Source organism: Streptomyces krungchingensis, from assembly GCF_054729265.1.
The window spans coordinates 4,343,711-4,456,902 of sequence record NZ_JBPUKY010000001.1 but is presented as its reverse complement, the minus strand read 5'-3'; the positions used below and the strand labels follow the sequence as shown (position 1 = coordinate 4,456,902).

Below are 113,192 nucleotides of genomic sequence, written 5' to 3'. Positions count from 1 at the left end.
CCGCCGGCCATCGGGATCCAGGCAGCGGATGTGTTCGTAAACCGTCTTGAGCTGGGCGTCTTCTGTATCCGCTGCCCCTGGGTTCTGTAGGGCGGGGCTGAAGTCATCCTTGAATGGCAGCAAGTCGTTTCCCTGGCTCATGTGTTGGGGCGGTTGCGCTGGTCCCGGAGATCTTCTACGGAGAGTCGATGACGATGGCGTCGGGACGGCTCGAGTCTTTGGCGCGGAACCGCACGAGTTGCCGTTTGGAGTCGATAGCTGCACTCGGCGGGATGACGGTGAAAGCCATGATGACTTGGGAGGAGTCGGCGACACCATTGGTCACGACTTCTCTTACTTCCGCGTCCGTTGTGGCATCGACTACGGGGTATAGCAAGACCACTCCTCGGTATGGCCCGACGTCAGGCACCCCGGGTTCGGAAGGCGCCACTCGGGCGCCATCGATCAGCTGCTGCGCGTAGGCCCGGTGCTCAAGCCCGGATATACGTCCGAATGCCTTGCCGGCCTGTCGGCTTCGGCGGAACAGAGAGAACGGGCCGTGCCCGAGTACGGATGCCTCGATCCGGTGAAGTGCTGTCCGGCGGGGGGCGATCACGAGCCAGTCGTCCACCCGGGCCAGTCGGCCGTCGAGCTGAGACAAGTAGGTCAGGTGGGGAGCGAGGACCTTCCCGCCTTCCCAGTCCAGAGAACTCAGAACACTCAGCAACGCGGCGTGGGGCACGACCGCTGTGGTTGCCTGGAAACTGCGTGGCAGCGGCGTCGTACTGTCCGGCTGGAGTCGGCACGTTACCGCCTCGCTGCTGAGCAGAGAGAGAACAGGCCGCCAGCGCTCAGTGTTGAGCCCGGTGACATGACCGTCCCGGGGGTAGGCGGCGGGCTCGATGGGCTTGCCCGGTGACCGCACTTCTACCAGCTCTGCGTTGAACATCTTGTTTCGGGCTGAGGGCCTGACCCACGGCAGGTGCTGCGCCACCAGAGGTGGAATCTGCGCAGGTGTTACCTGCGGTCGGCCGTCCACGAGCGGTGCGTACCGTGCCAGCTCCGACCGGAACAGTTCCTCATCCCGGCAGATAGCCTCGAATGCTTCGTAGAGGTCGACCGTTTTGTTCTTCGTGAGCGGCTCTTCCCGGCCGATGTACAGGCGAACGAGATCCCGGTAGCCCGGACGGAATCCGAACCATCGGCCCATCTGCATGAGGGTGTCTGCCTGTTGTGTAGTGCGGCGGTAGTACGTGACTGTCAGACCTTCGACGGTGAATCCCCGGGAGAGCTTTGTGCCGCCGACGAGGATCTTCCACACACGCGGCGTGCGGTCGAAGTCCAGATCGATCTGGGAGAAGAAGCTGTCGGTGTCTCCATTGACGACAATGACCGGGCTGCCGCCCGAGTTGATGAGCTGGCGCGCCCTGAAGATGTACGGCTTCAGGGCCACGTAGGACACAGGGTTGGGCAGACCGGTGTCGGAGCATCGCTGGAAGTCGGAAGACAGCAGGGACTCCAGGCGTGCATGGCCGTCTGGCCCCGTGTAGTCCGCGCGGCTCCACATATCCCTGATGCGTTCGGCCAGTTCCGCGTGGTCATTTGTGCGTACCGAGGAATGCACCAGCATGGTGTGATGCCGGAACGGACCCTCGGGCGCGCCGTGGTCTGCTCGGTACAGCTTGAGGGCGCCGGTGAGGAGGAAGGCGTCCATGGCTTCCTGGAGACGGTCGCCTGTGTCCTCGTAGATGCCCCGGACGTGAGTCCGCTCCGCGGTGCCGTCGGGGCTGTCGAGGTCATGGAAGTCCTGGACTCCCATGTAACCGGACGGGCGAGGGAGAGAGACCAGAAAGTCCCGCGGGAAGATGTCGTCACCGTCGCCGGGATCGACGAATACGTTGGCGAAGGGCGTAGCCGTGTAGCCGACGTACTGGGCTCTGGGGAGGATCTTCAGTAGGTCCGAGATAAGGCCGTTGATAGCCGTCCTTGTGACCTTTCCGGCCTCCCACTTCTTGGGGTCGGTGGTGTTGACCGAAGCCTGGTCGGACTCATCATCGATGATCAGTGCGGGAATCTCGGAGAGGAGCGGGCCGATCTTGCGCAAGTCCTGAACCAGGTTGGACAAGACGGTCTTGTTCTTCTTCACGACCATGACGCGAGCTGCGGTGCGGTGCAGGTTCGCTGCGTCGTACAGCGGCCGCGTGCGGTCGTGCTTCTCGAACTCAAGGGTGCGGATACCGTTCAGAAGCCGGCGGTAGTCGTCGCGGTTGGTGGTGAGTCGCTCGACATCGAACGCGCCCAGTATGGAGGGGCGGCCGCCGTGGGAGACGAACTTGTGTGGCCAGTCCTCGTCGTCTTGGTAATCGATGCCTACGAGTGCGTCCAGATCCGTTGGGTCCGCACCACGCAAGATGTTCTCCTGGCCGATCAGCTCCATATCCAGACGGCGCTGTGTCTGAGCGCGCAGGAGATTCAGCGTGCCGCCGAGGACGATGACCAACCGGTAGCCAGCGTCGATAGCTTTGGCGGTCACGCCCGTGAAGTTGGCTGTCTTGCCGGACTGTACGTAGCCGACGACCAGTCCTCGGGCGCCAAATGCCTCTTCGCGAGTCGGGTCGGAGAGCCGCTCAACGACGCTGTGTGCAGCCTCGTCCAAACTGGAGACCGCCGCGTTGCTCCAGCCCTTCTGGCGCAGAAGGCGTTCGTACGCATTCCAGTAGAAGGAACGGGCTACCGCCGACTCCCGGGTATACCAGGGATGGAATTCCTTGCTGATGACAACGGCACCTGGCTCCTTGAAAATTGGTACGGCGGAGTCAAGGGCCTTACGCAGATCGCCTCCGAAGCCGAGCCGTGTGTAGGCATCAGCACGGCGCTCGTCCGTGCGAGGGGGTGCGCTGGACCAGGCCGTCTGCGACTCCAGATCCCAGGTAGTCAGTGTTCTGTGCCACAGAGCGGTCAGCTCATCCCCGGGGGAGGCAGCCATGAGGCGGTCGTGGAACCTGTCGAGGTCCGCATCGCTGGGCTCCGGGTCCTCCGAGAGGGCGAATGCGAGCCTGGCGAAGGCTTTGGGGCCGCCACGGTGCATCGCAGCCAGAACGTCGACGTGGAGGTTGAGGAGGTGGTCAGTCATCGGGTTATCCAGTCGTTCCAGCCGACAGCTCAGCTGATGGCGTCGTAACGGGCTATCTCACAGTGGGCGGCAGAGATCAGGACGCTGTTCCAGAGCGCCATCTCGTCATCGCGCTGGGCGCTAGAGCGCCCCATGCGGAAGTTCTTCTCAAGTAGGAGATAGAGCAGCCCTTTGAGGACAGGAGCGTCGTTCGAGCCTGCGTGACGGTCGCCGTTGAAAGCCTGGCGGTACTGCTTGTTGAGGCGAACAACGTGCTCATCTCGGTCGATGCCGAAGAAGACATCGGAAGGCATCGATTCCCAGCGGAACGTGATCGGAGTTTCGCCGTCCAGCTGTGGCAGCTCGTCACGCAGAGTGCGCTTCAGCTTGGGATCGATGCCCTTACCTGGAGGGATGACCTCGGTGCGCTTGACCTCGGTGGAGCGCCGGGCGGCCTCACGGTAGACAGTCTCGGCTTCCTGGAGATACGCGGTGAAGGTCTCGCCTGTGTCGCTGCTGGCTTTCTCCAGGCCGCGGGCGAACGCAGGCGTGACGTTCACGCCGTCCTTCTTGACGGTGAGACTGAAGACCTCGTTCGGAGCGGACGGCAGCTCGACGGCGATTCGGGCCAGATTGTGGTGAGCTTCGGCGCTACGCGTTCCGTTCCAGCCGCCTGCCTGCACGAGCCGGTCATGGCGGTAGATGTAGAAGCCCTGCCGTTCGGCGAGGGATCCGATACCCCGGTATGCGACCAGAGGGGATTTGGGGGGCCAGACGTGCGCTGTCATCGCGACTTCACCCGCGCCTTCGACGGGAGCCCTGTACGTGCGGGGGTACCCAGCCTTGCCGGGGACGCGGTAGCCGAACGGATCGATGGGCTCGACACCACGGTGGTCGAGCTCCTCCCGGGTGTGTGCGTCTTCGACGACGATGTCGATGTCGAAGTTGCCGCGGCTGAGGAAGCGATGCAAGTAGAGGCCGAGATGCGTTTCCAGCTTCTCGATCGCGTCATTGAGAAATCGGTCTGTCTGACCGGCTGTCACGGTCTCGAAGGCACGCACTCCGTCCCAGCGCACGATGGTTCCGTGCCATTCGATGATGCCGTCATAGCGGTCCACGAGGTTCTGGCAGTAGCGCGCATCGACGATGTCACAGCTGAAGTCGGCTTCAGCCGCCGCTGTGCGCCAGCGGCGGCCTGCTGAGGGACTTCGTATCGTCCGGCTGATGACCGTGAGGGCATCGGCGTGCGAGAGCGAGGCTGCTTTCAGGCCGGCGCCGAAGTGACCGAGCGCAGCGTCGCCGTAGTCAGCGCGGCCCCCTACGGTCATCGCGACATCGAGTCCGGCTTCGTTCATGCCGTGCCCGTCATCGATGACGAGCAGGCTGACCAGTCGCTCCTCGTCGCGCAGAAAACTGACGACAACTTTGCTTGTCGCAGCGTCTATGGAGTTGTCGATGAGGTCGGCTATGGCTGCTTCGAAGCTGTAGCCCTGATGGGACAGGGACTGCACATAGCGCGCTGCTGGCGGGAGCTTCTTGCTTCCGCTCGTCGGGACCTCGTACTCCCAGTCTGCGGACGGCGCGTAGGACATCGGCGGTGTTGCTCCCGGATGCACAGGACGGGACCTGTGGGGGGGAGGATGGCCCGTCAGTTTCTCACTGATACAGAGGACGGTACTGCAAGAAACTGGCATGGCATATCTTGAGCTGATAATTGAGAAGTAAGGCCCCGATCAGGGGCTGAATCAAGGCAACTCCTCGTCAGGTCCTGTGCGCTAGAGCATCCGATGGGGAACTACCCAGCCCCATGGCACTCCCCATACCCCCGCCCCGACCCGCACCAGCAGACGGACCCCCGTTGCGGCGGCCACGCCTCCGCCCGTCCCCGGGCCGCCAGGGTCGTCGCGTACTGGGGGAGGAGGGTCGGGTCGGAGGGGGACGTGGCCTCCGAGGCGGCGAAGGCCTCGTAGGAGGGGACCGTGCCGGTGACGATGCCCAGGTTCGGGGTGCCCGAGGCGGACAGTTCGCGCAGGGAGGCTTCTATCGTCGTGAGGTGCTCCTCGTGCGAGGGGTACTCGGCGGAGAGGCCGGGGTAGGCGCTCACGAGCTCCGTGAGCTCCGGCGCCGTCCAGTGCAGGACCGCCACCGGGAAGGGACGGGAGAGCGCCTCCCGGTACGTGCCGAGCTCGGCCCGCAGCCGGCTGATCTCCGCCTGGATGTCCGCCGGGTTGTCGGAGCCCAGGGACCAGACCCGCTTGGGGTCGTGGAGCTCGTCCAGGGAGACGGACGACGAGTGCAGGGTGTCCGCGAGGGTGTCCCAGTCGTCGTGCGCCGCGCCCAGCATCCTGCGCACCCGGTGCCGGCCGAAGAGCACGGGCAGGGTCGAGTACGGGGGCTCGGACCCGTCCGAGAGCAGCAGGGTGGCCGCCTCGGTGAACGTCGCCTGCGCCGCCTCCAGCTCGTCGTGGTGCTCCAGCGCCTCCGCGACGATCACCCAGGGGGCGGCGTCGCGCGGGGCCGCGGCGCGGACGCCGTCGATGATCGCGCGCGCCTCGGCCTCGTGGCCGTACTCCCACAGGTTCGACGCCTTCAGGGCGCGTACGAGGTACGGGTCCTCCAGGGGCGAGGAAGCGAGCAGGCTGTCGTAGAGCGACGTGGCGCGGGCGCGGTCGCCGGCCAGTTCGAGGTGCGCCGCGGCCTGCACGAGCAGGTGTTCGGCGTCCTCGGGGTAGAGCTCGGCAGTCCGCTCCAGGCGTGCTGCTTCGGCGTTGTGGTCGACGTTCTCGGCAGGCGTGTCGGGGCGCATGGGGGACACCGTACTGCCGTCACCGTACGAAAGTGAGATACGGGCAGGCCAGGGCAGTGGCCGGGAGCCGTCGGCGGCGGACCCGGGAGCCCGGTGCCGCACGTCGGTACGGACCCTGGTGCCGGACCCCGTGTGGATCAGTAGCCGTATCCCTCGGGCAGCAGCGTCGCGATGCGGACCAGGACGGTGGTCAGCGTGCCCGCGCACAGCAGGGCTCCCGCCCAGGCGCCGATGACCGCCGACCGGTAGCGGTCCGGAGCGTCCAGGGTGACCGAGTCGGGGGCGCCGGGGACGCACAGGAGGCGGACGCGGCTGCCTTCGGGCAGGGCGTGGGCGCCGATCGTGTCAGGGACGGCGCGCTCGTGCTCCACGCCGTCGTCCCCGGTCCAGCGGACCACCGGATGCAGGGCCGCGTACGTCGCCTCGCGGGACGCCAGGTGCCCGGTGACCGTGCCCTCGACGCGGCGCGCGGTGCGGCGCACGACGCGTTCGGTCACGGCGACCATGCCCTGTTGGCCGGTCACCGCCACGCCCGCGAGGAAGGGGATCAGGGCCAGCAGCCAGTACGCGCTCATGGCCGGGGAGTCTATGGGGGCGCGAGGGGCGAGGGGGCTTGTGGGGCTGGGGAGTTGGGCATCCCGCAGTGCACCGATGCGGGGCCGGGGAAGCCGGACACCGGATGAAGGGGGCCAAGGGGCCGGGTGCGAGGACCCCGCCCCGCCAACCCCGGCCCCGCCCCCTCCGACCCCGGCCCCGCCCCCTCCGACCCCGGCCCCGCCCCCTCCCACCCCGGCCCCATCCCCTCAGACCACCACCCCATCCACCTCCAGCGTCTGTACCGCCCCCGCCGCGAACGGCACGGCGACCGTCTTCCCGGTCAGGTACGTGTCCGTGTGGGCGGTGTAGCGGTCGCCGCCGCCTCCGGTGAGGGTGTTCCAGCGGCGCACCAGGCCGCCGGTGGAGCCGGTCACCGTGCCGAAGCGGGAGAGGTCGAAGGTGAAGGTCTGGGCGGAGGACGCCTTGTTGAGCGCCACGATCACCAGACGGCGGGCGCTCCGGTCCAGGGCCGCCACCGCGTGGTCCACCCCCGTGTCCAGGATCGTCATGCCGGGCCGGATGTGGCGGCTGAACTGCGCCATGACGTAGTGCTTCGTCTGGACCGCGCCGGGGGTGAGGGTCCCGGCGTCGTACGCGATCATCGCCCAGCCCGCGGACGGGTCCATGACCTGCCAGTAGACCCAGGCGGTCGGGTGCAGCCAGCGGAAGTCCAGCAGGAGATTGCTCGCGAGGGTGGCGCCGGTGCCGTCCGCGTCGCCGTACTCGGAGTTCCACAGGCTCTTGCGCGCGGTCGTCACGGCGTCCGTGTGGAGGAGGTCGCGGCGCCCGCCGGCCCCCTGGTAGCCGTGCACGTTGACGCGGTCGACCAGGGCCTTCGTCGTCGAGCCGAAGGAGTTCCACGTCGTACGGGCCAGGTCGTAGCTGGTCTCGTCGGACGCGGCGATCCGCGTGCCGGTCAGGCCCCGCTTGTCCAGCTCGCTCCTCAGGTGGGGCAGGACGGCGGCCTGCACGGAGGAGTCCATGTGGCAGCCCTCCTGGGTGCCGGTGGCCGTCCACCAGCCGGAGGACGGCTCGTTGAAGGCCTCGACCGTCGAGAAGTCCACACCCCAGTCGTTCCTGGCGCGGAGGGCGACCGCGGCCAGGTGGGAGGCGTGCTGGCGGTAGTTCCAGGACTGGAGGTTGTTGCCGCCGCCGGACGCTCCGGACGGGTTGTGGTTCAGACACATCCACCACATGGGGGAGTTGGCGAACAGCTCGCCGGTCGCGCCGCGCGCGGTCGCCTTGACGAGGGCGGCGCGCTGCGTGGCGTCGGCCGTCCACTTCCAGGCCGAGGAGGCGGGGTCCTCGTTGTTCCAGTCCTGCCAGTAGCCCTCGATCTGCTTGAAGGCGGGGATGCTCGCGGAGGCGACCATGCTCTCGCCGTTCACGCTGTTCCAGCTGCACGCGCCCAGGTTGTAGCGGGCGATGTTCAGGCCGAGGCCCGGCAGTGAAGTGCCGTTGTACGTCGTCGACTTGGTGGTGAAGAAGAGGTCGGCGAAGTCGTCCCTGGCGCCGAAGACGTTGGCCCACCAGGCCAGCGAGGTGCCCCAGCCCTCCCAAGTCCCGTACGACGTCGCTGGGTTGACGTTGATCGTCGCGTCCGCGCGGGCGGTGCCCGTCGCCAGGGTGCCGGCGAGGGCCGTGCCGCCCGCGGCGGCCAGCAGTGTTCTGCGTCGGATCATGCTTCTCCGTCCGGCCGACTCCCGGCCGTTCCCACGGGGTCGGCGTGTCGACTCGGCTGCCGGCCGTCCGCCGGCACTGGCCGTCGCGCTGCTGCCACAGGAAGGATCGGGTGCGGCGCGCGGGCTTGTCGAGAGTTGCGACAGCCCTTTCTAAAACCGGTGTACGAAGAGGAGTCCGGGAGGCCGGGAGGCGCGGGTCTGGAGACTTGCGGGGGGATCGCCTACGGTGCGGGCCCGGCTGCCCGCCGGGCGGTGAAGGAGGCGTACGCATGCGGGCTCACCCAGGGGGCGTACGCGGCCGGGTTCCCGGCGTCGTGCACCACGGCACCCGCAGACGGCGCGCACTGCTCCGCCGGGCCCTGTGGGCCGGCGGCGAACTCCTCGTCACCGTCGGCCTCGTGCTGCTGCTCCTCGTCGTCCACCAGCTGTGGTGGACCAACCGGCAGGCCCGGCACGACGCCGAGCGCAAGGTGCAGGCGCTGGAACGGGAGTGGGGCGAACCCCGGGCGGACGCCTCCGCACCGGCCGACGGCCCCGGTGGCGGTGTGGCGAGCGACAGCGACTCCGCCGGTGAACCGGACCCGGCCGAGGGTGCTTCCGCGGCCGGCCGCGGGCGGGCCGCCACCGCCGGCGGCTCCGGGCAGCAGCCCCGCTGGTCGCAGGCGTACGCCGTCCTCACCGTCCCCCGCCTCTCCCTGCGCGTCCCCGTCGCCGAGGGCGTCAGCAAGCCGGGCGTGCTCGACAAGGGGTACGTCGGCCACTACAAGGGCACCCAACAGCCGGGCCAGGCGGGCAACTTCGCGCTCGCCGGGCACCGCAACACACACGGTGAGCCGTTCCGGTACATCAACCGGCTGCGGCGCGGCGACACGATCACCGTCGAGACCAGGACCGCGCTGTACACGTACGTCGTCGACCGGACCCTGCCGCAGACCTCGCCGAGCGACGGCGGGGTCATCCGCGGCGTGCCGCGCAGCACCGTCCGGCCGTCGTACGGGTACAGCGAGCCCGGCTACTACATCACCCTCACCACCTGCACCCCCGAGTACACGTCCAGGTACCGGTTGGCGGTGTGGGGGAAACTGCGCTCCATGCGGCCCCGTTGAGGCCACCGGAGAAGTCCGCGGGCAGGGCGTGTGCGAGATCCGGCCGGCCGGGCGTCGCGGACCCGGGCTGATCCGGACGAAGCCCCCGAGAAGCGGGGCGGGGAGTTCCTAGAGGCGGGGCGGGCCCGGCGGGGACGCCGCCGGGCCCTTGCCCTGCGCGTGCAGCAGCGTCGCGAGTTCGTACTGCGCCACCACGTCGCCCCCCTCCGCCTGCGGGCGGTACAGCTCCTCCGCCTCGGCGTACCGGCCCAGCGCCGCCAGGCAGGAGCCGAGGTCGCGCCAGGCGAAGCGGTGCCCGAGCGTGACGGCGAGGCGGTACCACTCCACGGCCGCCGTCAGGTCGCCGTCCAGCCGTCTCCAGTAGCCCAGTTGACCCGCTGCCCGCGCGCTGCCCGCCCGTGCCATCCCGGCCACCAGCTCCTCGGCCTCGGCGACCCGGCCCGACGCCCACCGGCGCATCTCCTGGGCCATGGTCACCAGCCAGTCCGGGTCCCGGCGCACTTCCGCCTCACGGCGCAGCCAGTGTTCGGCCTCCGCCTCGTGAGCGGGGTCGGTGTGGGCGAGTCCGCTGGCCGTCCAGGCCAGTCGGCGCACCGATTCGAGGTGGCCCGCTTCGGCGAGCGGCACGAGATACCGCTTCGCCTCCTCGTGACGCCCCTGGTCCATGAGGTCGCTGCCGAGCCGGTACTGGGCGGAGGCGTCGCCCTCCGCTGCCGAAGTCGCCATGACCGGCACCCTACGGGGGACCGCGGTCCCCCGGGCGCGGTCGGTCAGGTCCGTTCCCGCAGCACCAGCACGCCGGCCGCCGCCAGCAGGGACAGCCCCGCGGAGACGCCGATCGCGATGTCCGCGCCGTGGCCCGGCCCGCCGGTGGAGGTCACCAGGGCGATGGTGAGGGCGACCCCGGCGCAGGACCCGATGTAGCGGAACGTCTGCTGGGCTCCCGAGCCCATCGCGGCGCGTGCGGCCGGTACGGACTCCACCGCGAGCAGCGGCAGGGAGGCGTTGAGCAGGCCGCTGCCCACTCCGGAGACGACGAAGCCGGGGAGCAGCCGTGTCCACGAACCGGCGTCGACCGCGCCGAGCATGGTCAGGACGCCGACCGCGTGCAGGGCGAAACCCAGGACGAGCTGGTGGCGCGGGGAGACCCGGCCCGCGAGGCGCCGCGCCTGGAGGGCGACCGCGAAGGACAGTCCGGACCAGAGCAGGAACAGCCAGGCCGTGTCCATCGCGGACAGGCCGAGCGTCCGCTGGAGCAGCGCCGGCAGGAAGCTGAACAGGCCGATCACCGCGAGGCCCGTGAACATTCCGCCCGCGGACGAGGCGAGGAAGCGGCGGTGCCGCAGCAGACCGAGGTCGATCATGGGGGTGGCGGTACGGCGTTCGACGGCCACGAAGGCCGCCGTCAGGACGACGAAGGCCGCGAGCAGCAGACCCACCGGCGCGCGCAGCCAGCCGTCGCGGCCCAACGTGAGCGCGGCGACGAGGGCCACCAGGGCGAGGCCGAACGTCAGGGCTCCGGCCAGGTCGGGGCGGCCGCCCCGAGGTGCGCGGGACTCGGTGAGGGCGCGGGTCCCCAGCAGGGCGACGACCAGAGCCGCCGCGCCCAGCACCGCGTAGGCGACCCGCCAGCTCAGCGTCGAGGCGATGCCGCCCGCGAGCAGCGGACCGACGGCGATGCCGCCGCTGACGAACGCGCCCCACACGCCGGTCGCGTGCAGCCGGCCGCGCGGGGTCGGGAAGGCGTGGACGATCAGACCCAGGCCGCTCGCGAGGATCGCCGCGCTCGCCGCGCCCTGCGCGATGCGGGTCAGCGTGAACAGCCAGGTCGAACCGGCGAGCGCGCCCAGCGCCGTGGTGATGCCGAGGGCGACCGTGCCGGACAGGAAGATCCGGCGGCGTCCGTAGTCGTCCGCGAGGCTGCCGGCCACCAGGAGCAGCGCGGCCAGGCCCAGCGGGGTGCCGTTCAGCAGCCAGGCCTGGGCGGAGACCGAGGTGTGCAGCGCGGCGGCGGTGTCGGGCAGCGTGACCATCGGCGCCGTGTACGTCATCAGGGCCACCGCGGTGGCCGCGCTGGTGACGCCGAGGGTGGGGGCGGCGCGCGGGGTGGTGCCCGGCGGCGGGGATGCGGTGGCCTCCCCTGAGCCCGTGGAGCCCGTGGCTGCGGTGGCCTCGGTGGTGTCGACGGCGCCGGCGGCTCGGGCGGCCACGGTGGACCCGTCGGTCCCGGTGGCCCGGGTGGCCTCGGCGGTCGCGTCGGTGGAGGTGTCGGTCCGGTCGAGCCGGGTCATGGCCTGCCCCTTCGGAGCGTGAGTTCGTTCATTGAACCTTCGGATGTTCCGACCGTAGCACCCTAGGTTCGTTCACTGAACCAAGATGGCGGAAAGTGGCTACAGTGGGGGGCATGGCTCTGGGCAAGGACTACGCGACACAGGAGTGCTCGATCGCCCGCGCACTCGAAGTCGTGGGCGAGCGCTGGACGCTCCTCGTCATCCGCGACGCGCTCTACGGCGTGCGGCGCTACAACGACTTCCTCGTGCATCTCGGCATCCCGCGCGCCGTCCTGGCGGCCCGCCTCCAGACGCTCACCACTGAGGGGATCCTCGAGAAGCGCCGCTACCAGCAGTCGCCGCCGCGCGACGAGTACGTCCTCACCGACCGCGGCATCGCCCTGTGGCCCACGCTGCGCGCACTGGGGCTGTGGGGCCGTGAGCACTTCACCGAGACCAAGCTGCGGACGTTCCGCCACGCGGACTGCGGCACCGAGCTCGGTTCCTACGGCGAATGCCCCGCCTGCGGAACCGTCGTGCCCGTCCCGGACGTCGAAATGGTGCCGGGACCCGGACTCGATCCGGACCCGGCGGATCCGGTCAGCCGGGCCCTGCTCGAGCCGAGAAGGCTGCTGCGACCGATCGAGACGGATCCTGTATAACGGCAGGAACGTCAGGCGCGGCAGGAAGCCGTGGCGCGGGACGGCCGAGGCAGGCCCGCCGCACCGACGGGCGCGAGGCCAGGCGCACGTACCCGTACGGGTACGAGCGCAGGCGCGCGTACGTACGCGGCGACAGGCACGCGTACGAGCACGAGTACGCGTACGAGTACGCGCACGAGCGAAGAGGGGAAGCGGTCCATGACACGGAGCTGGGCGAACGCGCGTCCCGTCGCCGTGCTGCTGGTGCTTCTCCTGGAGGTCGCGCTGCTCGACACGGGCAGCCTCTCCGCCGCCGTGGCCGTCGCGTTCACCGCGACCGCGGCGGCCGGCTCCGCGCTCGCCGTCTGCGCCCTCACCGGCTCGCGCTGCGCGCCCGCCGTCCCCCGTACGCGGGTCCGGACGGCCATCCGCGACCGTGAGCACCGCACGGCCTTCCTGCCCCAACGCGATCCCGACGCCGCCGGGCGCACCCGCCCGCGCGCACCCGGCCGGGCCCTCCTGACGGCCACCGCGTAGGGACGCACCCCACCATCACGTCACCGGTCACGCCGACCGGCACTCCGTGCACCCCGCGCGGGCCCGTCATGCCGCAACCCCGACGCACGTCGCCCCCGACGCCGTCGAGGTGTCCGATCCCGGCACGACGAGACCCCCGGAGGGCTCACCCATGTCCACGTTCATGTCCGCCTTCGCCGACCTGGTCGAGCAGCTCGCCGACCTGCTCCGCCCGCTGTTCCACGACTCCGCGGCCGCCGCGGCGATCATCCTGTTCACCGCGCTCGTACGACTCCTCGTGCACCCCCTGTCCCGGGCGGCGGCGCGCGGGCAGCGGGCGCGCGCCGAACTCCAGCCCCGCATCGCGGAACTGCGCAAGAAGCACGGGAAGGACCGGGAGACGCTCCAGAAGGCCGTGCTGGAACTGCACGCGCAGGAGAAGGTGTCGCCGCTCTCCGGATGCCTTCCCAGCCTGCTCCAGATGCCGGCCTTCTTCCTCCTCTACCACCTGTTCTCCAGCTCGACGATCGGCGGCGACGCCAACGCGCTGCTCGGGCACCGGCTGCTGGCCGCGCCGCTCGGCGGCCGGTGGGCGGACGCCCTGGGCGACGGCGGGCTCATCGGTGCCCCGGGGCTCGTGTACCTCGGCCTGTTCGCGGTCGTCGCGGCCGTCGCCACCTTCAACTACCGGCGCACGAGGCGGACGATGGCGGCGGCCGCCCCGACGGCCGGCGACGAGCATCTGCCGGGACTCGCCTCGGTCAACCGGTTCATGCCGTTCCTGTCCTTCTTCACGCTGTTCACCGTGGCCGTGGTGCCGCTGGCCGCCGCGCTGTACGTGGTCACCAGCACGACGTGGAGCGCGGTCGAGCGGGCGGTGCTGTACCGCGACATGCCGGGCGCGGCACCCGCGGCGGCGGCCCTCGCCTGAGCCCGGCCGCCGGGGTTACGGTCCAGTCCGTGAACGGGCTATTGCGGACTGGACGCCGAACTTGGAGGATCGACCAGTCCTCCGATGGCTGCACCCGTCGGTCGACAGCCCGCGATCGAGGGAGATTGTGATCATGAAGCTGCTGCGAGTCGGTACGGCGGGATCGGAGCGGCCCGCGCTGCTCGACGCCGAGGGGACCCTCCGGGATCTGTCGGGCATCGTCCCCGACATCGACGGGGCACTGCTCTCCGACGACGCGGCGCTCGGCCGGATCCGTGCCGCCGCCGCGGCCGGGGAACTGCCCGCGCTGGACGCGGCCGGGCTGCGCGTCGGGCCGCCGCTCGCCCGCATCGGCAAGGTCGTGTGCATCGGGCTGAACTACCACGACCACGCCCGCGAGACCGGCGCCGAGCCGCCCGCCGAGCCGGTCGTCTTCTTCAAGGCGGCGGACACCGTGGTCGGCCCGGACGACACGGTGCTCGTGCCGCGCGGATCGGTGAAGACCGACTGGGAGGTGGAGCTGGCGGTCGTCATCGGCCGTACGGCCCGCTACCTGGAGACCGACGAGGAGGCGCTCGCGCACGTCGCGGGCTACGCGGTCGCGCACGACGTCTCCGAGCGCGAGTTCCAGATCGAGCGCGGCGGCACCTGGGACAAGGGCAAGAACTGCGAGACGTTCAACCCGCTGGGTCCGTGGCTGGTGACCGCCGACGAGGTCCCGGACCCGCAGAACCTGTCGCTGAAGCTGTGGGTCAACGGCGAACTCAAGCAGGACGGCACGACGGCGGAGCAGATCTTCCCCGTCGCCGAGGTCGTCCGCTACGTCAGCCGGTTCATGACGCTCTACCCCGGTGACGTCATCAACACCGGTACGCCCGCGGGCGTGGCCCTCGGGCAGCCCGAGCCGAAGCCGTACCTGCGGGCCGGTGACGTCGTCGAGCTGGAGATCGAGGGGCTGGGGCGGCAGCGGCAGGACCTCAAGAACGCGTAGGCGCTCCGCTTGGGTTGCGGTTCTGCGGGGCCCGGGGTGTCGGGGGTGGCGGCCTGGGGGTGCGGGCCTGGGGGTGGGGGCTTTCGGGTTTCGGGTCCCGTGCGGGTGGAGTGTGGCTGGGCGCGCCGTTCCTCGCGCCCCTGGCGGGGCGTCTCCGGTTTCGGGTCCCGTGCCGGTTGGGGGTGTGGCTGGGCGCGCCGTTCCCCGCGCCCCTTACGGGGCGCTCCGGTTCCGCGCCCCTACAGGGGCGCTTCCGGCCCCGCCCGTTGGCGGGGCCGGGAAGGGGTTCAGGTGGTCTTGAGCCGTTCCAGGGCCTCTACGACCATGGCGTGGTCCTCGACCTGGGGGAGGCCCGACACCACCACCGTGCCGATGACTCCCGCGCCCTCGACGGCGATCGGGAACGCGCCGCCGTGCGCGGCGTACGTGCCGGGGTCCAGGCGCGAGGACTCCTCGAACGTCGTGCCCTTGGCGCGGAAACGCGAGCCGACCAGGAGCGACGAGCAGCCGTAGCGCTCGACGACCCGGCGCTTGCGGTCGATCCACGCGTCGTTGTCCGGAGTCGAGCCCGGCAGCGCCGCGTGGAAGAGCTGCTGCCCGCCGCGGCGGATGTCGACGGCGACGGGCGCCCGGCGCTCGCGCGCGAGCTCCACGAGGAGCGTGCCCAGGGCCCACGCGTCGTCGTACGTGAAGTGCGGCAGCGTCAGACGGCGCTCCTGCTCCTCCAGCTCGGCGATCTCCGGCGCGTTCACAGGGACACCGCCACGGACTCGCGGGCGGACCGGCGGGCCGCCTCCAGGACGTCGAGGGCGGCGGCCGCCTCGTACGCGGTGACCGGGTTGGGGCCGCCGTCGCGGAGGGCGGCGGCGACAGCCGCGTAGTACGACGGGTAGGCGCCCGGGACCGTGGGCTCGGGTCGCCCGCCGCCGCTCAGCGGGGACTCCCCGGAACCGACGCGGCCCCACAGGGCCTCGGGCTCGACACCCCATTCCGTGCCCGCCGCGGGCCGCTTGCCCTCGCGCAGGTCCGCCTCCTGCGGGTCGAGGCCGTACTTCACGAAGCCGGCCTGCGAGCCCAGGACGCGGAAACGCGGGCCGAGCTGGGCGGTCGTCGCGGAGACGTAGAGGTGGGAGCGGACGCCGTTCGCGTGCGTGATCGCGATGAAGGTGTCGTCGTCGGTGGCGGCGCCGTCGCGACGGACGTCCGACTCGGCGTACACCGAGGTCGCGGGGCCGAAGAGGACGAGTGCCTGGTCGACGACGTGGCTGCCGAGGTCGTAGAGAAGACCTCCGATCTCTGTCGGGTCGCCGGACTCGCGCCAGCCGCCCTTGAGCTGCGGACGCCAGCGCTCGAAGCGGGACTCGAAGCGCCAGACGTCGCCCAGTTCACCCTCGTCCATCAGCTTGCGCAGGGTCAGGAAGTCGTTGTCCCAGCGGCGGTTCTGGAAGACGGAGAGCAGCAGCCCGCGCTCGTCGGCCAGCGCCGCCAGCTCGCGGGCCTCGGCGGCCGTACCGGCGAGGGGCTTGTCCACGACCACGGGCAGGCCGGCCTTCAGCGCGGCCGTCGCGATCGGCACGTGGGTCTTGTTCGGCGAGGCGATGACGACGAGGTCCAGCTCGTCGGCGCGCGCCCACAGCTCGTCCGGCGTGGCGGCGAACCGGAGGCCGTCGCCGAACTCGGCGCGGGCCTGCTCCTGCCGCTCCGGGTTCGACGTGACGACCGTGTCCAGGGCGAGCCCCTCGGTCGCGGCGATCAGCGGGGCGTGGAAGACGGAGCCCGCGAGGCCGTAGCCGACGAGGCCCACACGGAGGGGAGTACGAGTCATGCCTCCCACTTTCGCAACGCTGTTGCCAAAGTGCAAGCGCGGGGGACAATGGCCGATGTGAACAGGACGAACGCGGGAGAGGCGGGACAGGCACCGGCGCCGACGGCGGCCGGGGGCCACCCGCGGGCGGGCGCTGCCGAGCCGGCGGGTGGCGCGCACGGGGCCGCGGGAGCGGGCGGGGTCGTCGAGGCGGTCGGCCCGGGCGGCTCCTCGGGCGCGGGTGCGGGCGGGGTCGCGGGCATGTCAGGGCCCGCCGGGGCGAACCTGCTGGCGTTGCGCAGCCACAACGCCGCCCTCGTGCTCGACCTGCTGCGTGCCGCCGGGCCCGCCGGGATCAGCCGGCTCGAACTCGCCGAGCGGACGGGGCTGACCCCGCAGGCCGTCAGCAAGATCACCGCCCGGCTGCGGGCCGAGGGGCTCGCGGCGGACGCGGGCCGCCGGGCCTCCACCGGCGGCAAGCCGCGCACGGTGCTGCGGCTCGTCCCCGAGGCCGGTCACGCCGTCGGACTCCATCTCGACCGGGACGAGCTCACGGCGGTGCTGTGCGACCTCACCGGAGCGGTGGTGGCGGAGCGCAGGGCCCCGCTGGACCTGGGCGCCGGGGGCGACGCGGTCGTCGAGGGCGCGGCCGGGGAGGTCGAGACGCTGCTCGCCGGCGTGTCCGTGCTGGGCGTGGGCGTCGCCCTGCCCGGACCGCTCGACCACACGCGCGGGGTGCTGCACCGCGTCACCGGATTCCCGCAGTGGGACGGGTTCCCGCTGCGGGACGCGCTGGCGGGCCGGCTGGGCCTGCCCGTCGTGGTGGACAAGGACACCAACGCCGCCGCGCTGGGGGTCGCGGTGGCCGGGGGCGAGCCCGCCGGGTCCGCCGGGTTCGCCGCGCCGGCGGGCTCCGGCGCCGGGTCCTTCGCGTATCTGCATCTCGGTACGGGGCTGGGGGCCGGGCTCGTGATCGGCGGGGCCGTGCATCGCGGGGCCCGCACCGGGGCGGGGGAGTTCGGGCACCAGGTCATCCAGCTGGACGGGCCGTTGTGCGGGTGCGGCAACCGGGGGTGCATCGAGGTGCTGTGCCTGGACGCGGTCCGGCGGGGCGCGCCGGAGGAGGCGGCCCGGGTGCTCGGGGCGGGGGCCGCGAACCTGGTGGGGCTGCTGGACATCGATCTCGTGCTGCTGGGCGGGCGGACCGTCGCGGCGGCGGAGGACGTCTTCGTGCGCGGGGTCGGGGCGGTGCTGGAGGAGCGGGCCCGGCGCGAAGGGGCCGCCGCGGGCGTGCCCGTGCGGGTGGCTCCGGGCGGGCCGCGGGGCGTCGCCGAGGGGGCCGCCCAGCTGCTGCTGGCGCCGCTGTTCGGGCGGGGGGAGGGGTAGGGCGACCCCGGCTCCGGCCGTACCTGGGAGCGCGCCGGGGGGGCGTCAGCCCGTCCGGCGTCCGAGAGCGAGTCCGTCCGGGCCGATCCGGCGGGCGCCGGTGAGGCATCGGCCCGTCCGGCGTCCGAGAGCGAGTCGGTCCGGGCTGGGGAGTGCCGGTGAGCCGTCAGCCCGTCCGGCGCTTGAGGACGAGGCCGTCCAGGCCGATTCGGGGGTGCTCCGGTCGTAGTGCCGGTGGGGCATCGGCCTGTTCGGCGTCCGAGAGCGAGTCGGTCCGGGCTGGGGAGTGCCGGTGAGCCGTCAGCCCGTCCGGCGCTTGAGGACGAGGCCGTCCAGGCCGATCCGGGGGTCTGGGGGCGGAGCCCTCAGGAACAAGGGACGGGCAGGGGTGGCGGGGGCGAGAACCGTCCGGCGCCCACCCGGCACGAAGGGCACGCGCCAGGCACGCGGGGCACCGATCCGGCACGCCGGCCCCCCACCCGGCTGGGCGCCCACCCGGCACACAGGGCGCCCACCCGACACGCAGGCCACCCACCCGGCTCGCCGGGCACCGGCCTCCGGACCCGGCTGCGGTACCGGCCTCCGGACCCGACTACGGCTCGGGCTCCGGACCCGGCTGCGGCACCGGCCTCCGGACCCCGCCGCGGCCGTAAGGCCCCGACGAGTGAAGCCCCGCGCCGGACGGGCTGAGCGTGGCGCGGACACGGCTCGACCGACGGGAGCCGGCGCCGGACGGGCCGACAGCCGCTGCGGCGGCACTCGAAAGGGGCCGCCGTTCGGGCTATTTGTGCTACTTGTCCGGCGTGGTGGGGCACCACGGGCGGAGCGGCATGGCACGGTCGGGGAGGCCGTTGCCCGGTACCCCTGCCGCTTTCGATCCCGTTCCCAGCCGCCCCCCGATCGGCAAAGGCCCTTCATGCGACTGCGTTCCCTGCTTCCGTTCACCCTGACCGCCGCCGCCCCCGCCGCTCTGGGGAGTCTCGCCCCGGCGGCCTTCGCGTCGACCCCGGCCCCGGCGCTCACCGCCTCGGAGCCCCGTCCCGCCTGCGCCGCGCCCGACACCCGGGACTTCCCCATCAAGACCCGTATCCACGGCGGTCCGGCCGCGTACGACGTCGGCGGCGACTTCTCGACCTGGTACATCGACCTCACCAACACCACCGCGCACACCTGCGGCGGCATCCACCCGATCGTCGTGCTCGTGGACGAGAAGCGGGCGTTGCGGCCGGAACAGGCGCGGCTGGAGTTCTACGAGGGAGAGAAGTCGCACGCGGTGACGTTCGACAAGAGCGACGAGGCCGAGAACGTGGGCGCGTTCGACGACGGATTCCCGGGGTTCACCGTGGGCGCGGGCCGGACCCTCACCGTGAAGGTGCGGCTGTCCCTGACGTCGGACGCGCCCGTGCCGAACGAGGTCGTCGCCAACGCGGCCGTCGTGCAGCGGCACAACGACGACGGCGACTGGGTGGGGGAGTCGAACGACTACCGCTTCCGCGTCGAGGACCACGGCGAGGACCCGCAGGAGAACGAGGAGCGGGGCGAAGAGTCGACGGGAGAGGAGCCGCAGGAGGAGCAGCAGGGGGAAGGGCGGGATCCGGAGCAGGGCGTCGGCGACGGGGAGAGCGCCGGGGCCGACCCCGGCGTCGGGTCCACCGCGAGTGCCGGGGACGGCACCGCCACCGGGGACGCGAGCCGCGAGGCCACCGGCACGGAAGAGAACGCGAACCCGTCCGCGGACGTGCTGGCCAGTACGGGACCGGGCGCGCCGCACGCCGTCGGGGTGGCGGCGGGCCTGCTGCTGTCGGCCGCCGGGGCCGCCCTCTTCGTGGTCTTCCGCCGGGAGCGCCCGGGCCGGCACCGCTGACACCCGTACCGCGGGGCCCCGGCACCGTCTGCGACGATCCCCTCGTGGACTACCCGAACGACCAGGCCCCCGGGGCCCCCGTCCGCTCCGGCATCCCGGAGCACGGCCGTATCCCGAAGTACTACGCGGTGAAGGCGCACATCGCCGTGCTGATCGAGGAGCTGGGCGAGGGGGGACTGCTGCCCACCGAGCGTGATCTCGCCGAGAAGTACGAGGTCGCGCGCGAGACGGTGCGCCAGGCGCTGCGCGAGCTGCTGCTCGAAGGGAAGCTGCGCCGGCAGGGGCGCGGGACGGTCGTCGCGGGCCCGAAGCTGGAGCAGCCGCTCTCGCTGGCGAGCTACACGGAGGGCGTGCGGCGGCAGGGCCGTACGCCCGGGCGCACGCTGATCTCGCTCGACCGGTTCCCCTGTCCCGAGGCCCTGGCCGCGGAGGCCGGGCTGACGCGGGGCGAGCCGGTGTGGCACATGGAGCGCGTCCTGCTCGCGGACGACGAGCGGGTCGGGCTGGAGAGCACGTACGTCGCCGTGGCCCGCGCCCCGCGGCTCGACGAGGACTTCACACCCGACTCGTCGTTCTACGCGTACCTGCGCGACCGCCTCGGCATCACGTTCGGCGACGCGGACGAGCGCATCGAGACGGTGCTGGCCACCCCGCGCGAGGCGCTGCTCATCGGTACGCCGCCCGCGCTGCCGATGCTGCTGATCCACCGGGTCTCGCGGGACACGGACGGGCTGCCGCTGGAGCGGGTGCGGACGCTGTACCGGGGGGACCGCTTCTCCTTCTCGGCGCACCTCCAGGGCTGACGCGGGCCCGTCCGGGGCGGGGGCGACATGGGGCGCTCCCGCCCCTTTTTATAACGTGAAGATAACGGGTCTAGCCCAAACGTGATGGGCAGTTCACCATCTGGTTGCGGTACGGACCCTTCCGATTCCCCCTTCCCGAGGAGCGTGGCCGTCGTGAGAGTGATAGTTGTCGGAGCCGGCGTGGTGGGCACCCTGCACGCCTGGCACGCAGTGGAGCGCGGCCACGAGGTCGTGCAGATCGAGCGTGAGGCGGAGGCCCGCGGGGCCTCGCTGCGCAACTTCGGACAGATCTGGGTCAGCGGTCGCGCCGGAGGCGAGGAGCTGGAGACCGCCCTGCGGGCGCGGGAGCTGTGGGAGACGATCGGGGCACGCGTCCCGGGTCTCGGGTTCCGGGCCTGCGGGTCGTTGACCCCGGTCCGCAACCCGCGGGAACGCGCGGTGGCCGAAGCGGCCCTGGCCCGCCCGGACGCCGCCGCCCGCGGCTACAAACTGCTGACCGCGGGCGAGGCGCGCGCCGTGAACCCCGCCCTGCGGGGCGCCTTCGAAGCCGCCCTGTTCTGCGAGCGCGACGCGGCCGTCGAGCCGCGCACCGCACAGCTCGCGCTGCGCGAGGAACTGCTGAGGTCCCCGCGCTACACCTTCCTGCCGGGCCGCGAGGTCCGGGACGTCGTCGGTGAGCACGCGGTCCGCGACGACCACGGCGACGTCCACCGCGGCGACGCCGTGGTGCTGTGCACGGGCGCCTGGCTCGGCGGCCTCGTACGGGAACTGGCGGGCCCCGAGCTGCCCGTGCGGCGCGTACGGCTCCAGATGATGCAGACCGACCCGCTGGGCGAGCCGCTCACCACCTCCGTCGCCGACGCCGACAGCTTCCGCTACTACCCCGCGTACCGGAGCCCGGCCCTCGACGCGCTCGACGCGCACCAGCCGCAGTCCGCGACCGCCGCCGAGCACCGGATGCAGCTGCTGATGGTGCAGCGCGCGGACGGCGGCCTGACCATCGGCGACACCCACGAGTACGAGCACCCCTTCGCCTTCGACACGGTCGAGGAGCCCTACGAGCACCTCACCGAGGTCGTCGAGTCCTTCCTCGGCCGCCCGCTGCCGAGGATCCGGCGCCGCTGGGCCGGGGTGTACGCGCAGTGCACCGACACGAGCCGGGTCGTGCACCGGCAGCAGGTGCGCGACGGCGTATGGCTCGTCACCGGGCCCGGCGGGCGCGGCATGACCTGCGCCCCCGCGATAGCCGAGACAACCGCCGAACAGCTGGGCTGGTGAGGAACATGACCGAACAGACCCCCGACACGCGTCCCGCCCGGGACATCCGCCTCGTCGTCCTCGACATGGCCGGCACCACCGTCGCCGACGGCGGCCTGGTGGAACAGGCCTTCGCCGCGGCGGCCGGAGAGCTGGGCGTCCGGCCCGGCTCCGCCGACCACGCCGAGAAGCTCGACTACGTCCGCGCCACCATGGGCGAGTCCAAGATCTCCGTCTTCCGGCACCTGTTCGGCGAGGAGTCCCTCGCCCGGCGCGCCAACTCCGCCTTCGAGAAGGCGTACGGGGAACTCGTCGACGCCGGGCACATCGCCCCGGTCGCGGGCGCCCGCGAGACGATCGAGGAACTCGTCGGCTCCGGCCGGACCGTCGTGCTCACCACCGGGTTCGCCCGCGTCACCCAGGACGCCATCCTCGACGCGCTCGGCTGGCGGGACCTGGTGCCGCTCACGCTGTGTCCGGCGGACGCGGGAGGCCGCGGACGGCCGTACCCGGACATGGTGCTGGAGGCGTTCCTGCGCACCGGGGCGGCCGAAGGCGTCCAGCAGGTCGCCGTCGTCGGCGACACCTCGTACGACATGCTCAGCGGCGTACGCGCCGGGGCGGGCGTCGTCGCGGGCGTGCTGACCGGAGCGCACGGCGCCGAGGCGCTGCGCGCGGCCGGGGCCGGGCACGTGCTGCCGTCCGTGGCCGCGCTGCCCGCCCTGCTCGGCGCGGCCGGCCCGCTGGACGGGGCCGCACCGCGCGGCGGAGCCGGGCGATGACCGGCGGAATCCGCTTCGACCGGGTGTCCGTCGCCTACGACGGCACCACGGTCCTCGACTCCCTCGACCTCACGGTCGAGCCCGGCGAGGTGATGGCCCTGCTCGGACCGTCCGGCTCCGGGAAGACCACCGCCCTGCGGGCCGTCGCCGGATTCGTGCGGCCCGCCTCCGGGCGGGTGTTCATCGGCGACCGCGACGTGACCGACCTGCCGCCGTACCGGCGCGGGATCGGCATGGTGGTGCAGCAGTACGCGCTCTTCCCGCACATGCGGGTCGAGGACAACGTCGCCTTCGGGCTCAAGGCGCACAAGGTGCCCCGTGGCGAGATCCGCGGACGGGTCGCCGAGGCGCTGGAGATGACCGGGATGACCGCCTACGCCCGGCGCCACCCCCGCGAACTGTCCGGCGGGCAGCAGCAGCGTGTCGCCATCGCGCGGGCACTCGCCATCCGGCCGGGCGTCCTCCTCCTCGACGAACCGCTGTCCGCGCTCGACGCGCAGCTGCGCTCCGGCATGCTCGCCGAACTGGCCCGGCTGCACCGCGAACTGCCGGACGTGTCCATCCTGTACGTCACCCACGACCAGATCGAGGCACTCACGCTGGCCGACCGGATCGCGGTCATGGACAGGGCCCGGCTCAGGGACGTCGGCACGCCCCGGCAGCTGTACCGGGCCCCGCGGACCGAGTTCACGGCGTCCTTCGTCGGCAACGCGAACCTGCTGCCGGTGACGGTGGGGGCGGACGGGGTCGTCTTCGCCGGGACCGGGCTGAAGGTGGCGACCGGCGGCGCCGCCCGGGGCGCGACCGCGACGCTGTGCGTACGGCCGCACCTCGTCGGTCTCGGTGCCGGGCCCAACGCGCTGACCGGGACGGTCGCCGAGGTCCAGTGGCGGGGGGCCACGCATCGGCTCCACGTCGACGTGGGAGGACATCGGGTCAAGGCGGACGTGCGGGAACTTCAGCAGCCGCCCGCCCTCGGGGACGAGATCACCGTGCACTTCGCGCCCGAGGACGCGGTGCTTCTCTCCGCCGGCGTCACCGCCGAGGACACGGTTCCGGTCACCGCCGAGGACACGGTTCCGGTCACCGCCGGGAAGACCGCGCCGATGGCCGAAGGGGTGACCCGGGATGGCTAGCGCCTCGGTCGCCGCACCGCCGGCGGCGGTCACCGGGCCCCGCAAGGGCATCCCGCCCTGGGCGTGGGCCCTGCCACCCGTCGCCGTGCTCGGGCTCGTGTTCCTCTACCCGCTCGCCCTGGTCGTCCGGCAGTCCTTCCGGCCGGACACCGGGGGCACCTCGGCGCAGGCCTACGGGGACGTGTTCGCCTCGGCCGCCTTCCGGGAGGCGCTCGGCACCACGGTGTGGCTGGCGCTGGGATCCACGGCCGGGTGCCTGGTGCTCGGGTTCGTCCTCGCCCTGGTCATCGCCTTCGTGCCGTTCCCCGGCGGGAAGGCGGTCGCCAAGTTCATCGACGTCTTCCTGTCCTTCCCGTCCTTCCTGATCACGCTCGCGCTGCTGTTCGTCTACGGCACCGTCGGCATGGCCAACGGGCTGTGGACGGGCGCCACCGGGGCGGCCGAGGGACCCTTCCAGTTCCTCACCACGCCCTGGGGTGTGCTCCTCGCGGAGATCACGTACTTCACCCCGTTCGTGATGCGCCCACTGCTCGCCGCCTTCTCCGGCATCGACACCGCTCAGCTGGAGGTCGCGTCCTCGCTCGGCGCACGGCCCGCGCGGATCGTGCGGCAGGTCGTCCTGCCCGAGGCGCTGCCCGCGCTCGCCGCCGGCGGCAGCCTGGTCCTGGTGCTGTGCCTGAACGAGTTCGGCATCGTGCTGTTCACCGGGGCGAAGGGGGTCACCACCCTGCCGATGCTCGTGTACAGCAAGGCGATCCTGGAGTCGGACTATCCGGGAGCGTGTGTCGTCGCCGTCGTCAACGTCCTGATCTCCGTGGGGCTGTACGGCCTCTACCGGGTGGTGAGCCGCCGTGCTGGTGCATAGCCGCAAGGGGAAGTGGGCCACCTGGGCCGTCTTCTTCGTCCTCTTCCTGCCCCTGTTCGCCCTGCCCCTGCTCGTCGTCCTCGCCGCGTCGTTCGCCACGAACTGGTCGAGCGCGTTCCCGTCCGGCTTCACCACCGGCCACTACACCGCCGCCACCCGCGGCGAATCCCTCCAGGCCCTCACCACCAGCCTGGTCACCGCCCTCACCGCCAGCCTGACCGCGCTGGTCGTGGGCACCTGGGCGGCGCTCGCCGGGCACGCCCTGAAGAAGCGCGGCAAGCGCCTGCTGGACGCGCTGTTCATGCTGCCCCTCGCGGTGCCCTCCGTCGTCGTCGGGCTCGCGACCCTGGTCGCCTTCTCCAAGCCGCCGATGCTGCTCAACGGCACCCGGTGGATCGTCATCCTCGCGCACGCCGTTCTTGTCACGGCGTTCGCCCATCAGTCGGTGTCGGCCGCCATCGTGCGTCTCGACCCGGCCTACGAACAGGCCGCCGCCTCCCTCGGCGCCCGGCCCTCCTCCGTGCTGTGGCGGGTGCGGCTGCCGCTGCTGCTGCCCTCGCTCACCGCCGCCGCGGGGCTCTGCTTCGCCCTGTCCATGGGTGAGTTGAGCGCCACGATGATGCTCTACCCGCCCGACTGGACCCCGCTGCCCGTCCAGATCTACGCGGCCACCGACCGCGGCGCCCTGTTCACCGGCTCCGCGCTCGCCGTGGTCCTCATGACGGCGACGGTGCTCGTCCTGTTCGTCGTCTCCCGGATCCGCACCAAGGCCTCCTACCGCTGATCCGTCCCACCCGCGGAAAACCCTCAGAAGCACCGACCACGCAAGGAGTTCACCTCGCCATGCCCAGAAACGCCCGCTCGCTCCGCCTCGCCCCGATCGCCGCCGTGACCGGCAGCCTCGTCCTCGCCGGCTCCCTCACCGCGTGCGGCGGCGACTCGGCCGCCTCCGACGCCAAGGTCGTCACCGTGTACAGCGCCGACGGCCTCAAGGGCGAGAACGGCGACGGCTGGTACGACCAGGTCTTCAAGGACTTCGAGAAGCAGACCGGCATCAAGGTCGAGTACGTCGAGGGGGGTTCGGGCGAGATGGTCCAGCGCGCCGTCCGCGAGAAGACCAACCCGCAGGCCGACGTCCTCGTCACCCTCCCGCCGTTCATCCAGCAGGCCGACGGCAAGGGCCTGCTCCAGAAGTACGCGCCCAAGGGCTCCGACCAGGTCGACGGCGCCGACAAGGCCGCCGACGCCACCTGGACCTCCGTCGTCAACAACTACTTCGGCTTCGTCTACAACAAGAAGGAGCTGAAGCAGGCACCCACCACCTGGGACGAACTGCTCGACGGCACGTACAAGAACAAGCTCCAGTACTCCACCCCGGGCGTCGCCGGCGACGGAACCGCCGTGCTCATCAAGGCGATCCACGACTTCGGCGGCAAGGAACCCGCGCTCGCCTACCTGAAGAACCTCCAGTCCAACAACGTCGGCCCGTCCGCCTCCACCGGCAAGCTCGCCCCCAAGGTCGACAAGGGCGAACTGCTGGTCGCCAACGGCGACGTCCAGATGAACTACGCGCAGTCCAAGGACATGCCGAACCTCGGCATCTGGTTCCCCGAGGCCACCGGCAAGGCCACCGACGCCGCCGGCAGGCCGACCACCTTCGCGCTCCCGTACGCCGCGGGCCTCGTCACCAAGGCGCCGCACTCCGAGAACGGCAGGAAGCTCCTCGACTTCATGCTGTCCGCCAAGGCCCAGCAGCAGGTCAGCGCGATCGGCGGCGGCTTCTCCGCGCGCTCCGACGTCGAGGCCACCGACGCCAACGCCATCGCGCTGGCCAAGCTCATGGACGGCGTCGAGGTCTTCGAGCCCGACTGGGCGGACATCGACAAGAACCTGACCTCGTACGTCGAGGACTGGAAGTCCGCCACCGGCAGCTGAACCCCGCCCCACCCGCGACGCCCCTGGAACCACCGGGGGCGTCGCCATGCCCGGCACGCACCACCGTCGCTGTTCCGTCCGTGCTCCACACCACCGACCCCTCCGCGATGGGCACGGGCGGCGTCACCGAGTGGCGCGGCTGGTCCTTCACCACGGACGAGTTCTGGACGAAGGCCCAGGCCGGCCAGAACCGCGAGAGCAACGTCCGGGCCCGCAACGTCTTCGCGGTCGCCGACGGCGACGAGTGGCAGGACAAGACCTTCTCGGGCACCTTCGACTCCACGCTCGTGAGCCCCGCGTACCCGGTCACCGGAGGCGCCGCGGCCACCCTCACGTACACCACCTACTACCGCCACGAGTCCCCGCAGAAGGGCGAGGTGCTCGTCTCCTACGACGGCGCGGCACCGGTCGGCGTGAAGACGTACACCGCCGACACGTCCTCGCGCGTGGAGAAGGTGACCCTCCAGGTCCCGGCCGGAGCCCGGACCGCGCAGGTCCGGTTCCGCTGCACCGGCGGGAACAACTGGTACTGGGTGATCGACGGGGTGTCGGTCGAGCCGGCCTGACCGCACCACGGCCCCCGAGCGGGCCGGGAGCACGCCGTCGTGACCAGGGATGCCGGTCCGATCGGGGCCCGAACAGATCCGAACAACACCCCCTAGTGACCTGAGTCAGAGATTCGGTGGCAGTAGGCGGCGAGTTTGTCGAGGATCTCGTCGGCTGTCTTCGTCCAGACGAAAGGCTTGGGGTGGTCGTTCCAGTCGGCGAGCCAGGCCCGGATGTCGCGTTCGAGGGCCTGGACGGAGCGGTGGACGCCGCGCTTGAGCTTCTTCTGTGTGAGCTCGCCGAACCACCGTTCCACCAGGTTCAGCCAGGACGCGCTGGTCGGCGTGAAGTGGAGGTGGAACCGCGGGTGGGCCAGCAGCCACTTCTTGATGCCGGGCGTCTTGTGGGTCGCGTAGTTGTCGAGGATCAGGTGCACCTGAAGCCCGGCAGGTACTTCCCTGTCGAGCTTGGTGAGGAACTTCTTGAACTCGGCGGCCCGGTGGCGGCGGTGGAGGGAGCCGATGACCTTGCCGGTCGCCACCTCCAGGGCCGCGAACAGAGTGGTGGTACCGGCGCGGATGTAGTCGTGGCTGCGGCGTTCGGGAACACCGGGCATCATCGGCAGGACCGGCTGGGACCGGTCCAGGGCCTGGATCTGCGACTTCTCGTCCACACAGAGGACCAGGGCCTTCTCCGGCGGGTCCAGATAGAGACCGACCACGTCGCGGACCTTGTCGATGAACAGCGGGTCCGTGGACAGCTTGAACGTCTGTGAGCGGTGCGGGGCCAGGGCGAACGCCCGCCAGATCCGGGAGATCGCCGACTGCGACATCCCGGTCGCCGCTGCCATCGACCGGGTCGACCAGTGCGTCGCGTTCTTCGGCGTCTCTTCGAGAGTCTTGACGATCACCCGCTCGACATCCGCGTCGGTGATCTTGCGCGGGACGCCGGGACGCGGCTCGTCGTGCAGGCCCTCCAGGCCACGGTCGAGGAACCGCCGTCGCCAGGTGCGGACCGTGTCCGCCGCGACCCCCAGCCGGCGCGACACCTCCGCGATCGAATGACCCTCGGCGCACTCCAGCACGATCCGGGACCTCTGGGCCAGAGCCTGAGCTGTCGAACGCCGACGCACCCACCCCTCAAGCACAGCCCGCTGGGCATCGGTCACAGACAACGGCGGAATCTTCGGTCCAGGACGACTCACACCCAACCAACGACGAATCTACGACTCAGGTCACTAGGCTGGGGGCGCCGGCACAACGTCGTTCCGGCGCCCCCGGATCGAGTGCGTGCAGGTACGCGAGGACGGCAGGAGACCCAGCAGATGGCAGAGCGCAAGCCCATCGAATCGTGGCTCACCGACATGGACGGTGTGCTCATCCACGAGGGCGTGCCGATCCCCGGCGCCGACGCCTTCGTCAAGAAGCTGCGTGAGTCCGGGAAGCCCTTCCTGGTGCTCACCAACAACTCCATCTACACCGCCCGCGACCTGCACGCCAGACTCCGGCGCATGGGCCTCGACGTGCCGGTCGAGAACATCTGGACCTCGGCCCTGGCCACCGCCAAGTTCCTGGACGACCAGCGGCCGGGCGGCACCGCGTACGTCATCGGCGAGGCGGGCCTGACGACGGCGCTGCACGACATCGGATACGTCCTCACCGACCACGACCCGGACTACGTGGTCCTCGGCGAGACGCGCACCTACTCCTTCGAGGCCATGACGAAGGCGGTCCGGCTGATCAAGGAAGGCGCCCGTTTCATCGCCACCAACCCCGACGAGACGGGTCCGTCCACCGAGGGACCGCTGCCCGCCACCGGCGCGGTCGCGGCACTGATCACCAAGGCGACCGGCAATAAGCCGTACTTCGCGGGCAAGCCGAACCCGCTGATGATGCGCACCGGCCTGAACGCGATCGGGGCGCACTCCGAGACCAGCGCGATGATCGGCGACCGCATGGACACCGACGTGCTGGCGGGGCTGGAGGCCGGGATGAAGACCTTCCTGGTCCTCACGGGCCTGACCACGCCCGAGGAGATCGAGCAGTACCCGTACCGGCCGTCGAAGGTCGTGGACTCGATCGCCGACCTCGTCGACCTGGTCTGAGACCCGCCGGGACCGGGTCTGAAACCCGCCGGGACCCGGTCCGAGACCCGCCGCGACCTGGTCCGAGACCCACCGGCCCGTCTGAAACCCGCACGAAGGCACACAGACTCGGACGGAGCAACCGGGCCGCTCTGAAGATGCGCCCCGGCGCCACGAGAGGGAACCTCCTGTTGTCTGGAGGTTCACGATGCGTTCCATGCGAATCACTCTCTGCGCCGGGGCGGCGGTCGTGGCCGCGTTCGCACCCACAGCGTGGCTCGCCCCCTTCGCCTTCGCGGCCGACCCGGGTACGGGCGTGCTGCTGACGCCCGCGGCCCCCGCCCCCGGCACCGACGTCCGGCTGCGGGCGACCGGCTGCTCGGGCAGGACGGGCACCGCCACGTCCTCCGCGTTCGTCGCGGACGCGCGGCTCACCGCCGACGGCGGGGGTGTCCTGACCGGCGACACCCGGGTGACCAGCGGGCTGGCGCCCGGCACGTACGCCGTCGAGGTCGACTGCGACGGCCGGGACGGCAAGGTCACGGGCGTCGCGCAGATCGTGCCGCGCAGCGCCGCCACCCAGGGCGCCGTGCCCGACCTGCTGCCGAACGACATCGTGCAGCACCTGCTGCCGCAGGACATCGGGCCGACCATCCGGGTGCCGCAGGGCATCGTCCCGACCGGCATCGTGCCCACAGGAATCGTCCCGACGGGCATCATCCCGACGGCTCTCCTGCCGCAGGACAGGCCGGACGCCGCCGAGCCCGGGAGGGACTCCGACTCCGGCGAGGACCCCGGTACCGACCACGGCTCCGACTTCGCGTCCGCACCGGGCGAGATCCCGGCCTCGCCGGTCGCGCCCGTGCACGCGGGCGGCGGCGGCACCGTGCTCCTCGCCACCCCGGACGCGCGAGCGGCCGGCCCCGGCACCCGGCAGGCCGTGATCGGCCTCGTCCTGGCCGGCGTGGCCGCCGTCGCCGTCGCGATCCTCCCCCGGGTCCGGGGTTCCGCCCGGACCGTCACGCGCCGGGGGGACGAGCGCGACTGACATGTCCGAGCACGAGCGTTCTTCCGGCGCGGGGCGGCTGCTGACCGCGGTGGCCTGGCTGGTGCTGCTGTTCGGGCTGTGGTTGTGGGGCCGCGACGTGACCGATGTGCGGCAGGGCCTCACGACACCCACCACCGGGGACATCGCGGCCGTCGGGCGCCCGGACGTCCCGCTGCCGCCCGCGCTGGAACCGCTCGGCAACGCGCGCCCGCAGCGCCTCGACATCCCGTCGATGGAGGTGCAGGCCCCCGTCGTCGCCCGCGGGCTCGACCGGCAGGGCGCGATCGAGCCGCCGCCCTTCGAACAGCCCGGCGTGGTCGGCTGGTACGCCGCCGGCGTGCGGCCGGGAGCGGCCGGCGCCGCCCTGTTCGTCGGGCACGTCGACACCGACACCAAGCCCGCGGTCTTCTACAAGCTCAGCGCGGTGCGGCCCGGAGCGACGGTCCGTGTCGTCCGCGACGACGGGAAGGTCGCCGAGTTCACCGTGGACGAGGTCCAGGTGATCCCGCGCGATCACTTCGACGCCCAGCAGGCCTACGGTGCCCGGAAGCCGGGGCGGGCCGAGCTGCGGCTCGTCACCTGCGGCGGCACCTTCGACCGCGCGAGCCGCACCTACACGGCGAACGTGGTGGTGTCGGCGTACCTCACCGGCAGCCGTTGACGAGCGGTACCGGGCCCGGTCGACGACACGCTCCCCCGGGAGCCGCCGACCGGGCTGGTCCTCGACCGCGCGCGCACGGGCTGCGGGAGTAACCCGGCGACCGGCGCGGGAGGTTCTGGGTCCGTCCGCGCGGGTACGCGGGCGGAGGCAACCGGCTCGGGGCCGTGGCCATTTGTGGCAACTCTAGAACGGATGAGCGTTCCGGCCTAGAGGTCGTTTGACGCCAAGTCCACGACCCGTGGCTCTGCGTGATGGACGCAGGTGGGCGTTGCCCCGGGAGGGGGCGGGGCGGCCCGGCGCCCGGAGCGTGCGCTTCGCGCGCCCGGGGCGGATGTCTCCGGGTCCCGGAAGGTCCGGGGCTGTAACAGCTCTCCGACAAGGGGTGGGTGACCTCGTGAGCCGCGCGACACCTATGTCAGGATTGAGACTTAGGACGGTGCACCCAAGGGGGAGTTGGATGTACGGCAGCAGGGGGGCCGGGGCACGGGCGTCCGTGGCGGTGGTGGGGGCGGCACTGCTTCTCGCGGGATGTTCCTCCTCCGGGGGAGACGGCAAGAGCGACGGCTCGGGTGCCAAGGTCACACAACAGCCCAAGAATTCGGACCCGTTCTGGGTCAATCCGGACGGGAACGCGGCCGAGCAGGTCGCCGCCTACCTGAAGGCGGACAAGAAGGACGAGGCCGAGCAGATCCGCAAGATAGCGGAGCAGCCGACCGGCGAGTGGATCGGCCCGGAGAACCCGGAGTCGGAGGCGCGCGGCTTCACGGAGGCCGCCGAGAAGGCGGACCGGGCCGCGATCCTGGTCCTCTACAACATCCCGCACCGCGACTGCGGACAGTTCTCGCAGGGCGGCGCCGCCGACGGCGACGCCTACCGGACCTGGATCGACGGGGTCGCCCAGGGCATCGGGGACCGGCCCGCCACGGTGATCCTGGAGCCGGACGCGGTCCTGCACCTGGTCAACCAGTGCACCCCGGACGAGTACCACGAGGAGCGCTACGACCTGCTCAAGGGCGCCATCGGAAAGCTCAAGTCCCTGAAGAACACGAAGGTGTACCTGGACGCGGGCAACGCCGGCTGGGGACACCCCGACCAGATCTTCCAGCCCCTCCAGTGGGCGGGCATCGACCAGGCCGACGGCTTCTCCGTCAACGTCTCCAACTTCTACTCGACCGAGGACTCCGTCGCGTACGGCAAGCAGCTGTCCGCGAAGGTCGGCGACAAGCACTTCGTCGTCGACACCAGCCGCAACGGCAACGGCCCGTACACGGGCGGCAAGTCCGACGAGAACTGGTGCAACCCGCCGGGCCGCGCGCTCGGTGAGACCCCGACGACCAAGACGGCCGATCCGCTCGTCGACGCCTATCTGTGGGTCAAGCGGCCGGGCGAGTCCGACGGCACGTGCAAGGGCGGGCCGAAGGCCGGCCAGTGGTGGCCGGAGTACGCGCTGAAGCTCGCACAGGCCACCGAGTAGCGCGCGGGCCGCCGGGCATCGGCGGCCGAACACGAGGAAAAGGGGGCGCCCTCCGCTCGAAGCGGAGGGCGCCCCCTTCGTCCGTGGTCCTCGCCCTTCGGGGCGAGGCGCATCCGGTGCCGGGCGGCCGGGATCAGGGCACCCTGACCCACTGGGCCTTGCTCGGCGTGCCCTGGTCGTCCGTCACGAACAGCATGTACCAGCCCGACTCCACGAGATTCCGGCTCTTGGGAACCGTCACCGTGATGCCGTCCTTCGTCTTCGTGAAGTCCAGTGCGATGGACCGCTGGTCGACGTCGGTGACGTGCGTGGAGGCGCTCGGCCGGATCAGCCGGGCCGTCTTGATCGACGACGTGTGCTGCGAGGAGAACGTGGCCGAGCCGCCGCGCGCGATCGTCTTCGGCCCGCCCGAGAGCGAGGGCCGCGAGTCGCGGTACAGGTACGGCGGCGTGTAGATCTCGATGCGCTGCTCGAACACGCCCGGCTTGGTGTCGGCCTTGTCGGCGTAGAGCGAGTCGGACCCGAAGAACATCACGCGGCCGTCGGGCAGCAGCAGCGAGCCCGAGTGGTAGTTGCGCCCCACCAGCGGGTCGGCCACCCGGTCGAAGGTGTTCGACTTCGGGTCGTAGATCCTCGCCTGGAGGATGTTGGAGTCACCGCGCCCGCGGTAGTCCTCGGAGCCGCCGGACACCAGCACGGTGTCGTCGGGCAGGATCGAGGACTGCGGGTAGCGGGTGCCCTTCTCCAGCTCGGGACCGTCCACGAACCTCGGGTTCTTGTCCAAGAGGTCGATGAGCCGGGTCTTCTTGCTGGACAGCTGGGACTCGCCGACCCCGCCGCCGCCGATCACCATGTACTTCTCGTCCTGGGCGGGCGGCAGCAGCACCGTGCCCGAGGTCTCCATCATGTTCGCGTCGCTCAGGCCCTTGAGCTTGGTGAACTTGTTGGTCTCCACGTCCCAGACACCGGGCTCGCGGCCCACGTCGTCGGGGCCGTACCCGGCGTTCGAGCCCGAGTAGAAGAGCTTTCCGTTCTGCATCAGGGAGATCGCCGGATAGGTCGGGAACTGCCGGATGCCCTTGGTGTAGGTCCACTTCCTGGTCTTGGGGTCGAACACCTCGTTCTTGCCCGGGACCAGCTGTCCGATCTCGTCGAGACCGGACAGGCTGAGCACCTTGCCGTCGGACAGGGTGGTCAGCGTCGGGTACCAGCGGGCCTCGTTCATCGGGTCGACCTTGATGTACTTCTCGGCCACCGGATCGAACTCGTAGGCGTCCCTGATCCCCTGGAAGTCCTTCTTGTCCAGGGCGAGTTTCTGCGCGATGCCGTACGTGTTGCGGGCGTCGGTGCCCGTCAGCCCCTGGACGCGGTAGTTGTCCTGGGTGCCGGTCTCGTGCTTCTGTCCGCTGCGCTGCGCCTCGACGTAGATGCGGCCGAGGCCCGGGTCGTTGCGCACGAACACGCCGGTCGCCGGGTCGAAGACCTTCTTGGCGCGCGGTACGAGCACCGGGTCCTTGGAGACGAACGTCTTGCCGTTCTTCTTGCCGGTGAACTTGGTGCCCGCGGGCAGGGTGATCGGCTTGTCCGGGTTCTCGTTGTGCACGATCATCAGGCCGCCGGCCTTGGTGACGTCACCCTTCAGCTTCTCGTACCGCTTGGTGCCGCCCGCGATCAGCAGGTTGCCGTTGGACAGCTGGGTGTGGCCCGTGCAGAACAGGTCGCTCGGCGTGGGGATCTTCTTGATGGTGCCCTTGACCGGGTCCCAGATCCGCGTGTCGAACTTCTTCGCGTCGAAGTTGTCCTGGTTGTTGCCCGAGCCCGCGACGAGCAGCACCTTGCCGGTGTGCAGCAGGGCGGCGTGGATGGTGTTCTGCCGGTACTCCTCGGGGAACTGGACGATGTCCCAGTGGCCGTTGTCGGCTTTGTACTCGGGCTTGTTGATCGTGTACTGGTGGTACTTGTCCGTCCCGAAGCGATACAGCCAGGGCCCGTTCATCCCGGCCAGAGCGAGCACCACCACCCCGGTTATGCCGAGGCGGCGGGCACGGCGGCGGCGGGCACCGTCTTTCATTTCTTACGTCCCCCAAGGGCGATCTGCATGGTCTGGTCGTTGCCCCCGGCCGAGGCCCAGGTGGGCCGCTGCTGCGGCGCGTGCGGGGCGTGCTGCTCCTGCTGCGGCACGGAGGCCTGCGGCGGGACGGTGGCGGCCTCGGGCGGCGTCGGCGGCTTCTTCCGCTCCTGGCGCATGGTCCAGCGCCAGGCGAAGATCGGCGACGCGGTGATCAGCAGGGCGAAGGTGGCCCAGGTGATCATCGCGGGGTGGGAGTGCCCGAACACGAAGCCGGCGGTGATCGAGCCGGCGAAGACCAGGATGAAGAACAGGTGGATCCGGAAGGTCCCGAACAGCGTGTCGGGGCTCGCCGAATCGCCCTTGGGCGTCACCACGAACTTGCTCTTGCGGCGCAGCACGGCGTCCATCAGCGAGCGGGCGTAGATCGGCGCGGACAGCGCCGACATCACCATGCCCGCGACGCCGCCGGAACCCTCGGGCTCGTGCGGGGAGACGTTGTGGCGCCGGTTCCAGATGTACAGGCCGATCTGCAGCGCGGACGCGTTGCCGTAGAGCATCAGCCAGACCGTCGGGTCGATGTTCACGCCGGAGGCGCCCAGGCCCAGGAAGAGGGCGCAGCTCAGTGCCGCGAGGATCCAGTTCAGCGCCGACATCGGGTAGAAGATGATCATCATCGTGTAGTTGAAGAGCTTGCCCGGAGGCATGGAGAAGAAGCCCTTCCAGTACTGCTTGAGGATCGTCTCGTAGGTGCCCCGGGACCAGCGCAGCTGCTGGGTGAAGAAGTCTGTCCAGGCGTTCGGCCCCTCGCCGACGGCGAGCACGTCCGGCGTGTAGACCGACTTCCACTTCCGGCCGGTGGCGGGGTTCTTCGCGCGGTGGATCTCGAAGCCGGTCGCCATGTCCTCGGTGATCGAGTCGTACAGGCCGCCGATCTGCTTCAGCGCCTTGATGCGTACGGCGTTCGAGGTGCCCACGAACATCGGGGCGCCGTAGAAGTTGCCGGCGCGCTGGATGAGGGCGTGGAAGAGGAACTGCTGGGACTCGGCGGCCTTGGTGACGAACGCGTCGTAGTTGCCGTACACCTGCGGGCCGATGACGAAGCCGACGTCCGGGTCGCGGAAGAAGCCGAGCATCCGCTCCAGGTAGTTGGGCAGCGGCACGTGGTCGGTGTCGACCGAGGCGAAGTAGTCGTAGTCGTCGCCGTGCGCCTCGAGCCAGGCGTTGTAGTTGCCGTGCTTGGTCTTGGCGCGGTGCGGGCCCTTGGCCCGGTTCCACTTCGAGACACCCTTGCGGGAGAAGTGGTGCACGCCCAGGCGCGCGCACACCTCCTTCACCTCGGGGTCGTCGCCCTCGTCGAGGAGCCAGACGTGCATCAGACCCCGGTGGCGCAGCTTGACCGCCGCCTCCAGGGTCTTCGTCACCATGGCGAGGGGCTCCTTGCCGGGCACGAAGGAGGTGAGGAAGGCGACTCTGGTGCCGGTCTCCGGCACCACCGGGATCGGGTCGCGGGCGACCAGGGTGGCGTGCGCGTTCGACAGCACGTTCATGCAGCGGAAGAACTCGATCAGACCGATCGAGACCAGCATGACGATGTCGAGCGCGGGCAGGAAGTCGTAGGCCGGGTAGTCGCGTTCGGTCCAGTGCTCGGGCTGGAGCAGCCAGCCCAGCAGGATCAGCGAGAGCAGCGGCGCGGCGCCCAGCATGAGGGCGGCCCGTATGCGGTGCGGCTCCTGCGACAGCAGCGAGCGGTACTGCACCTTGTAGGGCTTGCCCGGGTCCGGCTGAGTGAGGGGCCCCGCAAGCCGGCTGTAGTGCTCGTAGTCGTACCTCGGAAGCGACTTCTTGATTCTCCGGAAGCCGCCCGTCCGGTGCGACGGCACACGGAGCTGGGTCGTCTCGGACGGGTCGAAATTCTGCCGGGCGCCCGTCGGCGTCGACGTCATGAGTCATCCCCCCGCACGCACGGTCAAGTGCGTGTTCGTCGGTTCTTGGCGCCCGCTCAGGTCCCCCTCGACCCTCCCGGACGCATCACTGGCAGGCCGCAGTCACCACATCTTCCACACCCTATAGACATGGAACGACGACCTTCCGGTTGCATGATGCCCCCCTCGGCATCCGCACATGAACGGGGCCCCCAACCCCCCATGCCCGCAACCGGCCCTGCCCCCAACTGTCATGTATCGACAGTCCCTTGAAGCCCAGGGTTCTACGCCGTTCATCATGATCGCAAGATGCGAAACGATGTGTTAACCGGTCATACGCGCTCATTGGGACGCGTGTACGACGGTGAGGGTGATGTGGCGTACGACGAAGGGCCCCCTCGCGGTGGCGAGAGGGCCCGTCGGTCGGTGCGCCGCCAGGGACTCGAACCCCGGACCCGCTGATTAAGAGTCAGCTGCTCTAACCAACTGAGCTAGCGGCGCCTGCTGACGGCAGAACTCTACCCGACCCGGGAGGGTGCTCCGGACCGCCGGATCGCCCGGGCCGGAGGGTGGAGTGAGGGGGGTAGTCCGGGACGCGTGCGGAGGGCTCCGGGCGGGAGTGGTCGCGGGCCGGGCGGGTGCGGTGGGCGCCAGGGGGAGGGGTTCGGGCGGAGCCGGGCGCGGCCGGCTCCGGGTGAGGCGGGGCCCCCGGGTGGCGTACATCATTCGGACCGTCAACATGCGACACCGGGGCACAGTTGCCAGACTGGCGAATGTGCAGAAATGCGGACAATTTGACGGGGAGTATGAGGGGAGTCGCATGGATGCTCCGGTGTTCGAGGAGATCGATCCCGCCGGCGACTGCGACTGCCCCGGATGCGTGCACTGGCGGCGTGTGATGCCCGCTTCCGCGCTGCCCGGACCCGTGGGCCATCCGGCGGCACGCAGGGCGCTCGTCCTGGCCGCCGCGGCGGGCACCGTCCTCGGCGCCGGCCAGTCGGTGCCGGCGGTCGCGGTCGCGCACGGACCCGCCCGGCCGGGCGCCCCCGCGGACGACGAACCCGGTACCCCGCAGGGCGGCCGGGCCCCGCTGCACGGACCTGCGGGCAGACCCGCGAAACCGGCCAGGCCCGGGGCCGCGGTGCCCACGACCACCCGGGCCGCGATCATCAACCGGGCGAAGGCCTGGGTCTCCGGCAAGGTGCCGTACAGCATGAGCGCGTACTGGTCGGACGGGTACCGGCAGGACTGCTCCGGCTTCGTCTCGATGGCCTGGAACCTGCCCGGCAACGAATGGACCGGCAGCCTCGCGGGTTTCGGGGTGCGCGTCTCCCGCGACCAGCTCCAGCCCGGCGACATCCTGCTGTTCCACAATCCCGCCGACCCGCAGAACGGCTCGCACGTCGTCCTCTTCGGCGGCTGGACCGACTACACGCACACCTATTACATCGCCTACGAGCAGACCCGCCCGCACGCCCGCAAGCAGTCCACGCCGTACGCCTACTGGTCGCACTCCACCGGCTACCTGGCCTACCGGTACAAGGGGCTCGCGGAGACCACGACCGGTGCGGGCGCGTCCTCCCCGGGCACCGCGACGGCACGCTATCCCGGCTCGGCGTACTTCGGACCCGGCGCGGACAACGCCTACGTCACCCAGTTGGGCCGTCTCCTCGTGGACCGGGGTGCGGCCCGCTTCTACGCCTCGGGGCCGGGGCCGCGCTGGTCGGACGCGGACCGGCGGGCCACCCAGGCGTTCCAGCGGGCGCAGGGCTGGACCGGGGCGGACGCGGACGGGCTGCCGGGGCCGCAGACCTGGTCGTACCTGGTGGGCAGCAAGGGCAAGGACATCCCCGGTGCGGCGGCGGGGGGTTCGGGCTCCACGGGGTCCTCCGGCGGCAAGGAGGGCACCGGGCAGGACGGCAGCCAGACGCCGGGCGGGTCCTCGCACGGCGTGCCCGGCTACCCGGGGCGCGGCATGTTCCGGCCCGGCGCCGACAACGCCCATGTCACCCGGCTCGGGCGGCAGCTGGTCATAAAGGGGTTCGGCAAGTACTACACCTCGGGGCCCGGTCCGCGCTGGGGTGAGGCGGACCGGCGCAACGTGGAGGCGTTCCAGCGGTCCCAGGGCTGGCGCGGCGGCGCCGCGGACGGCTATCCGGGGCCGGAGACATGGCGGCGGCTCTTCTCCTGAGCACCGTCCCGGAGCCTCGCGAACATCTGGTCCGTCCGTCCGTCGGTTCCGGGTCCGTCCGTCACGGCCCGGCGATTCCCGGGCCCGTCCCGGGTTCTCACGAAACTTCCAGGCGCGGAGGCATGGAGGCAGCTATGAGCACGACGACGTCACACACCCCGGAGTCGGAAGGGGCGTCCTCTCCGGCCTCCGGGTCCGATGCGACCGTGGAGGGCGCCGGCGGTCCGCGGTCCGCGCGCCTCATCCAGAACGAGGCGACCACCGAGATCCCCGTCCACCTGCTCTTCCGGGACGACCCGGAGCCCGTCTCCGTGCCGCTCGCGCCCGCCGTCGTGGGCCGCAGGCGCGGCACCGGTGAACAGCCGAGGGTCAGACGGTCCGTTCCCGGGAAGGCGCCGCGCCCGGTGCCGGAGGTCGAGCCCGAGCTGGTGGAGCGGCCCGCCCGGGTGCTGCCCGGAGCGGCGGGAGTGCTGGCCGGGGCCTGCGGGGTGGCCGGGTGTGTGCTCACCTCGTGGTGGTCTGGTGCGCTGCCGCCGTCCGTGACCGGGGCGCTGGAGCTGCCGGCCGCCGCGGGTGCCGGGCTCGGGCCCGTGCAGTGGGCGGCGTACGCGGGGGCCGGTGCGCTCGGTCTGTTCGGCTTCGGCGGGCTCGCCCGCGGCCGGACCGGGCGGGCCTGGGTGCTCGGGCTGTTCGGGCGCTACCGCGGCACGGTCCGGCGCACCGGACTGATGTGGATCAACCCGTTGGTGCTGCGCCGCCGGGTGGACGTGCGGCTGCGGCACTGGCGCAGCGAGCCGATGTCGGTGGTCGACGCGAACGGGGTCGCGCTGCGTGTGGTGGTGCTCGTCGTCTGGCGGGTGAAGGACACCGCGCGGGCCACGCTCGGCATCGAGGACCACGAGGAGTATCTGCGGGCGTGCGTGGAGGCGGCGCTCACCCGGCTGCTGTCGCAGCTTCCGGCGGAACTGCCGCCCGCCGTCGTGAAGGACGTGACCCTGCGCAACACGGACGCGGTCGGTGAGGCGCTGACCCGGCTGGTGGCCGCCGACACGGCACCGGTGGGGCTGGAGGTGTTCTCGGTGCAGCCGATCCGGATCGAGTACGCGCCCGAGGTCGCGGCCGTGATGCAGCGCCGCCGCGTCGCCGCCCTGGACGCCCAGCACCGCGACACCGTGCTGAGCTCCGTCGTCGACTCGGTCGAGGACACGGTGACCCGGCTGACCATGCGGGGGCTCGTGGAGCTCGACGACTACGAACGCAAGGCGTTGGTGAAGGACCTGACGGTGGCCTTCTACACCGGGCGCAGGGAGGCCTCCTCGTAGGCGTGCGGGCGGTCCGGCCGTGCGGGGTCCCGTGCGGCCGGTCCGGGGAGGCGGCATCGCGGCCGGGCCCCGGCACGCGGGACGGAGAGCTTCGCGATTGGTATGGACATGTTCAACTAGCGGCAATAATCTGGGACTTGGTCTAGACCTGAAAGTCGCGCGCACAGCTCACCGAGAACCTCCCCCACGTCCTCCAGGAGCGGCAGCATGCGCATACGGACGACCGAGATCCGTACCACCAGGAAAGCCAAGCTGTACGCGGCCGTGCTCGGCCTCGCCACCGCGGGCACCTTCGTGCTCTCGACCGGCGGCGCCGACGCCCACGGCTACACCGACCAGCCCCTCAGCCGGCAGAAGATGTGCGCCGCGAACGGCGGCAGCGTCGCCAACTGCGGTGACATCCAGTGGGAGCCGCAGAGCGTCGAGGGCCCGAAGGGCTTCCCGGCCGCCGGCCCGGCCGACGGCCGGATCTGTTCCGCGAACCACACCAACTTCAGTCAGCTGGACCAGCCCAAGACCCCTGCGGGCACGGCCTGGCCGACGACGAAGGTGACCGCGGGTCAGAGCTACGGCTTCCGCTGGCAGTTCACCGCGGTGCACGCCACGACCGACTTCAAGTACTTCATCACCAAGAACGGCTGGAACCAGAACCACGCGCTGACCCGCGCGGACCTGGAGACCACGCCGTTCCTGACCGTCCCCTACAACGGACAGCGCCCCCCGTCCACGTTCTCGCACACCGGCACGCTGCCGGGCGGCAAGAGCGGGCACCACATCATCCTCGGCGTGTGGACGATCAGCGACACGGCGAACGCGTTCTACTCGTGCGCGGACGTCACGTTCTAGTCCGGCCCGCCCCGGGGCGGCTCGCCCGACGCCCGCATTCTGAGGCTTCCTTGAGCTGCCCCTCCTTCCCCGGAGGGTATGTTCCCCGCACGCCGACGGACCGCGGCGGCGTGCGGGGAACCGCACCGGACACCGGGGGAACGAGATGGACGCGCTGTTCTACGTCATACCTGCACTGATCATGGCCGTGACGCTGCTCATGGCCGTCAAGGTGGTCCGCCGCTCGCTGGAGCTGAGGAGCGCCTGGAGCAGTGGACTGACCGCCGAGGCGCGCTGCCTGCGCTCGTACACGACCACCAGCGGCGGCGGCAGCACCTCGGTCACCACGACACTGCACCACGTCTACGAGTACACGACGCGCGAGGGGCGCACGGTCCGCTTCGACGAGGCGGGCGGCCCGTCCACCGTCGTCGAGGGCGACATCGTCACCGTGCACTACGCGGCCGGACGCCCCGAGAAGGCCACGGCCCGGGCGCCGCACCCGGGCAGGGCCGCCGCCGGCACCGTCGGCCTCCTGGTGTTCTTCGCAGTGATCGTCGCCTTCTGCATCGGCTTCATGGTCACGTACCACGAGGCCTTCGCGGCGAACGACGCCCTCGGCGGATTCTGAGGCCGCGGCCCGGGCGGCGGTGTCGCGCCTCTCCTCATCTGACGGGTCGTCAATTATGGTGCGCACCCATGGGGTCCATGAAGCGCACCGTCGCGGAGCTCGTACGGGAACGGTGGGACGACCACCGGCCGGGACTGTGGTTCGAGGGCCGGTTCCTGAGCCACCACCAGGTGGCCTCCGGTGCCGCCGCCCGGGCCGCGCTCCTCGCCGACCTGCTGCCGCCCGGCGCCGAACCGCACCTCGGCGTGCTGCTCGACAACACGCCCGAGTACCCGCTGTGGCTGAGCGCGGCAGCCCTCGCCGGCGCCGCCGTCGCCGGGATCAACCCGACCCGGCGGGGCCCCGAACTGGCCCGCGACATCCTGCACACCGAGTGCCGGGTACTGGTCACCGAGCGGGCCCATCTGCCGCTGCTCGACGGACTCCGCCTGCCCGGCGTACGCGTCCTGGTGACCGACACGGCCGCCTACGCCGGCCTCCTGGAGCCCTACGCGGACGCCGTGCCCGACGCCGGCACCGCCCGCGCCGACGACCGCCTCCTGCTCTACTTCACCTCCGGCTCGACCGGCGCCCCCAAGGCCGCGATCTGCACCCAGGGCAGGCTCGCCGCCGCCGGACAGTCGCTCGTGGACCACTTCGGGGTGAGCCCGGACGACACGCACTACATCTGCATGCCGATGTTCCACGGCAACGCGGTGATCGCCGACTGGGCACCCGCACTCGCGGCGGGCGCGACCGTCGCGCTGCGGCGCCGCTTCTCCGCCTCCGGGTTCCTCACCGACGTACGCGCCTGCGGGGCCACGTACTTCACCTACGTGGGCCGCGCCGTCCAGTACCTGCTGGCCACGCCCGCCCGCCCGGACGACCGGGACAACCCGCTGCGGACCGGCTTCGGCACGGAGGCCGGCGCGGTGGACGCCGCCGCCTTCGAGGAGCGCTTCGGGGTGCGGCTGGTGGAGGGGTACGGCTCCTCGGAGGGCGGCGCGGCCATCCAGCGCGCCCCCGGCACACCGCCCGGCGCGATCGGACGGGCGGCGCCCGGCGACGACCTCGCGGTGGTCGACCCCGGCACCCGGCAGGAGTGCCCGCCCGCCGTCCTCACCGGCGACGGCCGGCTGCTCAACGGCACCGAGGCGATAGGGGAGTTGGTCAATCGCGGCCCCAACCCCTTCGAGGGCTACTGGCGCAACCCGGACGCCGATGCCGCACGCCGCCGCGACGGCTGGTACTGGACCGGCGACCTCTTCTACCGCGACGCCGACGGCTTCCTCTACTTCGCCGGACGCACCGACGACCGGTTGCGCGTCGACAGCGAGAACCTCGCCGCCGCGATGATCGAGAACATCCTCTCCCGGTACGCGGACGCCGCCGCCGTGGCGGTGTACGCGGTGCCCGACCAGGTGGCCGGGGACCAGGTCATGGCGGCGCTCGCCCTGCGGCCCGGAGCCGCCTTCGACCCGCTGTCCTTCGGCGAGTTCCTGCTCTCCCAGCCGGACCTGGGGACCAAGATGGCCCCCCGCTACCTGCGGATCGTGGAGCGGATGCCCGTCACCGCCACCAGCAAGATCCACCGGGTGGGTCTGCGACGGGAGGGCTTCCGCTGCCCGGACCCGGTGTGGTGGCGGCCCCCGGGCGAGCCGGCCTACCGGCCGCTGGAGACGGCCGACGTCGACGCGCTGCTCGCCCAGTACCGGGCCCGGGGACGCGAGGAACTGCTCGCGGGGTAGGGCCTGCCCCACCCCGGGGACACCCGCTGCGCATATGGCCCGGGGCGCCCGTAGCCGCCTACCGTGACCGCATGATCAGCAGAGCCGGGCCGTGGCGTGCGGCCGGATACCTCGTCACCGGTGTGCTCGTCGGCGCCCCGCTCCTCGTGGGCCTGCTCGTGCTCGCGGTCGCGGGCGCGGCACTGACCCCGCTGCTCGTCGGACTGCCGCTGCTCGCGCTCCTCGCGCTGGCCGGCGTCCCGGTGGGGGCCGTGGAGCGGTGGCGGCTGCGGCTGGTCGACCCGGCTGCGGTGCCGGCCCCGCACCGCACCCCGGACGAGCCCGGCCTCGCCGCCTGGGCCAGGCTCCGGTTTACCGAGCGGGCGACCTGGCGCGAACTCGGGTACGCGGTGCTGCTCGCGGCCGTGCTGTGGCCACTGGACCTGCTGGTGCTGACGGGAGCGGCCGGGATACCCGGCGCCATGATCGGGGCGCCGGCACAGCTCGCCCTCGCCGGCGACGACACCCGCGTCGCCAAGCTCTGGCTGATCGACTCCTACGGCCAGGCGTGCCTGTGCGCGGCGGGCGGCACCGTCCTCCTGCTCGCCCTGCTGTGGCCGCTCGCACGGTACGCCCGCGCCCGCGCCGCCGTGGCCCGGCTGCTGCTGGCGCCCCGCGAGACCGAGCAGCGGCTCGCCGAGGTGACCCGGTCCCGGGCCCGGCTGGTGGCCGCCTTCGAGGCCGAACGGCGGCGCATCGAACGGGACCTGCACGACGGCGCGCAGCAGCGCCTGGTGGCGCTGAGCATGCAGCTGGGCCTGGCCCGCCTGGACGCCTCGCCCGAGCTGGCGCAGCGGCTCGCGGCCGCGCACCGCGAGGCCGACCAAGTGCTCGGAGAGCTCCGGGAATTGATCCACGGCATCCATCCGCAGGTGCTCGCCGACTACGGGCTCGGGGACGCCATAGCCGACGCCGCCGACCGCTCCGCCGTGCCGGTCGAGCTGGACGTCGAGCTGCCGCGGCTCGCCGAACCCGTCGAGTCGGCCGCGTACTTCGCGGTGCGCGAGGCGCTCGCCAACGTGGGCAGACACAGCGGGGCGCGGCGGGTGTGGATCAGCGGACGGTACGCGCGGCGACGGCCGGGGGAGGGCCGACTGCGGATCGAGGTGCGCGACGACGGGTGCGGTGGCGCCGACGCCCGGGCCGGCACCGGCCTCACCGGACTCACGGACCGGCTCGCCGTCCTCGATGGCACACTGACCGTCGACAGCCCGTCCGGTGGGCCCACCGTGCTGCACATGGAGATCCCTTGCTGAGAGTGGTGCTCGCCGAGGACAGCGTGCTGCTGCGGGAGGGGCTGGTGGGGCTCCTGGGCCGCTTCGGGCACGAGGTGGTGGCGGCCGTCGGGGACGCGCGGGCGCTGCGGGACGCGGTGGCGGCGCACTCGCCCGACCTCGTCCTCACCGACGTACGCATGCCGCCCGGATTCCAGGACGAGGGGCTGCGGGCGGCCCTCGCCCTGCGCGCCGCGGACCCCCGCCTGCCGGTCCTGGTCCTCAGCCAGTACGTGCAGCGGGCCTACGCCGCCGAACTCCTCGACACGGGGGACGGCACCGGCGTCGGCTACCTCCTCAAGGACCGTGTCGGGCAGGTCGAGCAGTTCGCCGAGGCGGTGGAGCGGGTCGGCGCGGGCGGGACGGTCGTGGACCCGGAAGTCGTACGGCAGTTGCTGCGCCGCAGACGTGATCCGCTGGAGGCGCTGACCCCGCGCGAACGCGAGGTGCTCGGGCTGGTCGCGGAGGGCAGGTCCAACAGCGCGATCGCCCGGGAGCTGGTCGTCACCGAGGCGGCCGTCGGCAAGCACATCGGGAACATCCTGGGAAAGCTGGACCTGCCCCCGGCGCAGGACACCCACCGACGCGTGCTCGCCGTGCTCGCCTATCTGCGCGGCTAGGGGGATTCGTTGGATCAGGTCGGATCGGGCCGCGGCGTCCGGTGCGGTGCGTCGCACGGCGGAGGATCACTCGCGTACCGGGCGTACTCGGGTGGTCCGACAACGCGGCGAGGTGCCGTGCCGGGCGTCGCGGACCCGGGCTGATCCGAACGAAACCCCCTGGGTCCCCGTCCCTCTCACCACGGCCGGACCCGCTCCCGAAGGGGTGTGCGGGAGAGGAATTCCCACCGCTCCTCGGGGGGAGTATGCACCCGTACACCTGTGCGGAGGAGCCGAGAAAAGAGGGGGAACATGCGTCGCCTGATCCGGGTCACGGACGTCGAAGCCGTTCATGCCGGCGCGGTGCGGGGGCGTCGGAGCCTGCCGCTCCGGCCCGGGACGCTTTCCTCCCGGGCGCCGCTCGCCACGCACCGCCTCCGGGCACCGCTTGCGCCGCGCCCCGTGCGGGGGCGGCTCGTGGCGTGTTGCCGGTGACGGGCGACGGGCGCTACCGCGTCCTGGTCGCCGGGTACTCCGTCTCCTCGTACGGCACCTTCCTCAACATGGTGGCGCTCAACCTGTTCGTCTACGCCACCACCGGCAGCGCGCTCGCCATGGGCCTGTTCATGGCGGTCCGGCTCGGGGCGGGGTTCCTGGCCGGCACGGTCGCGGGCCGGCTGCTGGCCCGCCACGCGGCCAAGCCCGTGATGCTGTGGTCCACCGTCGCCCAGGCGCTTGTCATGCTCCTGTTGGTCGTGACGCCGGGCGGCGGACTGCGCACCGGCGTGCTGTTCGCGGTGTCCGCGGTGGTCGGCGCGTGCGGCACCGTCTTCACGGTCGCGCTGCGCAGCTCCGTCCCGGACCTGGTCGGCCCGGACCGGCGCAGCTGGGCCAACTCCCTGATGGTCGGCGGCCGTTCACTGGCCATGGTGGCCGGCTTCGCCTCGTCCGGCGTCGTGGTGCCGTGGCTGGGATTCACCGCGGCCTTCCTGGTGGACGCCGCCAGCTTCCTGGTCTGCGCGGCCGCGGTGGGACGGCTGCCGGCGCCGGAGCGGGACACGACGAAGGGCGCCCGGTCCGCCGCCGAGAAGCCGCCGGGCCGCGAACGCCGGCGCGGGGAGGGCGTGTTCGGTGCGGTGACGGCCCTGACCGCCGTGCCCGCACTGGGGCTGATGGTCCTGCTGCGCGGTGTCGACGCGCTGGGTTCCTCGTCGCACAACGCCGCCCTGCCCGTCTATTCGAGCGCGCTGGACCCGGACGACCCGGCCGCGTTCGTCAGCCGCTTCTGGCTGTTCTGGGCACTGGGCAACGTCCTGGCGCAGCAGGTGATCCAGCGCTGGGCCCGGCGCACCGGCCGGTCCGTCGGAGCGCTCGGCTTCGGCCTGGGCACCACGGTGATGTCCTGCGCGTTCGTCCTCGGCTTCGCCGGGTTCCCCATGGCCGTGACGATGGGGGTCGCGCTGGTCGCCGGCGCCGCGGACGGCCTCACCGAGGTGTCCTACACCTCGCACCTCCAGACCCTGCCGGAGACGCTGCGCGGCCATGCCTTCGGCCTCTCGGCCACCGTCGAGAACCTCGGCTTCGGACTCGGCATGATCGCCGTGTCCGCGGCCCTCGAACGGTTCTCGGCGCTCACCGTCGTGGCCTGGTCCCACGGGGTCGCCGTCGTGGTCGCGGGCATCTACCTGCTGCGGCTGTACGCCGTCCGAGGAGCCGACGCGGAGGGGGCGCCCAGTGCGTACAACGAACGCCCGGACGACGCCGGGGTGCCCGGGCGCTGACCCGCCGGCCGGACACCACCACCCTGCCGTCCGCGGCGCGGGCCCGGACTCATCGCCGAGGCCCCGCCGTGCGTCCTTCCTGTCACCGGCACCGTCCACCCCCCGACGTTCAGGAGATTCCCGACGACCGGACCGCCGTATACCGGCCGACCCGTGCACCCGGGCCCGGCGCCCCGCTGCCGCACCACCTCGACCCTCGACAGCACCCGGAAGGCACCCATGTCCCCCACGCATGACCGCAGTCACAGCGACGACCTGCTCTCCTTCGTCTCGGCCTGCCCCTCGCCGTACCACGCGGTCGCGAGCGCCGCGCAGCGCCTGGAGAAGGCCGGCTTCGCGGAGCTGCGCGAGACGGACGACTGGACGGCCGGTGCCGAAGGCGGCAGATACGTCGTACGGGGAGGGGCGCTGATCGCCTGGTACGTCCCCGCGGGCGCGCCGGCCCGCACCCCGTTCCGGATCATCGGCGCCCACACCGACTCGCCGAACCTGCGGGTCAAGCCCGCGCCGGACACCGGCGCCGCGGGCTGGCGGCAGATCGCCGTGGAGATCTACGGCGGCGTGCCGCTGAACACCTGGCTCGACCGCGACCTGGGGGTCTCGGGCCGGCTGGCACTGCGGGACGGATCGACCCGGCTCGTCCGCGTCGACAAGCCGCTGCTGCGTGTGCCGCAGCTGGCGATCCACCTCGACCGCAACGTCAACGAGGGTCTCGCCCTGGACCGGCAGCGCCACATGACCCCGCTGTGGGGGCTCGGCGACGTCGAACCGGGCGCGCTGCTCGGCCGGATCGCCGCCGAGGCCGACGCCGACGTCGCCGAGGTCCTCGGCTGGGACCTGATGCTGCACGACCTCCAGCCGCCGGGCTACCTGGGCATGGACGAGGAGTTCATCGTCTCGCCGCGCCTGGACAACCTGATCTCGGTCCACGCCGGCGTCACCGCCCTGGTCGCCGCCGCCACCACCTCCCGGCCGCCCGCGTACGTCCCCGTGCTCGCCGCCTTCGACCACGAGGAGGTCGGCAGCGGCTCGGAGTCGGGAGCCCAGGGTCCTCTTCTGGAGCGGGTGCTGGGCCGGGGCGTCGCCGCGCGGGGCGGCGGCGGGGAGGACGTCAGCCGGGCCCTCGCGGGCGCGTTCTGCGTCTCCGCCGACATGTCCCACGCCGTCCACCCGAACTATCCCGAACGCCACGACCCGGACCACCGGCCGCTGCCCAACGCCGGACCCGTCGTCAAGGTCAACGCCAACCAGCGGTACGCCACCGACGGCGCCGGAGTCGCCGCCTTCGCCGCGGCCTGCGAACGGGCGGACGTGCCGTGGCAGCCGTTCGTCTCCCACAACGTCATGCCGTGCGGCACGTCGATCGGCCCGATCACCGCGGCCCGCCTCGGGGTCGCCACGGTGGACGTGGGCGTGCCGGGCCTGTCGATGCACTCGGCGCGTGAGCTGTGCGGGGCGCGGGACCCGGGGCTGCTGGCCCGGGCGCTGACGGAGTTCGTGACGTCGCGGTGAGGGGCGGCGCACGGTAGGACCGGCGCACGGCAGGACCGGGACATGCGTGAAGGCCCCCCACTCGCGTGGAGGGCCTTCACCGATGTGCGCCGCCAGGGACTCGAACCCCGGACCCGCTGATTAAGAGTCAGCTGCTCTAACCAACTGAGCTAGCGGCGCATGACTCCCGCCTCCCGCTCTCGCGGTCGGCGACAAAAGAAATACTACCTGGTCCGCGGGGGTGCTCCCGACCACCCGCCCAGCCCCTAGATCGCCAGGGAGAGCAGGACCGGCGCCGCGCCGCGGTTCAGGGTGTCCGCGGCCTCCCGGAGCCGGTGCGCGTGCTCGACCGGCAGCGACAGCGCGAGGCAGCCCACGGAGGAGCCGGCCGTGATGGGCACGGCCGCGCAGACCGTGCCGACCGCGTACTCCTGGAGATCGAGGACGGGCACCGTCGGCGCCTGCGCCTCCAGGCGGGACAGCAGCAGCCGCTCGTTGGTGATGGTCCGCGAGGTGAGGCGGGCCATCTTGTGGCGGGCCAGATGGTCGCGCCGGCCGTTGTGGTCGAGCTGGCCGAGCAGGCTCTTGCCGACCGCGCTGGCATGGGCGGAGGAGCGGAAGTCGACCCATTCGTTGACCGCCGGTGCCGCGGGGCTGTCGGCGTACTGGGTGACGTGCACCTCGCCGTCGATGTAGCGGCTGATGTAGATCGCCGCGCCGACCGAGTCCCGCAGCCGGTCGAGGGTGCGCTGGAGCTTCTCGCGCAGGGCCAGGTCACGCTCCTGGGCCGAGCCGAGGCGGCTGAGGGACGCACCGGTGACGTACGCGCCGTCGGCGATCTGCTCGACGTATCCCTCCCGGCGCAGCATCCGCAGGAGTGCGGTCAGACGTTCGGTGCCGAGGCGGGTCTGGCGGGCGAGGTCGGCGTCGGTGACACCGGCGGAGTGCCGTGCCACCGTCTCCAGGACGCGCAGGGCGTCCTGGGCCGAGTGGTACGGCGCGGTCGGCTCGTTCTTCAGCGCCACGGTTTCCCCCTGCGCTTCATGGGCCCGGCTCAAAAACGACACAGCCCGGACGGCCGGGCTCACTCCACGATAACCGTCAAAGAGCGGGCTGTGAGCGTCCGTTGACGAGATTGATGCCGTACCCGGACGCTCTCAGCAGCGACGCGACACTCTGGCATATGCCCCGGTCACGGCACGCGGGGCATGACCCGACCGTCGGACCTCAGGCCTTGCCCCGCGCGCTCCCCGCCCGCCCCTCGTTCACTCCCGGTAGTCAAAGAACCGCACTGAGGAATTCCCGGGTGCGGTCCTGCTCCGGATCGCTGAAGATCTTCTCCGGCGGACCGGACTCGATGACGTGGCCGGAATCGAACATCAGGACCTGGTCCGAGATGTCCCGGGCGAAATTCATCTCGTGGGTCACACAGAGCATCGTGATGTCGGTGGTGTGGGCGATGTCACGGAGGACGTCGAGGACACCGGCGACCAGCTCGGGGTCGAGCGCGGACGTCACCTCGTCCAGCAGCAGCACCTGCGGCCGCATCGCCAGCGCCCGCGCGATCGCGACGCGCTGCTGCTGGCCGCCGGACAGCCGGCTCGGACGCTCGTCGCACTTGTCCGCGAGCCCGACCAGGTCGAGCAGTTCACGGGCCCGCGCCTCCGCCTCGTCCTTGGACATGCCGAGGACGGTGACGGGCGCCTCGGTGATGTTCCTGAGGACGCTCATGTTCGGGAACAGGTTGAACTGCTGGAAGACCATGCCGATCTTCTTGCGGACCTCCCGGACCTCCTTCTCGCTCGCCGGGAAGAGCCGGTCCCCGGCGACCGTGATCGTGCCGGCGTCCGGTTTGGCCAGCGTCATCAGCAGACGCAGGATCGTCGTCTTGCCGGAGCCGGACGGGCCGATCAGGGTGACGTGCTTCCCGGAGTCGACGCGGAAGTCCAGCTCGTCGAGGACGGTGTTGTCGCCGAAGCGCTTGGTGACCTTCTCGAAGCGGATCAGCTCGGCGCCGTCCACCGGCGGATTGGCGTTCAGGTCTTTCGCGGGTACGGGGTTGGTGTCAGCGGACAAGACGTCGCTCCAGGGCTCGCAGAAGCAGGGAAGCCGGATAGGAAATGAGGATGAAGGCCACGCCGATGACCGTGAGCGGCTCGGTGAACTGGAAGTGCTGCTGCGAGTACAGCCGCGCCTCGCCGAGCATCTCCAGCACGGTGATCGTCATCAGCATCGGGGTGTCCTTCAGCATCGCGATGACGTAGTTGCCGAGCGCGGGCACCACACGGCGGATCGCCTGCGGCAGGATCACCGCGGTCCAGGTGCGCCGCACGGGCAGGCTGAGCGCCGTGGCCGCTTCCCACTGGCCGACGGGCACGCCCTCGATGCCGGCCCGGTAGACCTGCATCGTGTACGTCGAGTAGTGCAGCCCGATCGCGACGACACCGGTGGTCAGCGCGGAGAACGCGATGTTCCACTCGGGCAGCACGTAGAAGAGGAAGAACAGCTGCACCAGCAGCGGGGTGTTCCTGACGAACTCGGTGACGACACCGACCGGCCAGCGCACCCACCGTGTCGGCGTCCGCATCAGCAGCGCCCACACCAGACCGAGGGCGAAGGCGATCAGCGAACCGAGCGCCAGTGCCTGCAGAGTGACCAGCAGGCCGTCCCAGAAGTGCGGCATGAAGTCACCGACCGCGCTCCAGTCCCAGTTCATGCGCCACCTCCCGCCGCGCCCGCACCGGCGCCCACGCCGGTGCTCTCCGCCCGGCGCAGCCCACGCCGGTCCGCGCCGCGCTCCGGTTCCTTGCCTATGCCGGCCTTCAGCCGCTTCTCCAGACCGCGCATGACCCGGGTGAGCAGGAAGGCGATGACGAAGTAGATGAGCAGCACGTACGTGTAGATCTCCGCGCTCTGCTGGAGCGCCAGCCGCACCAGGTTGGCGCTGAAGGTCAGATCGCCCATGCCCATGACGGAGACCAGTGCCGTGCCCTTGAGCAGCTCGATCAGCAGGTTGCAGAAGGAGGGGATCATCTCGGGCACCGCCTGCGGCAGCAGGATCAGCCGCATCCGCTGCCAGGGCGTGAAGCTGAGCGCGATACCGCCCTCACGCTGTGCCGGATCGACCGCGTTCAGCGCGCCGCGCACGATCTCCGAGCCGTACGCGCCGTACGTCAGCCCCAGCGCCAGCGTGCCCGCCCACATCGGGACGAGCTGCCAGCCGAAGGCGAGCGGCAGCACGAAGTACACCCAGAAGATCATGATCAGCGCGGAGGTGCCGCGGAACACCTCGGTGTAGAGGCCCGCGAGGAAGCGGACGATCCACAGCCGCGAGGTGCGCGCGATCCCGACCACGAAGGAGACGGCGCCGGCCAGCAGGGCGCTGAGGAACAGCAGCTGGACGGTGACCCATATGCCTTTGAGTACGAGTTCCCAGAGTCCCGATGTCATCCGCGGCAGAGCTCCTTCGCGGTCATGTCGGTCATCTCCGCCTTGGTGAATCCGAACGGCTGGAGGATGCGGAACAGTTCGCCGCTCGCCTTCATCTTCCGCAGCTCCACGTTGAAGGCGTCCCGCAGCCGCGTCTCGCTCGACCGGAAGGCGAAGCCGCCGCCGTCGACGTGCGGCTTGCCCTTGACCAGGGGCGCGAAGGGTTTGGTGCTCTCCGCCTTGCGGGACTTCTTGACCACCTCACGCGTGGTCAGCGCGGTCCCCGCGAAGACGTCGGCCCGCCCCGCCTCGACGGCGTTCAGCCCGGCGACCTGGTCGGGCACGATCAGGATGTCGCTCTCCTTGTACCCGGCCTCCACCGCGTACTGGATCTCGGCGTAGCCCGTGCCGGTCGCGAACTTCGCCTTCTTCGCCACGACGTCCTTGTAGTCGTGCAGGTCCATGGGATTGCCCTTGCGCACGATGAACGCGTCGAGCATCTGGTAGTCCGGGTCGGCGAAGATGACCTGTTCGCAGCGCTCGGGGTTGATGTACATCCCGGCCGACACGACGTCGAACTGCTGCGAGTTGAGTCCGGGGATGAGCGAGCCGAACTCGGTGGGGACCGGCTGGACGCGGTCGATCCCGAGCCGCTTGAAGACGGCCTTCGCGAGCTGCGGCGCCTCGCCGGTCAGCTCGCCGTTCCTGTCGATGTATCCGAAGGGGATCTCGCCCGCGATGCCGAGCCGTACGACGCCCTGCGCCTTCAGCCGGTCGAGGAGATCACCACCGTCCGTGCCGGACGCCGTGGCGACCCGGCTGCAACCGGCGGCGCCCAGCGCGCCGACGGCACCGAGCGCGGAGACACCCGCGAGCAGCGACCGCCGGCTCGCGCCTTTGCCGGGGGCCCCGAACGGGCCTCGTTTCTCCGCACCATAACCGTCCTTGCCAAGTGGTGGAGCCATGGCCGCGCGGCTACCCGGTGCCATGCGATCCATGCGGATCAATTTGCGCCCGTACACGCCGAAGAATGTCCGAGGCCCTCTTGACTCCCGCGGGACCATGGAATGCATGGCTGATCGCTACATCGAAGTCTCCCTGGTCAAAAGGGGAGTCGACTGCACGGCGAAACTGCTCGACGACCGGGCGCCGATCACCTGCGCGGCGGTGTGGGACGCGCTTCCACTGAGCGGGGACGTCTACCACGCGAAATACGCGCGCAATGAGATCTACGCCCTTTTCCCGCCTTTCGTGAAATCGGAGCCACCCCTGGAAAATCCGACAGTTACCCCTATTCCGGGAGACCTCTGTTATTTCTCCTTCGCGGGCGCGGAACTGGGCACGCAGGCCTACGGATACGACCGTGAGGTCCGTGCCGGGACGACGGTGGTGGACCTGGCCCTGTTCTACGAGCGCAACAACCTGCTCCTGAACGGGGACGTCGGCTGGGTGCCGGGGATCGTCTGGGGCCAGGTGGTCGAGGGCCTCGACGCGATGGCCGAGGCCTGCAACGACCTGTGGCGCACCGGCGCACAGGGCGAGGCGCTCCGGTTCCGCCGGGCGTGAGCGTCCCGGCGCGGCGGTCGCTCCCGGCCGGGCGCGCCGAAGCACCGGGGGAGCGACCCCGGCCGGGTGTCAGAGTACCGGGGGAGCGACCCCGGCGACGCCCGCCTCGTACAGCGCCTGCGCCGTCCGCAGGACGAGGTCGTCGCGGTGCCGCGCCGCCACGATCTGCAGACCCACCGGCAGGCCGTCCCCGTCCACCCCGACGGGGACGGTCGCCGCGGGCTGCTGCGTCATGTTGAACGGGTACGTGAACGGGGTCCAGCCCGTCCAGCGCCGGTGACCGGAGCGGGCGGGCACCTCCGCGCCCGCCTCGAAGGCCGTCAGCGGCAGTGTCGGCGTGACCAGGACGTCGTAGGACTGGTGGAACCGGCCCATGCGCCGGCCCAGCTCCATGCGGACGTCCACCGCGGCGAGGTAGTCCAGTGCGCCGGACCGGGCGCCGAGCGCGCAGATCTCGCGCAGGCCGGGGTCGAGCAACTCCCGCTGGTGGGGCCCCAGCCGCTGGGTGACCCGGGCGGCCCCGCTGAACCAGAGCGTGTGGAAGGCGTCCACCGGATCGGTGCAGTCGGGGTCGTCCTCGGCGACGTACGCGCCGAGACCCGCGAGCCGCTCCACCGCCCCCCGCACCGCCGCCGCGACGGCGGGCCGGACCGCGACCTGCCCGCCCAGCGACGGCGAGTACGCGACCCGCAGCCCCCGCACCCCGCCCTCCAGCGCGTCCACGAAGGAGCCGGCCGCAGGCCCGAGCGCGGACCAGTCCCGGGCGTCCGGACCGCTGATCACGTCCAGCAGCAGCGCCGCGTCGGCGGCGTCCCGCGTCATCGGACCCACGTGCGACAGCGTCCCGAAGGCACTCGCGGGATACAGCGGCACCCTTCCGTAGGTCGGCTTCAGACCGAAGATCCCGCAGAACGCGGCCGGGATGCGGACGCTGCCGCCTCCGTCCGTGCCCAGGGACAGCGGGCCCGCGCCGAGCGCCACGGCCGCCGCGCTGCCCCCGCTGGAGCCGCCCGCGGTGCGCGAGACGTCGTACGGATTGCGGGTCACCCCGGACAGCGGCGAGTCCGTGACGCCCTTCCAGCCGAACTCGGGCGTGGTCGTCTTGCCCACGAGGACCGCGCCGTGCTCGCGCAACCGGGCCACCGACGGCGCGTCCTCCTCCCAGCGGCCCCCCGGGTCGACGGTCCTCGATCCGCGCAGTGTGGGATGCCCGCGCTGCAGCAGGATGTCCTTCACGGTGACGGGGACACCGTCGAGCAGGCCCGCCGGCTCGCCGCGCCGCCAGCGCCCCTCCGACTCCCCGGCCCGGGCCAGAGCCTCCTCGGCGTCCAGCCGTACGAACGCGTTCACGGCGGGCTGGACGTGTTCGGCCCGCTCCAGGACCGCCCGCGTCGCCTCCACGGGGCTGAATTCGCCCTTGCGGTAGCCGTCGACGAGTTGTACCGCGGTCAGCTCGGTGAGTTCCGACATCGGCCCCTCCAAAGGGAGTTCAGTGTCCCGGCACGTACCCGCGCTTCTTGTCGACGACGTTCTGGAGCGACTTGCCCGCCGCCCACCTCTCGTACAACTCCACGAACTGCATACCCAGTTCATCCCGCCAGCCCACTGTGTCCCCGCTCATGTGCGGCGACACGATCAGTCCCGGGACCTGCCACAACGGGTTCTCGGGGCCGAGCGGTTCGTGTTCGAAGACATCGAGGGCCGCGCCCGCGATCCACCGCTTCGACAGCGCCTCGGCGAGGGCCTCCTCGACCACCAGCTGACCCCGTCCGATGTTGATGAAGCGGGCGGAGGGCTGCATCATGCCGAACCGCCGCGCGTCGAACATCCCGTACGTGTCCTGCGTCAGCGGCGCCGCGGACACCACCCAGTCGGCGCGCGCCATCAGCCGGTCCAGCTCCCCGGGGCCGTGGATCCCGGTGCGCGGGGTCCGCCCCACCAGCGCCGTCGTGATGTCGAGCGCCTTGAGCGTGCGGACGATCGCCCGCCCGATCGGGCCGGAGCCGACCACACAGGCGCGGGTGCCGGCCACCCGCTGCGACTCGCGGTGCCGCCACTCCCGCTGCCGCTGGAGGTCCCAGGTGTGCGGCAGGTCCTTCGCCATGGCGAGCACCAGTGCGGCGACGTACTCCGCGATCGGCTGGTCGAAGACACCGCGCGCGTTGGTCACCACCGTGTCCGAGTCGGTGAGCTCGGGGCACATCAGATGGTCCACGCCCGCGCTCGCCGTGTGCACCCAGCGCGGCCGCGGGCCCTCGCCCGGCCAGGCACGGCGTACGGCGTCCGAGGTGAAGTCCCACACCAGCAGTACGTCCGCGTACGGCAGCCGCTCGGCCAGCGTGGTCGCGTCGGCGTGCTCGATCCGCACCCGGCCGGTGAGTCTGCCGAGCCGGGGCGGCGGCTCGGCGTCCAGGACGAGCAGCCGGGTCGGGGGCTGCGGGCCGGGTCCGTGAGGTGACGTGGAGGCGTTCATCGGGTGAAACCGTTTCGCAACGCGGGTCCGCTTTCCTGGGAAGGTGTGAGGCGGTTCTCCGGGGCTCCGGAGGCGGGATCCCGGGGCGGATCATGCGGTCGGACGTGCGCTCGGGGCCGCCTGAGATGCGCGGATTGACCACGCTCGCACCCGAACCTACCTTCGTCAACACGGGCCCACCTACGGTCCGTTGTCCACCCGTTTCCCTTCGTGAGGCCGGTGACTGCGATGGATGTCTCTTTTCTCGGCGGTCCCCGCGAACAGCGCGGCATCGGCGTCGTCGCGCCCTTCGACTTCGCTCTCGACCGTGAGCTGTGGCGATGGGTGCCCGACGACGTCTCCCTGCATCTGACGCGTACCCCGTTCGTGCCGGTCGAGGTGAGTCTCGACCTGGCCCGGCTGGTCTCCGAGCACGAGACGCTCGGTGACGCGGTGCGCGCGCTGAACGCCGTCGCGCCCGAGGTCGTCGCGTACGCCTGCACCTCCGGCAGCTTCGTCGGCGGCGTCGCGGGCGAACGCGCGATGTGCGAGGCGATGACCCGGGCGGGCGCGGTCCCCTCACTCACCACCTCCGGTGCCCTCCTCGACGCGCTGCGGGAGCTCGACGCCCGGCGGATCGCCCTGGTCACCCCGTACACCGTCTCGGTCACCCAGTCCCTGGAGGAGTACCTGGCGGAAGCCGGCATCGGCGTCACCGGGCGGTCCTCGCTGGGCCTGACGCGGCACATCTGGAAGGTGCCGTACCGCGACGTGGTGACGATGGCCCGGCACGCGGCGCGCACCGCCGCCGACGCCCTCTTCATCAGCTGCACCAACCTTCCGACGTACGACGTCATCCCCCAATTGGAGGCCGAACTGCGCATCCCGGTGATCTCGGCCAACCAGGTGACGATGTGGGCGGCGCTGCGCCAGCTGGGTACCCGGGCGGTGGGCCCTTATCAGCGGCTGATGGACAAGTCCGCCCGTGGGGGACCGGTACTGCCGGAAGAACAGGAAGGTTGGGCATGACCGCACTCGGATTCCTCTACCCCGGTCATTCGGCCGAGGACGACTACCCGCGCATGGAGCAGCTGCTCGGCAGCGACATCCGCCTGGCCCTGGTCCACACGGACATCGGCGAGGACGCCCACCGCGTCGACGCGCTCTTGGAGATGGGCTCGGAGGCCAGGCTCGCGGCGGGCGTCGAGGAGCTGCGCCTGTCCGGTGCCGAAGCGGTGGTGTGGGCCTGCACCAGTGCCAGCTTCGTGTACGGCTGGCAGGGCGCCCACGACCAGGTCCGCGCCCTCGCCCGGGCGGCGGGTCTGCCCGCCTCCTCCACGTCCTTCGGCTTCGCGCACGCCGCGGGGGAGGTCGGCGCCCACCGCGTCGCGGTCGGGGCGACCTACCCCGACGACGTGGCCTCGCTCTTCGCCGCGTTCCTGAAGGACGCGGGCGTGGAGGTGGTCGGCGTGCGCGGCTCGGGGATCGTCACGGCCGCGGAGGTCGCCACCTGGGGGCCCGACCAGGTCCTCGCGATGGCCCGCGCGGCCGATCATCCCGACGCGGAGGCCGTCCTGCTGCCGGACACCGCCCTGCACACCGCCTCGCACATCCCCGCCCTGGAGGACGCCCTCGGCAAGCCGGTCCTCACCGCCAACCAGGTGACCGTGTGGGAGGCACTCCGTCTGGCGGACCGCCGGGTCAACGCCCCCGACCTCGGCACGCTCTTCACGAGGGAGCCCATCGTGCAGATGCCGTAAGGCCTGCCGGCGCCGGGACGGGCCGGGACCCGGCCCGTCCCGGCACCGGCGAAGGGCCCCGGGCGCGGTCCGCGGGAGACGGGCCGCGCCCCGGCACCGGGAATAAACGGAGACACCCTCCTGTTCGTACTCCGCGAACCACGCGTCGTACGCAAGCGAAAGCAGGAGGCACCCCGGTGGACGAGACGGACGAGACCCGAGGCACCGCGCTCGGCAGCGCACCCGTACCCCTGTCCGTACTGGACCTGGTCACGGTCGGCGCCGGCCGCACCGCGACGGACGCGCTGCGGACCAGCGTCGCCCTCTCGCGCCTCGCGGAGTCCCGCGGCTTCCACCGCTACTGGGTCGCCGAGCACCACTCGATGCCCGGCGTGGCTTCGTCCTCGCCCGCGGTGATCCTCGCCCACCTGGCCGCCCACACCACCCGCATCCGCCTCGGGTCGGGCGGAGTGATGCTCCCCAACCACGCTCCCCTGGTGATCGCGGAGCAGTTCGGCACCCTGGAGGCGATGGCGCCGGGCCGGGTGGACCTGGGCCTGGGCCGCGCCCCCGGCACGGACGGCGCCACGGCCGCGGCCCTGCGCCGCGCCGAACGCCTCGACGAGGGCGCCGACGACTTCCCGCAGCAGCTCGCGGAACTCACCCGCTTCCTCGACGACGACTTCCCGGACGGCCACCCCTATGCCCGTATCCACGCGGTCCCCGGCCCCGTCCAGTCGACCTCCCCGGGCGGCGTCCAGTCCCCGCACCGCCCGCCCATCTGGCTGCTGGGCTCCTCCGGCTTCAGCGCCCGCCTCGCCGGCGTCCTGGGCCTGCCGTTCGCCTTCGCCCACCACTTCTCGGCGCAGAACACGATCCCGGCCCTGGACCTGTACCGCGAGTCCTTCCGGCCGAGCGCCGTCCTCGACGCCCCGTACGCCCTCATCGGCGTCTCCGCCCTCGCCACCGACGACGAGCGGGAGGCCCGCCGCCAGGTCATGGCCGCGGCCCTGAACATGGTCCGTCTGCGCACCGGCCGCCCGGGTCTGGTCCCGACGCCCGAGGAGGCGGAGGCGTACGACTACAGCCCGATGGAGCGGGAGTTCATCGACTCCTGGAACGCCAACGTCGTCCACGGCACCGCGGACGAGGTGCGGTCGGGTCTGGACGACCTCCAGAAGCGCACCGGCGCCGACGAGCTGATGATCACGAGCCACGCCCACAGCGGCGACCTGCGGCTGCGCTCGTACGAACTGATCGCGGACGCCTACGGCCTGCCGCAGGCCTGAACCCGGCGGCCTCAGGCCTGCGCGCAGGCCTTGGTCAGCAGTGCGGAGATACGATCCGGCGCCACCGGCCGGGAGTACAGCCATCCCTGGCCGGTGTCGCATCCGATCCCGCGCAGCCGGGAGGCCTGCGAGGCGGTCTCCACGCACTCGGCGGTGACCGTCAGGCCGAGCCGGTGGGCCAGCTGGATGAGGGCCTCGACGATCACCTCGTCGGCCGCGCCCGCCTGCGCGGCCGCGCCGTCGGCGCCCCGGTCGCCGCTGTCGGGGGCCTCGTACTGGAAGCCGCGGACGAACGAGCCGTCCAGCTTCAGCACGGACACCGGCAGACGACTGAGGTAGGCGAGGTTCGAGTAGCCCGTGCCGAAGTCGTCGATGGCGATGCGGACGCCCATGTCGCTGAGCGACTGGAGGGCCTGCAGCGGGCGGCCCGCCGAACCCATCACCGCGGACTCGGTGAGCTCCAGCTGGAGCAGGTGCGGCGCGAGCCCGGTCTCCGCGAGGATCTCCGCCACGTCCGCGACCAGGTCGGAGTCCCACACCTGCCGGACCGCGACATTGACGCTGACGAAGATCGGCGGCGCGTCCGGGTGGTCCAGCTGCCAGCGGCGGGCCTGCCGGCACGCGGTGGCGAGCACCCAGCGGCCGAGCTGCACGATCGAGCCGTCCTCCTCCGCCAATCCGATGAACCGATTCGGCGTCAGCATGCCGAACTGCGGGTGGTGCCAGCGGACGAGCGCCTCGACCCCGCGCACGCCGCCGTCCTCCATGCCCACCAACGGCTGGTACTCCAGGGCGAATTCACCCCGGTCCACGGCCGCGCGCAGCGTGGAGGAGAGGGCCTGGCGGGTCATGCGGTGGGCGTTGCGCTCCGGGTCGAACAGGGTCCAGCGGCCCTTGCCGTCGGCCTTCGCCCAGTACAGCGTCGTGTCGGCGGCCTGCATCAGACCGGTCGCGGTCGTGCCGGTGGCGCGCCGCTCGACGACCCCGATCGACGCGGACAGCGACAGCCGCTGGCCGGAGAGGTCGAAGGGGGCCTGGAGCGCCTTCAGGACGGATTCGGCGAGGTCCGCCACCTGGTCGGTCCCCGTGGAGTCCTCGACGAGCAGCGCGAATTCGTCGCCACCCAGTCTGGCCACCAGCGGAGTGGCCGCTCTCGTGTACCCCGCCTCGTCGGCGCAGCGCGTCAGCCGTTCGGCGACGGCCGCGAGCAGCCGGTCCCCGACCCGGTGGCCGAGCGTGTCGTTGACCGCCTTGAACCCGTCGAGGTCCAGATAGCAGAGCCCGATCCGGCCGGTGCCGCCCTCCTCGTACGCCTCCGCCTCCAGCGCGGCCGACAGGCGTTCGAAGAACAGCGCGCGGTTCGGCAGCCGGGTCACCGGGTCGTGCATCTGCAAGTGGCGCAGACGGGCCTGGAGTTCACGCCGGGCGCTGATGTCGGTGACGGACAGCAGGACCGCGGGCTCCTGGGGCGACAGCGGAGCGACCGTGACCTGGACCCAGAGGGAGTGGCCGTCGGGATGCTTGAGCCGGCGGGTGAAACGCAGCCGTGCCTGGCGCCCGCGCAGCACCTCGCGGTACGCGTGCCAGGTGCGGGCGTCGGACGCCAGGTCGACGAGGTCGGCGGCGTTCTTGCCGGGGAGTGTCCCGGCCCTGGCGCCCAGCAGCGTGCTCAGCGATGCGTTGGCGGTGACCACGAGACCCTCGCGGTCGACGACGGCCATGGCGAGGGGGGCGGCGGCGAACGCGGCCTGGTGGGTGCGGGGTGACGTTCCGTCGGGTTCGGCGGCCGCGGCGGGGAGGGGCTCGCCCGGGACGTACGAGGCGTCAGGGACTCCAGATGCGACGGATGTGCCCGGAGTGGAGGCAGGGGATCGGGACGTGCCGTGATGCGCCTCGGCCGACGCACGAGGAGATGACTCGATGTGACGCTCTGTGACGGCCGGCCGGACGAGGTCTGCCGCGGGCGCCGGCCCTTCGGAGGTTCCGCTCACCGCTCGCTCCCGCAGTGCACTCGTTCTTCGTATGGGTCTCTCGGGGCGGTCGACCGGTGAGGGGCGGCCGCACAAGCCGTGTCCGTGCAGGAAAGTGCCGATCATAGAGGCTGGCCTCGGGGCATCGCAGCCACTGTCCAGTGTCCCGGAACAACCACCCGTTCTGACAGATCGTTTCTGCCTGCATCTGGACGGGTTCCTTCCTTGCGCCGACCGCATGTGACGTTGCGTGAGTGTTCGGGGTGTCGGCCCCGGACGGCCCTCACCCTTCTGGTGCAGACAAACAGGGCGAAGTGTGGCGAACTCGCCCAGGCTGGGTGCGGTATCCCCGAATCCGCATCCGGAGGTCCACGTGCCGCGTCCGCTCCCCCTGCGGGGTCTCGCCCGGGAGACCCGTCGCGGTTTCACCCGCGGGGCCCGTCGGGGCTTCACCCGGGAGGCCTTGCGTGGCCTCGCTCGTGACGGGGCGCCACGTTGGCGCAGCACCGCGGCCGTGTTCACCTCGATGACGGCGCTCGCCGCGACCTCCCTGGTGCCCGGACCCGCGCTGGCCGAACCCCACTCGGCCCCGTGCGCGCTGGAGCGGACCGACGCGCACCACTCCGAGGGCGTGGACACCTGGAACTCCACCTATGTGCGCCCCACCCACCCGCTCGACGCGGTGATGGTCTTCCTGTCCTTCCCGGACGCGCGTCCGCTCACCACCCCCGCCGAACTGGCCGCCGACCATTTCCCGGCCACCAGCGACTTCTTCGAGCGCGCCTCGTACGGCAGGTTCACCCTGCGCGCCCATCCGCAGCCCCGCTGGATCCGGATGCCGCACCCCTCCACGTCGTACGCCATACAGCGCGACTGGGACGCCGAGGACCGCGCCGCCTATCTGCGCGACGCGCTCGCCGCGGCCGACGAGCAGGTCGACTTCTCCCGCTACGACATCGTCTACTTCGTCGCCGACCCGGACGCGCCGGGCGTCGACTCGGACGCCACGAAGGTCGTGAACCTCGACACACCCCTGCACGCCGACGGCAAGGACATCCGCCGGGTCGTCACGGTCTTCGAGAAGCACCCGCCGGACCGGCTCGTCCTCGCCCACGAGACGGGCCACGTCTTCGACCTGCCCGACCTCTATCACCGGCCCTCCGACGGCAAGGGCGACTGGGACACCTACGTCGGCGACTGGGACCTCATGGGCAGCCAGTTCGGGCTCGCCCCGGACCTGTTCGCCTGGCACAAGTGGAAGCTGGGATGGCTGGACCCGCACCAGGTGGCGTGCGTCCAGGGCCCGGGCAGTACCCGGCTGACGCTGGAGCCGCTGGGGCAAGGACCGGACACCCTCGGCGCGGGTGTGGCCGCGGGTGCCGGTGCGGGAGCGCTGGGTGCCGGCGCCGGTGCGGCCGCGGCTGCCGGTGCCGCCGCCAGGGGCGCCGCCGCAGCGGGGTCGGCCGCCAGGGGCGCCGCCGCCGCGGGTGCGCTCGCGGCCGGGTCGGGCATCTCCATGGCGGCCGCGTCCAAGGGCGTCCGCGCGGGGGCCTCCGACCCCGGCGCTTCAGGACCGGGCGGCGGCTCGGGCGCCTCGAGCCCGGGTGTGAGCGGTTCGGGGGCCTCCGACCCCGGCGCTTCAGGACCGGGCGGCGGCTCGGGCGCCCCGCTCCCGGGTGTGAGCGGCTCGGGCGCCGCTCTCCCGGGTGCGAGCGGTTCGGGGGCCTCCGGGCCCGACACACCCGGATACGGTGCCTTCGCGGCGCCGTCCCCCGGCGTGGGCCTCCCCGACGGGCGGGACTTCGGGGCCGGCCGGGGCACCAAGCTGGCGGTGGTCCCCACCGGCCCGGACAGCGCCCTCGCCTTCGAGGTGCGCGCCCCGGGCGGGAACGACGGCGCGACCTGTGCCCAGGGAGTGCTCGTCTACCGCGTGCGCAGTGGGGCCGCGTCGGGCGGTGGCCCCATCGAGGTCGTCGACGCGCATCCGCACACCGAGTCCTGCTGGGAGGAATCGGTGTACCCACCGCTCGCTGACGCCCCCGTGGGGCTCGGGGAGAGCTTCACGGTGCCGGGCGAGAATGTCCGCGTCGAGGTCGAGGGCCGCACACCCTCGGGGGCGTGGACGGTCCGGATCACGACCGGCTGAGCCGGATCGCGCCGGCAGAGGGGGAGTGCGTCGGCCGAGGGGGATTGCCCCGGGCGAGGCGGAAGACGACCGGCACGGGCGGGTGGCCGGCGCCGACGGGGAGGGCTGCACCGAGGGGCGGGACGATGCGCTGTCGGCCGTTCGGGTGAATGCCGTGGGGCGTCGTGCGCGAACATGACGATGGCGAGACCGGACGCGTTTCCGCGATCCTGCCTCGCCATCGTGAGCGTGCGCCGCCAGGGACTCGAACCCCGGACCCGCTGATTAAGAGTCAGCTGCTCTAACCAACTGAGCTAGCGGCGCCTGCTGACGTCGTAGACCTTAGCATCCTGATCGGCGGGAGGAAAAATCGATATGCGGACCGCGGCGGAGGCGGCCGCACGGGCCGCCCGGACGGCCGCCCAGAGCAGGATCTCGGGACCCGGGAGCCACGGATGGCGGGTGTCGGGCGCGACGAGCCAGCGGGATTCCAGCCGCTCGGCGGGGTGCCGGCCCGAGGTGTCGGGAATCGGCGCGGGCACGGTCACCGCGTCGCCCGCGCCGTGGCAGAGCAGGGGTGGGACCGCTCCGCACCGGCCTGCGTGCACGGTGCTCCCCGGGCGTCCGGCGTCACGGGAGCCCCACTCCTCCCACTCGAAGAGCGACGGCAGCCGGTGCGCCGTGCCGGGCGCGGCGAACAGCATCATCCGCCCGCGGTACGCGGCCACCGGCCCCGAGCCCGGTCCCTCCTCCCACAGCCGGTCGAGCATCCGGCGCCCGAAGATCGCGGGGGCGCTGACCACGTCGAAGGCGGTGCCGCAGGGCAGGACGACCGGGGCGTGCGGGCGCTCCGCCCAGAGGGCGAGGGTGCTGCGCGGATACGTCCCCGCGGAGGCGAGCCAGGCGGCGCCCTCGGGGGTGGCCCCGCAGATGTCGGACCGGTCGGGCGACGCCGGCGGGGCGCCGGGGGCGTGGGGGGTGGTGAGATCCGGGTTCCGAGTGCCGCTCATGCCGACTACATCTACCGGCGGTGAGCGGTCCGTCCCCGAGGGTTGCCGGAAACCGGGACAGGGAGGGGCGGGGTGGAGTATTTTGCGTGCCCCTCTGGCATATGCCGAAGGGTGGCCGTGCCGGGCCGGGGCGTGACCCGCGCCGTGCGCGCGGGCCGGCCCGGCCGGGCCACGGGCTCACAGCGGGTCGACGACCCCTTGTCCGTGCCCGTTCCCCTCGACGCCCCGCAGCAGATCGCGGCCGAACTCGACCATCTTCTTCGCGTAGTCCTCGGTCCATTCGGCGCGCTCGCCGATGGCGGCAGGGGTGAGCCGGTCGAACCGGCGCGGGTCGGCGAGCTGTGCCGCGGCGATCGCCTGGAACTCGACGGCGCGGTCGGCGGCGGCCCGGAACGCCTGCGTCAGCTCCGTGGCGCGGTCCAGCAGCGCGCGCGGGTCGTCGATCGACTCCAGGTCGAAGAAGTGCTCCGGATCCCCGGCGGCTTCCGCGGGCTCGAAGAGCAGGGGCGCGGGGCGTAGCCGCGGTTCGTTCCGACGCGGCGTGGGCTCCGCCATGTCTTCTCCTCCTCGTACGGTTGGGAACCCGCCTTGTGGGTGGGCCATCGTCCATTGTCCCCCGGCCGCGCAAGTGGGCCGCGGACGACGGGACCCGAGCGCGGAACGGGCCTGTGCCCTCCGCCGCCGCGGTCGCCGACGGCCGTACGCGGTCACCGGCGATCGTGCGTGGTCACCGGACCGCGTGCGTCCCCGGCGGGTGCGCGGGGCCCCGGTCGGCCCCGGTCGGTCATCCGCGTCCGCGAGCGGCCGCCCGTTTCCTGCGCCGGTGCCGCCCCTTTCCCGCGCCGGGGCCGGGCGTGTCCCGCACCACGGCCGCCCGCGTCCGGTACCGCGGCCGGTCAGGGCCGCCAGCTCACCCGATGCTCCGCCAGGTGCGACAACACCGCGTGATTGGCTTCCCAACCGTCCGGAAACTTCACCGTGACACCCAGTTGCACGGGCTCGGTCGACGGATGGTCGTCCAGCAGCTCCGTCACGCCCTCCCGGCACACCACGATGCACGCGTGCCGGTGCCGGGACGCCAGGACGCACAACCGGCCCGTCTCCAGGTGGAAGGCCGTCGCGTCGGGCCGCCCGGACAGCGGGTGCAGCACCACCGTCACGTCGAACTCCCGGCCCTGCAGCCGGTTCGCCGTGTCCACCGTGACGTCGGCGACGCCGAGATCCGTCAGCGCGGCCCGCACGGCCGCGGCCTGGTCCCGGTGCGCCGTGCCGACGGCGATCCGGTCCGCGGTCAGCGGCACCGGCTCCCCCGACCGCTCCGAGGTGGCGGCGCCGCCCCGGTCCAGCAGTCGCCGCACGACCCGCGCGACGGCCCGCACCGCCTCGGGGTCGGTGCGCGGAGTGTGGCGGGCCGGTAGCTCCAGCAGTCCCCAACCGGCCCGCGCCGCCTCGTCGATGACCCGGTCGGGACCCGAACCGTCCGAGGCGACCGCGAAGTCGAGCCGCCGGTCCTCGTGTCCCGTCCCGCTGCGGAACGGCGTGTAGGGGTAGAACGCGTCGGACACCAGCGGTGCCGCGGACGCGGGCAGCCGCCAGGACACCGGCAGACGGTGCTGCGGGAGCTCGGGATTGTGGGCGAGCAGCGTGGTCACCGCGGAGGCCGACGGGTCGTACGACAGCCCCGCCCACTGCTCCGCGCCGACGATGGCGAACGGGTCCAACTGGCCCGGGTCGCCGACGAACAGGGCCCGCTCGAAGAGCCCCGCCACGGCCAGCAGCGCGTCCGACCGCATCTGGTAGGCCTCGTCGACGATCGCGTGCCGCCACGGCTCCACGCCCTTGACGTGCGCCCACTTGGCGGCGGTGGAGATGACCACGTCGAGACCCGCCAGGTCGGCGGCCTTCGTCGACTTGCGCACGTTCTCCAGGCCGTCGAGGGCCTTGTCGTACGGGTCGGAGTCGCTGCTGTGCAGGCGGCCCACGGACACGTCGGCGTCCTTCTCGGCGAGCCGCAGCACCAGGTCGTCGACCTGGGCGTTGGTCTGCGCGATGACCATCAATGGCCGTCCCGCGGACGCGAGTTCGAGCGCGGCCCGGACGACCAGCGTGGACTTCCCGGCGCCGGGCGGGGAGTCCACCACGACACCGCGGTGCGTGCCGTGCAGCGTGTCGTGCAGGATCGCGTCGGTGGCGCGCGCCGCGGCGGCACCGGGATCGAAGACGGTGGTCACAGGATGTCCTCCGGCGTCGTCGGATCCGGCAGGGGCACCGCGTCGGGCTCGCCCGGAGGCCCGCCGTGCGTCCACGGTGTCTCCTCCGGGTCGGGCAGCTTCGCGCCGCCCCGCTGCTCGTGCTCGAAGAGCGTGAAGCAGACGAGGTCGCCCTTCTCGGGCACGGATCCGGCCTCTGGCTCCTTGCCGCGGCCCATCTTGTCGACGATGCGCAGCACCACGAGGACGTCGCCGCCGTCCGGGGCCTGGGCCGACGCCACGTCCCCGCCGGACGGCGCGGTGCCGTCGGACTCCGCGGCCGGGTCGGACTCGTCGGCTGCGTCGGACTCCCCGGCCCCGGGGAGCGTCTCGTAGCCGACGAACTCCGCGGACTGCGGCTTTCCGCCCAGGGAGCGGTACACCTTGACGCGTTCCCCCAGATACGGCCGGTCGTCCGTGCGCACCGTCACCAGCGGGCGCGGACTGGGCCGCTTGCCCTCGCTGTACGCCATGACCACATCGACGACCTCGCCCGCGAAGGCCTCCCCGGCGAGCCGGCGGCCGGCCATGACGAGCGGGTCGTCCAGGGCCTCCTGGGCTTCCAGACGGGCCTGTTCGCGTTCGCGCGTCGCGAGTTTGTTCGCCGCGGTGACCGCGTCGTCCCGGCGGGGCTGCGGCGGCTCTCCGGCGGACACCCGGTCGCGGTGCCCGGTGAACGACCAGCGGTCGCGGGTCCAGCGGTCGGCGGCGTGCGCGCCCTCGGGCAGCCCGCGCAGCAGGTCGAGGCCGCGCCACACCGCGTCCCAGGTGGGGCGGGTGACATCGGCCACCAGGTCGCGGATCTCCTGCTCGGCGGCGGTGACGAGGCCGAGCCGGTCGTCCGCCTCGACACCGTCCTCGGCGGCGGCGAACGCGGCACGCGCGCGGTCGTAGCGCTCGATGGCCGGAGCCAGCAGCTGGTTGTCGAAGGCGGGGTCCGTGGCCGGTCCGGCGGGCGGGCAGACGAGCTGTCCCCGTGCGTCGCGCGTCGTCCCCGCGCGCAGCGCGGCCTCCGCGCCCAGCATCCCCTCGGGCGGATCGATCCACGCGAGCAGCGCGCCCAGGTGCTGGTCCTCCAGACTGCTCTGGCCGGTGGCCCAGTGCCGGGACAGTACGTCGGTGAGGGCGAGCAGCAGGGCGGAGCCGGGCACCCGGGCCCGCTCCGCGTAGTGCGTGAGCCACCGGCCGAACAACGGGACCCGGGGCGGTGCCGGATGGGGCGTCTCGGGGTCCTGCTCGGCGGTGCGCCGGAAACGTGTGGAACGGCCGAGCAGCCGTACGAACTCGATGCCCGGCCGGCTCGGGACGATCAGCTGCGGGGCGTCCGCGCACAGTTCGACCTCGACCTTGACGCGCTTGCCGGTCTCCGGGTCCGTCTCGCTGCGCTCGGCCGGCTCGACGGCGTCCGCGTACGTGTCGATGTACGGGAGCACGACGTCGGCCAGCTCGGCGAGGAACGCGGACCGCAGGTCCCGGTCCCGGGGCTGCGGCACGACCAGCAGCCGGGGGGCGTCCCGGTCGGTTCCGACGAGCGCGCCGAGCGGTGCCCCGGCCTCGCCCGCGGTGGTCAGCGGCACCAGCACCAGCGGCCGTTCGGTGAGGTGCCGGTGCCGCACGGTGGCGGCGGGCCGGGCCCGCCCGCTCTCCACGGCTTCGAGCCGGGCGAGGGTGGCGATCAGCGACATGCGGCGCCCTCCAGGGCTTCGGACGCACCCGCGCCGGCGGGGTGCCCGTCCAGGGCCTCCGCCCGCAGCCGGGCCGCCCGCCGCAGCATGGCGACCGCCGGGTCGCGCGGGTCGCCCGCCTCGCCGTGCGCCGCCGCAAGGACGTCCGTGACCGAGGTGAGGCCACCGAGCTCCGAGCGCAGCGAGCGGCCCAGGGACGTGACCGCGCCCTCGGCGAGCGCGCGGTCGCGGCAGTGGAAGGCCAGGTCGCAGGCGGACAGGCACTCGGGGGCGTACGTCGCCGGGACCGCTTCGACGGCGGTCGTCAGCTCGGCGGCGGGGAGGTCGGGGGAGAAGCAGGTGCCCTCGGGCAGGGCGGCGGCGATGTCCTCGACGCGGGTGAGGCGGGCGAGCTGGCGCCTGGTGACCGCGCGCTGCTTGCGGATGTCGACGGCGGAGGCGGCCGGCAGGTTGGAGAAGTCCTTGGGGCACACCAGGAGGATCCGGTGGGAGACCTCGGGGACGCCGGTCCGGGCGCCGCGCTCGGAGGAGGCCCCGGCCGTGTCCGGCGCCTCGGACGGCGCGGGAGGGACGGCCGTGTCCGGCTCCCCGGCCGCCCGCTCGCCCGCGGCGTGCTCCTTCGGCGGTGTGCCGAGGCGGGCGGCGACCTCCTCCAGGGCCAGGACGTACACGGCGGACTGCCGGGCGGCGGCGCCCACCTTCGCCGGGTCCGCCGAACCGTCGAGCATCGGGAAGGACTTGATCTCGACGACCGTCCAGCGGCCGTCGGGGTGCACGACCACGGCGTCCGGCTCCAGGAAGGCGGGGGAGCCGGCGACGTCGAGGGCGACCATGGGGTGGTCGAGCAGCGTCCAGACCCCGGCCCCGGTGGCCTCGCGCAGCGCGAGCGCCGTCCGGGCGGCGCGTCCCTCGGGGCCGACGGCGCTCAGGTCGGGCACGACACCGGCCGTGGGGGGCTCGGCGCGCGGGTCCAGCCGCTCGTGCACCAGCCGCAGCAGCTCCGCGCCGCCGTCGGCCTTGACCCGTGCCTCGAACGCATTGCCGCGCATGAAGGCGAACTGCGACTGCCCGAAGCCGGACGGCGCCCCCAGCGCGCCGGCCAGCTTCGCCTTGTCCACGCCCGCGCCGTCGAGCAGGGCGCGACGCTCGCACCCGGGATTCGCGGCGAGCGCCGCGAGGGCGCGCGCGTCGAGGGACTTGGGCGGTACGTCCGGGCCGCGCAGCTCAGCGAGCCGCTGCCGGAGCCCCGTCCCCCGCGTCCGTGGGAGAGGCACCCGGTTCGGCTCCCGGCCCGGTTCGGGACTCGCGCTGTCGGGGAATTCGCTCACCCGCGGAAGTCTGGCACCCCGCACTGACAATTGAGGAACCCGTGGCGCCCGGGGCGGTCGCGGACCGCGGGAACCGCGCGACCAGCCGCGTCCTCGCCCGGTCGGCGAGCCGCATCACGACGGGGGTCAGCAGCAGGCCTGCCCCCATCACCGCGGCACCGGCGACGGCGTCGAGGAAGTAGTGGTTCGCGGTGCCCATCACGACGATCGTGGTGAGCAGCGGATACGCGACGCCCGCGAGCCGGGCGAGCGGGGTGCGGCCGTGGCGCCACAGCATCACACCGCACCACAGCGCCCAGCCCACGTGCAGGCTCGGCATCGCCGCGTACTGGTTGGTCATGCCGCCCAGGCCCCGCGGCGCGCTCGCCTCGCCGCCCCACCAGCCGTACGAGCTGTACTGGGCCATCGTGTCGACGAAGCCATGGTCCTCGGACAGCAGCCGGGGCGGGCAGGTCGGCAGCAGCGTGAAGCCGATCAGGCCGATGAAGGTCGAGGTCATCAGCCAGGTGCGGGCCGCGCGGTAGTGCGCGGTCCGGGAGCGGAAGAGCCAGACGAGGAGCACGGGCGTCACCAGGTAGTGCAGCGACGCGTACCAGAAGTCGGCCGGGACGCCGAGCCAGGCCTCGCGGGTGAACAGCCGGTTCAGCGGGTGTTCGGCGTTGAGGTGGAGGACCTTCTCGATGCGCAGGATCTCCAGGCCGTGGTCGACCGCGCTGGAGGTGTCGCCGCGGGCGAGCAGCCGGCCCGCCGAGTACGACGCGTACACCAGCAGGATCAGCGGCAGTTCGGTCCACCAGCGCAGGCGCGCGTGCGCTCCCGAGACGTCGCGCAGGTCGGTCCACCTGCGAAACCGGGCGCGTGGTGCCGTCCCGGTACGCGGTGCATCGGTCTGCGGCATCCGATCGCCCTCCCCCATCTGCTTCTGCTGTGACCCCACAGTCTGCACAGTGTCTGGAGACGATCGGTGGCCGCATGCGATTTTACGGTGTATGTGAACGCCCTCGATGGGCGCCCCGGTCCTCAAAGACGCGGAGATCGCCCGCCGGGTTGCCCCGCGGACCCGTGAGCGATGATGGAGTGACCCCCTCACTCGTCGCCGAGTGACCGGTTCCCCCTCACCCACTCGTCCCGGAAAGGTCTCCTTCCATGGCACCGCGCATCCTGCTGGCCCGGCACGGACAGACGGAATGGTCGCTGTCCGGCAAGCACACCGGCAGGACCGACATCCCGCTCCTGGAGGAGGGCCGGCGCGGCGCCAAGCTGCTGGGGGAGCGGCTGCACCGTCCCCCCTTCGACGGCCTCGACGGGGTCGAGGTGCGCACCAGCCCGCTGGCACGCGCGCGTGAGACCTGCGAGCTCGCCGGCTTCGGGGACCGCGCGACCACCTGGGACACGCTCATGGAGTGGGACTACGGCGCCTACGAGGGCATGACCCCGGCGGACATCCAGGCCGTCCGGCCGGGCTGGTTCATCTGGCGCGACGGCGTTCCCGGGGGAGAGTCCCTCCAGGAGGTCTCCGCGCGCGCGGACGAGGTCGTCGCCTGGGCGCGCGCCGAGGACCGTGACGTCCTGGTCTTCGCCCACGGCCACATCCTGCGCTCCATCGGAGCCCGCTGGCTCGGCCTCCCCCTCGACTTCGCGGCCCGCATCCGCCTCAACCCGACGTCGCTGTCGGTGCTCGGCTGGGCCTACGGAGAGCCCGCGATCGAGGTGTGGAACGACTGCGGGCACCTGTCCGCGTAGGGCGACCGTGCCGCCGGCCGTGTCTCAGGCCGGGCGCGGCAGGCTCGCGTGGCGCTCCAGGAACGTCGAGACGCCCGACGCCCTGCGATGCGGGAGCAGGACGCGCGCCGTTCCCGCGAGCATCGTCTGGATGCGGGAGGACTGGACCTCGTTCAGCAGATCCAGGACGCGCAGACCGGCGAGGGCGGCCTCGTCGGGGCGGCCGCCGCGCGCGAGGTCGTCGGCCAGTTCCGCCGTGTAGAGGGCGATGTTGCGGGTGAAGTGCGGGTCCTGGAGCTCGGCGGCGCGGCGGGCGTGCCGGGCGGCGCGGGGCCAGTCGCCCAGCGTCGACCAGCACTGCGCCTCCAGTCCCTCCAGTTCGGCCTCTCCGTAGAAGGTCATCCACTCGGGGTCGGCCTCGGAGGGGCCCCGCTCGAAGAGCGCCTGCGCACGGGCCAGGGCCTGCTCGCACCCGGCGCGGTCGGCGAGCCCCGCCCAGCCGCCCGCCTCGCGCAGCGCGAGCAGGGAGAGCAGGCGGGGGGAGCCGAGGGGGCGCGCGGCGCGCTGCGCGGCCTGTGCGGCACGCACGGCCTCACGCGGACGCCCGGCGTCGCGCGCGAGGAACGCCGTGTTGCAGAAGGCGTGGGCCTCCAGGCCCGGGTCGCCCGACATCCGGGCGGTCGCGAGGGCCTCCGCGTAGTGCGAGCGGGCGTCGTCGAAGCGCCCCGAGTCGTGGGCCAGCCAGCCCACCGAGATGGCCAGTTCACCGGCGCCCGCGTACAGCCGCTCCGCGATCGACTGCCGTGTGGTGCCCGCGTCGAGCAGCGCGTACGCCGTCCGCAGCGGGGCCGCCGCGCGCCGGTAGAGGCCGTCGGCCCCATGGCGGTCGTCGAGCAGCCGGATCTTGCGTACGGCCTCTTCGAGGGCGCCGGCCTCGGACGTGCCGGCCCGGTGGACGCGCCGTTCCGCGGCCGTGGCGGTGCCGCCGAACGCGCCCGCGAAGGGCCCCAGTGAGGCCGCCGCCATGGTGGCGGTGCCTCCGGTCATGAATGCGCGACGTTGCACGTCGCTCTCCTCGTGGTTCTGATCGTGGTCCTCGTACGGGTCGCACGGATCGCACGTGTGGTGCGGGTGGTACCTGTCATGCGGGTCGTACGGGTGATGCGGATCGTGCGGGTGATGCGGATCGTGCGGTGCGTGCTGCGCCGGAACGCGGTGCGCTTCCGGAGTCTCATACGTCTCGTACGCCTCCTCCGTCTCATGCAGGGCGTACGACAGGCTCGCGGAGTGCGAGGAGGGCGCCTCTCCCATGCCCCGCGCCCCGCGCCCACGTACCCATGAGCGGGGAGTGAAGCCCAGGTCCGTGAGCGTGCGACCGGGGAACATGTGCAGGAACACCCGCTCGTACGCGTAGTTGGGGCAGCGGATCTCGCCCGCCTCGACGCGCCCGATGTAGCGCGCGTCGCAGCTGACCCGCTCCCCGATCTCGCGCGCCGCCCGCCGGACCGCCGCCGCGAACTCGCTCGGCGAGCGCTGTCCGCGCAACCGCCTGAAGGCGAGATTCGGCCGCGGTGGCCGGGGGGACGGGGACGAGGTCACCGCTGACGACGCCATGGCCGGGCCCTCTCTTGCGAACCGTCGAACCATGCCGGACCAAGGACGAGTTGCACTGGTTCGTGACCAGTGGTGCCCTGCTTCCGGCGCGGCAAGAACGTACCTGCTGTGACGGGGCCGCCACGCTGGGTTTGGCTACAAACCGGATATCTCATCCACGATCTGCCATGAACTGCCATCCTTTGCGGCGGTGTTACGCCGTAGCCGTTGACGTCCCGGAGCGTTGAACCCTGCGGACCGGGAGCCACCCGAACTCCCGACCCACTCGTCAAGAGGAGGGGTTCCGTTGGAGGCGGGGATGGAGACCAGGCAGAGCACCGATTTCCGTACGTCGACGACGACCGCGCAGCACAGGCCGTCCCCGGAGTGCAGCGCTCCGCCGGAGCCTGCGTCCGAGTGCGACCTGGTGACCGTTCCCGCACGTCAGGGCCTGGAGGCGGTCGACATCATCCGCCGCGGTGCCTGCGAAGCGGTCGGCCCCGTGCTCCACGACGACGGCTGCGACACCCTCGGCTTCCTGGTGCCGCCCGGCACCGCCGACGCCTGGGACGTGCCCGGCAGCACCTGCACACAGACCAACGGCCGCGGGCTCAGCCTGCCCCCCGAGCCCCCGGTCGAGGGCTCCGACTGGCTCCTGCCGCCCGGCGAGGCGGACCTCGCGACCGACCCGGCCGTCCTGCGGGCCGCGCTGGGAGAGGCGGCCCGGCTCATCGAGGCCGCGGACAACTGCCGCTGACCCGGACCGGCCGCCGCCCCTGGAGGCCCCCGCCGGTGTCGCCTGCCGTTCCCGGAGCCGGGCCGCCGTCTGCGGACAGCGCCCGCCGGCTCCGGGCACCGACCTCGGGCCCCCGCCCCGGCAACGACCGCGGGTGCTGGTCCGGGGCACCGACCGCGGGCCCCGGTACCGACCCCCGGTCCCGGCCGTTGGGCCGAGCCGCCCGCGCCCCCGGATAATGGTCTGATGGCAAGGGCGAGGAACAAGCGGTCGGACGAGGGCCGTGAGACGGGGCGGGGCGCGCGGCGCGGACAGCGGGCGGCCGACGCGGTCGTCGAGCCCGTCGACGGCGGACTCGCCGAACTGCTGCCCGACCGGGACCGGGCGCGCGCCTGGACGCTGCTGATCGACGGTGCCCCGCAGTCGCACGTCGACCTCGACGACCCCACGTACCTGAGCTTCGAGTACCAGCGCCGCCTCGGACACGTCATCGACCTCGTCGCCCCGCCCGGCAAGCCCGTGCACGCCGTGCACCTCGGCGGCGGCGCCCTCACCCTCGCCCGCTACACCGCGGCGACCCGCCCCCGCTCCACCCAGCAGGTCGTCGAGCGTGACGCGGCCCTCGTCCAACTCGTACGCCGCGAGCTGCCGTTGGATCCGAACGCGCGGGTCCGGGTGCGCTCCGCGGACGCTCGGGCCGGTCTCGCCAAGGTGCCCGACGGGTGGGCGGACCTGGTGATCGCGGACGTCTTCAGCGGGGCCCGCACACCGGCCCACCTGACGTCCGTCGAGTTCGTCACGGAGGTGCGCCGGGTGGTGAAGCCCGACGGCTTCTACGCCGCGAACCTCGCCGACGGGCCCCCGCTCGCCCACCTCCGCGGCCAGATCGCCACCGTCGGGGTCGTCTTCCCTGAACTCGCGCTGGTCGCCGACCCCACGGTGCTGCGCGGCAAGCGGTTCGGGAACGCCGTCCTGGTGGCCGCCGCCCGGCCGTTGCCGGTCGCCGAACTGACCCGGCTCGCGGCCTGCGACCCGCACCCCGCACGGGTCGAACACGGCAGGCAGCTCACCGGGTTCACCGGGGGCGCGGCCCCGGTCACGGACGCGGCGGCGGTCGCCTCACCGGCGCCGCCCCCGTCCGTCTTCCGCTGAGGGCCGCCCCGGAGGCCGGTCCCGGCCGCTCAGTAGGTGCCGATCTCCACGCGCGGCGGCCCGTCGTGCCAGGTGCAGAACACCGACACCCGGTCCGCGCCCGAGCTGAACTCCACGCGGATCCACGCCTCCGTCTTCCACACCTGCATCGACCAGCCGGCGCCCGGGGTCGCCGACACCAGCGTCGCGGACGTCTTCCCCAGGTCGAAGACCGCCCGGCCGCCGTCGGTGTCGTAGCTCCTGACCCGGCCGGAGGCGGAGGCCGAGGGGCTCGGGCCGGGGGTCGCCGAGCGGGACGACGACGCGGTGGCGCCGGGGCGCCCGCTCGCGCTCGGCCGGTCCGACGGGCTCGGCGACGGCGCGGCCCGCCGGGTCGAGGAGGCGAGCGGCTTCGACTCCTGGGTCGTCGCGTCGCCCGCCGTGATGGGCAGGGCGCGCGGCGGGTCGTACGCCGTCCCCGCCATCACCGTGTGGACACCCCACCACGACAGCGTGACCGCCGCGCCCGTGGCGAGCGACCAAGCAAGTCCGTGTACGAGTCCTCTGCGCATGTCCCGGCCATACTGCACCACCGGCCCCACGCGTGTCTCACGGCCGCGTGACAGCGGGGGTTGTCCACAGGTGCCGGACCGGGGTCCCCCGGATGGCGTACGGTGCCGCCCATGGCAAGTGTGCTCGTGGTCGAGGACGACCAGTTCGTGCGCTCGGCCCTCATCCGGCATCTGACCGACGCCGCACACACCGTGCGCAGTGTCGGCACCGCCCTCGAGGCGCTGCGCGAGGTCGCCCATTTCTCCTTCGACGTGGTCATCCTCGACCTCGGCCTGCCCGATCTCGACGGGGCCGAGGCGCTGAAGATGTTGCGCGGAATCACCGACGTGCCGGTGATCATCGCCACCGCGCGGGACGACGAGAGCGAGATCGTCCGCCTGTTGAACGACGGGGCGGACGACTATCTGACCAAGCCGTTCTCGGTCGAGCACCTGTCGGCGCGGATGGCCGCCGTGCTCCGCCGCTCACGCGCCGGCACGGGGGATGTGCCGCCGTCGACCGTCATCCGTGTCGGCGGGCTCGCCATCGATCCGCTGCGGCGCCGGGCCGAGCTGGACGGCGCCCGACTGGACCTCACCCGCCGTGAGTTCGACCTGCTGGCCTTCCTGGCGGGGCGGCCCGGCGTGGTCGTGCCGCGCAAGGAGCTGCTCGCCGAGGTGTGGCAGCAGGCCTACGGCGACGACCAGACCATCGACGTCCATCTGTCGTGGCTGCGGCGGAAACTGGGCGAGACGGCGGCCCGGCCGCGCTATCTGCACACCCTGCGGGGCGTCGGCGTGAAGCTGGAGCCGCCGAGAGCGGAGCCGTCGCCATGAGGCCCGCCGGGCGGCCGGACGCCGTCCCGCACCGACCGGCCGGACGGCCGGATGCGAACGGGCAGGCACCGTCGGCGCGTTCGGGCGCGACCGGCCGGGCACCGGCAGGTCGGCCGGGGGCCGGCGGGCAGGCACCGTCGGCGCGCTCGGCTGCGAAGCGGCAGACGCCGGCGGTGGGGCCGGATGCGAAACGGCTGACGCCGGCAGCGCGTTCGGGTGGGGGCGAGTGGGCGCCGCGCGGGCGTTCGTGCGTGACCGGTCGGGCACCGGCGGGGGAGTGGGCGTCATGAGGTGGGCGCTGGTCAAGGTGTGCGTGGCGGTGACCACGATGGTCGTCGTCGCCTTCGCGGTGCCGCTGGGCCTCGTCATCAAGGAGATGGCCCGGGACCGTGCCTTCTCGAACGCCGAGCGCGAGGCCGCCGCCATCGCCCCCGCCCTCTCCATCACCACCGAGCGGGACAAGCTGGAGCGGGTCGTCGCCTCCGCCGGCTCGGACTCGGGGATGGCCGTGCACATCCCCGCCGCCGACGGCACCGCCGCGGTGGAGATCGGCAAGCGGCGCGCGGCCGGCAAGGACATCGCCACCACCCGCAAGCTGGGCCGCGCCTCCACCACAGAGGTCCCCGGCGGCTCCACCCTGCTCCAGCCCGTCGCGCTGAGCTCGGGAGAGATCGCGGTCGTCGAGGTGTACGTCCCCGAGTCCGAGGTCAGCAACGGCGTCGGTACGGCCTGGGCGGTGCTCGCCGCGGTCGGCGTCGCCCTCATCGTCGGCTCCGTCGCGGTGGCCGACCGGCTGGGCGTGCGCATGGTGCAGCCCGCCCAGCGGCTGGTCGACAGCGCGCACGAGCTGGGGGAGGGGAAGCTGGGCGCCCGGGTGCCCGAAGAGGGCCCCACCGAACTGCGGCTCGCCGCCGTCGCGTTCAACTCCATGGCCGACCAGGTCGTTCAGCTCCTGGCGAACGAACGAGAGCTGGCAGCCGACCTGTCGCACCGGCTGCGCACACCGCTGACCGTGCTGCGCCTCAACACGGCCTCGCTGGGCGACGGTCCGGCCGCCGAGCAGACACGGGCCGCCGTCGCGCAGCTGGAGCGTGAGGTCGACACGATCATCCGGACCGCCCGCGAGGCCAAGCCGCAGACCGCGGCGAAGGGAGTGGGCGCCGGCTGCGACGCCGCCGAAGTCGTCCGCGAGCGCATGGACTTCTGGTCCGCGCTGGCCGAGGACGAAGGGCGCAAGGTGCGCATGGCCGGGGTCGAGAGGCCGGTGCGGATACCCGTCGCCCGCGCCGACCTCGCGGCGGCGCTCGACGCCCTCCTCGGCAATGTGTTCCGGCACACGCCCGAGGGCACGGCCTTCGCGGTGGACGTGCACAACGGCGAGGACGCCGTGATCGTGCTGGTCTCGGACGCGGGCCCCGGCATCGTGGACCCCGAGGCGGCGATGGCGCGCGGGCGCGGGTCCGGGAGCGACGGCTCGACCGGGCTCGGGCTGGACATCGTGCGCCGACTCGCCGAGTCGACGGGCGGTGACGTGCGCATCGGCTCCTCCGTACTGGGCGGCACCGAGGTGCGCATCTGGATCCAGCTGGACGGACGGACCCCGGAGCGGCGGGGCCACCGGGGCTCCGTACGGCGCCGCAGGCGGGGCGGCGTCGGCGTGCGCTGACCCCCGGCGCACCCTCAATTGGTCTCGACCTTTAACCACCCCCGATGCCTTCCTTAAGCGCACCCTAAGATCCTCGACCCTCGTCCGGATGAAGCGGTTTGCCCGATTCCGGATCGCTAGCGTGCTGCCGCACCCACCCCTGGGAATCCCCGTGAACCCCCGTGAAACCGCGAAGGCAGGCACGCGATGAGCAGCACGCACCGGCGCAAGGTCAGTGGCAGGAACAAGGCGATAGGCGGCCTCGTCGCCGCGGCCGTGGTCGGCGGCGGCGCCTTCCTGTTCACCGGAACCGCGCAGGCCGCCGGCGTCGGCGCCGCGTACACCAGGACCAGCGACTGGTCGACGGGCTACACCGCGCAGTACGTCATCACCAACGACAGCGCCCAGGTGAAGGCCGACTGGACGCTGGAGTTCGACCTGCCCTCCGGCGCCACCCTCAGCTCCCTGTGGAACGGCGAGTCGAGCGTGAGCGGGAAGCACGTCACCGTGAAGCCGCCCTCCTGGGACAAGGACGGTCTGAAGGCCGGCGAGTCCGTCACCGTCGGCTTCGTCGTGAACGGCACCGCCGACCCGACGGGCTGTCTCGTCGACGACACCAAGTGCTCGGTGGACGACGGCGCGACGCCCGAGCCCAGCGGCCGCCCGACGCAGTCCGCGACCCCCACGCCCACCCCGACCGCCACCGCCTCGCAGAGCGCCACCCCGACGCCGACCGCGACGGCCACCCCCTCCCCCTCGCAGAGCTCGGGCAGCGGCAACACGACGACGGCCGGCTTCGCGCCCTATGTCGACACCTCGCTCTACCCCGCCTTCGACCTGGTCGGCAGCGCCGCGGCCACCGGCGTGAAGAACTACAACCTGGCCTTCGTCACCGACGGCGGCGGCTGCACCCCCAAGTGGGGTGGCGTCACGGACCTCGCGAGCGACGGCGTGGCGTCGCAGATCGGCGCCCTGCGCGCCAAGGGCGGCGACGTCCGCGTGTCCTTCGGCGGGGCCTCCGGCACCGAGCTCGCGACGAGCTGCTCCTCGGCCGACGCGCTGGCGGCGGCGTACGGGAAGGCCGTGGACGCGTACGACCTCACGAAGGTCGACTTCGACGTCGAGGGCGGCGCGCTGCCGAACACCACCGCCAACACCAACCGGGCGAAGGCGATCGCCAAGCTCCAGCAGCAGCACCCGGATCTGGACGTCTCCTTCACCCTGCCGGTGATGCCGGAGGGCCTGACCCAGGACGGCGTGAACCTGCTGTCCAACGCCAAGTCGAACGGCGTGAAGATCAACACCGTCAACATCATGGCGATGGACTACGGTCCGGCGTACAGCGGTGACATGGGCACCTACGCCGAGCAGGCGGCCACGGCCACGCAGGCCCAGGTCAAGAGCGTCCTCGGCCTCTCCGACAGCGCCGCCTGGAAGGCCGTCGCCGTCACCCCGATGATCGGCGTGAACGACGTCTCCTCCGAGATCTTCAAGGTCGACGACGCCTCGCAGCTGGTGACCTTCGCCCGGTCCAAGGGCCTCGGCTGGCTCTCCATGTGGTCCGCCACCCGCGACAAGCAGTGCCCGGGCGGCGCCAAGAACTCCGCCGACGCGACGTGCAGCTCCGTCGTCCAGGACGCGAACGCGTTCTCGAAGGCCTTCGCCGCCTTCAAGTAGCCATCCCCCCACGGGGGTCGCGCGCCCCGGCCGGACCTCCCCCCACCCGGCCGGGGCGCCGACACGCGTGCGGGGCGCGGCGCCCCCCTCGGGCGCCGCGCCCCGTCCCCCGTGTGCCCGGTCGGCCAGGGGCCTACTCGGCGGCCGTCACCGGCGGCAGCGCGCCGGTCCGCGCGGCCTGCGCGTACCAGTGGGCGCTCGACTTCGGCGTACGGGCCAGCGTCGCGTAGTCCACGTACACCGCGCCGAAGCGCTTCTCGTAGCCGTACGCCCACTCGAAGTTGTCCATCAGGGACCACAGGAAGTAGCCGCGGACGTCCGCGCCGTCGGTGATCGCGCGACGCACCGCGGACAGGTGGCCGTGCAGATACGCGATCCGCTCCGGGTCGTGCACCCGGCCGTCCGGGTCCGGCTTGTCGTCGTAGGCGGCGCCGTTCTCCGTCACGTACAGCGGCAGGCCCGGGGCCTCCCGCGTGTAGCGCATGATCAGGTCGTGCAGGCCCGTCGGGTCGATGGTCCAGCCCATCTCCGTGCGCTCGCCCGGGGTCTGGTGGAAGGCGACGTCGTCCGCGCCCGGCCAGGGGGAGTACGAGCTGGCACCGTGGCCGTCCGCGCGGTTGCCCTCGACGGCCGAGTCGGCGGCCGAGACCAGCGTCGGTGTGTAGTAGTTGAGGCCGAGCGCGTCCAGCGGCTGGTGGATCGCCGCGAGGTCGCCGTCCTGGACGTACGACCAGTCCGTGACCGGGGCGGTGGCCGTGAACAGGGTCTCGGGGTAGGCGCCGTGCAGCATCGGGCCGTGGAAGACGCCGTTGGCGAGGTCGTCGATGCGGCGGGCGGCCGCCAGGTCCGCCGGCTCCTGCGACAGCGGCCGGACCACCGACGAGTTCAGGCTCACCGCGACCGAGTTGCGGGCCGGCATGACCGACCGGAGGGCCTTGGCGCCGAGCCCGTGGGCCAGGTTCAGGTGATGGGCCGCCCTCAGCGACGCCTCCGCGTCGGTGCGGCCGGGGGCGTGCACGCCGGAGCCGTACCCCAGGAAGGCGCTGCACCACGGCTCGTTGAGGGTGATCCACTGCTCGACGCGGTCGCCCAGCGCCGCGCCGACGATCTGCGCGTACTCGGCGAAACGCAGCGCGGTGTCGCGCGCCGGCCAGCCGCCCGCGTCCTCCAGCTCCTGCGGCAGGTCCCAGTGGTAGAGGGTGATCGCGGGCTTGATGTCATGGGCGAGGAGCTCGTCCACGAGCCGCCGGTAGAAGTCCAGACCGCGCTGCACCGCGGGGCCGCGCCCGGTCGGCTGCACCCGGGACCACGAGATCGAGAAGCGGTACGCGCCCAGGCCCAGGTCCGCCATCATCGCCACGTCGTCGCGGTAGCGGTGGTAGTGGTCGACGGCCACGTCGCCGGTCTCACCGCCCGCCGTCTTGCCGGGCGTATGACTGAAGGTGTCCCAGATCGAGGGGGTGCGGCCGTCCTCCCGCACCGCCCCCTCGATCTGGTACGCGGAGGTCGCGGCGCCCCAGAGGAAGGCCGGGGGGAAGGTCACGGGGGTAACGGGCTCAGGCATGGAAGCGCTCCCATAGGGGGTCGAGGAGACCGACGGAACGGAAGTAGGGGAGAAAGGGAACAGGAAGAAGGGGAGAGGGGGGCCGGGGCGACGGTGACCCGGCCCCGAAGGGCCCCGGTGCGGCCCGTCAGCCCTTGACCGCGCCCTGCATGATGCCGCCCACGATCTGCTTGCCGAACAGCAGGAAGGCGATGAGCAGCGGCAGCGTGCCGAGCAGCGCGCCCGCCATGATCACCGACTGGTCGGGGATGTAGCCGGTGCCGAGGCTGTTCAGGGCGACCTGGACGGTGGGGTTCTGCTGGTTGAGCGCGATGATCGGCCAGAGGAAGTCGTTCCAGGCCATCACGAAGGTCAGCAGCCCGAGCACGGCCATCGCCGGCCGCGCCGCCGGGAAGACCACGTGCCACACGACGCGCAGACTGCTCGCCCCGTCGACCCGCGCGGCCTCGATCAGCTCGGTGGGCAGCGCCTGCACCAGGTACTGCCGCATGAAGAACGTGCCGAAGGCGCTCACGAGGGTGGGCAGGATGACCGTCTGCAGCTGGTTGGACCAGCCCAGGTCGCTCATCCACAGATAGAGGGGGACCACGGCCAGCTGCGGCGGGATCATCATCGTGCCGATGGTGAGCAGCAGCAGGGTGCTGGAGAACTTGAACCGCAGCTTGGCGAAGGCGAACCCGGCGAGCGTGGAGAACAGGACCGTACCGAAGGTGATGGTCCCGGCGACGATCACGGAGTTGACCATCGCGGTGCCGAGCCCGGCCTGCTCCCACGCGGTCTGGAGGTTCTTGAACAGGTTCCCGCCGAACCACAGCGGCGGAGGTGTCTGGGCGAGCCGCTCGTTGTTGCGGGAGGCCGCGATCGCGGTCCACAGCAGCGGCGCCAGCGAGACCAGCGCGAGAACCGTCAGGACGACATAGGTGGCCGGGCCCGCGTGCAGCTGCTTGCCCGCACCGAGCACACGGCGCCGTCCGGGCCTCCCGCCGTCCGCGCGGCTCCCCTGCGCCTCGGGGAGCGTCAGTTCACTTGTGGTCATTGGGATTTCCTCAGCCGTCGGGTGATCAGCAGATTGATCGCGGCGACGATCAGCAGGATCAGGAACATCGTCCAGGCGATCGCGGACGCCTTACCGAGGTTGCCGATGCCCCAGCCCTGGTCGTACATGTACAGGCCGAGCGTCTGGTACTGGTGCGCGGAGCCGCCCTTCGAGCCGCTCACCCCGCCGAACAGCAGGGGCTCGCCGAAGAGCTGGGTCGCGCCGATCGTCGAGACCACCACGGTGAACAGGATCGTCGGCCGGAGCATCGGGACCGTCACATGGCGGAACTGCTGCCAGCGGCCCGCCCCGTCGAGCGCGGCCGACTCGTACAGATCGGTGGGGATCGCCTGCATCGCCGCCAGATAGATCAGCGCGTTGTAGCCGGTCCACCGCCAGATCACGATCGAGGAGACGGCGAACTGTCCGCCCCAGTCGGACTCGCGCCAGTTGATCGGGTCGATACCGACGAAGTGCAGCAGCCAGTTGATCATGCCGCCGTCCCACGAGTACAGCAGCGTGAAGACCAGCGTCGCCGCCGCTACGGAGGTGGCATACGGCGTGAGCATCACGACCCGCCACACGGTCGAGCCGCGCAGCTTGTAGTTGAGCAGATGCGCGATCCCGATCGCCATCAGCAGCTGCGGCACCGTGGAGATCACACCGATGGTGAAGGTGTTCTCCAGGGCGTTCCAGAAGAACTCCGAGGACAGCAGGTTCTTGTAGTTGTCCAGGCCCACCCAGGTCTGGTGGTCCAGGCCGGACAACTGCACGTTGTGCAGCGAGTACCAGGCCGTGTAGAGCAGCGGCACGAGCCCGAAGGCCCCGAAGACGATGAAGAAGGGGGCGATGAACGCGTACGGCGACGCCTTCATGTCCCAGCGGTACAGCCGGCTGCGCCACGAGCTCGGGCCCGGGGGCGGCGTACCGCGACCGTGAGCGCGGCGGGCCGCGCCCGGCTGGTCACCGGGCGCGGCGTCGGCGCTCGACGCGGTCTGCGCGAGAGCCTGCTTGGAGCTGGTCACTGGCCGAGCACGTCCTTGATCTCCGACTTGGCCGCGTTCCAGCCCTGGTCGGGCGTCTTGCCCTTCTGCTCGACCTGGAGGATGCCGACGTCCGTGATGGCCGTACCGATCGGCTGGTCCTTGACGCCGAATATCTGCGACGGGATGGTCTTCGCCGAGTCGGAGAAGATCTGGGTGATCGGCGCGTCGGAGAAGTACGCCGTGGTGGCGGCCTGCGGCTTCAGCGCCGAGTACGCCGACGGGGTCGACGGGAAGCTCGCCTGCTTGCCGAAGACCTTCGCCTGCTGCTCGGGGGCGGTCAGCCACTTCGCCAGCGCGACGGCCTCCTTCTGGTGCTTGGTCGCCGTCGGCACACCGATGAACGAACCGCCCCAGTTGGCCGCGGTCGGCGCCGCCGCCACGTCCCACTTGCCCTTGCCCGAGTCACCGGACTTCTCCTGGATGTAGCCCATCATCCAGGCGGGGCAGGCCACCGTGGCGAACGAGCCCTTGGCGAAGCCCTGGTCCCACGTCGGGTCGAACTGCTTCAGCTTCGCCGACATGTTGCTGGTCGCCACCGACATAGCGGCGTTCCAGGCCGTCTTCACGCCCGAGGACTTGTCCCAGATGACGTTGCCGTCCTTGTCGTAGTACCGCTGGCTCTCGCCTCCGAGCGCCGCGTTGTAGACCGAGGAGGCGGAGTCCACGAACTTGGTGCCGCTCGGCGCCTTCTTCATGTACTCCTTGCCGGCGGCGACGTACTTGGACCAGTCGCCCTTCCACTGCTCGGCGAGCTTGGTGCGGTCCGTCTCCAGACCGGCCTTCTCGAACAGGTCCTTGCGGTAGCAGATCGCCATCGGGCCGATGTCGGTGCCGAGCCCGATCAGCTTGCCGTCCTTGGTGGTGGCCTGGGCGTTCTTCCAGTCCAGCCACTGCGACTTGTCGACCTCCTTGCCGAGGTCGACGAACTTGTCGGCCTGGGTCTGGACGGCCTCGGTGATGTTGCCGACCTCGATCGCCTGGATGTCGTCGGTGCCCGAGCCGGCCTGGAGGCGGGTCAGGGTCTTCGGCCAGTAGACGTCGGTACGGGTGGTGACGTTCTCCTTGATGGAGATGTCGGGGTGGAGCTTCATGTACTCGTCGTAGAGGCCGGCCTGCTTGTAGCCGAAGACGCCGAAGGTCCCGATGGTCAGAGTGGTCTTACCCTTGCCATTGCCGCCGTCCGAGTTCGACGAGCCGTCGTCCGAGTCGTTGGCGCAGCCGGCCAGCAGCCCTGTGGTCAGCGCGGCGACGGCCGCGAGGGCCCCCAGCCTGCGGGACCGACGGGTACTCGTGCGCATTGAGTCCTCCTGTTGCCTGACGTGCCGACCCCCCGGCCAACTGCTCTGTTGGGCCCGTTGGTTCTCGCTGCGGCTCGGGCGGGGAACGTGCGGGATGTGTATGTGTCAGGTACTGTGGGAGCGCTCCCACAGGTGATGTGTTGAAGAGTCGTCGGTTCGCGCGGGGGTGTCAAGGGTGGGAGCGCGGAGATATGCGTTCAGTTATCGGCCCGTTAGCTAACTCCGGGGCCGGAGCCGGGGACCGCCCCGGGACGGGTGAGTTGGCTCGTGTCAGTGTGCCCGCCCGGTGCGGGAGGATGAAGTCCGGCGGGAACGGCACCCCGCGCCGGGACCTCCGTCCATGAACACGACTGTTAGATTCCAGGCCAGTCGCGGAGCGCGCGGTGTCGACGGGAGGCGGACCATGGCAAGCCACGGAGCGCGGGGCCGGGGTGGCGGCCGGCCGACCTTGGAAGAGGTCGCCGCGCGCGCCGGAGTGGGCCGCGGCACGGTCTCCCGGGTGATCAACGGCTCCCCGCGGGTCAGTGACGCGACCCGCGCCGCCGTCGAGGCGGCGGTCGCGGAGCTCGGCTACGTCCCGAACACGGCGGCCCGCGCGCTGGCCGCCAACCGCACGGACGCCATCGCCCTGGTCGTCCCCGAGCCGGAGACCCGCTTCTTCGCCGAGCCGTACTTCTCCGACATGCTGCGGGGTGTCGGCGCGGAGCTCTCGGACACCGAGATGCAGCTGCTGCTGATCTTCGCGGGCAGCGACCGGGAGAGGCAGCGGCTGGCCCAGTACCTGGCGGCGCACCGGGTGGACGGCGTCCTGCTCGTCTCGGTCCACGCGGACGACCCCCTCCCCGACCTCCTCTCCCAGCTGGAGATCCCGGCGGTGATCAGCGGGCGCCGCTCGGCGGACGAGACGCTGCCGTCGGTGGACTCGGACAACTACGGCGGGGGCCGCGCGGCCGTCGAGCATCTGATGGCCCAGGGGCGGCGCAAGGTGGTCCACCTCGCCGGACGCCTCGACGTCTACGGTGCCCAGCGCCGTGTGGACGGCTACCGCCAGGCCCTGCTCGACGCCGGCCGGGAGGTGGACGACCGGCTGATCGTCCCCGGTGACTTCACCGAGGAGGGCGGTCGCCGCGCGATGAGCCTGCTGCTGGAGCGCTGCCCCGACCTCGACGCGGTCTTCGCCGGCTCCGACGTCATGGCGGCGGGCGCCCGCCAGGTGCTGCGCGAGGCGGGCCGCCGCATACCCGACGACGTGGCGCTGATCGGCTACGACGACTCCGCCATCGCCCGCCACATGGACCCGCCGCTGACGAGCGTCCGCCAGCCGATCGAGGAGATGGGCCGCGCGATGATCGACCTGCTGCTCGGCGAGATCGCGGACCGGCGCCCGGCGGTGTCGCGGGGCCTGGAGAAGCGGCAACTCGTCCTGCCGGCCGAGCTGGTCGTGCGCGCCTCGTCCTGAGGGCGGCGCCGCGGCGCGGCCGGTGGATCCCCGCCGCACCGCGGGGACCGGCCGGCGGCCCGTTTGCCGGGCGCCGGTAGGGCAGGCTGGTGACCATGGTCCTGCATCCTTTGCTCGGAGTCGGTGAAGTGCCCGCGGTGGAGCCGTATCTGGGCCGCGTCGGCGAGGTGTTCAGGGCATTCCGGGGGCAGGACTCGGGGTGTGTGTCGTACGGGGTGCGGCTGCTCGACGGCGCTCGCTGGTTCGTCAAGGAGGCGGTCAACGACCGGGCCCGTCGTTCACTCGAACGAGGATGGGCGTTTCACCGCGCCGTCCGGCACCCGGCGATCGTTCCCCAGGTGCACCGGATCGCCGTCGGCGACAGCTGGGCGGTGGTGATGCCCTGGCGGGAGGGCGAGGTGCTGTACCACGCGACCGCGGCCGGACGCCGGGACCGTACGAGCCCGGACAGTCCGGCGGCCCGGTTCCGGGCCCTGCCGGTCGCCCGTGTGCTGGCCGCCTTCGACCGGGTCCTGGACGCGCACCTCGCGGTGGAGGCCGCGGGCCATGTCGCCGTGGACTTCTACGACGGGGCGCTGCTGTACGACTTCGCCGCCGACGTGGCCCACCTGGTCGACCTCGACGAGTACCGTCCGGGCCCCTTCGTGGTGGAGGAGGAGCGCCTGCCGGGCTCGCGGCGCTTCATGGCCCCCGAGGAGTTCGTGCGCGGGGCGGTCGTGGACACCCGGACCACCGTCTTCACGCTCGGCCGTACCGTCCGGCTGCTGCTGGACGGGGGAGACGAGGAACGCGCCTGGCGCGGTACGCCGCAGCAGCTGGCGGTCGTGGCACGCGCCACGTTCCCCGATCCGGACGACCGCTTCGCCGACGTCCACCGTTTCGCGGCGGCCTGGCGGGCGGCCGACCCGCGCGGGGCCGCATGAGGCCCGGGCGCCGGACCGCGCGCCGCCCGCCTGCGGAAACGCAGTCAGCCGGTGACCTGTCGATCAGGTCACCGGCTGACTGTTCAGGGTGAGTGACGGGACTTGAACCCGCGACATCCTGGACCACAACCAGGTGCTCTACCAGCTGAGCTACACCCACCACGACCGGTCCTTGGGTTTCCCCGACCGGCCGAGAAAAAGTGTACAGGGTCCGAAGGGGTGCTCGCGCACGGCTTTTGCGGGGGCCCGGGAGGGCCCCGTCGCAGGGCTATTCCGCGGGCAGGACGTGCTTCGCCGCGATGGTGCGGGCGGTGTCCGAGTCGGGGCCGGGCTGCGGGACGAAGATCGCCTCGCGGTAGTAGCGGAGCTCGGCGATGGACTCGCGGATGTCGGCGAGGGCGCGGTGGTTGCCGTTCTTCTCCGGGCTGTTGAAGTAGGCCCGCGGGTACCAGCGGCGGGCCAGCTCCTTGATGGAGGAGACGTCCACGATCCGGTAGTGGAGGTAGTCCTCCAGGGTCGGCATGTCGCGCAGCAGGAAGCCGCGGTCCGTGCCCACCGAGTTGCCGCACAGCGGGGCCTTGCCCGGCTCCTTGACGTGCTCACGTACGTAGGAGAGGACCTGCTCCTCCGCGTCCGCCAGGGTCGTGCCCGCGGCGAGCTCGGAGAGCAGACCGGAGGTGGTGTGCATCTGGCGCACCACGTCCGGCATCGTCTCCAGCGCCGCGTCCGGCGGGCGGATCACGATGTCCACGCCTTCGCCGAGCACGTTCAGCTCCGAGTCGGTGACCAGCGCGGCCACCTCGATGAGCGCGTCGTCCGACAGCGAGAGCCCGGTCATCTCGCAGTCGATCCACACCATGCGATCGTTCATACGTCTCACCCTACGGCCCGCTCCGGCCGGGTGGACCCGCCCGTACCTGCTCGCCCGCACCGAAAGGCGCGGGCCGCCGCGCCGACCGCGCTCCGTCCGGCGGACGGACGGGAGGCGGACGGCCGCCGAAGGGCAGGTGTACGGCGTGCGGAGCGCGGGCGCACGGAAGAGGGCCCGCACCCGAAGGCACGGACCCCTCCCGTCACCCACGTCCCGTCCGGTGGCCGGCTAGGGCGCGCTGCGCTGCCCGGGCAGGCTGGGCCTGCCTCCCGCGTACAGCTCCTGGCCGTGCTTGCCCGGGTCGGGGCCCAGCGCCGCGGCCGACGCGGCCGGGCCCAGGGCGCCGGCCGCCGCCGTACGGCGTGTCTGCATCGGCACCGGGCTGTCCTGGTGCACGACCGGTGGCGGCCCGAGCGGTCCCGCCGCGCCGTCCACGTCCGACGGGCGCTCGGCCTGCGGCCTGCGGGCGCGGTACGCCGCCCGGTACGCGGCCGGGGACGAGCCGAGCTGGCGCCGGAAGTGACCCCGCAGCGCGACCGGCGAGCGGAAGCCGCAGCGCCCGGCGACCTCGTCGACCGAGTAGTCGGAGGTCTCCAGGAGGCGCTGTGCCTGCAGGACACGCTGAGTGATCAGCCACTGCAGGGGCGCGCTCCCGGTCAGCGAGCGGAACCGGCGGTCGAAGGTGCGGCGGCTCATGTACGCACGGGCCGCCAGGGTCTCCACGTCGAACTGCTCGTGGAGGTGCTCCAGCGCCCAGGCGACGACCTCCGCGAGGGGGTCGGCGCCGATCTCCTCGGGTAAAGACCTGTCGAGGTAGCGCTCCTGCCCGCCGCTCCGGCGCGGCGGGACCACCAGACGCCGGGCCAGCGCGCCCGCCGCCTCGTTGCCGTGGTCCGTCCGCACGATGTGGAGACAGAGATCGATTCCGGCCGCCGTGCCCGCCGACGTCAGGACGTCTCCGTCGTCCACGAAGAGTTCCCGTGGATCCACGTGCACCGACGGGTAGCGCTTGGCCAGCGTCGGCGCGTACATCCAGTGGGTCGTGGCGGGCCGTCCGTCCAGCAGGCCGGCCGCCGCCAGGACGAAGGCCCCGGTGCACAGCCCGACGATGCGGGCGCCCTCCTCGTGCGCTCGCCGCAGTGCGTCGAGCGCCTCCTCCGGTGGTGGCGAGGTGATCGACCGCCAGGCGGGCACGACGACCGTGCCTGCCCGGGAGATCGCTTCCAGGCCATGTGGTGCGGTGAGTTCCAGGCCCCCTGTGGTCCGCAGTGGGCCTTCCTCGCCCGCGCTCACCAGCAGTCGGTAGCGCGGTACGCCGGCGTCCTGGCGGTCAATCCCGAACACCGACAGCGGTATGGAACTCTCGAAGATGGGGCCGCCGCTGAACAGCAGCACCGCGACGATCTCCTTGCGGCGTCGCCCGGAAAGCTTCCGGGCCGCGGCTTCCGGCGCGGCAGTGGAGTCGTGGCTCATCCTGCTAAGCCCCCCTCGGTGGTCGCGGCTCCTCGGTTGTGTCGCTCCTGCACGTTTCCCCTCGGTCCTGCACGAGTCCCCCGCCGTAAGACAAGATCGAATCTACTGTGTCGCGTAGCGCCAAGGTGACCAGTTCGGTACTCCGCAGAATGTCGACATGGCAACTTGGCGTAAAGCATTCGATCACGAAGCGTTGCACTCGTGGGCCGTGCAGGGAAGTGCGCCTCGTGGCAGTGGCCAATCCACGTAGGGTGCGCGAGCCGCCCAGGACCCTTTCGGTGCAGGTCGAACGGGGGTTGGGGGGTCGTTGGGGCAAGGGAGGGGCGGTTCCCAGAAGTTGGCTGAAAAGTACCGGGGGCGTGCGCACAAACCGGTCAGTCAACCGGCTTGTTTCCCGTACCGCGCCGACCACCTCTGTGCGCCCCGGTGCCACTCCAGCCGCGCAGATCGGCCACCGTGCCCGTTCCGCTCCTGCCCCGCGGATCGGGCATCACGCCCGGCCGGACCCTGCTGGGTGGACGGGCCGGCCGCTCCGGGCCCCCGCCGCCGCGCGGTTCGGCCACGGTGGCCGACGCGGCCCTGCCGTGCCGTCCGCGCGGTGCGGGCCGCTCCCCGGCGGGCCGCGCGTCCCGTTCCGCGGCGCGCAGCCGTGCCGCGCCCCGCTCGGACTGTCTCATCAGCAGCCGGCAGGCGCCGGTCACGGCGGCCAGCCCCAGGGCCGTCCCGGTCGCACCCGCGAGCGAGGCACCGAACCAGACGAGGATCACGGGGACCAGGACACAGCTGAAGGCGGCCCAGCGCACCACGTCGCTCGCCGTGTCCGGCGCCGACGGTGACGGGGAGCGTGCCCCGGGGGAGGGATGGGGCGCGGTCTCGGGTCCGGGCACGCTCTGCTCCCTAGTGCTCCTGTGCTCCCCATGGTGAGCGGCGCGGTCCGGGGGCCGGCCGTCCGCTCTCCATGCTGTCCGTGGCGGTGGCTCTCCTGTTCAACGCGTGTTCGACCAGCCGGTCACTGCCCGGTATGCGTACCTCGTCCCGGGAGATCGCGGCCGTACCACGAGAAAAGTCCCCGTCGCCGGGTGAACCCTGTGCAAACCGCCTGTACGGGGCAGCAACCATTGCGTTACGGGCGCCTCTCATGCATGCTCCGGGGAACGCCGCACAGCGCGCGCGGGATCTGGGCAGAGGAGGCGTGCCGCCGTACCCTTGGGGGTATGGGGTTGGGAAGATGATTCCCGGACACTGCTCTGCCGCACGTCGTCCCCACCACGAGGATCCAAACGCCGAGATACCCATGGCCGGTCACGAATTCTTCGATCCCGCGAACCGCAAGCGCCCGCTCGCCGACCCCACGGCGGCCGAGCCCCTGGCGGCGGAAGAACCCCGCCAGTCCTGCGATCCCGCCTTCAAGCACGGTGTCGTCGTCGGCTTCGACGGTTCGACGTCCAGTGAACGCGCCCTCGCCTACGCGATCGGCATGGCTCACCGCTCCGGCTCGGGCCTGATCATCGTTCACGTCGCCAACCGGCTGCCGACCACCGTGTGGGCGGGCTGCGAGCCACCGGTCTTCGTCGACGTGCCGGACCACCGCACCGAGGTGCTGGGGCTGGAGTTGGCGTGCGCCGAGTATCTGGCCGAGGTGCCGTGGATCCTCGTCGAGCGCGGTGGTGACATCTGTCACGAGCTCGAAGAGGTGGGCCGCGAGTACGAGGCGGACGCCATCGTCGTCGGCTCCACGCACGGCATCGTCGGGCGCATCTTCGGCTCGGTGGCCGGCCGGCTCGCCAAGCGCGCGCAGCGCCCCGTCGTCGTCATTCCGTAACTCGCCGTCGTCCCAGGTGAGATGAGCCCCCGGGACAGTGCGGCGCTCCTGCTGTGCAGCGTGAAACTACCCGCGCGTAGAGGTGTTTGTGCCCTTGTGAAGGGCATATATCGCTCACCGCACAACTGCACATGCATGAAGGGAGCCCGCCGTGGACAACGACGTCTCTGCGGGAAGCACCACCACGATCGTCGGCCGACTCGCCCTGGGAATCACCCTGTTGGCCTTCGGGCTCGGGTCCACCGACGTGATCGACGGCGTGACGGCGGCTGACGCCGTATCACTGGCCCACTACGTAGGCGGCGTTGCGCTCTTCGTCGCCGGTCTGCTGGCCTTCCGTGACCGCGACGCGGCGAACGGCACGGCCTTCTCGGCGCTCGGCGCCCTGTGGTTCACCTGGGCCGTCTCGGCCGGGAACCAGATCTCCGACAATGCCGCGGGACTCTTCCTGCTCCTGTTCGCCCTGGTGGCCCTCTCCTTGACGCTCGCCGGCGGTGACACGCTCGGCCAGGGCACCTACGGGCTGTTCTTCGTCTCCCTGCTGCTCCTCGCCGTCGCCCGGTTCGCGGACAGCGGCAGCCTCACCAAGGCCGGCGGCTGGTTCGCCGTGGCGGCAGGGGCGGTCGCCTGGTACGCCGCCACCGCGGCCCTCGCCCACTGGCCCACCACGCTTCCGCGACGCGCCGCCGGCCGGGGGGTGACGGCCACCGGCTGAGCCAGGCGCGGGCCGGGGTTTTGGGCGGCTCCGGCCCTTGGAAGAACGATCCCTGTGCGCGGGTGGCACGCACAGGGATCGTTCATGTCCGTTAGTCGGCCGGGGAGTTGACGGAGGGTCTACTCGACGGTGACCGACTTCGCCAGGTTCCGCGGCTTGTCGATGTCCCGGCCCAGCGCCAGCGCCGTGTGGTAGGCGAGCAGCTGGAGCGGGATGCCCATGAGGATCGGGTCGAGCTCGTCCTCGTTCTTCGGCACCACGATCGTCTGGTCGGCCTTCTCCTGCTCCTGGTGCGCCACGGCGAGGATCTTGCCGCTGCGGGCCTTGATCTCCTCCAGGGCGGCGCGGTTCTTCTCCAGGAGGTCGTCGTCGGGGACGATCGCGACCGTCGGCAGCGCGGGCTCGATGAGCGCCAGCGGGCCGTGCTTGAGCTCGGAGGCCGGGTAGGCCTCGGCGTGGATGTAGGAGACCTCCTTGAGCTTCAGGGAGGCCTCGCGGGCCACCGGGTAGCCCCGGACGCGGCCGATGAAGAGCATCGAGCGGGCCTCGGCGTACTCCTCGGCCAGCTTCTTGATCTCGTCCTCCTGCTCCAGGATCTCGGAGATCTGGGCGGGCAGCTTGCGCAGGCCCTCGATGATCCGCTTGCCGTCGCGCACGGACAGGTCACGGGTGCGGCCGAGGTGCAGCGCGAGCAGTGCGAAGGCGACGGTGGTGTTCGTGAAGCACTTGGTGGACACCACGCAGACCTCGGGACCCGCGTGGACGTACATGCCGCCGTCCGCCTCGCGGGCGATGGCGCTGCCCACGACGTTGACGACGCCGAGGACCCGGGCGCCCTTGCGCTTCAGCTCCTGGACGGCCGCCAGCACGTCGTACGTCTCACCGGACTGGGAGACCGCGACGTACAGCGTGTCGGGGTCGACGACGGCGTTGCGGTAGCGGAATTCGGAGGCGGGCTCGGCGTCCGCGGGGATGCGCGCCAGCTCCTCGATCATCTGGGCGCCGATCATCCCCGCGTGGTACGAGGTGCCGCAGCCGAGGATCTTCACGCGGCGGATCTGGCGCGCCTCGCGGGCGTCCAGGTTCAGGCCGCCGAGGTGCACGGTGGAGAACCGGTCGTCGATGCGGCCGCGCAGCACGCGGTCCACGGCGTCGGCCTGCTCGTGGATCTCCTTGTGCATGTAGGTGTCGTGGCCGCCCATGTCGTAGGAGGCCGCCTCCCACTCCACGGTGGTCGGCTCGGCCGTCGTACGGGTGCCCTCGGTGGTGTACGTGCGGAAGTCGTCGGCCTTGAGGGTGGCCATCTCGCCGTCGTCCAGCGTCACTATCTGCCGGGTGTGAGCGACCAGGGCGGCGATGTCCGATGCGACGAACATCTCCTTCTCGCCGATGCCGAGCACGACGGGGGAGCCGTTGCGGGCCACCACGATGCGGTCGGAGAAGTCGGCGTGCATCACCGCGATGCCGTAGGTGCCCTCGATCACCCGGAGGGTCTCGCGGACCTTGTCCTCCAGCTTCTCGGCCTGCGAGCGGGCGATGAGGTGGGTGAGGACCTCGGTGTCGGTCTCGGAGAGGAACTCCACGCCGTCCGCTTCGAGCTTGCGGCGCAGGTCGGCGGCGTTGTCGATGATGCCGTTGTGGACGACCGCGACCTTGCTGTCGGCGGACATGTGCGGGTGCGCGTTCACGTCGGAGGGGGCGCCGTGGGTGGCCCAGCGGGTGTGCGCGATGCCGGTGGTGCCCTTGAAGCGTGCGGGGACCTTGGCCTCCAGGTCGCGGACCCGGCCCTTGGCCTTGACCATCTTCAGGCCGGCCGACTTGGGGGTCGTGACGACTATGCCCGCGGAGTCGTAGCCGCGGTACTCCAGGCGCTGGAGGCCTTCGAGCAGCAGCGGCGCCACGTCACGCCTGCCGATGTATCCGACGATTCCGCACATACAGGAGTACCTCTGTCCCTCGGTGGTTCTGTTCTCTTCTCGTCCGGCGGTCAGCCGTAGACGATGCGGCGCAGCTGGCGGAGGGTGAGCTCCGGCGGCGCGACCGCGCGGTACTTCAGGTCCGCCTCGATCCGTTCGAAGATCGACGCGTTCACCAGGCCCTGGCCCTGGAGCTCGCGGTGGCGGCGACGGACGTACTCGTCGGTCGTCTCGTCGAAGTAGGCGAGCACGTCCTGGACCACGCGCAGTGCCTCGCCCCGGTTCAGGGGCGTGGACCGCGTCAGATGATCAACAAGTTCGTCGTGCACCCGATGATCCTGGGGTACCGGAAAGCGATCCGCAAGAATCCTGCCCGATATCGGGCACCACTGTGTTGAAACTCTTATGGTGGTCTGTTTGCGAGCTGTCCATCCTGTGTCTTGCGCCACGTCGATTGCCGGGAGCAACTTTTCGAGCCATGGACACTCCACGTATGGGCGTACCGGAGCAGCTCGCCGAGCGCATGACCATGGCCGAGCAGCACGAGTACCTCCGCGCCAAGTTCTCCCGGCGCAACATGATCAGAGGCGGCGCCGTCACCCTCGGCGCCGTCGCGGGCGGTGCCTTCGTGCCGGGCGCCGTCGCACAGGCCGCGGTCCCCACCCAGCGGACGGCCGCGAGCACCGAGACGGTCGACGGCGCGCTCGTCGCCCCCTTCGGCCGCCACCTCGCCTACGGCAACGACCCGCGCACCGAGATCACGGTCTCCTGGCAGGTCCCGGCCGCGGTGAAGAAGCCGTACATCCGCATCGGCGCCCACCCCTGGGACCTCTCCCGCAAGATCGAGGCCGAGGTCCGCACCCTCTACACCCCGGCGGGCGTCGGAGCCAGCGGCGACCACACCCAGTACTACCTGCACGCCCGGCTCACCCACCTGCGCCCCGGCAAGACGTACTACTACGGCGTGGGCCACGCGGGCTTCGACCCGGCCGAGCCCCACCTGCTGGGCACCCTCGGCACCTTCACCACCGCCCCCGCGCACGCCGAGCCGTTCACCTTCACCGCCTTCGGCGACGAGGGCGTCGGCTACCACGGCCTCGCCAACGACGCCCTGCTGCTCGGCCAGAACCCGGCCTTCCACCTGCACGCCGGCGACATCGCGTACGCGGACCCGTCCGGCGCGGGCAAGAAGGAGGACACCGGCTTCGACTCGCGCATCTGGGACCAGTTCCTGGCCCAGACCGAGACGGTCGCCAAGCAGGTCCCGTGGATGCCGGCGTACGGCAACCACGACATGGAGGCCTGGTACTCGCCCAACGGCTACGGCGGCGAAGAGGCCCGCTGGAGCCTCCCCGACAACGGCCCGGACGCGAAGAACCTCCCGGGCGTGTACTCCTTCGTCTACGGCAACACGGCGGTCATCTCGCTGGACGCCAACGACATCTCCTTCGAGATCCCGGCGAACCTGGGCATCTCCGGAGGAACCCAGACGAAGTGGCTGGAGCGGCAGCTCAAGACGTACCGGGCGTCGAAGGACGTCGACTTCATCGTCGTCTTCTTCCACCACTGCGCGTACTGCACCTCCACGGCGCACGCCTCGGAGGGGGGCGTGCGCCAGGAGTGGGTGCCGCTGTTCGAGAAGTACACCGTGGACCTGGTCATCAACGGCCACAACCACCAGTACGAGCGCACCGACGTCATCAAGGCGGGCGAGGTCTCCAAGAAGCTGCCGATCGGCGGCACGGCGTACCCCGAGACCGACGGCGTCGTCTATGTGACGGCGGGTGCCGCGGGCCGCAGCCTCTACGCGTTCAGCGCCCCGCAGTCGTACGAGGGCCACGAGAACGAGGTCGACTCCGTCGCCTCGTTCATCAACCTCAAGGACGGCCGGCAGAACGAGACGGTGGCCTGGTCGCGCGTGCGCTACCTCAACTACTCGTTCCTGCGGGTCGACGTGACGCCCGCACCCAAGGGCCGGACCGCGACCCTGAAGGTGCGGGGCATCGCGGAGACCGGGGAAGAGGTCGACCACTTCACGGTGGCCCGCCGGGCGCGCTGACGCGCCGGCGGACGGCGGGCGGTCCTCACATGCGCCTGAGGACCGCCTGCTTGGCCAGCGAGAACTCCTCGTCCGTCAGCACCCCCGAGCTGTGCAGCTCGCCGAGCTCGCGCAGGCGGCGCAGCAGCGCGTCGTGATCGGCCTCGGCCGCCGCGGGCTCGGGCGCCGCCGGTGACAGCTCCTTCGGCCGCGCGTCCGCCTCGGCGGGCGGCGCGGCCGGATGTGGCAGCCGCGCCTGCACCGCCGCCGCCACCAGCGCCATCAGCGGGTCCTTCTTGAAGCCCCACAGCTCCACCGAGTTGGGGTCGTACTTCGGCGGCGCCTTGGTCTCCGCGCCGCGCACGGTGAAGCGCAGACAGCCGTTCTCCAGGCCGACCGCGGGATGCCACTCGACGGCCGTGATGTCCCCCACGGCGAGCGTCCGGGCGCCGGTCGCGGCCTTCGCGTCCTCCGTCTTCCAGTTCCACTCCAGGCGTACGTGATCGCCGTCGAAGCCGGCGGTGCCGTCACCGGCGGAGGCGGACAGCGGGACGGCGGGGCCGGGGAGCAGATAGCCGTCGACCGGGCCAGCGGGCACCTGGTCGAGGAGCAGGGCGTTGCGGACCTCGTCGACGAAGTACTCGGCGACCCCGTAGCGGTCGGACTCGACGCTCAGCTGGTACGGGTCGTTGGGCTCCGCGAGCTTGCCGCCGGTCGCCTGGAGCAGCGGGTCGGCGCCGTCGCGCAGCCGCAGCCTCAACCGCCCGCTCTTCTTGCCCTGTTCGAAGGAGATGCCGGCCAGGGCGCCCAGAGGGACGGCCAGTTCACCCAGGGCCCTGCGGAGCAGGCTGACGTTCTTGTCGCGTCCGGGAGTCAGTCGCAGCGCGTCGCCGTCGAAGGCCCACGTGCCGTCCTTCTGGATGATTTCCGCCATGCGATGGATTGTTTCACCGGTGCTGCGGGAGAGTGGTCTTTACCAATTTGAAGGGAGCGCATGTGAGACAGCACCACAGAACGCCCCGCCTTCTCGGTACGCTGCTGCTCGTGGCGGCAGCCGGAATATCCCTCGTCGGTGCGGCACCCGCCGCGACCCCCGGCCCCCTCGGACAGGTCGTCCCCGCCCCCGCCTCGGTCCACCCGGGCGGTTCCCCCTACCGCATCACCGCCGACACCCGCATCCGCGTCGACGACACGCGTGAGGCACGCCGGGTCGGCGAGTACCTCGCGGACATCCTGCGGCCCTCGACCGGCTACCGGCTCCCGGTCACCACGCACGGCGACAGCGGCATCCGCCTCCGGATCGGCTCGAAGCAGGCGGCCGGGTCCGCGGGCGACGAGGGCTACCGGCTCGACAGCGGACCGTCCGGCGTCACCATCAGCGCCGCCCGGCCCGCCGGCCTCTTCCACGGCGTCCAGACCCTGCGGCAGTTGCTGCCCGCCGCCGTCGAGAAGGACTCCGTGCAGCGCGGCCCCTGGCTGGTCGCCGGCGGCACCATCGAGGACTCCCCGCGCTACGCCTACCGCGGCGCCATGCTCGACGTCTCCCGGCACTTCTTCACCGTCCCCCAGGTCAAGCGCTACATCGACGAACTGGCCCTCTACAAGGTCAACAAGCTCCATCTGCACCTGAGCGACGACCAGGGCTGGCGCATCGCCATCGACTCCTGGCCGCGCCTGGCCGAGTACGGCGGCTCCACCCAGGTCGGCGGCGGCACCGGCGGCCACTACACCAAGGCCGACTACCGGGAGATCGTCCGGTACGCCGCCTCGCGCTACCTGGAGGTCGTCCCTGAGATCGACATGCCGGGGCACACCAACGCCGCCCTCGCCTCGTACGACCGGCTGAACTGCGACGGCGTCGCCCCGCCCCTCTACACCGGCACGGACGTCGGCTTCAGCTCGCTGTGCGTCGGCAAGCAGGTGACGTACGACTTCGTCGACGACGTCATCCGCGAACTCGCCGCGATCACGCCGGGCAAGTACCTCCACATCGGCGGGGACGAGGCCCACTCGACCAGCCACGCCGACTACGTGGCCTTCATGGACAAGGTGCAGCCCGTCGTCGCCAAGTACGGCAAGACGGTGGTCGGCTGGCACCAGCTGACCGGGGCGACCCCCGTGAAGGGGGCCATCGCGCAGTACTGGGGTCTCGACGACACCAGCGCGCAGGAGAAGGCGCAGGTCGCCCAGGCCGCGCGGAACGGCACGGGCCTCGTGCTGTCGCCCGCCGACCGGGTCTACCTCGACATGAAGTACACCGCGGACACCCCGCTCGGGCAGGACTGGGCGGGTCTGGTGGAGGTCAGGCGCTCCTACGACTGGAATCCCGGCGACTACCTTCCCGGCGCACCCGCCTCGGCGATCCGGGGTGTCGAGGCACCGCTGTGGACGGAGACGATCGTGACGGGCGCCGACATCGACGTCATGGCGTTCCCGAGGCTGCCGGGCGTCGCCGAGCTCGGCTGGTCGCCGGCCTCGACGCACGACTGGGACGCCTACCGGGTGCGGCTCGCGGCGCAGGGCCCGCGCTGGGACGCGCTGGGCATCGGGTACTACCGGTCGCCGCAGGTGCCCTGGCCGGGCAACTGACGCACCGGGCCGGGCCGTGCGAGGCCGGCGGCACGACGAGAACGACGGGCGCCCCGGAGGACCGTACTCCGGGGCGCCCGTCCGCCCTGCTCAGAACCCCGCGATGGGGTTCTTCAGGTTCCCGGCCAGCTGGAGCGCGCCGGACGGGTCGGCCAGGTCCACCATCTGCCTGTTGTCGCGCAGCTGGAGCCGGTTGAGGCAGGACAGCGCGAACTCGGGCGCGAACATGTCGTACTGCCGGAACTTGTCGGCGAGTTCGGGCGTCGCGTCCTGGTACTCGCGCACGCATCCGGCGACCGTCCGCCAGAAGTCCTCCTCGTCCAGGACGCCCTCGTCCGCGAGGATCGCCGCGAGGAAGCGGAAGAAGCAGTCGAAGACGTCCGTGAACAGGGACAGCAGCTTCATGTCGTCCGGGACGTCGACCCGGATCCGCTCGACGGCGGGCGGCAGCACCGCGTCCGGGTCCATCACCGCGATCTCCTCGGCGATGTCCTTGTAGATCGCGCGCCGCACCGCGCCGTCTTCCAGGACCAGGATGACGTTCTCGCCGTGCGGCATGTAGACGAGGTCGTACGCGTAGAAGCTGTGCAGCAGCGGGGTCAGGTAGGCGCGCAGGTAGCGGCGCAGCCATTCCACCGGGGTCAGCCCCGACCGCTCGATCAGCGCGCCCGCGAACGACGCCCCCTCGTGGTCGACATGGAGGAGACAGGCCATCGTGGCCAGGGTCTCGCCGTCCTGGAGCGAGGGCACCGGGCTCTCCCGCCACAGGGCGGCGAGCATCTTGCGGTACGGGGAGTAGCGGTCGGTGGCGGCCTCGTACTCCAGGTGCCGGTAGCCGACGGCGGCACGCTCGCGGATGATCGACAGGCCGGTGGACTTCAGCACCGGGTCGTTGTCGACGAGCTGCGCCAGCCAGTCGTTGATGGCCGGGGTGGCCTCCATGTAGGCGGCCGACAGGCCGCGCATGAAGCCCATGTTGAGGACCGACAGCGCGGTCTTCACGTAGTGCTTGCCGGGGGCGCTGCGGTTGAAGAACGTCCGGATCGACTGCTGGGCGAGGTACTCGTCGTCGCCCTCGCCGAGGCAGACGAGGTGCCGCCGGGCGACCTCGGCGGCGAAGGTCACGGACAGTTTGTTCCACCACTGCCAGGGGTGGACGGGTATGAGCAGGTAGTCGTCGGGGTCGAGGCCCTGCTCGGTGAGCGTGCGGGCGAACCGTTCGACGGTCCCGGCGCCCAGCTCCTCGCGGACGAACGACTCGTAGTCGATGCCCACGCCCGCCGTGAAGGCGGCCCGGGAGCGGTGCGCGGCCAGCCACACCAGCCGGACCTCGCTCGCGGTCTCCGGCGCGTAGGAGAGGTACTCGTGCACCCCGAAGCCGAGCCGCCCGTTGTTGGCGACGAAACAGGGGTGGCCCTCGGTCATGCCCGTCTCGATGGCCTGGAAGCCGGCGCGCGCCAGTTCGGCGGAGGGGATCTGCGGCTTGGTGAGTTTGAAGCAGGTGCTCGAGAGCGTGGAGGAGATCTCCTCCAGGTAGACCGGAAGGATCTCGTCGCTCAGACCGAGGGACTCCTTCAGCTCGACGAAGAAGTCGAGCGCGGCGAGGGGCAGTTCGGTCCCGTCGCGGTGCCGGGTGATCGTCTCGGCGTCCACCTGCCAGTGGTCGAGCGAGCGGACGACGGCGGCGTAGCGGTAGCGGGTGAGCCCGTCGTCGCTGCGGACCTCGTAGCGGCCGTCGGGCAGCCGCTCGGGGCTGATCAGCCGCTCGTGGGCGAACTCGGCGAGGGCCTTGCGGACGAGCAGCCGATCGGCGCGGGCCCAGCGTTCGGGGGAGAGGTGGGCGACGGCGTCGGCGAGGGTCATGCGGACACCGCCTTCTCGAACTGCTCGCGGGTGCAGAAGCTCAGCAGCGCCTTCTTCTCCGGCTTCTGGATCTCTCGCTCCGGCACGAACCCGACGGCCTCGTTGAGGGCGTGCACGGCCGTGTTGCGCACGTCGGGCTCGACGACGACGCGTACGGTCGCCGGATCGGCGAACAGGTGGCGCATCACGGCGGTGATCACGGCGCGGGTGAAGCCGTGCACGGGGGTGTCGGTCGGCGCCACCAGGAAGTGCATGCCGACGTCGCCCGGCCGCGCTTCGTACAGGCCGACGAGCTCGACGTGCGCCGGGTCGTAGCGCTCCATGAGGAAGACGGGCTCGCCGTCGCGCAGGCCGAGGAACGCGTCGTGGTGCTCGCTGGCCGCGATGGCCATGTACTCGCGCTCCACGTCCGGCAGTTTCGCCTCCTGCATCATCCAGAAGGCGGCCTTGGGGTGCGTGACCCACCGGTGCAGCAGCTCGGCGTCCTCGACCGGGTCGAGCGGGCGGACGGTGAAGGTCTCTTCGAGGGCGGTGCTCATACGGCGAACTCCTGGAACGCGATGGTCTTCTCGACCGGGTAGTACTCGGTGCCGAGCAGCTCCCGGATGATGGACGCGTTGCGGTACGCGCCCATGCCGAGGTCCGGCGACGTGATCGAATGCGTGTGGACGCCCGCGTTCTGCAGGAAGATCCCGCGTCCCGTGGTGTCGATGGCGTAGTTGCGGGCCACGTCGAAGTTGCCCCGCGTGTCGTAGCGCAGCCGGTCGCGGACCGGCTTCAGGAACTCGGGCTCGGCGTACTTGTAGCCGGTGGCGAGGATCAGGCCCTCGGAGTGCAGCTCGTAGTCCTTGCCCTGCTCCTCCTGGCGCAGCCCGAGGGTGTACGTGCCGTTCTCGTACCGGGCGCTGTCGAGCGAGGAGTTGGTGAGCAGCCGGGTGGGGACCGGGCCGCCGAGGTTCTTCTGGTAGAGCAGGTCGAAGATCTCGTTGATCAGGTCGCCGTCGATGCCCTTGAACAGGCCCTTCTGCTCCGTCTGGAGGCGGTACCGGGTGGGCTCGGGCAGCGCGTGGAAGTAGTCGATGTACTCCGGGGAGGTCATCTCCAGCGTGAGCTTCGTGTATTCGAGCGGGAAGAAGCGCGGGGAGCGGGTGACCCAGTTCAGCTGGTAGCCGTGGACGTCGATCTCGCTCAGCAGGTCGTAGTAGATCTCGGCGGCGGACTGGCCGCTGCCGACGAGCGTGATCGACTCCTTCGTCTGGAGCTCCTGCTTGTGCTGCATGTAGCGGGAGTTGTGGATGAAGTCGCCGCCGAGGTCCGCGCAGGCCTGAGGGACGTGCGGCGGGGTGCCGGTGCCGAGGACCAGGTGCCGGGCGCGGAGCGTGTCGCCCTCCCGGGTCCGCACCGCGTACACCTCGGCGCCCTCGTCGTACGTGACCTCGGCGACCGTGGTGTCGAAGCGGATGCTGCGCAGCCTGGACGCGGCCCAGCGGCAGTAGGCGTCGTACTCGACGCGCAGCGGGTAGAAGTTCTCGCGGATGTAGAACGAGTACAGTCGGCCCGATTCCTTCAGGTAGTTGAGGAAGGAGTAGGGGGACGTCGGGTCGGCGAGGGTGACCAGGTCCGACATGAACGGGGTCTGGAGGTGGGCGCCCTCCAGGAACATCCCGGAGTGCCACTCGAAGTCCGGCTTGGACTCCAGGAAGACGCCGTCCAGTTCGGCGATCGGCTCGGTCAGGCAGGCGAGGCCGAGGTTGAAGGGACCGAGCCCGATCCCGACGAAGTCGTGGACGCGGGTGGCTTCAGGAAGCGCGGTCAAGGGACTCTCCCAGGTACTGCTCGGCGTGGCCGGCGATCAGGTCGAGGACGGCGGTGATGTCGTTCGCCGTGGTCTCGGGATTGAGCAACGTGAACTTCAGGTACTGGCGGCCGCCGACCTTGGTGCCCGCGACGACGGCGTCGCCGGAGGCGAACAGGGCCTTGCGGGCGTACAGGTTGGCGCGGTCGATGTCGGCCGGGTCGGTGACGGCGGCCGGGATGTGGCGGAAGACCAGGGTGGACAGCGACGGGCGGACGACGACGTCGAAGCGGGGGTCGGCCGCGAGGATCCGCCAGCCCTCCTCGGCCAGGTCGCACACCTCGTCGAAGAGTTCGCCGATGCCGTCGGCGCCCATCACGCGCAGCGTCATCCACAGCTTGAGGGCGTCGAAGCGGCGGGTGGTCTGCAGGGACTTGTCGACCTGGTTGGGGATGCGCTCCTGGACCATGCGGCGGGGGTTCAGGTATTCCGCGTGATAGGTGGCGTGGCGCAGGGTGGCCGTGTCCCGGACCAGCAGGGCGGACGAACTCACCGGCTGGAAGAAGGACTTGTGGTAGTCGACCGTGACGGAGTCGGCGCGCTCGATGCCGTCGAGGCGGTCCCGGTTCTTCAGCGAGGCGAGCAGCCCGCAGCCGTACGCCGCGTCGACGTGCATCCAGACGCCGTACTGGGAGCACAGTTCGGCGATCTCGGGAAGCGGGTCGATGGAGCCGAAGTCGGTGGTGCCGGCGGTGGCGACGACGGCCATGGGGACGAGCCCGTCCCGCTTGCAGCGGTCCAGTTCGCGCGCGAGGGCGACCGTCTGCATGCGCTTGTCGTGGTCGACGGGGACCGAGACGACGGAGTCCGCGCTCAGGCCGAGGAGTTTGGCGGACTTCTTGACGCTGAAGTGGCTCACCTCGGAGGCGAAGATCCGCAGTTTCGCGGGGTCGTCGGCCTTGGCCTCCTCACGGGCGAGGAGCAGCGCCTGGAGGTTGGACTGGCTGCCGCCGCTGGTGAAGACGCCGTCGGCGGCCGGGCCGAGGCCGACCCGCTCGTTCGTCCAGTCGATGAGCTTGCGCTCGATGAGCGTGCCGCCGGCCGACTGGTCCCAGGTGTCCAGGGAGGAGTTGACCGCGGAGAGGACCGCTTCGCCGAGCACGGCCGGGATGACGACCGGGCAGTTGAGGTGCGCGAGGTAGCGCGGGTGGTGGAAGTAGACCGCGTCGCGCAGGTAGACCTCTTCGAGTTCGTCGAGGACGGCCGTGGTGTCGTGCAGCGGGCGGTCCAGGTCGATGCGGTCGATGCGCGGGGCGAGGTCGTCGACGGCGATGCCGGTGAACGGGCGTTCTGTGGTGGCGAGTTTGGCCGCCACCCGCTCGACTCCCTCGGTCACGGAGCGGCGGTACCGATCCGCGGTCGTGTCATTGAGCAGGTGCGAGCGCATGTGGGGGTCCTCCGTGCGGGAGAGCGTCCGGGGCGGACGGGAGCGGGGACTGAACGGAAGCGGGACGGAGTCGCGACGTTCGACTTAGGTTAGCCTAACCTAACTTCATCGTGCGACCCTGCCCCGTCCGTGGCGCGCGTCTCTGCGGGAGGTGGCGTTCGAGGCCCGGGAGTGCGGATCCCTCAGGCGGCTGACGTCACGTCAACAGGCCCTGAGGGATGGCTACTCGCCCTGTTCGCGCAGCTCTTCCTCGCTCAGCCCGCGCCGCCAGTAACCGACGAACGTGACCTGCCTGCGGTCGATGCCGCGCTCGTGCACCAGATGGCGGCGCAGCTCCTTCACCTGACCGGACTCGCCCGCGATCCATGCGTACGGGGCCCGGGCGGCGGGGAGTTGCGCGGCGCGCAGGGCTTCGAGGGCGGAGGGTGCGCGGACGCCCTCCGCGTCCTGAGGGGTCTCGCCGCGCACGAGCCAGGTGATCTCGGCGTCCGCCCGGGTCTCCAGGTCCTGGATGTCGCCGGGGTGATGGGCCTCCAGCCAGGCCCGCGCACGGACACCCGGGGGGAGGGACTCGATGATGGCGGAGGCGGCGGGGACCGCCGTCTCGTCGCCCCACAGGATCACCAGGTCGCAGTCCTCGGGCGGACGGAAGCGGATGGCGCGGTTGTCGCGGACGGCCGGCCCGAGCAGCAGCACACGGTCGCCGCCGGACGCGGTGGACGCCCAGCGGGAGGCGGGGCCCGCCGGCGCGGCCGACTCCGGCTCCACGCCGTGCAGGACGAAGTCGATGTCGATCTCGTCGGGATCCCGCCGCAGCGCGCGCAGGGTGTACGAGCGCATCACCGCCCGTACGTCGTCGGGAAGGTCGCGCCAGCCCTGCCACCAGTCGTCGCCCAGCTCGACGGGGACGACGGGCGCGGACTGGCCCGGGTGCGGCAGGAAGAGGGAGAGCGACTGGTCGCGTCCGTCGGAATGGAAGGCCCGCAGATCGTCGCCGGCGAAGGTGACGCGGACCAGGGACGGGCCGAGCCGCCTCGTCCGTACCACCTGGAGGGAGAAGAAACGGAACGGGGCGGCTACGGCCGTCGTCATATGTGCTCCTGAGTCGTCGTCAGGGTGCTGTTGTGGAGCCGTCGGGCTCAGGCGACCTTCTTGGCCTTCTCGATGGCCTCGGCGAGGTTGTCGAGGATCGGGGTGCACTTGTCGTAGGACAGGATCGGCTCGGGCGTGCGCGCGATGACCTGGCCGGCCTTCACGGCGGGCAGCTTCTTCCAGGTGGCCTCGGTGATGTCGGCCGGCTGGATGGTCGAGGTGCGGTCGTCCATGATGATGACGTCGGCCGGGTACTTGTCGACGTTCTCCCAGCTGAGGTTCTCGAACCAGCCGCCGCTCGCCTTCAGGGCCTTCGCGGAGGGCTCGACGATGTTCACGCCGAGCGCCTTGAAGTACTCCAGGTCGATGGAGAGGTTCGAGCCGGAGACGTAGAAGATGTCCTGGCTCGCGGAGCCGGCCAGCACCTTGATCTCGGGGCGGGCCTTGGCGGCCTTGCGCAGGCGCTCGGCGGCCGCCTCGAACTTCTTCTTCGCCTCGGTGATCTTCGCGGACTTCACGTCGGCGCCCAGCGACTCCGCGAGCGCCAGCATGCGCTCCAGCGGCTTGGGCATCTGGACGTCGTAGACGGAGATGCCGACGCTCGGGGCCAGCTTGAGGATCTTGTCCTTGGACTCCTCGGGCACGTACCAGAGGGTGCCGGCGCCGTCGAACATCGTCGAGACGAGGACGTCGGGCGCGAGGCCCGCGTACTTCTCGATGTTGAACTGGCCCCACTCGTTGCCGAGGACGGTCACCTTGCTGACGTCCATGTCGCCGGCCTGGACGTCGGCCTTGCCGTCCTTGGTCCTGGTCGGCCCGAAGACACCCTTGACCTCGATGCCGTAGTCGTACAGGGCGGCGGCGACGCCAGTGAACGCGACGATGTTCGCCGGGATCTTGTCCGTCTTCACCGTCGTGCCCCGGTCGTCCTCGAACGTCCAGGGGCCGGACTTGGCGGCGGCCTTCGTCGAGTCCGAACCACCGTTTTTCTTGTCGTCGTCGCCGCAGGCGGCGAGCACGGCCCCGAGGCCGAGAGCGCCTCCGGCGGCGAGGATGCCGCGACGGGTGAGGTGGGTGGCACGGGCGTTGGACATGAGTGTGGCTGCTTTCGGCACGGGGCTGAGGGCCCGCCGGACAAGTTCGAAGGTAGGTTAGCCTAACCTCACCGTTTGTCCAGGGGGCGGGGTCGTCGCCCCGGGCGCGGAACCGCGCCGACACGCCTCGCCCGGACCGCGTCTGACGGTCCGCCGGGCGCCGCGCACGGCCCGCCGGGCTCCGCGTCCGGTCCGCCGGCACGCGGGTCCGGTCGGCCGGGCAGGAGCGTCCGGTCCGCCGGGCACGCGCGTCCCGTCCGCGCCCGGCGGACCGCCGGGTTCCCCGCACCCGGGCCGTACCCGGGCCGCACCCGGGGACCGCCGGGCACCCGTGCCCGGCGGGCCGTCGTTCAGGTCACCTCATCGGTCAGGCCTTGCCCTTGGTGACCACCCACCGGCCGTCGACCCAGTTGCCGACGGTCTCGTACCCGGAGCGGAACGAGCCGAGCCACTTCAGTGCGAGGTTCGCCCCGGCCGCGGACCTGACCGGCCGGTAGCTGTCCGCCTGGTCCGCGGGGCCGCCCGTGGTGTTCTCGGCGACGTACGGGAAGGGGTGGACCGGACGGGCGGCGGTGACGTTCCCGCTGTTGTCGACCGACTCGGTCAGCAGGTTGTCCGGCGCCCTGTCCTCGGTGACCCAGCCGACCAGGGCGGTCAGCGCGTCGAAGGAGTGTCAGGTGTTTGTGCGCGGGTGCGTCACGCTGTGGTCCGAGTCACCACGCGTGCGCCCGGACATCAGTTGTCGATCACTTCGGCTGTCTCTACCGTTCCGATCAACAACTCTGGCCACAGGCGGAGTTGAACGACCGTAAGCCGAAGAGGGGAACGAACGTGGGCAGATACAAGCAGGGGCTCGCAGTGGCGGTCGCGGGGGCCGCGCTGACCGTGGGGATGTCGGCCGCGCCGGCTTCCGCGACTTCGTACACGCTGTACTGCGACACGTCGTCGGCGTCGGGCGCCGGCACGATCAACGGCTGGTCCAGCGGTGCGACGAGCCTCGGCGTGATCCTGTCCGTGTACGACGCCAAGGCGGACGGCCACCACGTGGCCATCCGTCTGATCGCCAAGAACGACGGCGGTGGGGTGCTCACGCCCTGGCCGTGGCACCACAACTACGACGGGTACGGCGAGAGCCTGACCCTGAGCACCACGGCCGGCTACTCCGCGGGCATGTACGACGTCGGCATCGAGGTCGCCACCTTCGAGGGCGGCACCGAGCTGAACTACTGCCGGGACTGGCTGCGCTCCGACCAGACCTGACGGACCGCCGGGCGCCCTCGGCGCCCTACGGCCCAGCGGCTCCCGGGATGGTCCGGGAGCCGCGGCGCCGGTCTCGGGCTCAGCCCGTGAGACCCAGCTCCCGGGCGATCAGCATGCGCTGCACCTCGCTGGTGCCCTCGCCGATCTCCAGGATCTTGGAGTCGCGCCACATACGGGCCACCGGGTACTCGTTCATGAAGCCGTAGCCGCCGTGCACCTGTGTGGCGTCGCGGGCGTTGTCGACGGCGATCGTGGACGAGTAGAGCTTGGCGAGCGCCGCCTCCTTCTTGAAGGGCTCGCCGCTGACCAGCCGGGAGGCGGCGTCACGCCACGTCACGCGGGCCGTGTGCGCCTTCATCTCCATGTCGGCGATCTTGAACTGGATGGCCTGGTTCGCGCCGATCGGACGCCCGAACGCGTGCCGCTCCTTGGCGTACTTCACCGACTCGTCGACGCAGCCCTGCGCCAGTCCCGTGGCGAGCGCGGCGATGGCGATCCGCCCCTCGTCGAGGATCCGCAGGAACTGCGCGTAGCCGCGGCCCCGCTCGCCGAGCAGGTTCGCCGCCGGCACGCGCACGTCGGAGAACGACAGCTCACGGGTGTCCGAGGCGTTCCAGCCGACCTTGGAGTACGGGGCGGCGACGGTGAAGCCCGGGGTGCCGGACGGGACGATGATCGAGGAGATCTCCGGCTTCCCGTCGGGCTTGCGGCCGGTGACCGCGGTGACCGTCACCAGGCCCGTGATGTCCGTACCGGAGTTGGTGATGAAGCACTTGCTGCCGTTGATCACCCACTCGTCGGTGTCGGGGTCGAGCCGGGCCGTCGTGCGCGTGGCGCCCGCGTCCGAGCCGCCGTCCGGCTCGGTCAGCCCGAACGCGCCGAGGATCTCCCCGGAGCACAGGCGCGGGAGCCATTCCCGCTTCTGGGCCTCGGTGCCGAAGAGATGGATCGGCATGGCACCGAGCGAGACACCCGCCTCCAGAGTGATGGCCACGGACGAGTCGACCCGGGCGAGCTCCTCCAGGGCGATGCCGAGGGCGAGGTAGTCGCCGCCCATGCCGCCGTACTCCTCGGGGAAGGGCAGGCCGAACAGCCCCATGCGGCCCATCTCCCGCACGATCTCGTACGGGAACTCGTGCCGCTCGTAGAAGTCGCCGATCTTCGGCGCCACGACGTCGTGTGCGAACTCCTCCACCGTGCGCCGGAGTTCTTCGAGCTCGGGGGAGAGGCGGTGGTCCAGGGACATGGGGATCACTCCTGGTGGGAGAGGGCTTTGACGGTGCGGGACGGGCTGGGTCGGCCCAGTTGTCCGGCCATCCACACGCTGGTGGCGGTGAGGCGGCCGAGGTCGACCCCGGTGTCGATACCGAGGCCCTGGAGCATCCATACGAGGTCTTCGGTGGCGAGGTTGCCGGTCGCGGACTTCGCGTACGGGCAGCCGCCGAGGCCGCCCGCGGAGGCGTCGACGGTCGTGACGCCGTGCTGGAGGGCGGCCAGGGTGTTGGCGAGCGCCTGGCCGTAGGTGTCGTGGAAGTGCACGCCGAGCGCGCTGGTCGGCACGCCCTCCTCGTTGAGCCCGGCGAGCAGGCTCTGGACGTGACCGGGCGTCGCCACGCCGATCGTGTCGCCGAGGCTCAGCTCGTCGCAGCCCATGTCCATGAGGGCCTTGCAGACCCGTACGACCTGGTGGACGGGGACGGCGCCCTCCCAGGGGTCGCCGAAGCACATCGAGAGATAGCCGCGGACGTGCAGGTCGTGGGAGCGCGCCTTCTCGACGACGGGCGCGAACATGGCGAGCGCCTCGTCGACGGTGCGGTTCAGGTTGGCCTTCGCGAAGGACTCGGTGGCGCTGGCGAACACGGCGATGCGGCGCACGCCGAGGGCGAGCGCGCGGTCGAGTCCGCGCTCGTTCGGCACGAGGACCGGCAGGTGCACGCCCGGCAGGTCGGCGACGAGCGGGAACAGCTGCTCCGCGTCCGCCAGTTGGGGCACCCACTTGGGGTGGACGAAGCTGGTGGCCTCGATGGTGGTCAGGCCCGCGTCGGCGAGCCGCCGCACGAACTCCGCCTTGACCTCGGTCGGCACCGTCGACTTCTCGTTCTGCAGGCCGTCGCGGGCGCCGACCTCGTGGATCCGGACCCGCGCGGGCAGGCCCTGAGCCGGTACGACCATGGGGAGGCCGGGTGCGGGGGTGCTCATGCCGTCTCCTCCTCGGCGGGCGTGATGACCGCGAGGACCTGGTCCATGGCGACCGTCGCTCCCGGCGTGACGTCCAGCTCGCTGACGGTGCCGGCGTGCGGCGCGGAGATGACGTGCTCCATCTTCATCGCCTCGACGACCAGCAGGCTCTGCCCGGCGGCCACCTCGTCGCCCACGGCGACCTTCACGACCGTCACCGTGCCGGGCATCGGGGCGGTGAGGGAGTCGGCGCCCGCGTGGCCGGCGCCGGTGAGGGACGCGGCCACCGGGTCGTGGTCGCGCACGTGCCAGGCGTCGCCCTCGCGGCCGAGCCAGTCCCCGGCGCGGTGGAAGGTGTGACGGACGCCGTCGAGGGTCACCGACACCCGGTCGGCGGTGACGGTGTGAGCGCCGCGCGGGGTGTACTCCACGGGGTCGAGCACCCGCAGCGGGAAGCCGACCGGCCGGGCCGCGCCGCCGAGCCGCCAGCCGCTCGGCACGGAGAACGGGTCGGTCCAGCCCTCGCCGGAGGGACGCAGCGCGTCCAGACGCACGGCCGCCGCGGCCTCGTACACCTCGTCCGGTACGTCACCGTCGATCAGCGAGTCCGCCTCGCGCTCCACGAGTCCGGTGTCCAGCTCGCCCGCCACCACCGCCGGATGGGCCAGCAGCCGGCGCAGGAATCCGGCGTTCGTCTGGACGCCGAGCGTCACGGTCTCCGCGAGTGCCGCCCGCAGCTTGCGCAGCGCGGTCGCCCGGTCCGGGCCGTACGCGATGACCTTGGACAGCATCGGGTCGTACAGCGAGCCGACCTCGGTGCCCTCGCTGAGCCCCGAGTCGGTGCGCACGCCCGGGCCGTCGGGCTCGTGCAGCGCCAGGATGGTCCCGCCGGAGGGGAGGAAGCCGCGCGCCGGGTCCTCGGCGCAGATGCGGGCCTCCACCGCGTGTCCGGTGAGCGTGACGTCCTGCTGTCCGTACGGCAGGGCCTCGCCCGCCGCGACCCGCAGCTGCCACTCGACCAGGTCGAGTCCGGTGATCAGCTCGGTCACCGGGTGTTCGACCTGGAGCCGGGTGTTCATCTCCATGAAGAAGTACGACGAGGGGTCGCCGCCGGGGACGATGAACTCGACCGTGCCCGCGCCGCGGTAGCCGCAGGAGCGGGCCGCCTGGACGGCCGCCTCGCCCATCGCCGCCCGGGTGTCCGCGTCGAGCAGGACGCTCGGCGCCTCCTCGATGATCTTCTGGTGGCGGCGCTGCAGCGAGCACTCGCGCTCGCCCAGGTGCACGACATTGCCGTGCCCGTCGGCGAGGACCTGGATCTCGATGTGCCGGGGCCGGTCGATCCACCGCTCCACGAGGAGGGTGTCGTCGCCGAAGGAGGCGCGGGCCTCGCGCCGGGCGGCGGCGATCTCGTCGGGCAGCGCCGCCGGGTCGCGGACCAGCCGCATGCCCTTGCCGCCGCCGCCCGCCGAGGGCTTCAGCAGGACCGGCACGCCGATCTCGTGGGCCGCCTCGGCCAGTTGGGCGTCGGTGAGCCCGCTGCCGCTCGAACCGGGCACGACCGGGACCCCGGCCGCCTTGACCGTCTCCTTGGCGCGGATCTTGTCGCCCATGAGCTCGATCGCCGAGGCGGGCGGTCCGATGAAGACGAGGCCCGCGTCCGCGCAGGCCTGCGCGAAGGCCGCGTTCTCCGCGAGGAAGCCGTACCCGGGGTGGACCGCCTGGGCTCCGGTCCGCGCCGCGGCCTCCAGCAGCCGCTCGGCGGACAGATAGCTCTCGGCCGCCGGGGCCGGACCGATCCGTACGGCCGTGTCCGCCTCGCGCACGTGCCGGGCGTCGGCGTCGGCGTCCGAGAAGACGGCGACCGAGCGGACGCCGAGCGCGCGCAGCGTACGGATGACGCGTACGGCGATCTCGCCCCGGTTGGCCACAAGCACCGTGTCAAACATGGGTCCCCTCACATCCGGAATACGCCGAACTGGGGGTCACCCAGGGGCGCGTTGGCGCAGGCGGTCAAGGCGAGTCCCAGCACCTGCCGGGTCTCCGTCGGGTCGATCACGCCGTCGTCCCAGAGCCGGGCCGTCGCGTAGTAGGCGTTCCCCTGGTGCTCGTACTGGGCGCGGATCGGGGCCTTGAAGGACTCCTCGTCCTCGACGGGCCAGGACTCGCCGCGCCCCTCCAGCTGGTCGCGCTTGACGGTCGCGAGGACCGAAGCGGCCTGCTCGCCGCCCATCACGGAGATCTTGGCGTTGGGCCACATCCACAGGAAGCGCGGCGAGTAGGCCCGGCCGCACATCGAGTAGTTGCCCGCGCCGTACGAGCCGCCGATCACGACGGTGAGCTTCGGGACGCGGGTGCAGGCCACCGCCGTCACCATCTTGGCGCCGTGCTTGGCGATGCCCCCCGCCTCGTACTGGCGGCCCACCATGAACCCGGAGATGTTCTGCAGGAACACCAGGGGGATGCCGCGCTGGTCGCACAGCTCGATGAAGTGGGCGCCCTTCTGGGCGGACTCGGAGAACAGGATGCCGTTGTTCGCGACGATGCCGACCGGGTGTCCGTGGATCCGGGCGAAGCCGGTGACCAGGGTCTGCCCGAACTCCGCCTTGAACTCGGCGAAGCGCGAGCCGTCGACCACGCGCGCGATGACCTCGCGCACGTCGTACGGGGTGCGGGAGTCGACCGGCACCGCGCCGTACAGCCCGTACGGGTCGACCTTGGGCTCGGCCGAGGGCTCCACGGACCAGGGCATCGGGCCGCGCGCCGGCAGGGTCGCCGCGATGTTCCGGACGATGCGCAGGGCGTGGGCGTCGTCCTCCGCCAGGTGGTCGGTGACGCCCGACACGCGCGAGTGGACCTCGCCGCCGCCCAGCTCCTCGGCGGTGACGACCTCGCCGGTGGCGGCCTTCACCAGGGGAGGCCCGCCGAGGAAGATCGTGCCCTGATTGCGCACGATCACGGCTTCGTCGCTCATCGCGGGCACGTAGGCGCCGCCCGCCGTGCAGGAGCCGAGGACGGCCGCGATCTGCGGGATCCCGGCGCCGGACATCCGGGCCTGGTTGTAGAAGATCCGCCCGAAGTGCTCGCGGTCGGGGAAGACCTCGTCCTGCATGGGCAGGAAGGCGCCTCCGGAGTCCACGAGGTAGATGCACGGCAGGCGGTTCTCGAGGGCCACCTCCTGGGCGCGCAGGTGCTTCTTCACCGTCATCGGGTAGTACGTGCCGCCCTTGACGGTCGCGTCGTTGGCGACGATCACGCACTCGCGTCCGCTGACCCTGCCGATCCCGGCGATCACGCCCGCGGCCGGCGCCTGTCCGTCGTACAGCCCGTCGGCGGCCAGCGGGGCCAGTTCGAGGAAGGGCGACCCGGGGTCGAGGAGGGTGTCCACGCGGTCGCGCGGGAGCAGCTTTCCGCGCGCGGTGTGCCGCTCGCGGGCCCGCTCGCCGCCGCCCAGCCGGGCCGCGGCCAGCTTCCCGCGCAGCTCCTCGCCCAGCGCGCGGTGCGCCTCCTCATTGGCCCGCCAGGCCTCCGACGCGGGATCGGCCGCGCTCGTCAGCTCCGGTGCCTCGTGCATCCTGCGGTCCCCTCACCAGTGGTCGACCAGTTAATGAGCGTTAACGCATTTCCTTCAGGTTAACGACCGCTAACCTCCCTGTCTAGAATTGGTTTCATGGCCACCAGAACCGACGCCCCCACCCGCCGCGAGCAGATCCTCAAGGAGGCCGCCCGGCTCTTCGCCGAGCGGGGCTTCCACGGCGTCGGCGTGGACGAGATAGGAGCGGCCGTCGGCATCAGCGGCCCCGGTCTCTACCGTCACTTCCCCGGCAAGGACGCGATGCTCGCCGAGCTGCTGGTGGGCATCAGCGGTCAGCTGCTCACGGGCGGCAAGCGCCGTGTGGCGGAGGCGGACGGGGATGCCGAGGCGGTCCTCGACTCGCTCATCGAGGGGCACATCGACTTCGCGCTCGACGACCGTCCCTTGATCACCCTGCACGACCGGGAGCTGGACCGCCTCCGGGACAGTGACCGCAAGCTCGTGCGGCAGCTCCAGCGGCAGTACGTCGAGCTGTGGGTGGAGGTGGTCCGCGAGGTGTATCCGGCGCTGTCGGAGCCCAGTGCGCGGTCGGCCGTGCACTCGGTCTTCGGGCTGCTGAACTCCACGCCGCACCTGGGCCGGCCGGGTGCCCTGCCGGGCCGCGCGGGGACCGCGGAGCTGCTGCACCGCATGGCCCGCGGCGCCTTCGCGGCGGCCGGGGCGTGACGAGCGTCTCGGAGGGGTGACTCTGGACGGCGCTTGCGACCCACCGGTAACCTGAAATCTGAGCAAGCGCTTAGACATGCATCCGGTGGAGGTGGCGGCAGTGCGCCGTACGGTGTTCAACGAGGATCACGAGGCGTTCCGGGAGACCCTGCGGGCCTTCATCGAGGCCGAGGTCGTTCCCGTCTACGACGAGTGGTTCGCCGCGGGCCAGGCGCCGCGCGACTTCTACTACAAGCTCGCGGAGCTCGGCGTCTTCGGCATCCGCGTCGACGAGGAGTTCGGCGGCGCCGGCATCGACTCGTACAAGTTCGAAGCCGTGATGTACGAGGAGACCGCCCGCGCCGGTGTCCAGTTCGGCGGCTCCGGCGTGCACGTGCTGCTCGGCCTGCCGTACATCAAGATGCTCGCCACCGACGAGCAGAAGAAGCGCTTCCTGCCGAAGTTCGTCACCGGCGAGGAGATGTGGGCCCTCGCGATGACCGAGCCGGGCACCGGCTCCGACCTCGCGGGCATGAAGACCACCGCCAAGCTCTCCGAGGACGGCACGCACTACGTCCTCAACGGCGCCAA

General features: G+C 71.7%; 97 protein-coding genes, 4 tRNA genes and 1 pseudogene (2 of these 102 running past the window's edge). 48 read left to right on the top strand and 54 right to left on the bottom strand.

What is annotated here, in order from left to right:
• The 6 genes from ACSYGO_RS19655 to ACSYGO_RS19630 all read right to left on the bottom strand — a co-directional run.
• Positions 1 to 123, bottom strand: the start of a protein-coding gene (locus tag ACSYGO_RS19655) for a NaeI family type II restriction endonuclease (protein ID WP_460387161.1). It extends 852 nt beyond the left edge of the window; the window shows 123 of its 975 coding nt (coding positions 1–123); its start codon is at positions 121 to 123; its stop codon lies beyond the left edge, outside the window.
• Between the two features lie 52 nt (positions 124 to 175).
• Complete coding sequence (locus ACSYGO_RS19650; RefSeq protein WP_460387160.1) at positions 176 to 3,112, bottom strand: Z1 domain-containing protein; 2,937 nt, start codon at positions 3,110 to 3,112, stop codon at positions 176 to 178.
• A 29-nt stretch (positions 3,113 to 3,141) separates the two neighbouring features.
• Entirely contained in the window at positions 3,142 to 4,683 is a 1,542-nt protein-coding gene (locus ACSYGO_RS19645) for an ATP-binding protein (protein ID WP_432185997.1), read from the bottom strand.
• A 203-nt stretch (positions 4,684 to 4,886) separates the two neighbouring features.
• The gene (locus ACSYGO_RS19640; protein WP_460387159.1) at positions 4,887 to 5,897 is read right to left on the bottom strand and encodes an SEC-C metal-binding domain-containing protein; all 1,011 of its coding nucleotides are present in this window, start codon (positions 5,895 to 5,897) and stop codon (positions 4,887 to 4,889) included.
• A gap of 137 nt (positions 5,898 to 6,034) precedes the next feature.
• On the bottom strand, positions 6,035 to 6,472 hold the full coding sequence (locus ACSYGO_RS19635; protein ID WP_460387158.1) for a hypothetical protein: 438 nt from the start codon (positions 6,470 to 6,472) through the stop codon (positions 6,035 to 6,037).
• 228 nt (positions 6,473 to 6,700) lie between these two features.
• On the bottom strand, positions 6,701 to 8,176 hold the full coding sequence (locus tag ACSYGO_RS19630; RefSeq protein ID WP_460387157.1) for a glycoside hydrolase: 1,476 nt from the start codon (positions 8,174 to 8,176) through the stop codon (positions 6,701 to 6,703).
• A 269-nt stretch (positions 8,177 to 8,445) separates the two neighbouring features.
• On the opposite strand from ACSYGO_RS19630, the gene ACSYGO_RS19625 reads away from it, so the two are divergent.
• Entirely contained in the window at positions 8,446 to 9,282 is an 837-nt protein-coding gene (locus ACSYGO_RS19625) for a class E sortase (RefSeq protein WP_460387156.1), read from the top strand.
• A gap of 108 nt (positions 9,283 to 9,390) precedes the next feature.
• Here the strand turns inward: ACSYGO_RS19625 and ACSYGO_RS19620 are convergent, their stop codons facing one another.
• Positions 9,391 to 10,008 carry a tetratricopeptide repeat protein gene (locus ACSYGO_RS19620; RefSeq protein WP_435224022.1) on the bottom strand — a complete coding sequence of 206 codons (618 nt, stop codon included), beginning with the start codon at positions 10,006 to 10,008 and terminating at the stop codon, positions 9,391 to 9,393.
• Positions 10,009 to 10,052: 44 nt separating this feature from the next.
• On the bottom strand, positions 10,053 to 11,573 hold the full coding sequence (locus tag ACSYGO_RS19615) for an MFS transporter (protein WP_460387155.1): 1,521 nt from the start codon (positions 11,571 to 11,573) through the stop codon (positions 10,053 to 10,055).
• A 113-nt stretch (positions 11,574 to 11,686) separates the two neighbouring features.
• Here ACSYGO_RS19615 and ACSYGO_RS19610 point away from each other — a divergent pair, with 113 nt between their 5' ends.
• From ACSYGO_RS19610 to ACSYGO_RS19595, 4 genes are all read left to right on the top strand, one after another.
• The gene (locus ACSYGO_RS19610; protein ID WP_426675539.1) at positions 11,687 to 12,214 is read left to right on the top strand and encodes a winged helix-turn-helix transcriptional regulator; all 528 of its coding nucleotides are present in this window, start codon (positions 11,687 to 11,689) and stop codon (positions 12,212 to 12,214) included.
• 198 nt (positions 12,215 to 12,412) lie between these two features.
• On the top strand, positions 12,413 to 12,730 hold the full coding sequence (locus ACSYGO_RS19605; protein WP_426675540.1) for a DUF6412 domain-containing protein: 318 nt from the start codon (positions 12,413 to 12,415) through the stop codon (positions 12,728 to 12,730).
• Positions 12,731 to 12,881: 151 nt separating this feature from the next.
• Positions 12,882 to 13,640, top strand: coding sequence for a YidC/Oxa1 family membrane protein insertase (locus ACSYGO_RS19600; RefSeq protein ID WP_460387154.1), 759 nt, complete (start codon positions 12,882 to 12,884; stop codon positions 13,638 to 13,640).
• 133 nt (positions 13,641 to 13,773) lie between these two features.
• Positions 13,774 to 14,631, top strand: a complete 858-nt coding sequence (locus tag ACSYGO_RS19595) for a fumarylacetoacetate hydrolase family protein (protein WP_460387153.1) — start codon at positions 13,774 to 13,776, stop codon at positions 14,629 to 14,631.
• 287 nt (positions 14,632 to 14,918) lie between these two features.
• Here the strand turns inward: ACSYGO_RS19595 and ACSYGO_RS19590 are convergent, their stop codons facing one another.
• Complete coding sequence (locus tag ACSYGO_RS19590) at positions 14,919 to 15,383, bottom strand: heme-degrading domain-containing protein (protein WP_460387152.1); 465 nt, start codon at positions 15,381 to 15,383, stop codon at positions 14,919 to 14,921.
• Positions 15,380 to 16,456: a Gfo/Idh/MocA family protein gene (locus tag ACSYGO_RS19585; protein ID WP_426675543.1), complete on the bottom strand. Its 1,077-nt coding sequence runs from the start codon at positions 16,454 to 16,456 to the stop codon at positions 15,380 to 15,382. Before ACSYGO_RS19585 ends, ACSYGO_RS19590 begins: the two co-directional genes overlap by 4 nt.
• Positions 16,457 to 16,696: 240 nt before the next feature.
• On the opposite strand from ACSYGO_RS19585, the gene ACSYGO_RS19580 reads away from it, so the two are divergent.
• From ACSYGO_RS19580 to ACSYGO_RS19535, 10 genes and pseudogenes are all read left to right on the top strand, one after another.
• Positions 16,697 to 17,821, top strand: coding sequence for an ROK family transcriptional regulator (locus tag ACSYGO_RS19580; RefSeq protein ID WP_460389740.1), 1,125 nt, complete (start codon positions 16,697 to 16,699; stop codon positions 17,819 to 17,821).
• Positions 17,822 to 18,737: 916 nt separating this feature from the next.
• Positions 18,738 to 19,685: an LPXTG cell wall anchor domain-containing protein gene (locus ACSYGO_RS19575; protein WP_460387151.1), complete on the top strand. Its 948-nt coding sequence runs from the start codon at positions 18,738 to 18,740 to the stop codon at positions 19,683 to 19,685.
• Between the two features lie 44 nt (positions 19,686 to 19,729).
• Positions 19,730 to 20,488 (top strand): GntR family transcriptional regulator, encoded by a 759-nt coding sequence (locus ACSYGO_RS19570; RefSeq protein ID WP_426680702.1) that lies wholly within the window; start codon positions 19,730 to 19,732, stop codon positions 20,486 to 20,488.
• A gap of 153 nt (positions 20,489 to 20,641) precedes the next feature.
• Positions 20,642 to 21,766, top strand: coding sequence for a TIGR03364 family FAD-dependent oxidoreductase (locus ACSYGO_RS19565; protein ID WP_432172150.1), 1,125 nt, complete (start codon positions 20,642 to 20,644; stop codon positions 21,764 to 21,766).
• A 5-nt stretch (positions 21,767 to 21,771) separates the two neighbouring features.
• A complete protein-coding gene (locus ACSYGO_RS19560; RefSeq protein ID WP_435224033.1) occupies positions 21,772 to 22,527 on the top strand; it encodes an HAD family hydrolase in 756 nt (251 codons plus the stop codon).
• Entirely contained in the window at positions 22,524 to 23,663 is a 1,140-nt protein-coding gene (locus tag ACSYGO_RS19555) for an ABC transporter ATP-binding protein (RefSeq protein ID WP_460387150.1), read from the top strand. The genes ACSYGO_RS19560 and ACSYGO_RS19555 overlap by 4 nt, the downstream gene beginning before the upstream one ends.
• Entirely contained in the window at positions 23,656 to 24,528 is an 873-nt protein-coding gene (locus ACSYGO_RS19550) for a 2-aminoethylphosphonate ABC transporter permease subunit (RefSeq protein WP_460387149.1), read from the top strand. Before ACSYGO_RS19555 ends, ACSYGO_RS19550 begins: the two co-directional genes overlap by 8 nt.
• Entirely contained in the window at positions 24,515 to 25,312 is a 798-nt protein-coding gene (locus tag ACSYGO_RS19545; protein WP_460387148.1) for an ABC transporter permease, read from the top strand. Before ACSYGO_RS19550 ends, ACSYGO_RS19545 begins: the two co-directional genes overlap by 14 nt.
• Positions 25,313 to 25,371: 59 nt before the next feature.
• Positions 25,372 to 26,463, top strand: coding sequence for a 2-aminoethylphosphonate ABC transporter substrate-binding protein (locus ACSYGO_RS19540; RefSeq protein WP_460387147.1), 1,092 nt, complete (start codon positions 25,372 to 25,374; stop codon positions 26,461 to 26,463).
• Positions 26,464 to 26,558: 95 nt separating this feature from the next.
• A pseudogene (locus ACSYGO_RS19535) lies at positions 26,559 to 27,029 on the top strand (alkaline phosphatase family protein); the annotation flags it as partial.
• Between the two features lie 92 nt (positions 27,030 to 27,121).
• On the opposite strand, the gene ACSYGO_RS19530 reads toward ACSYGO_RS19535, so the two are convergent.
• Entirely contained in the window at positions 27,122 to 28,219 is a 1,098-nt protein-coding gene (locus tag ACSYGO_RS19530) for an IS630 family transposase (RefSeq protein ID WP_460387146.1), read from the bottom strand.
• Between the two features lie 114 nt (positions 28,220 to 28,333).
• Between ACSYGO_RS19530 and ACSYGO_RS19525 the strand changes: the two genes are divergently transcribed.
• The 4 genes from ACSYGO_RS19525 (at position 28,334) to ACSYGO_RS19510 (ending at position 32,275) form a co-directional block, all read left to right on the top strand.
• The gene (locus ACSYGO_RS19525) at positions 28,334 to 29,113 is read left to right on the top strand and encodes an HAD-IIA family hydrolase (protein WP_426680709.1); all 780 of its coding nucleotides are present in this window, start codon (positions 28,334 to 28,336) and stop codon (positions 29,111 to 29,113) included.
• Between the two features lie 196 nt (positions 29,114 to 29,309).
• A complete protein-coding gene (locus ACSYGO_RS19520) occupies positions 29,310 to 30,140 on the top strand; it encodes a hypothetical protein (RefSeq protein ID WP_432172145.1) in 831 nt (276 codons plus the stop codon).
• 1 nt (position 30,141) lies between these two features.
• Complete coding sequence (locus ACSYGO_RS19515; protein ID WP_432172144.1) at positions 30,142 to 30,801, top strand: class F sortase; 660 nt, start codon at positions 30,142 to 30,144, stop codon at positions 30,799 to 30,801.
• Positions 30,802 to 31,258: 457 nt separating this feature from the next.
• Entirely contained in the window at positions 31,259 to 32,275 is a 1,017-nt protein-coding gene (locus ACSYGO_RS19510; RefSeq protein ID WP_426680712.1) for a glycoside hydrolase family 6 protein, read from the top strand.
• A 133-nt stretch (positions 32,276 to 32,408) separates the two neighbouring features.
• Here the strand turns inward: ACSYGO_RS19510 and glxA are convergent, their stop codons facing one another.
• The 3 genes from glxA to ACSYGO_RS19495 all read right to left on the bottom strand — a co-directional run bounded on the left by glxA (position 32,409) and on the right by ACSYGO_RS19495 (position 36,769).
• Positions 32,409 to 34,346, bottom strand: coding sequence for a radical copper oxidase GlxA (glxA, locus tag ACSYGO_RS19505; RefSeq protein ID WP_426680713.1), 1,938 nt, complete (start codon positions 34,344 to 34,346; stop codon positions 32,409 to 32,411).
• A complete protein-coding gene (locus ACSYGO_RS19500) occupies positions 34,343 to 36,289 on the bottom strand; it encodes a glycosyltransferase family 2 protein (protein ID WP_426680714.1) in 1,947 nt (648 codons plus the stop codon). The genes glxA and ACSYGO_RS19500 overlap by 4 nt, the downstream gene beginning before the upstream one ends.
• Before the next feature lie 406 nt (positions 36,290 to 36,695).
• A tRNA-Lys gene (locus ACSYGO_RS19495) sits at positions 36,696 to 36,769 on the bottom strand.
• 319 nt (positions 36,770 to 37,088) lie between these two features.
• Between ACSYGO_RS19495 and ACSYGO_RS19490 the strand changes: the two genes are divergently transcribed.
• The 9 genes from ACSYGO_RS19490 (at position 37,089) to ACSYGO_RS19450 (ending at position 48,169) form a co-directional block, all read left to right on the top strand.
• On the top strand, positions 37,089 to 38,459 hold the full coding sequence (locus ACSYGO_RS19490; RefSeq protein ID WP_426680715.1) for a peptidoglycan-binding protein: 1,371 nt from the start codon (positions 37,089 to 37,091) through the stop codon (positions 38,457 to 38,459).
• A gap of 134 nt (positions 38,460 to 38,593) precedes the next feature.
• The gene (locus tag ACSYGO_RS19485; RefSeq protein ID WP_426680716.1) at positions 38,594 to 39,781 is read left to right on the top strand and encodes an SPFH domain-containing protein; all 1,188 of its coding nucleotides are present in this window, start codon (positions 38,594 to 38,596) and stop codon (positions 39,779 to 39,781) included.
• Positions 39,782 to 39,988: 207 nt separating this feature from the next.
• Entirely contained in the window at positions 39,989 to 40,627 is a 639-nt protein-coding gene (locus tag ACSYGO_RS19480; protein WP_426680717.1) for a lytic polysaccharide monooxygenase auxiliary activity family 9 protein, read from the top strand.
• 145 nt (positions 40,628 to 40,772) lie between these two features.
• A complete protein-coding gene (locus ACSYGO_RS19475; protein ID WP_426680718.1) occupies positions 40,773 to 41,237 on the top strand; it encodes a DUF3592 domain-containing protein in 465 nt (154 codons plus the stop codon).
• A 68-nt stretch (positions 41,238 to 41,305) separates the two neighbouring features.
• Entirely contained in the window at positions 41,306 to 42,964 is a 1,659-nt protein-coding gene (locus tag ACSYGO_RS19470) for a long-chain-fatty-acid--CoA ligase (RefSeq protein WP_460387145.1), read from the top strand.
• A gap of 71 nt (positions 42,965 to 43,035) precedes the next feature.
• Positions 43,036 to 44,259 carry a sensor histidine kinase gene (locus ACSYGO_RS19465; protein WP_426680720.1) on the top strand — a complete coding sequence of 408 codons (1,224 nt, stop codon included), beginning with the start codon at positions 43,036 to 43,038 and terminating at the stop codon, positions 44,257 to 44,259.
• Positions 44,253 to 44,897 (top strand): response regulator transcription factor, encoded by a 645-nt coding sequence (locus ACSYGO_RS19460; protein ID WP_426680721.1) that lies wholly within the window; start codon positions 44,253 to 44,255, stop codon positions 44,895 to 44,897. Before ACSYGO_RS19465 ends, ACSYGO_RS19460 begins: the two co-directional genes overlap by 7 nt.
• A gap of 542 nt (positions 44,898 to 45,439) precedes the next feature.
• A complete protein-coding gene (locus ACSYGO_RS19455; RefSeq protein WP_460389739.1) occupies positions 45,440 to 46,657 on the top strand; it encodes an MFS transporter in 1,218 nt (405 codons plus the stop codon).
• A 219-nt stretch (positions 46,658 to 46,876) separates the two neighbouring features.
• On the top strand, positions 46,877 to 48,169 hold the full coding sequence (locus ACSYGO_RS19450) for a M18 family aminopeptidase (protein ID WP_435228757.1): 1,293 nt from the start codon (positions 46,877 to 46,879) through the stop codon (positions 48,167 to 48,169).
• An 85-nt stretch (positions 48,170 to 48,254) separates the two neighbouring features.
• On the opposite strand, the gene ACSYGO_RS19445 is transcribed toward ACSYGO_RS19450, so the two are convergent.
• The 6 genes from ACSYGO_RS19445 to ehuB all read right to left on the bottom strand — a co-directional run bounded on the left by ACSYGO_RS19445 (position 48,255) and on the right by ehuB (position 52,542).
• Positions 48,255 to 48,328 (bottom strand) — tRNA-Lys (locus ACSYGO_RS19445).
• Positions 48,329 to 48,414: 86 nt separating this feature from the next.
• Positions 48,415 to 49,173 (bottom strand): IclR family transcriptional regulator, encoded by a 759-nt coding sequence (locus tag ACSYGO_RS19440; protein ID WP_426680723.1) that lies wholly within the window; start codon positions 49,171 to 49,173, stop codon positions 48,415 to 48,417.
• A 253-nt stretch (positions 49,174 to 49,426) separates the two neighbouring features.
• Complete coding sequence (ehuA, locus tag ACSYGO_RS19435; protein WP_426680724.1) at positions 49,427 to 50,224, bottom strand: ectoine/hydroxyectoine ABC transporter ATP-binding protein EhuA; 798 nt, start codon at positions 50,222 to 50,224, stop codon at positions 49,427 to 49,429.
• Entirely contained in the window at positions 50,214 to 50,864 is a 651-nt protein-coding gene (gene ehuD, locus ACSYGO_RS19430; RefSeq protein ID WP_028803473.1) for an ectoine/hydroxyectoine ABC transporter permease subunit EhuD, read from the bottom strand. Before ehuD ends, ehuA begins: the two co-directional genes overlap by 11 nt.
• Positions 50,861 to 51,598: an ectoine/hydroxyectoine ABC transporter permease subunit EhuC gene (gene ehuC, locus ACSYGO_RS19425; RefSeq protein ID WP_426680725.1), complete on the bottom strand. Its 738-nt coding sequence runs from the start codon at positions 51,596 to 51,598 to the stop codon at positions 50,861 to 50,863. The genes ehuD and ehuC overlap by 4 nt, the downstream gene beginning before the upstream one ends.
• Positions 51,595 to 52,542 (bottom strand): ectoine/hydroxyectoine ABC transporter substrate-binding protein EhuB, encoded by a 948-nt coding sequence (ehuB, locus tag ACSYGO_RS19420; RefSeq protein ID WP_460387144.1) that lies wholly within the window; start codon positions 52,540 to 52,542, stop codon positions 51,595 to 51,597. The genes ehuC and ehuB overlap by 4 nt, the downstream gene beginning before the upstream one ends.
• Before the next feature lie 106 nt (positions 52,543 to 52,648).
• Here ehuB and ACSYGO_RS19415 point away from each other — a divergent pair, with 106 nt between their 5' ends.
• The gene (locus ACSYGO_RS19415) at positions 52,649 to 53,143 is read left to right on the top strand and encodes a DUF3830 family protein (RefSeq protein WP_028803476.1); all 495 of its coding nucleotides are present in this window, start codon (positions 52,649 to 52,651) and stop codon (positions 53,141 to 53,143) included.
• Positions 53,144 to 53,212: 69 nt separating this feature from the next.
• Here the strand turns inward: ACSYGO_RS19415 and ACSYGO_RS19410 are convergent, their stop codons facing one another.
• Together ACSYGO_RS19410 and ACSYGO_RS19405 are read right to left on the bottom strand one after the other, a co-directional pair.
• Positions 53,213 to 54,613, bottom strand: a complete 1,401-nt coding sequence (locus ACSYGO_RS19410) for an amidase (protein WP_426680727.1) — start codon at positions 54,611 to 54,613, stop codon at positions 53,213 to 53,215.
• 19 nt (positions 54,614 to 54,632) lie between these two features.
• Entirely contained in the window at positions 54,633 to 55,616 is a 984-nt protein-coding gene (locus ACSYGO_RS19405; RefSeq protein WP_460387143.1) for a D-2-hydroxyacid dehydrogenase, read from the bottom strand.
• Positions 55,617 to 55,844: 228 nt separating this feature from the next.
• On the opposite strand from ACSYGO_RS19405, the gene ACSYGO_RS19400 reads away from it, so the two are divergent.
• The 3 genes from ACSYGO_RS19400 to ACSYGO_RS19390 all read left to right on the top strand — a co-directional run bounded on the left by ACSYGO_RS19400 (position 55,845) and on the right by ACSYGO_RS19390 (position 58,623).
• Positions 55,845 to 56,624, top strand: a complete 780-nt coding sequence (locus ACSYGO_RS19400) for a maleate cis-trans isomerase family protein (protein WP_432186020.1) — start codon at positions 55,845 to 55,847, stop codon at positions 56,622 to 56,624.
• A complete protein-coding gene (locus ACSYGO_RS19395) occupies positions 56,621 to 57,355 on the top strand; it encodes a maleate cis-trans isomerase family protein (protein ID WP_426680730.1) in 735 nt (244 codons plus the stop codon). Before ACSYGO_RS19400 ends, ACSYGO_RS19395 begins: the two co-directional genes overlap by 4 nt.
• Positions 57,356 to 57,531: 176 nt before the next feature.
• Positions 57,532 to 58,623 carry an LLM class flavin-dependent oxidoreductase gene (locus tag ACSYGO_RS19390; protein WP_426680731.1) on the top strand — a complete coding sequence of 364 codons (1,092 nt, stop codon included), beginning with the start codon at positions 57,532 to 57,534 and terminating at the stop codon, positions 58,621 to 58,623.
• 11 nt (positions 58,624 to 58,634) lie between these two features.
• Here ACSYGO_RS19390 and ACSYGO_RS19385 read toward each other — a convergent pair whose 3' ends face one another.
• Positions 58,635 to 60,614, bottom strand: coding sequence for a putative bifunctional diguanylate cyclase/phosphodiesterase (locus ACSYGO_RS19385; RefSeq protein ID WP_426680732.1), 1,980 nt, complete (start codon positions 60,612 to 60,614; stop codon positions 58,635 to 58,637).
• A gap of 493 nt (positions 60,615 to 61,107) precedes the next feature.
• Between ACSYGO_RS19385 and ACSYGO_RS19380 the strand changes: the two genes are divergently transcribed.
• Positions 61,108 to 62,739: a M6 family metalloprotease domain-containing protein gene (locus ACSYGO_RS19380; protein ID WP_426680733.1), complete on the top strand. Its 1,632-nt coding sequence runs from the start codon at positions 61,108 to 61,110 to the stop codon at positions 62,737 to 62,739.
• 229 nt (positions 62,740 to 62,968) lie between these two features.
• On the opposite strand, the gene ACSYGO_RS19375 is transcribed toward ACSYGO_RS19380, so the two are convergent.
• From ACSYGO_RS19375 to ACSYGO_RS19345, 7 genes are all read right to left on the bottom strand, one after another.
• A tRNA-Lys gene (locus ACSYGO_RS19375) sits at positions 62,969 to 63,042 on the bottom strand.
• Entirely contained in the window at positions 63,033 to 63,728 is a 696-nt protein-coding gene (locus tag ACSYGO_RS19370) for a bifunctional DNA primase/polymerase (RefSeq protein WP_426680734.1), read from the bottom strand. Before ACSYGO_RS19370 ends, ACSYGO_RS19375 begins: the two co-directional genes overlap by 10 nt.
• A gap of 177 nt (positions 63,729 to 63,905) precedes the next feature.
• Positions 63,906 to 64,283 carry a hypothetical protein gene (locus ACSYGO_RS19365; protein ID WP_426680735.1) on the bottom strand — a complete coding sequence of 126 codons (378 nt, stop codon included), beginning with the start codon at positions 64,281 to 64,283 and terminating at the stop codon, positions 63,906 to 63,908.
• Positions 64,284 to 64,624: 341 nt separating this feature from the next.
• Positions 64,625 to 65,959: an AAA domain-containing protein gene (locus ACSYGO_RS19360; RefSeq protein WP_426680736.1), complete on the bottom strand. Its 1,335-nt coding sequence runs from the start codon at positions 65,957 to 65,959 to the stop codon at positions 64,625 to 64,627.
• A complete protein-coding gene (locus tag ACSYGO_RS19355; RefSeq protein ID WP_426680737.1) occupies positions 65,956 to 67,662 on the bottom strand; it encodes a hypothetical protein in 1,707 nt (568 codons plus the stop codon). The genes ACSYGO_RS19360 and ACSYGO_RS19355 overlap by 4 nt, the downstream gene beginning before the upstream one ends.
• On the bottom strand, positions 67,653 to 68,936 hold the full coding sequence (locus ACSYGO_RS19350; protein WP_426680738.1) for a hypothetical protein: 1,284 nt from the start codon (positions 68,934 to 68,936) through the stop codon (positions 67,653 to 67,655). Before ACSYGO_RS19350 ends, ACSYGO_RS19355 begins: the two co-directional genes overlap by 10 nt.
• On the bottom strand, positions 68,887 to 69,888 hold the full coding sequence (locus ACSYGO_RS19345; protein WP_426680739.1) for a phosphatase PAP2 family protein: 1,002 nt from the start codon (positions 69,886 to 69,888) through the stop codon (positions 68,887 to 68,889). Before ACSYGO_RS19345 ends, ACSYGO_RS19350 begins: the two co-directional genes overlap by 50 nt.
• A gap of 248 nt (positions 69,889 to 70,136) precedes the next feature.
• Between ACSYGO_RS19345 and ACSYGO_RS19340 the strand changes: the two genes are divergently transcribed.
• Complete coding sequence (locus ACSYGO_RS19340; RefSeq protein ID WP_426680740.1) at positions 70,137 to 70,733, top strand: histidine phosphatase family protein; 597 nt, start codon at positions 70,137 to 70,139, stop codon at positions 70,731 to 70,733.
• A 24-nt stretch (positions 70,734 to 70,757) separates the two neighbouring features.
• On the opposite strand, the gene ACSYGO_RS19335 is transcribed toward ACSYGO_RS19340, so the two are convergent.
• Positions 70,758 to 72,326 (bottom strand): hypothetical protein, encoded by a 1,569-nt coding sequence (locus ACSYGO_RS19335; protein WP_426680741.1) that lies wholly within the window; start codon positions 72,324 to 72,326, stop codon positions 70,758 to 70,760.
• Positions 72,327 to 72,624: 298 nt separating this feature from the next.
• Here ACSYGO_RS19335 and ACSYGO_RS19330 point away from each other — a divergent pair, with 298 nt between their 5' ends.
• Positions 72,625 to 73,062: a hypothetical protein gene (locus ACSYGO_RS19330; RefSeq protein WP_028803492.1), complete on the top strand. Its 438-nt coding sequence runs from the start codon at positions 72,625 to 72,627 to the stop codon at positions 73,060 to 73,062.
• 225 nt (positions 73,063 to 73,287) lie between these two features.
• Positions 73,288 to 74,193 carry a spermidine synthase gene (locus tag ACSYGO_RS19325; RefSeq protein WP_359498824.1) on the top strand — a complete coding sequence of 302 codons (906 nt, stop codon included), beginning with the start codon at positions 73,288 to 73,290 and terminating at the stop codon, positions 74,191 to 74,193.
• 29 nt (positions 74,194 to 74,222) lie between these two features.
• Here the strand turns inward: ACSYGO_RS19325 and ACSYGO_RS19320 are convergent, their stop codons facing one another.
• Entirely contained in the window at positions 74,223 to 74,744 is a 522-nt protein-coding gene (locus ACSYGO_RS19320) for a hypothetical protein (RefSeq protein ID WP_426680742.1), read from the bottom strand.
• Positions 74,745 to 74,855: 111 nt separating this feature from the next.
• Between ACSYGO_RS19320 and ACSYGO_RS19315 the strand changes: the two genes are divergently transcribed.
• The 3 genes from ACSYGO_RS19315 to ACSYGO_RS19305 all read left to right on the top strand — a co-directional run bounded on the left by ACSYGO_RS19315 (position 74,856) and on the right by ACSYGO_RS19305 (position 78,882).
• Entirely contained in the window at positions 74,856 to 75,560 is a 705-nt protein-coding gene (locus ACSYGO_RS19315; RefSeq protein ID WP_426680743.1) for a response regulator transcription factor, read from the top strand.
• A 286-nt stretch (positions 75,561 to 75,846) separates the two neighbouring features.
• Positions 75,847 to 77,226, top strand: coding sequence for a sensor histidine kinase (locus ACSYGO_RS19310; RefSeq protein ID WP_432172127.1), 1,380 nt, complete (start codon positions 75,847 to 75,849; stop codon positions 77,224 to 77,226).
• Positions 77,227 to 77,412: 186 nt separating this feature from the next.
• On the top strand, positions 77,413 to 78,882 hold the full coding sequence (locus tag ACSYGO_RS19305) for a glycoside hydrolase family 18 protein (protein ID WP_432172126.1): 1,470 nt from the start codon (positions 77,413 to 77,415) through the stop codon (positions 78,880 to 78,882).
• 133 nt (positions 78,883 to 79,015) lie between these two features.
• Here ACSYGO_RS19305 and ACSYGO_RS19300 read toward each other — a convergent pair whose 3' ends face one another.
• From ACSYGO_RS19300 to ACSYGO_RS19285, 4 genes are all read right to left on the bottom strand, one after another.
• Positions 79,016 to 80,446, bottom strand: a complete 1,431-nt coding sequence (locus ACSYGO_RS19300) for a GH1 family beta-glucosidase (protein WP_460387142.1) — start codon at positions 80,444 to 80,446, stop codon at positions 79,016 to 79,018.
• A gap of 127 nt (positions 80,447 to 80,573) precedes the next feature.
• Positions 80,574 to 81,482 carry a carbohydrate ABC transporter permease gene (locus tag ACSYGO_RS19295; RefSeq protein WP_460387141.1) on the bottom strand — a complete coding sequence of 303 codons (909 nt, stop codon included), beginning with the start codon at positions 81,480 to 81,482 and terminating at the stop codon, positions 80,574 to 80,576.
• Positions 81,479 to 82,507: a carbohydrate ABC transporter permease gene (locus ACSYGO_RS19290; protein WP_426680748.1), complete on the bottom strand. Its 1,029-nt coding sequence runs from the start codon at positions 82,505 to 82,507 to the stop codon at positions 81,479 to 81,481. Before ACSYGO_RS19290 ends, ACSYGO_RS19295 begins: the two co-directional genes overlap by 4 nt.
• On the bottom strand, positions 82,504 to 83,826 hold the full coding sequence (locus tag ACSYGO_RS19285) for an ABC transporter substrate-binding protein (RefSeq protein WP_426680749.1): 1,323 nt from the start codon (positions 83,824 to 83,826) through the stop codon (positions 82,504 to 82,506). Before ACSYGO_RS19285 ends, ACSYGO_RS19290 begins: the two co-directional genes overlap by 4 nt.
• Before the next feature lie 403 nt (positions 83,827 to 84,229).
• Between ACSYGO_RS19285 and ACSYGO_RS19280 the strand changes: the two genes are divergently transcribed.
• The gene (locus tag ACSYGO_RS19280) at positions 84,230 to 85,285 is read left to right on the top strand and encodes a LacI family DNA-binding transcriptional regulator (protein WP_426680750.1); all 1,056 of its coding nucleotides are present in this window, start codon (positions 84,230 to 84,232) and stop codon (positions 85,283 to 85,285) included.
• A 95-nt stretch (positions 85,286 to 85,380) separates the two neighbouring features.
• Entirely contained in the window at positions 85,381 to 86,208 is an 828-nt protein-coding gene (locus ACSYGO_RS19275) for a protein kinase family protein (protein WP_460387140.1), read from the top strand.
• Between the two features lie 87 nt (positions 86,209 to 86,295).
• On the opposite strand, the gene ACSYGO_RS19270 is transcribed toward ACSYGO_RS19275, so the two are convergent.
• The 4 genes from ACSYGO_RS19270 to ACSYGO_RS19255 all read right to left on the bottom strand — a co-directional run bounded on the left by ACSYGO_RS19270 (position 86,296) and on the right by ACSYGO_RS19255 (position 89,439).
• Positions 86,296 to 86,368, bottom strand: a tRNA-His gene (locus tag ACSYGO_RS19270).
• 108 nt (positions 86,369 to 86,476) lie between these two features.
• Positions 86,477 to 87,079: an oligoribonuclease gene (gene orn, locus ACSYGO_RS19265; protein ID WP_095934529.1), complete on the bottom strand. Its 603-nt coding sequence runs from the start codon at positions 87,077 to 87,079 to the stop codon at positions 86,477 to 86,479.
• 228 nt (positions 87,080 to 87,307) lie between these two features.
• Positions 87,308 to 88,552 carry a helix-turn-helix domain-containing protein gene (locus ACSYGO_RS19260; protein WP_426681066.1) on the bottom strand — a complete coding sequence of 415 codons (1,245 nt, stop codon included), beginning with the start codon at positions 88,550 to 88,552 and terminating at the stop codon, positions 87,308 to 87,310.
• 374 nt (positions 88,553 to 88,926) lie between these two features.
• Positions 88,927 to 89,439 (bottom strand): hypothetical protein, encoded by a 513-nt coding sequence (locus tag ACSYGO_RS19255; RefSeq protein WP_426681067.1) that lies wholly within the window; start codon positions 89,437 to 89,439, stop codon positions 88,927 to 88,929.
• Between the two features lie 407 nt (positions 89,440 to 89,846).
• On the opposite strand from ACSYGO_RS19255, the gene ACSYGO_RS19250 reads away from it, so the two are divergent.
• Together ACSYGO_RS19250 and ACSYGO_RS19245 are read left to right on the top strand one after the other, a co-directional pair.
• Positions 89,847 to 90,374, top strand: a complete 528-nt coding sequence (locus tag ACSYGO_RS19250; protein ID WP_095934526.1) for a universal stress protein — start codon at positions 89,847 to 89,849, stop codon at positions 90,372 to 90,374.
• A gap of 151 nt (positions 90,375 to 90,525) precedes the next feature.
• Entirely contained in the window at positions 90,526 to 91,089 is a 564-nt protein-coding gene (locus ACSYGO_RS19245; protein WP_028803507.1) for a GPR1/FUN34/YaaH family transporter, read from the top strand.
• 119 nt (positions 91,090 to 91,208) lie between these two features.
• Here ACSYGO_RS19245 and glmS read toward each other — a convergent pair whose 3' ends face one another.
• The gene (gene glmS, locus ACSYGO_RS19240) at positions 91,209 to 93,026 is read right to left on the bottom strand and encodes a glutamine--fructose-6-phosphate transaminase (isomerizing) (RefSeq protein ID WP_426681068.1); all 1,818 of its coding nucleotides are present in this window, start codon (positions 93,024 to 93,026) and stop codon (positions 91,209 to 91,211) included.
• Between the two features lie 50 nt (positions 93,027 to 93,076).
• Positions 93,077 to 93,334 carry a hypothetical protein gene (locus ACSYGO_RS19235; protein WP_426681069.1) on the bottom strand — a complete coding sequence of 86 codons (258 nt, stop codon included), beginning with the start codon at positions 93,332 to 93,334 and terminating at the stop codon, positions 93,077 to 93,079.
• Positions 93,335 to 93,498: 164 nt separating this feature from the next.
• Between ACSYGO_RS19235 and ACSYGO_RS19230 the strand changes: the two genes are divergently transcribed.
• Positions 93,499 to 95,064 (top strand): purple acid phosphatase family protein, encoded by a 1,566-nt coding sequence (locus tag ACSYGO_RS19230; RefSeq protein WP_432172237.1) that lies wholly within the window; start codon positions 93,499 to 93,501, stop codon positions 95,062 to 95,064.
• A 25-nt stretch (positions 95,065 to 95,089) separates the two neighbouring features.
• Here ACSYGO_RS19230 and ACSYGO_RS19225 read toward each other — a convergent pair whose 3' ends face one another.
• The gene (locus ACSYGO_RS19225) at positions 95,090 to 95,977 is read right to left on the bottom strand and encodes a DUF4429 domain-containing protein (RefSeq protein ID WP_460387139.1); all 888 of its coding nucleotides are present in this window, start codon (positions 95,975 to 95,977) and stop codon (positions 95,090 to 95,092) included.
• 62 nt (positions 95,978 to 96,039) lie between these two features.
• On the opposite strand from ACSYGO_RS19225, the gene ACSYGO_RS19220 reads away from it, so the two are divergent.
• Positions 96,040 to 97,632, top strand: a complete 1,593-nt coding sequence (locus ACSYGO_RS19220; RefSeq protein WP_435228005.1) for a beta-N-acetylhexosaminidase — start codon at positions 96,040 to 96,042, stop codon at positions 97,630 to 97,632.
• Between the two features lie 90 nt (positions 97,633 to 97,722).
• On the opposite strand, the gene ACSYGO_RS19215 is transcribed toward ACSYGO_RS19220, so the two are convergent.
• The 7 genes from ACSYGO_RS19215 to ACSYGO_RS19185 all read right to left on the bottom strand — a co-directional run bounded on the left by ACSYGO_RS19215 (position 97,723) and on the right by ACSYGO_RS19185 (position 105,581).
• Positions 97,723 to 99,495 (bottom strand): IucA/IucC family protein, encoded by a 1,773-nt coding sequence (locus ACSYGO_RS19215; protein WP_460387138.1) that lies wholly within the window; start codon positions 99,493 to 99,495, stop codon positions 97,723 to 97,725.
• Complete coding sequence (locus ACSYGO_RS19210; RefSeq protein WP_460387137.1) at positions 99,492 to 100,034, bottom strand: GNAT family N-acetyltransferase; 543 nt, start codon at positions 100,032 to 100,034, stop codon at positions 99,492 to 99,494. Before ACSYGO_RS19210 ends, ACSYGO_RS19215 begins: the two co-directional genes overlap by 4 nt.
• Positions 100,031 to 101,311 (bottom strand): lysine N(6)-hydroxylase/L-ornithine N(5)-oxygenase family protein, encoded by a 1,281-nt coding sequence (locus tag ACSYGO_RS19205; protein WP_460387136.1) that lies wholly within the window; start codon positions 101,309 to 101,311, stop codon positions 100,031 to 100,033. The genes ACSYGO_RS19210 and ACSYGO_RS19205 overlap by 4 nt, the downstream gene beginning before the upstream one ends.
• Positions 101,295 to 102,737: a lysine decarboxylase DesA gene (gene desA, locus ACSYGO_RS19200; RefSeq protein ID WP_460387135.1), complete on the bottom strand. Its 1,443-nt coding sequence runs from the start codon at positions 102,735 to 102,737 to the stop codon at positions 101,295 to 101,297. The genes ACSYGO_RS19205 and desA overlap by 17 nt, the downstream gene beginning before the upstream one ends.
• Before the next feature lie 222 nt (positions 102,738 to 102,959).
• On the bottom strand, positions 102,960 to 103,829 hold the full coding sequence (locus tag ACSYGO_RS19195) for a siderophore-interacting protein (protein ID WP_460387134.1): 870 nt from the start codon (positions 103,827 to 103,829) through the stop codon (positions 102,960 to 102,962).
• A gap of 47 nt (positions 103,830 to 103,876) precedes the next feature.
• Positions 103,877 to 104,923, bottom strand: a complete 1,047-nt coding sequence (locus tag ACSYGO_RS19190) for an ABC transporter substrate-binding protein (RefSeq protein ID WP_426681077.1) — start codon at positions 104,921 to 104,923, stop codon at positions 103,877 to 103,879.
• Between the two features lie 367 nt (positions 104,924 to 105,290).
• Complete coding sequence (locus ACSYGO_RS19185) at positions 105,291 to 105,581, bottom strand: hypothetical protein (RefSeq protein WP_460389738.1); 291 nt, start codon at positions 105,579 to 105,581, stop codon at positions 105,291 to 105,293.
• 173 nt (positions 105,582 to 105,754) lie between these two features.
• Here ACSYGO_RS19185 and ACSYGO_RS19180 point away from each other — a divergent pair, with 173 nt between their 5' ends.
• Complete coding sequence (locus ACSYGO_RS19180; RefSeq protein ID WP_426681078.1) at positions 105,755 to 106,183, top strand: hypothetical protein; 429 nt, start codon at positions 105,755 to 105,757, stop codon at positions 106,181 to 106,183.
• 79 nt (positions 106,184 to 106,262) lie between these two features.
• Here ACSYGO_RS19180 and ACSYGO_RS19175 read toward each other — a convergent pair whose 3' ends face one another.
• The 4 genes from ACSYGO_RS19175 to ACSYGO_RS19160 are packed head-to-tail and all read right to left on the bottom strand — an operon-like array spanning position 106,263 to position 111,935.
• Complete coding sequence (locus tag ACSYGO_RS19175; protein ID WP_426681217.1) at positions 106,263 to 107,423, bottom strand: acyl-CoA dehydrogenase family protein; 1,161 nt, start codon at positions 107,421 to 107,423, stop codon at positions 106,263 to 106,265.
• Positions 107,424 to 107,434: 11 nt separating this feature from the next.
• Positions 107,435 to 108,382, bottom strand: a complete 948-nt coding sequence (locus tag ACSYGO_RS19170; RefSeq protein WP_460387133.1) for a hydroxymethylglutaryl-CoA lyase — start codon at positions 108,380 to 108,382, stop codon at positions 107,435 to 107,437.
• On the bottom strand, positions 108,379 to 110,310 hold the full coding sequence (locus ACSYGO_RS19165) for an acetyl/propionyl/methylcrotonyl-CoA carboxylase subunit alpha (RefSeq protein ID WP_426681080.1): 1,932 nt from the start codon (positions 110,308 to 110,310) through the stop codon (positions 108,379 to 108,381). Before ACSYGO_RS19165 ends, ACSYGO_RS19170 begins: the two co-directional genes overlap by 4 nt.
• Positions 110,311 to 110,318: 8 nt before the next feature.
• A complete protein-coding gene (locus ACSYGO_RS19160; RefSeq protein ID WP_426681081.1) occupies positions 110,319 to 111,935 on the bottom strand; it encodes a carboxyl transferase domain-containing protein in 1,617 nt (538 codons plus the stop codon).
• Positions 111,936 to 112,031: 96 nt separating this feature from the next.
• Between ACSYGO_RS19160 and ACSYGO_RS19155 the strand changes: the two genes are divergently transcribed.
• Positions 112,032 to 112,622, top strand: coding sequence for an SACE_7040 family transcriptional regulator (locus tag ACSYGO_RS19155; RefSeq protein ID WP_028803522.1), 591 nt, complete (start codon positions 112,032 to 112,034; stop codon positions 112,620 to 112,622).
• Between the two features lie 100 nt (positions 112,623 to 112,722).
• Positions 112,723 to 113,192: the 5' portion of an acyl-CoA dehydrogenase family protein gene (locus ACSYGO_RS19150; RefSeq protein ID WP_426681082.1), read on the top strand. Its footprint extends 688 nt past the window's final position; 470 of the gene's 1,158 nt are visible here — the first part of the coding sequence; the start codon lies at positions 112,723 to 112,725; its stop codon lies off the right edge, out of view.

Coding starts and splice junctions, on each gene's coding strand:
- ACSYGO_RS19230 (WP_432172237.1), top strand. CDS start 93,499: ATGGGCGTACCGGAGCAGCTCGCCGAGCGCATGACCATGGCCGAGCAG.
- desA (WP_460387135.1), bottom strand. CDS start 102,737: ATGCGCTCGCACCTGCTCAATGACACGACCGCGGATCGGTACCGCCGC.
- ACSYGO_RS19335 (WP_426680741.1), bottom strand. CDS start 72,326: ATGGCGTCGTCAGCGGTGACCTCGTCCCCGTCCCCCCGGCCACCGCGG.
- ACSYGO_RS19515 (WP_432172144.1), top strand. CDS start 30,142: ATGTCCGAGCACGAGCGTTCTTCCGGCGCGGGGCGGCTGCTGACCGCG.
- glxA (WP_426680713.1), bottom strand. CDS start 34,346: ATGAAAGACGGTGCCCGCCGCCGCCGTGCCCGCCGCCTCGGCATAACC.
- ACSYGO_RS19345 (WP_426680739.1), bottom strand. CDS start 69,888: ATGCCGCAGACCGATGCACCGCGTACCGGGACGGCACCACGCGCCCGG.
- ACSYGO_RS19615 (WP_460387155.1), bottom strand. CDS start 11,573: ATGACCCGGCTCGACCGGACCGACACCTCCACCGACGCGACCGCCGAG.
- ACSYGO_RS19470 (WP_460387145.1), top strand. CDS start 41,306: ATGGGGTCCATGAAGCGCACCGTCGCGGAGCTCGTACGGGAACGGTGG.
- ACSYGO_RS19625 (WP_460387156.1), top strand. CDS start 8,446: ATGCGGGCTCACCCAGGGGGCGTACGCGGCCGGGTTCCCGGCGTCGTG.
- ACSYGO_RS19630 (WP_460387157.1), bottom strand. CDS start 8,176: ATGATCCGACGCAGAACACTGCTGGCCGCCGCGGGCGGCACGGCCCTC.
- ACSYGO_RS19285 (WP_426680749.1), bottom strand. CDS start 83,826: ATGCGCACGAGTACCCGTCGGTCCCGCAGGCTGGGGGCCCTCGCGGCC.
- ACSYGO_RS19190 (WP_426681077.1), bottom strand. CDS start 104,923: ATGTCCAACGCCCGTGCCACCCACCTCACCCGTCGCGGCATCCTCGCC.
- ACSYGO_RS19170 (WP_460387133.1), bottom strand. CDS start 108,382: ATGAGCACCCCCGCACCCGGCCTCCCCATGGTCGTACCGGCTCAGGGC.
- ACSYGO_RS19370 (WP_426680734.1), bottom strand. CDS start 63,728: ATGAGCGGCACTCGGAACCCGGATCTCACCACCCCCCACGCCCCCGGC.
- ACSYGO_RS19595 (WP_460387153.1), top strand. CDS start 13,774: ATGAAGCTGCTGCGAGTCGGTACGGCGGGATCGGAGCGGCCCGCGCTG.
- ACSYGO_RS19485 (WP_426680716.1), top strand. CDS start 38,594: ATGAGCACGACGACGTCACACACCCCGGAGTCGGAAGGGGCGTCCTCT.
- ACSYGO_RS19315 (WP_426680743.1), top strand. CDS start 74,856: ATGGCAAGTGTGCTCGTGGTCGAGGACGACCAGTTCGTGCGCTCGGCC.
- ACSYGO_RS19305 (WP_432172126.1), top strand. CDS start 77,413: ATGAGCAGCACGCACCGGCGCAAGGTCAGTGGCAGGAACAAGGCGATA.
- ACSYGO_RS19455 (WP_460389739.1), top strand. CDS start 45,440: ATGGTGGCGCTCAACCTGTTCGTCTACGCCACCACCGGCAGCGCGCTC.
- ACSYGO_RS19275 (WP_460387140.1), top strand. CDS start 85,381: ATGGTCCTGCATCCTTTGCTCGGAGTCGGTGAAGTGCCCGCGGTGGAG.
- ACSYGO_RS19510 (WP_426680712.1), top strand. CDS start 31,259: ATGTACGGCAGCAGGGGGGCCGGGGCACGGGCGTCCGTGGCGGTGGTG.
- ACSYGO_RS19310 (WP_432172127.1), top strand. CDS start 75,847: ATGAGGTGGGCGCTGGTCAAGGTGTGCGTGGCGGTGACCACGATGGTC.
- ehuD (WP_028803473.1), bottom strand. CDS start 50,864: ATGAACTGGGACTGGAGCGCGGTCGGTGACTTCATGCCGCACTTCTGG.
- ACSYGO_RS19395 (WP_426680730.1), top strand. CDS start 56,621: ATGACCGCACTCGGATTCCTCTACCCCGGTCATTCGGCCGAGGACGAC.
- ACSYGO_RS19400 (WP_432186020.1), top strand. CDS start 55,845: ATGGATGTCTCTTTTCTCGGCGGTCCCCGCGAACAGCGCGGCATCGGC.
- ACSYGO_RS19155 (WP_028803522.1), top strand. CDS start 112,032: ATGGCCACCAGAACCGACGCCCCCACCCGCCGCGAGCAGATCCTCAAG.
- ACSYGO_RS19410 (WP_426680727.1), bottom strand. CDS start 54,613: ATGTCGGAACTCACCGAGCTGACCGCGGTACAACTCGTCGACGGCTAC.
- ACSYGO_RS19215 (WP_460387138.1), bottom strand. CDS start 99,495: ATGACCCTCGCCGACGCCGTCGCCCACCTCTCCCCCGAACGCTGGGCC.
- ACSYGO_RS19165 (WP_426681080.1), bottom strand. CDS start 110,310: ATGTTTGACACGGTGCTTGTGGCCAACCGGGGCGAGATCGCCGTACGC.
- ACSYGO_RS19650 (WP_460387160.1), bottom strand. CDS start 3,112: ATGACTGACCACCTCCTCAACCTCCACGTCGACGTTCTGGCTGCGATG.
- ACSYGO_RS19555 (WP_460387150.1), top strand. CDS start 22,524: ATGACCGGCGGAATCCGCTTCGACCGGGTGTCCGTCGCCTACGACGGC.
- ACSYGO_RS19580 (WP_460389740.1), top strand. CDS start 16,697: ATGTCAGGGCCCGCCGGGGCGAACCTGCTGGCGTTGCGCAGCCACAAC.
- ACSYGO_RS19520 (WP_432172145.1), top strand. CDS start 29,310: ATGCGAATCACTCTCTGCGCCGGGGCGGCGGTCGTGGCCGCGTTCGCA.
- ACSYGO_RS19525 (WP_426680709.1), top strand. CDS start 28,334: ATGGCAGAGCGCAAGCCCATCGAATCGTGGCTCACCGACATGGACGGT.
- ACSYGO_RS19490 (WP_426680715.1), top strand. CDS start 37,089: ATGGATGCTCCGGTGTTCGAGGAGATCGATCCCGCCGGCGACTGCGAC.
- ACSYGO_RS19585 (WP_426675543.1), bottom strand. CDS start 16,456: ATGACTCGTACTCCCCTCCGTGTGGGCCTCGTCGGCTACGGCCTCGCG.
- ACSYGO_RS19365 (WP_426680735.1), bottom strand. CDS start 64,283: ATGGCGGAGCCCACGCCGCGTCGGAACGAACCGCGGCTACGCCCCGCG.
- ACSYGO_RS19465 (WP_426680720.1), top strand. CDS start 43,036: ATGATCAGCAGAGCCGGGCCGTGGCGTGCGGCCGGATACCTCGTCACC.
- ACSYGO_RS19610 (WP_426675539.1), top strand. CDS start 11,687: ATGGCTCTGGGCAAGGACTACGCGACACAGGAGTGCTCGATCGCCCGC.
- ACSYGO_RS19330 (WP_028803492.1), top strand. CDS start 72,625: ATGGAGACCAGGCAGAGCACCGATTTCCGTACGTCGACGACGACCGCG.
- ACSYGO_RS19475 (WP_426680718.1), top strand. CDS start 40,773: ATGGACGCGCTGTTCTACGTCATACCTGCACTGATCATGGCCGTGACG.
- ACSYGO_RS19195 (WP_460387134.1), bottom strand. CDS start 103,829: ATGACGACGGCCGTAGCCGCCCCGTTCCGTTTCTTCTCCCTCCAGGTG.
- ACSYGO_RS19405 (WP_460387143.1), bottom strand. CDS start 55,616: ATGAACGCCTCCACGTCACCTCACGGACCCGGCCCGCAGCCCCCGACC.
- ACSYGO_RS19480 (WP_426680717.1), top strand. CDS start 39,989: ATGCGCATACGGACGACCGAGATCCGTACCACCAGGAAAGCCAAGCTG.
- ACSYGO_RS19620 (WP_435224022.1), bottom strand. CDS start 10,008: ATGGCGACTTCGGCAGCGGAGGGCGACGCCTCCGCCCAGTACCGGCTC.
- ACSYGO_RS19210 (WP_460387137.1), bottom strand. CDS start 100,034: ATGAGCACCGCCCTCGAAGAGACCTTCACCGTCCGCCCGCTCGACCCG.
- ACSYGO_RS19575 (WP_460387151.1), top strand. CDS start 18,738: ATGCGACTGCGTTCCCTGCTTCCGTTCACCCTGACCGCCGCCGCCCCC.
- ACSYGO_RS19160 (WP_426681081.1), bottom strand. CDS start 111,935: ATGCACGAGGCACCGGAGCTGACGAGCGCGGCCGATCCCGCGTCGGAG.
- ACSYGO_RS19540 (WP_460387147.1), top strand. CDS start 25,372: ATGCCCAGAAACGCCCGCTCGCTCCGCCTCGCCCCGATCGCCGCCGTG.
- ACSYGO_RS19550 (WP_460387149.1), top strand. CDS start 23,656: ATGGCTAGCGCCTCGGTCGCCGCACCGCCGGCGGCGGTCACCGGGCCC.
- ACSYGO_RS19635 (WP_460387158.1), bottom strand. CDS start 6,472: ATGAGCGCGTACTGGCTGCTGGCCCTGATCCCCTTCCTCGCGGGCGTG.
- ACSYGO_RS19640 (WP_460387159.1), bottom strand. CDS start 5,897: ATGCGCCCCGACACGCCTGCCGAGAACGTCGACCACAACGCCGAAGCA.
- orn (WP_095934529.1), bottom strand. CDS start 87,079: ATGAACGATCGCATGGTGTGGATCGACTGCGAGATGACCGGGCTCTCG.
- ACSYGO_RS19605 (WP_426675540.1), top strand. CDS start 12,413: ATGACACGGAGCTGGGCGAACGCGCGTCCCGTCGCCGTGCTGCTGGTG.
- ACSYGO_RS19250 (WP_095934526.1), top strand. CDS start 89,847: ATGGCCGGTCACGAATTCTTCGATCCCGCGAACCGCAAGCGCCCGCTC.
- ACSYGO_RS19320 (WP_426680742.1), bottom strand. CDS start 74,744: ATGCGCAGAGGACTCGTACACGGACTTGCTTGGTCGCTCGCCACGGGC.
- ACSYGO_RS19225 (WP_460387139.1), bottom strand. CDS start 95,977: ATGGCGGAAATCATCCAGAAGGACGGCACGTGGGCCTTCGACGGCGAC.
- ACSYGO_RS19340 (WP_426680740.1), top strand. CDS start 70,137: ATGGCACCGCGCATCCTGCTGGCCCGGCACGGACAGACGGAATGGTCG.
- ehuC (WP_426680725.1), bottom strand. CDS start 51,598: ATGACATCGGGACTCTGGGAACTCGTACTCAAAGGCATATGGGTCACC.
- ACSYGO_RS19500 (WP_426680714.1), bottom strand. CDS start 36,289: ATGACGTCGACGCCGACGGGCGCCCGGCAGAATTTCGACCCGTCCGAG.
- ACSYGO_RS19300 (WP_460387142.1), bottom strand. CDS start 80,446: ATGCCTGAGCCCGTTACCCCCGTGACCTTCCCCCCGGCCTTCCTCTGG.
- ACSYGO_RS19415 (WP_028803476.1), top strand. CDS start 52,649: ATGGCTGATCGCTACATCGAAGTCTCCCTGGTCAAAAGGGGAGTCGAC.
- ACSYGO_RS19280 (WP_426680750.1), top strand. CDS start 84,230: ATGGCAAGCCACGGAGCGCGGGGCCGGGGTGGCGGCCGGCCGACCTTG.
- ACSYGO_RS19450 (WP_435228757.1), top strand. CDS start 46,877: ATGTCCCCCACGCATGACCGCAGTCACAGCGACGACCTGCTCTCCTTC.
- ACSYGO_RS19560 (WP_435224033.1), top strand. CDS start 21,772: ATGACCGAACAGACCCCCGACACGCGTCCCGCCCGGGACATCCGCCTC.
- ehuB (WP_460387144.1), bottom strand. CDS start 52,542: ATGGCTCCACCACTTGGCAAGGACGGTTATGGTGCGGAGAAACGAGGC.
- ACSYGO_RS19645 (WP_432185997.1), bottom strand. CDS start 4,683: ATGTCCTACGCGCCGTCCGCAGACTGGGAGTACGAGGTCCCGACGAGC.
- glmS (WP_426681068.1), bottom strand. CDS start 93,026: ATGTGCGGAATCGTCGGATACATCGGCAGGCGTGACGTGGCGCCGCTG.
- ACSYGO_RS19600 (WP_460387154.1), top strand. CDS start 12,882: ATGTCCACGTTCATGTCCGCCTTCGCCGACCTGGTCGAGCAGCTCGCC.
- ACSYGO_RS19325 (WP_359498824.1), top strand. CDS start 73,288: ATGGCAAGGGCGAGGAACAAGCGGTCGGACGAGGGCCGTGAGACGGGG.
- ACSYGO_RS19260 (WP_426681066.1), bottom strand. CDS start 88,552: ATGAGCCACGACTCCACTGCCGCGCCGGAAGCCGCGGCCCGGAAGCTT.
- ACSYGO_RS19295 (WP_460387141.1), bottom strand. CDS start 81,482: ATGACCACAAGTGAACTGACGCTCCCCGAGGCGCAGGGGAGCCGCGCG.
- ACSYGO_RS19355 (WP_426680737.1), bottom strand. CDS start 67,662: ATGTCGCTGATCGCCACCCTCGCCCGGCTCGAAGCCGTGGAGAGCGGG.